Origin of the sequence: Microcoleus sp. B3-A4, assembly GCF_036705385.1 — a bacterium.
In the GTDB taxonomy this organism is placed as follows: domain Bacteria; phylum Cyanobacteriota; class Cyanobacteriia; order Cyanobacteriales; family Microcoleaceae; genus Microcoleus.
In genome coordinates, this window is sequence record NZ_JAUBUI010000012.1 from 1 (window position 1) to 104,861 (window position 104,861).

Here is a 104,861-nt window from a genome sequence, read left to right on the forward strand (position 1 = left end):
AGTTCTTCATCCGCCTTTCTAGTGACATAAGTTGGGGCGTTTGCAGGCAGGCTACCTCCCACTTGATATTGATAATCCTTCATAGGTCATTGTTAATTTATAGGTGAAAATCAGAGTATCAAGGAATCAATTTGTACAGCCGTACAGGTTCAGAAATTCCCTTTAACGGTTGCATTCCTAAGTCAATCACATTTAAAGATAAATGGGTTTTAACGACTTGATAAACTATCTCAGAAATACAGATTCCTCCTGGCTCTGCTTTCCCTTCTAAACGAGCCGCTAAATTTACACCAGCCCCTCTGATATCATTATTAAAAGAGAATATTTCCCCCAAGTGAATACCAATGCGATGTTGGAGGACATGACTTGGAGGTAAGGTTGTAGCAGCTTGGGCGAGACTTCGTTGTATTTCTAGTGCACAGGCAACTGCTTTTACGGCACTTTCGGGAAAGCACATTAATAAACCATCGCCCATTTCTTTAAGGACTTTGCCTTGATGTTTAGCGCAGATGCCTCGGATGATATTGAAATCTCGATTCACTAATTCTAGTGTCAGCTTTTGGTTAGCAACTGATAAGGCGGTGGAATTAACTACATCCGAGAAAATAATAGCTGCTAAATTACTCTCTACGGGCAAGCTTGATGAGTTATTAGGTGGTTGGACAGCAGTCATATTCGCTCGGGGAGAGGCTAGGCGATGGCTAAAATATTGACGATACAAACCACACAACGGCATTACAGCATTTCCCTGAAATTTTATCAACCCCATGCTTCGCAATTTAAAAGCCTCTCCGGTATTAATTTCTACAGGTTGTTCGCTGTTAATCACTTGTCTAATTGTTGCTGCTAGTTCTGCATCTGTTTCCAAGTTAACTAAATGCCGTCGTAAATGATCGTAGTAAGGGCCTTCTTCAGTAGGAGCGACTTTTAGCAAGCTATCTAAGGTAATTCTCCCCCTGGCAACTTGGTAGAGAGCAACTCGAACTAAATAAGGATGACCGCCTACCATTTCCATCAGGTCACAAATCTCTTGATTGGACCAATTTAATCGGTGTCGATTCACTAAATCTGTTACCTGTCTCTGAGTGAGTTCAGGTAACTCTATGGGCAATCCCACGTTAAATGGCGACTGATTAATATTGAGAGGGATATAAACTTCTTGAGAGTGAGAAATGACTAACCTCAGCTTTTTCCAAATTTCCTCATTTTTGCCCCGCTCGTGCCAAGCTCGTAATAATCCAAAGAAGTCGGTGGCTATTTCGGAATGCTGAAAAATGCGATCGACTTCATCTAACCCTAAAACAAGAGGCAGATCGCTGTCAGATAATAGATAGCGTTGGAAATACTTGGTGCTTTTATTTTTACTGCCGAGAACGCCTCTCCAATATTCTCCTAACCTGTCTTCTAAATTTAATTCATTGGTAATCTCACCACAAAACCACTGCAATAACTCATCAATATTTGTGAGAAAACTGCCATCAGCCGATTGAAAATTCAAATAAGCAGTTTGATATCCCTGTTCTTTGGCGTGGTATAAAATTCGCTGCACTAAGGAAGTTTTTCCCATTTGCCGCGGGGCTTTGATTCGGATTAAAGCTCCGGGCTTAACAATAGTTTGGTAGGAGTCCGATTCAATAGGAGGCCGGTCAATATATAGGGGTGAATCTAAACTAACAGAACCTTCTGGGTTGTCTAAGTTGGAAATCAAAATGGGAGGTGCGCCGCTCAATAATCGCGCATTTTCCAGCACAGGCGACGACTCCTCAACGATATCGCTAACAGAACCATCGCGCGATCGCTCTGCTGCATCCAACTGAGAAAACTCCGACTTCTTCTTTAATACCGGCGTAAGTTCTTCGGAAATTCCTGCCATGCTGATGCTAACGCAACCCAACTTATAGGCACGTTCGATCGACTCCCCCGCCGCCAACGTATCGTAAAAACCTACAGCAAATTCTCGTGCGGCCTGATCTCCCACCGTTTGCTTCATGCCGATCACATAGGGAATGTGACGTGCGATCGCAGCCGCTTGCACTTCTGAATAGCAAGCGTTGAGTATGACGCACTCCACGTACTCCTTAAACGCCTCAAACAAAGCTGCCAAAGCTTTGGCATTTACCAGCTTAATCTGCCCCATATCATCTTCTAGGGCTAAACCCCCTTCTCCTGCACCATGCCCGGAGAAATGCACAATCTCTGGTTTATAATCTAATATGGCTCGCTGCATTTCTCTGGGTGTCACCGCCCACTGTTGCTCAAGTTGGAACTTGTCGGCCTTTTTAGAGCGTTGCAACCCCTCTGCAATTTCCTTCGCCTCTTTCTGTAAGTCCACAGGGGTGGTATTTTTGGGGTTGGCTGCTAAAAACAGGATAGTTTTTTTATTTCGAGTAGAAATACTCATCAATCGAACCTTCACGCTTAGGAGATACTGGAGCTTAAGGACACTACCCCACTCAGGGCGAGATATTTCTTGCCTTGACGGTATTTAAGCACAAACATCTTTATTTTTGTTGAGCGGTAAACTGGCAGAAACGATCGCCCTGAGTCAAGCATAACCAATCGAAAAGGCGATCGCGACTCTCAACTAATCTTTTTAGCTACGTATTCCACAAGTGCGATCGCCTTCCCCTTTTGCAGTCCTATTTCATAAATATCGAGATTCTTTATAGTTTTATTCTCATGCCCTATCCAGGATTTTTTGATAATTATTATTGCCTAAATTAGTACATAAAATCTTCTATACTTTCGCATTTATTTAATCCACGCACTCAAAAAAAAACGGGTTTTTTATCAAATCTGTGGATAACAAAAATGATTTACTTTAGTTTGCTTAAACAATTATTCAATTCTCCTACCAACCATTCTTTCTCAGCTTGTGGCAAAAACAAGCCAAAACAATAGTTACGCGATTTGGTGCGAATTCGGCAAAAAGTCATCGATATTTTGAGTAATGGCAGATGAATTCCGCTCAACTTTACCCGCTGGATATCTTGAGGACTGATTTGAATTGGTCTAGTAAATAGAGGAGAAGCAATCCTACACAAGCACCTACACAAGAACATCAAAGCATAAAATACGGTAGCTATTATTATAGCTAGCATTGATATAACGAAAAATTGGTTAAATAATTTACTTAGCCAGTCGGCAACAGCGTATTGAGACAAGTTAAATATAAAAAATACCAGAATCAAAGAGAAGGGAAGTAAAAATTTATAACTCAGATGAATGAACTGGAAAAAACACTTGATTTTGCTAGGTGAACGATCGGGGTGTATCTTGATTAATAACCACCGTTTAGCATCAATTAAAGTAATTCGTGATTGGGGCGATCGCTTAAAAATTTTTTCGGGATTAATCCCGCTTGGCTGTTCCCCTCGCAGCGCTGATAAAGCATTTTTTGCTGATTGAAATCGATCTTCAACTTCGGGTTCAACTATCTTCTCTAACCAGTCGGCAAACTCTGGAGAAATAGAGACGCGATCGCGGAATTGTACCTTCAGCTTGTGTCTGGGTAGATCGGATGGAAATTTCTGGGTTAACAAGAAAAGCAGCGTTGTGCCTAATCCATACAAATCTGTTGATAATACAGCTTTTCCTCTGAATTGTTCTGGTGCCATGTAACCGTAGGTTCCGACAACGGTACTGCCTCCTGTAACGGTATGATGGTAAGTATTTTGAACTGCGCCAAAATCAACTAGGAAGACGCGCCCATTTTTTTGGAGAATAATATTTTGGGGTTTAATATCTCGGTGGATAGTAGCAGGTAACAGCGATTGCAGATAAACTATAATTTCTAGCACTTTATCGGCGATATGACGAACTTGCGATTCATTTGGTTTCCAGCCATTTTCTACCAACTGTGCGAGAGATTTTCCCGGTGCGAGTTGTTGGGCGATATAAAAACAACGATCTTGGGAAGTATCAACTTGAAAGTAGTCAATGTAGCGAGGAATTCCCGGATGATTCAATCCCGATAAAGTTTTTGCTTCTCGTTCAAATAACTCGACTTTCTTCCATTCAGTTGTCAGGCGCAGGGATAAAGCTTTGAGTGCAACTTTTTGATTGCTGTTTAAATCTACAGCAGCATAGGTGATCCCAACTCCACCCTGTCCTAGTTTACCGAGAATGCGATATCTTTCAGCAAAAATTTTTTCCGATTGTTGTAGTGTTTCCATATTTTTGTGCCTGGGTTTATTTTGGATAATTAGTTTGTTGCGCCGTGAGATCTAAGTATTTCGGCTGCTGCTTCTCGGTGGGGATTCGAGTCGGTTTCTGCTATCTTTAGCGGCGTATCGCCATAAGAGTTTGTAGCGTCAATTTTTGCACCTTTAGCAATCAGCATTTTTAAGATTTCTACAGTGCCATAATGTGCGGCTTGGTGGAGTGGAGTTGTGCCAGATACATCTATATTATTAACATCTGCACCGTTGTTAATTAGCAGTGCTGCAATATCATTGTGTCCGAGCGCGATCGCTCGATACAATGGAGTTTGACCTTTCACATTTCTAACGTTAACCCTCGCACCTTTAGCAATTAGCAGTTCAACGATATCTAGACAGCCTCGAGTAGTGGCAAGATGCAGGGGAGTTTGAAGCAAGTTATTTTTGGCATTAACGAATGCACCTTTGGCAATGAGTTGTTTGGCTGCATCCTTAAGTTTGAAATCGACAGCGATATGCAGTAAGGTTCTGCCATATTTGTATTCGCTATTAACATCTGGGTGTTTACTAATCATCAACGCTACTGTATCCTCAAGTTGCCTGTCTACTGCGATATCCAGTGGAGTTGTTTTGTTATTATCCTGGATATTAATTTCGGCACCATGCTCTAGCAGCAGTCGATCGATATTCTGCATATTATTGTAACTAGGAAACCTCCTATTTAACACAGCAATATGTAGAGGAGTCTGTCCCTGATTATTTTTAACATTGAGTTTCGCACCCTTAGCAATTAAAAAAGAGACGATTTCTAGGCGATTACGTGGAAGATATGAGTGTTGGCTATCGTATTGAACAGCTAGGTGTAAGGGAGTATTGCCCTCTTTATTTTCAACATTGAGTTTTGCACCATTTTTAATTAAAAAATAGACGATTTCTGGGCGATTATCTCGAACAGCTAGGTGTAACGGAGTATTTCCATATTCGTCCCTAGCGTTGATATCCAGCATTAGCAAAGCAGCAACTTCTTTGGTAGCTGCATAGTGCAGTGGAGTTCTTTTGTAACTATCCCGGACAACAATATTTGCGCCGTCGTTAATTAGCTGTTGTACCAACTCCTTAAAGCCTATTTTTGCTGCGTTATGTAATAAAGTTGTATTCTTGCCATTTCGAGCATTGTCTTCTTTGATGTTAATTTTTGCGCCTGCAGCGAGTAGTATTTGTGCGATCGCCTTTGATTGCGCCGTATGTAGAGGAGTTATGCCATTTTTGTTTTTGGCATTGACATTCGCACCTTTAGCAATCAGCAACTTGGCCATTTCAGGCGATCGCGCAAAGAATAGAGGAGTTGTACCCATACTATTGTCAGGTAAAAACCTTCGCAATTTAGAAGTCCATATAGACCCCGACCTCGACACATCCCAATCAAGATGAGGTGCGCTCTGGGCGTTAATATCTGCACCTTTAGCAATTAGCGTCTGTGCTACTTCTATGCGATCGAATGCAGCAGCAAAGTGTAACGGGGTAAAGCCATATGTATCCTTAGCTTTGACATCTGCACCATTAGCAATTAACAATTCTGCCACCTCTTTTGAGCCAGCAAAGTGTAGTAAATTAAGATTATCTATCCTGGTATTGGCACTAATACCAAGATCCAGATAATGCCTAATAGTTTTAGTATCTCCCTGTCCGACAGCCTGGACAACTGCTTGGGGGGTAAATCCAATCCGGTTGAGGATGGGATATTTAAGGTGATTTAAAACAGCAACAGTAGCAATAGCAGCAATTCCTATTTTAAGGCGTTTTTTCCATTGCGTCTGCTCGGATTTAACGCTAACTATTCGATGATTCCGCAGCAATTCAAGCGCTTCTTTTGCCGAGTTAAAGCGGTTTTCTAAATCTGGCGCGATCGTTTTTCCTAACCAATCGGCAAATGCTGAAGAAATCTGAATTTGAGAGCGAAAATCTTTCTCTAGTATATTTGTTGGTAATTCGGCGGGGGAACGGTGGGTTAGTAAATACAACAAGGTCGCTCCTAAACCATATAAATCTGTTGCAGGTACGGCTTGTCCGAGAAATTGTTCTGGAGCCATATAACCATAGGTTCCAACTACGGTACTTCCTCGCATTAAAGTATTGTTATAAGTGTTTTGCACGGCTCCAAAATCTACCAAGCAGACTTCCCAGTCTTTTTGTTTGTGGGAATTGATGGGCGATTTGAAAACAATATTCTCTGGTTTAATATCCCGGTGGATAACAGGTGGTGTCTGTGAATGGAGATAAACTAAAATCTCCAAAATTTGTGTTGCAATGCGTTGAATTTCGGACTCACTAGCGTGCCAGCCACTTTCGACTAAACTTGCTAGAGATTGCCCTTCTGCCAGTTCTTGTACTATATAAAAACAACGGTTATCGGGAGTATCGACATAAAAATAATCCAAATAACGCGGAATTCCCGGATGATTCACTTTTGATAAAACATTGGCTTCTCGTTCAAATAGTTCCAGGACTTTCCAGTCATTCATCTTCTGTAAAGACAAAGCTTTGAGTGCGACTCGCTGGTGTGTTTTGAGGTCAACGGCTTCATAAGTTGTGCTACTACCGCCTTCTCCAAGAAGATTTTTAATCTGATAGTGGTTGACTAAGTTATGGGGAATTTGTTCAACAATATCCATAGCATTATCCTGGGTTGATGAGTACAAACAAACATTTTATATTTGGGTTTTTAAACCCCAAATTTTGAAAAATTTATGCAATGTAAATTGAGTGTTTGAGTATATTTCAAACAAGTCAATAGAAAAGTCAATGACGGACTCTGTATATTTGCTTAAATTTCAATTACCGTATTTCTATGGATAACTTACCCAGAATTTTGGAGTGTCATATCACCTTTGGCGAAAATTTACGTACGGGATCTCGATCGTAATCGAGCCGATAATCATAGCCGACGCGATCGTAAATGCCTGCAAGCAATTCCGGCAAATTAACAATAGGTTCTACATCTTCTTCGCGCAAAGGAAGTTGTCGGTCTTTTTGAGATGCTAGCCAACGTTCGTAGGCTTCTCTATCGCCACTTTCTCTCTCAGCGCCCTCTGCGTCCTCTGCGGTCAATCAAAAAAAGTAGTGATTTTGGATACAATTCCCGACTCAACAGTCGATCGAACGCCTCAATTTTAGATCGGGATCTAAAATTCACCTAAAGTTCGACGCCCTTTGGCAAAACCCTCCCTAAGATAGAAGTTAGGGGACGATCGGTCTAATAGCCGATTCAGGCGCAAGTGTCAAGCACCTGAAAATCCCAAACTCAGAGCCGCAAGACAGGGAGGTTATCAATATCATGGTACAAGCGCCGACAGGGGAAGCCCGACTGGGCCCGATCGATCAGGTGCAAGCCTTAGACCGAGATTGCACGACTCTCTCCCGTCACGTACTCCAGCAACTCCACAGCTTTTCAGCAGATGCTCAGGATCTGAGTGCCCTGATGAATCGCATCGGGCTGGCGGCCAAGCTGATCGCCAGGCGGCTCAGCAGAGCCGGATTAATGGCAGATGCCTTGGGGTTTACAGGGGCTACGAACGTGCAGGGAGAATCCGTCAAAAAGATGGATATCTATGCCAATGAAGTGTTTATCTCGGTATTCCAGCAAAGCGGACTTGTCTGCCGCTTGGCTTCCGAGGAAATGGAAAAACCCTACTACATTCCCGAAAACTGTCCGATCGGACGCTACAGTCTGCTCTACGACCCCATAGACGGTTCTTCCAATCTTGACATCAATCTCAATGTCGGCTCCATATTCAGCATCCGCAAGCAAGAGGGGGACGATGAAGACGGTTCTGCTTCCGACTTGCTGCAACACGGACACAAACAAATAGCGGCCGGCTACGTACTCTACGGCCCGAGTACCATGCTGGTTTATTCGATCGGTCAGGGTGTTCATTCCTTTACTCTCGATCCCAGTTTGGGCGAGTTTATTCTAGCTAACGAAAACATTAAGGTTCCCGATCGCGGCCCGATTTACAGCGTTAATGAAGGCAACTTCTGGCAGTGGGAGGAATCTTTGAGAGACTACATTCGCTACGTACACCGCAGCGAAGGCTACACCGCCCGGTACGGCGGGGCTTTGGTGGGAGATTTCCACCGGATTTTATTCCAGGGAGGCGTGTTTTTGTACCCGGGAACGGTGAAAAACCCGGAAGGCAAATTGCGTTTGCTCTACGAATCGGCTCCTTTGGCGTTTTTGATGGAGCAAGCCGGCGGGCGCGCCAGTACGGGCATTCAAGACATCTTAGACGTTGTGCCGACCAAACTGCACGAGCGATCGCCCTTGATTATCGGCAGTAAACAAAATGTAGCGATGGTCGAGTCTTTTATTCAAGATCGATCGCGCAATCCTAGAACAGTCCAACAGTGAAGGAAGAAGGAAGAGGGAAGAAGGAAGAAGGAAGAGGGAAGAAGGAAGAGGGTTTTAACTTATAAATTTCCACTCCCAATTACCAATTCCCCATTGCCAATTTTCAATTACCAATTTTCAATTTCCAATTTCCAATTTCCAAGTCCCAATAAACAACTATCAAATTGTAGGAGTTACAGTAATGACAGCAACACCAACGAATCACCTGTTAGAAATCAAAGAAATTGGCCAAAGTATCTGGATGGACAATTTGACTCGCGATCTGATCAAGTCCGGCGAGCTCAAACAGATGATTGAAAGTCGGGGACTGCGCGGGATTACATCTAATCCGGCTATTTTTGAGAAAGCGATCGCGGGTAATGTGATTTACGACGCGGATATCGAAGCGGGCATCCGGGCGGGTAAATCTGTAATGGAGATTTATGAATCTCTGGTATTTGAAGATATCCGTAACGCTTGCGACATCTTCGCCCCAGTTTACGCAGAGTCGAAGGGTTTGGACGGCTACATCAGCATTGAAGTGCCACCGACGATCGCCAACGACACAGAAAGCACGATTAGCGAAGCCATACGCTATTACAAAGCCCTCGGCAAAGAAAACGTGATGATTAAGATTCCGGGAACCGCTCAAGGTTTGCCCGCAGTCGAGCAAGTCATCAGCGAAGGGATTAACGTTAACGTGACTTTACTGTTCTCGGTTGACAGCTACGTCGAAACCTTCTGGGCTTACATTCGCGGTTTGGAAGCGCGGGTGGCTAAAGGTTTGGATGTGAGCAATATTGCTTCTGTTGCCAGTTTCTTCTTGAGCCGGATCGACATCAATATCGATGGCAAGATTGATGAGAAACTCAAAAATGTCACCGATATTTCCACAAAAGCTAAACTGGAAGCAGTGAAGGGGAAAATTGCGATCGCCAATGCGAAGGTAGCTTACCAGAAGTATAAAGAGATCGTAGCGAGCGATCGCTGGCAAGCTTTAGCAGCCAAGGGAGCGAAAGTACAGCGCTTGCTGTGGGCTTCCACCAGCACCAAAAACCCCAACTACAGCGATGTCATGTACGTCGATGAACTAATCGGCCCCGACACCGTTAACACTCTGCCGCCGAACACTGTTGAAGCTTGTTTCGATCACTGCGATGTCGCACCCCGGATTGAGAACAACGTTGAAGAAGCTTACACCCTGATCGAAAGTCTCAAAGATCCCGACATCGACATCAACTTGGACCAAGTGATGACAGACTTGCTCTTGGACGGGATTGATAAATTCGTCACCCCGTTTCAATCCCTGATGGATTCCTTGCAAGAGAAAGTGCAGAAGTTGTCACCCGTCGCCTAGACAGATATCTGTATCCTTGAAGGCAGAAGCATTTAGGAGTCGGAATAGATAATTGTTTGGCTTCTTAAATGCTGAGTTTTAAATCCTCTCTAGGATTTTTGAGATTAATGCCTCTCAGAGTTCCTAGAGAGCAAAATCATCTGCCTCCTCTAGCAGTATGAAGAAGCGATTAACTCTCTCACCCAGAAACTAGCAGAAATGACCGCAAACTATCATGGTGTTTTGGCACGGTTAACAGCACTAGAACAAGGAAAATAAATAATGGTAACGCTACTTGAAAATCCACTGCGGGTCGGTTTGCGAAAAGAACGGGTGCCGGAACCACAAATTCTGGTAATCTTCGGAGCTTCTGGGGATCTCACCCAGCGCAAACTGGTACCTGCAATTTATCAGATGAAGCGCGATCGACGCTTGCCACCGGAAACTACAGTCGTGGGAGTAGCCCGCCGCCCTTGGAGTCACGATTACTTCCGAGAGCAAATGCGCGAAGGCATTGAAGAATTTGGCGGAGGCATTGGCAATGAAGAATTTTGGCAAGAATTCGCTAAAGGTTTGTACTACTGTCCGGGCGACATTGACAACCCCGAAAGCTATCAAAAACTCAAAGATTTCTTAGCGGAACTCGACGAAGAAAGGAGAACTCGCGGCAATCACATATTTTATCTCTCAGTTTCCCCGAACTTTTTCCCAGAAGCAATTAGGCAACTGGGCGAGGCTCAAATGCTGGTAGATCCAGTAAAACACCGCTTGGTAATAGAAAAACCCTTCGGCCGAGACTTGAGCTCGGCAAAAGCTCTCAACCGAGTCGTGCAGAAGGTTTGCCAAGAACAGCAAGTTTACCGGATCGACCACTATTTGGGTAAAGAAACTGTTCAGAATTTAATGGTGTTCCGGTTTGCTAACGCGATTTTTGAACCGCTGTGGAATCGGCAATTTGTCGATCACGTACAAATTACAGTTGCAGAAACAGTAGGCGTAGAAGACCGGGCGGGTTACTACGAATCCTCTGGGGCGTTGCGGGATATGCTGCAAAACCACTTGATGCAGATTTTCTGTCTGACGGCGATGGAACCGCCGAACTCGCTCGACGCTGACAGCATCCGCACCGAAAAGATGAAAGTTCTGCAAGCAACTCGCTTGGCAGATTTGCATAACTTGGAGTTCTCAGCGATTCGGGGTCAATATTCCGCCGGTTGGATGAAGGGCAAACAGGTGCCAGGTTATCACGAAGAACCGGGGGTTGCTCCCAACTCGACAACGCCGACTTTTGTGGCGATGAAGTTTATGATTGACAACTGGCGCTGGCAGGGAGTGCCTTTCTACCTGCGAACCGGCAAGCGGTTGCCGAAAAAAGTTAGCGAAATTGCGATTCAGTTCCGCGAAGTGCCGCTGCTAATTTTTCAGTCCGCAGCCCAACAAACTACTCCTAACGTTTTGACCATGCGCGTGCATCCCAACGAGGGGATTTCGCTGAGGTTTGAGGCGAAAATGCCGGGGCCGGATTTACGGACGCGGACGGTGGATATGGATTTCAGTTACGGTTCTTCTTTTGGGGTGACATCTTCGGATGCTTACGATCGACTGTTAATTGACTGTATGCTGGGCGACCAAACTTTGTTTACCCGTTCTGATGAAGTGGAAGAAGCTTGGCGGGTGGTAACGCCGGCGCTGATGGATTGGGAATCGTCCAACGAACAGGAGTTGGTTCCTAAATACGAAGCGGGTACTTGGGAACCGGCGGAAGCAGAACTGCTAATTAACAGAGACGGTCGCAAGTGGCGCAGACTTTAAGAGTCATGGGTCAGCAGTCATTAGTCAGCAGTCATTAGTTTATTGGTCAAGATTAGTCATTATTGATTAGCTAAGAACCAATGACTAAGAACCAATGACGAATGACTAATGACTAAGAACCAATGACGAATGACTAATAACAAATAAGAAAGGAGAAAAGATTTATGACGATGACACCGATGAAAGCTCCGCCTCTGGTTTCGCTGCAAAATCCTAAAGATGTGTCGCTCGACCAGATAGAGGCCGAATTGAGTAAAATTTGGGAAAGTTACAGAGAATCTGGTTCAAAGGGCGATTCTCCGATCGCTAGTAGGGCAACAACTTTTACTTTTGTAGTCTACGAACCCGAAGAAACTCAGCGTTTATTAGCGGATCTGGGGTTTTACGACGGGCCGGTGGACGGTATTACCGGGCCGATGACGGCATCTAGCATCAGGGCGGCTCAAAAAGCTTACGGGCTGCCGAGAACTGGCAAACCTAATGCTGAATTGCTGGCGATTTTGCGGGAAGAAGTGGCTCGCAAAAATTCAAATGGCGAGGAGATGGGATCGAGTGGTTTGGGTTCCGGGGGCTCGGGGGTGGCTGACGCGATCGTGGCTGCCAATCCCTGCCGGATTATTGCTCTGTGCCCGACGGCGGGGGAAGATACAGGCGTGCAGGCTCAAGTGGCTGCTTATTGTCCGGTTCACAAGCGCACCACCGGCAATCTGATCTGCTGCGAGTACATTACCCTACGGGGTACGGAAGCTGCTCTGGAACGGGTGAGCGGCATCGTGACGGCGTTGACGATCCCGGATTTGCCGACCCTGCTGTGGTGGAAGGCGAATCCTGATGCCGATCGAGGTTTGTTCCAGCGGCTGGCAGCAACTAGCAGTTCTGTGATTGTTGACTCTAGCAGCTTTGCCGAGTCTGAATCTGAATTGCTGTTGATGCAAAGTCTGATCGAGGAGGGAATTCCGATTGCGGATCTCAATTGGCGACGGTTGGCCGCGTGGCAAGAGTTGGCTGCTGAGGCTTTTGACGCCCCGGAACGTCGCGCTGCGATTCGGGAAATCGATCGGGTGACGATCGATTACGAACACGGCAATTCTACTCAAGCGCTAATGTATTTGGGCTGGCTGGCGAGCCGACTTCAGTGGCGTCCTGTTGCTTTTAAGCAGGAGGAGGGCGATTACCACATCAAGCGAATTACATTCGAGGGTCCCGACGAACGGGTTGTGGAAGCCGAGTTGGCTGGTATTCCTACTGCTGATACGGGCGATATCCCGGGCGATTTGATTGCTCTGCGTTTGAACTCTACGAACGAAAAGGCTGACTGCGGTACAGTTCTATGTTCGGAAGTGGGTGGCTGTATGCGGATGGAAACGAAGGGTGGCGCTCAAACCGATCGGTTTAACCAGGTGAGTCCTCTGTTCGATCAGGTGACGGAACACTTGCTGGGCCAGCACTTGCAGAGTTGGGGCCGAGATGTGCTTTACGAAGAAAGTTTGGCAGTGACGGCTCAAATGCTGAAGTTGGCTAAGCGGTAAAGAGAAGGAAGAAGGAAGAAGGAAGAGGGAAGAAGGAAGAAGGATTGAGTTAATATTCAGTGGGGCAGGCAATGTCTGCCCTACTTTTTTAGGAGTTATGAATTTTAAGTTATGAGTTTTGAATTAATAATGTTCTTTGACTCAAAACTATAAATTACTTCTAAAAAGCAACGAAATTACCTATATTATTCTCATTCTTCCTTCGCGCCCTTCGCGTCTTTGCGGTTCGTTAAATTGGTATTATTGGAGAAGTTCAAGACCAATACTCATAATTTTATCACCTGTCTGATTTCTGTATTTTTTGTAACTAATCTAGAACTATGGCTTTAGTAATTGCTGGCGAACGCAGCGGTGCGGGAAAGACTACTGTAACGATCGCCCTTTTAGCTTTTTTAATCCGTCGCGGCTTGAATGTTCAATCGTTTAAGGTTGGTCCCGATTATATCGATCCGATGTTTCATGCTTTTGTTACTGGTCGCCCCTGTCGGAATTTAGACCCGGTATTAACGTCTGAATCTTATGTAAAAAAGTGTTTTTCTCGTCATATCCAAGATGTCGATTATGCCTTAGTTGAAGGCGTAATGGGGCTATTTGATGGTGTTTCTCGGAAGAAAGAAGAAGAAAGTTCGGCAACGGATTTCGTAACGGATGTAACGGATGTAACCGATAGAAGTTCGGCAACGATTGTACGAGATGTAAAGGATTTAACGGATTTAACAAATTTAAGGAAGCCAGAAGGAAAACAACACTATTCTATTTCCTTTGCTTCTACGGCTCATGTTGCTTATTTGCTGAATTTGCCGATATTGTTTGTGATAGATTGCAGCAGGCTCTCTGGTTCTGTGGCTGCGATCGCCCACGGTTTTCGTTCTTTTAACCCTGACCTTAAATTCGCTGGTTTGGTGCTGAATCGGGTGGCGAGCGATCGACATTTGGAGTTGCTTCAAGATGCTCTCAAACCGCTCAATTTACCTATTTTGGGCGTTTTGCGTAGGGATGAGGCTGTTACTATTCCCGATCGACATTTGGGTTTGATTCCTGCTGAGGAGTTGCCGAATCTTCATGCTGCGATCGATAAGTTGGCTGATTTGGCTGCTGTTAGTTTTGACTGGGAGCAACTTTTGCCTTTGTTGGCTGCAACTCGAAATGAGGGGGCTGAGGGGTCTGAGCAACTTTTTGGTAGACACAATCTCCCTTCGGGAATTGTAGTTAAAAAAGATGATGTTGTCAACAGTTTGGGGAAACAATTTGGAGTGAGGATTGCAGTTGCGCGCGATCGGGCTTTTAATTTTTACTATCAGGACAATCTTGATTTGTTGGAAGAGTTGGGTGCGGATTTGGTATTTTGGAGTCCGCTTGATGATGCTGTTTTTCCTGACAATGTGCAAGGGTTGTATTTTGGTGGTGGTTTTCCCGAAGTGTTTGCTCAAAATTTGAGCGGTAATGTTTTAATTCGGGATGCGGTAAGAAGTGCGATTTTTTCGGGAATGCCGACTTATGCGGAGTGTGGCGGTTTGATGTATTTGTGCGATTCTATTGTAGACTTCGATGGCAATTCTTGGGCAGGGGTGGGAGTGTTGGAAACTGCTGCTGCGATGGGAAAGCGTTTGACGCTGGGATACCGAGAAGCTGTGGCGGTGAGGGATAGTTCGGTGTTAACTGCTTTTGATGAAGTTTGGGGACATGAGTTTCATCGATCGCATTTAACTGTGGAACCGAGTAATCCAGTTTATCACAGTTGGAGGTATGGGAAGCGGGGGGAAGTTGAGGCGGTTGCTGAAGGTTGGGGAGTTTGTCAGGTGCACGCTTCTTACTTGCATTTGCATTGGGGTGCTCGCCCTGATATTCCGGCTCGTTTTTTGCAGCAGTGTGCTGATTTTGATTGTAAGGGTGTTTTGGGCGATCGATCTCAAGTAATATCTTTTTAACGAACCGCGAAGACGCGAAGGACACGAAGGAAGAGAATGAAGAGGATGCAGAAGATAGGTAATGTCTGTAGCGCTTTGGCAGTAAATCAATTCAGTTTTTTGGGATGTCGAAAAGCCTATTCCTGGCTGCACTCAAGGTATAAATCCAGTGGTCTTACTATTTATATTAGAATATTTATGACGGAGAAAGTTAGGGGTGTTGGCATTTATGAGCGAATCAATTTCAACTAAGCAGTTGTCCGCACAATGGGTAACACCGGAGAATTTTCGGAGTTACGGTCAAGTTATCTTTGCGGCTGTTGATGGCAAGTCTTTCGATGCTGAGGATGCTCAGTTAAACTTGCAAAATGGCATTCCTAGATTTTACATTATGCGGCTGCACGAGAAAGGTCGCAAGTTTGGCAAAATTACACGACACGTTCAATGTACTCAGTGTTTGGGTTCTTTGGAAGGGAAGGAGTGGTTGATGGCGGTTGCGCCTCCTGGGGATAGCTATAAACCGAGTTTAGAGGATATGGCTGCTTTTCGGATTCCGGGCAATTGTTTTATTAAGTTAGATGTGGGGACTTGGCACGCTGGGCCGTATTTTGATGCGGATTTTGTTGATTTTTACAATCTGGAATTGAGCAATACTAATGTGGTTGACCATTTTACCTTTGATTTTGTGAAAAATCACAATCTGGAGTTTGAGATTGTCTGATGTTGGCGATTTGTAGTTGCGCTTTCTTTTTGGTAATTATTGTTATAGGTGGGTTTTTTGAGTAAGATTTTTTAACCGCAGAGGGCGCAGAGGACGCAGAGGAGGAGAAGGAGGGGGTTCGCAAGTGATTGGGGAATTCTTTTGGCCTCACTAGGCTGAATCGCAACGCCGGAAAGATAAAGTTTGCAAGTATTAAAATATGTGCAATTGTCATGCCTGAGCAAAAGTATAGCATTGTTCTGCGCGAATGTCGTTTGTTAGGTGCGGGCGATCGCCCAACGGTAGATATTGCTATTGATAATGAGCAAATAGTCGCCGTTTCGCCGCACATCTCAGAACTTGGGGAACGCGAAATCGACATTCAAGGCAAATTAGTTAGTCCTCCTTTTGTGGAGTCGCACATTCATCTCGATTCGGCTTTGACTGCGGGGGAACCGCGATGGAATCAAAGCGGCACTTTGTTCGAGGGAATTCAAATCTGGGGGGAACGCAAGCAAAGTTTAACTCTGGAAGATGTCAAAAAACGGGCTATTGAAACTTTAAGGCTGCAAGCGTCTCAAGGGATTTTGTTTGTCAGGAGTCACGCTGATGTTAGCGAACCGACGCTGACTGCTTTGCAAGGACTTTTGGAAGTTCGAGAACAAGTCAAAGATTGGATGACTCTGCAAGTTGTGGCTTTTCCCCAAGACGGGATTTACGGAAGTTCAGAAAATGACAAACTTTTAGAAAAATCTCTCGATATGGGTGCGGATGCTGTCGGCGGGATTCCGCATTATGAGTTGACGCGGGAAGATGGGGTGAAGTCGGTTGAGCGAATTTTTGAACTTGCTGAAAAATACAATAGATTAATAGATGTTCACTGCGATGAAATCGATGATGAACAGTCGAGATTTTTGGAGGTGGTAGCAGCTTGTGCGATTAGAAGCGGGGCTGGTTCGCGGGTGACTGCAAGCCACACGACGGCTTTCGGTTCTTACAACAATGCTTATGCTTTTAAGCTGATGGGAAGTTTGGCAAAATCTGGAATTAATTTCATCGCCAATCCTTTAATTAATATCACCCTGCAAGGCCGCGCTGATACTTATCCCAAACGCCGTGGGGTGACGCGAGTTAAGGAGTTGTGGCAGCAGGGATTGAATGTGAGTTTTGGCCACGACTGCGTGCAAGATCCTTGGTATAGTTTAGGTACGGGAAATATGTTGGATGTCGCTCATATGGCGGTTCATGTTTGTCAGATGACGGGAATGGCTGAGATTGCAGCTTGTTTTAATATGGTCACTGTCAACGGTGCTAAAACTCTCAATCTGGGAGATGATAATTATGGGATAGATGCGGGGAAACCTGCAAATTTGATTGTCTTGGATGCTGAGGATTGTTATGATGCAATTAGGAGGCGCGCTGCGGTTCGGTATGTGATTTCGCGCGGAAAGTTGCTGGCGGAAACTGAACCGGCTAAAATTAGTTTTTATCCTGTTTGACAAACAATATTTGAAGCTGTTAAATTGTGAATCAAGGTGCTATTCCCGATGAGAGTCCCAGAAATTTACCAGAGCAATTGCTCCTGCAAGATGCTAAGGCTGGTAATTGCATAGTAATTCATTGCGGTACAGATAGATTGTTGGGGGATGCACCGAGACTTATTGCTGTTTATGGCGGGAATTCTGAAGATTGGGATAAAATGACAAGTATTGAGGCTTTTGAAATTAATGGAGCTTTTGTACAAGTCCATTGGTTTCGGAACAGTCAGACTCTTCAAGATGTGGAGTTTAAGTTCAAGCGACAGTATCCCAAAACAGCCCCTAAAAATCTGTAGGTAATCAAGTTATGAAAATTCGTTGTATTGCTAATACGGGTGAATCTCTGCCTGAAACATATATAGATGCGCCACGCGGTTATACTAGAAAAGTTGAGTTGCCACTAACTATAGGCAAGGAATATGTTGTTTATGCTATCCGAGAATGGAAAGGCACTATTTGGTACTACATCTGTAATGATAATTACAGCTATTATCCTATCCATAATCCGGCACCGCTATTTGAAGTGGTTGACAGTAGGGTTTCTAAGTATTGGCGGTTTGAACTTTCGCCCAATGGTTTGTTAATGATAGCGTTTGAGCAGTGGTTTACTGACCCTTATTTTTATGATAAGCTGACGGATCAGGAAGAGGCGGAGGTTGAGATTTTTGAGAAGGTTAAGGAATTAATGGATGCTGAGGATTTTGATTTGCCTTCGCTGGATGTTGCGGTTGAGAATTTGCGGGAAACTGTCAGTGTTTGAGTTGGCAAAGTGCGAGAGTCAATTTATTTGGTTAACCAGCTTGACTAAGATAGCGGGAAATGGTATCAAATATGAAGCATCAGAATATTGTGAAAAAAATGGACGAAAAAATTGAAATCAATAGAAGCTATGAGACACTAGACGGCGAAGATGATGTTTTGTTATTGGGTAAAGCTACTTTTACAGTGGGCAGGTTTAAAGAGCTAGCCGCCAGCAAGTTGAGCGAGATACTTGGGATTTATGTTGTAAAAAATGATCGCTCTCGCGAGGGTATAATAATAAGCTGGATGAACGAGCTGCGGATTAACGAAGAAACAATAATTAGTGGAGGGGATATAAACTGGAACTCGCCTCAAGAAGGAATCGATTGTCAAGTCCTCAAAATTGGTTCTAAGGGTTGGCAAACAGGAAAGCTTCAGATCGAAATCAACAAAAATATTAAGTCGGGGAAAACGCAGACATCTATAAAGTTTTGTCCTGAGGAACCACTAGAGCAAAAATCGCCTTTAGATGATATCAGACAATCCGAGGAATACAAAAAACTGAGCAATAATAACTGATTGCCCGATCGCGATTACAATACAATAATCGATCGCACTTATATCTGAACCTGAGATTTTAAACCGCAGATGGGGGCGGATGTACGCGGATGAACGCTGATGTTTTTTTGGGAGGGACTGATGGTAAATGTAGAAGAATATGTCGATCGCACTGCTGAACTGATAAACTTACCGTTAGACCCGGAACATCGGCCCGGTGTTGTGGTAAACTTCGAGAGAATAGCTGCGATCGCCCGACTCGTTACTGAATTCCCTTTACCCCCAGAAGTAGAAGTCGCGCCGGTGTTTGAACCTTAGATTTTTAACCGCAGATGAGGGCAGATGAACGCAGATGAACGCAGATGTTTTTTAGATAAGGCGGATGCGGTTGCTACGGCAGCGGCTGTTAAATGTGGTAAAGTTACGGCTACAGAGGCGATAAATGCTGCTTTGGAACGGATTGCTGTTAAGGATAAAGCTTTTAATTGCTTTACTGCAATCACTGCATCCAGCGCACTCGCAGCAGCCGAAAATATAGATAATTCGATCGCAAATAACCAAAACCCAGGCCCTTTAGCAGGCGTTCCCTTCGCAGTCAAAAACCTGTTCGATATCGGCGGAATTACTACTCTAGCAGGGTCAAAAATCAACGCTGACAATCCTCCGGCTACCCAGGACGCGGCCGTGGTCGCCCGACTCAGACAAGCCGGTGCAATCCTCGTAGGTACTCTCAACATGGATGAGTACGCCTACGGTTTCGTCACGGAAAACAGCCACTACGGCCCGACTCGCAATCCCCGCGATACTGCGCGCATCGCTGGCGGTTCCAGCGGCGGTTCCGCAGCAGCAGTCGCCGCCGGTTTTGTACCCGTCACTCTCGGTTCTGATACTAATGGTTCTATCCGCGTACCGGCTGCTTTGTGCGGTGTCTTTGGGTTTAAGCCTACTTACGGCCGTTTGTCCAGGGCTGGCGCTTTTTTATTTTCGGGTAGTTTGGATTGTGTGGGGCCGTTTGGGCGATCGATCAGAGATATGGCGCTGCTGTACGATATCCTGCAAGGCCCTGATTCTCGTGACCCAGTTTGCACTCAACGCCCGCCAGAACTTTGTTCGCCGCAGTTAAATCAAGGTATCGAAGGATTGCGAATTGCTGTTGCTGAGGGGTATTTCGCCACAGGGGCCGAACCGGAAGCAATGGATGCTGTAGAAATAGTTGCTAAAGCCTTGACAAATGTCTTAAATTGTGGTATTAGCACAGAAAAAACAACAAACCCCCCAAAAAGAGGGGGGCTTGCGACTGTCAGCATACCGGAATCCGATCGCGCCAGGGCTGCTGCATTTATCATTACCGCCTGCGAGGGCGGAAACTTGCATTTAGACAATTTACGATCGCGCCCTCAAGACTTCGATCCTGCCACGCGCGATCGCTTTTTAGCGGGAACCCTGATCCCTGCGACTTGGTACTTGCAAGCCCAGAGATTCAGAGAGTGGTACCGCGATCGAATTCGCGAAATATTCCAACACACAGACATCATCCTCGCACCCGCAACCCCGATAGCTGCCCCTGAAATTGGCGTCGAGAAAATGGTAATAGCCGGACAAGAAATCTTAGTGCGTCCCAATCTCGGACTGTTCACCCAACCCCTATCATTTATTGGCTTGCCCGTTCTTTGCGTGCCCGTACAGCGGCCCGGCGCTTTGCCCTTGGGGGTACAAATTATTGGTGCTCCCTACAGCGAAGCGGTGATTCTCCGAGTCGCTGCGGTACTTGAATCGCAAGGCCTTGTATCTGCCGAATCAATTGACCCCTAATTCTAGGGTTTGTTGTTGCGGTGAAAGCGTCTCTTAGTCCTTCTGGCAATAGCTTTGCGCTTCTGCTTTTCCAACGGGGTTTCAAAGTGGCGGTGCTTTCTCATGTCGGGGAAAATACCCGCTTTGGAAACTTGTCGCTTAAACCGTCGTAGGGCTGACTCAATCCCTTCATTTTCGCCTATTACAACTTGGGTCATTATTTCTCCTTTTGTTCGTTAGATCAAGTTTTATCATATCAAGGTTTTTGGCCGCGCGACCTCTTGAAGGTCGGGCGATCGGCCAAAACCTCAAAATTATAGCAAATCCGCGACCATTACCGCTCTTGATTCTTTAATTCGCGCAGGCAGACTTTGTATGTCAAGGCGCAAATTATATTCGCGCGGTTGAATCGGTTTGGGCTATCAACTGATTTTCCTGCCGCAGGTAAGCTTGAATAAACGGCTCTAATTCGCCGTTCATCACATCTTCGATGGCGGTTGTTTCCACCCCAGTACGCAAATCCTTGACCATTTGGTATGGGTGAAAAACATAATTGCGAATTTGGTTGCCCCAAGCCGCCTCCACCATGTCGCCGCGAATCTCGGCAATTTCCGAAGCCCGCTGTTCCTTAGCAATCACCAACAGCCTAGCCTTGAGTAATGCCAGAGCTTTTTCCTTATTTTGCAACTGACTGCGTTCTTCAGTGCAGCGGACGGCCAAACCAGTAGGAATGTGAACGATGCGGACTGCGGTTTCTACCTTGTTAACGTTTTGCCCGCCCTTGCCGCCAGCGCGGGAAGTCGTGATTTCCAAATCTTTTTCTGGAATGTCCAACTTGACGGATCGATCGAGAATTGGCATCACTTCGACGCCCGCAAAACTGGTTTGACGCTTGTCGTTAGCATTAAAAGGCGAAATTCTGACCAAGCGGTGAGTGCCTTTTTCCGATCGCATATAACCGTAAGCGTAACGGCCGACAATTTCCAAAGAAGCCGATTTAACACCTGCTTCCTCTCCCTCGGAAATTTCCATTAAATGTACTTTGTAACCTTGACTTTCCCCCCAGCGGGTATACATCCGCAGCAGCATTTCCGCCCAATCTTGAGCATCTGTGCCGCCGGCCCCGGCGTTAATTGTCAAAACGGCGCCGCCTTCATCGTAGGGCCCCGATAGTAATTGTTGCAGTTCCCACTGGTCGAGTTCGCGGGTTAACTGAGAAAGACTCGATGAGGCTTCTTGGAACAGCGACTCGTCGGCTTCTAACTCCAGCAGTTCTAAAATAGCTTTAGCATCTTCCAAGCTCGTTTGCCAGCCGCGGTATTGGTCTAAATGAGATTTGAAGTCATTAAGTTCTTGGAGGGTTTCTTGAGCTCGATCTTGGTCGTCCCAAAATGCTGGTTGGGCGCAGATTTGCTCTAAGTCTTGAATTTTGGCTGTAAGTGCGGGGATGTCAAAGATAGTCCTGGGTTGTACCCAGTCGATCGGACAAAGTTGCGATATTGTGTTTGATGTCTAGAACTTCCACTGTGAGTTCTCCTAGTTGTGGGGTGTATTTTTGAGTTTAGCTGAAATTTTGCTCTAAATGTGCAAATCCATTTTTCAGTAGCACACCAGCTTTGATAAATGAGTCAATTTTGCCGTCGAGTACCTCGGCGACGGCTGTTGTTTGGATTCCTGTACGGAGATCCAAAACTTTGCCCTGGTTCGGGCTGTAGCTGGCAAATTGATATTCCCGAATTGGTTGGTTAAGGACTGTTTTTAGGCGATCGCACTGAAGGTCTGCAAGCTGTGGAATTCCTTGCCTTTGCATAATAGCAAACAGTTTGCTGGTGAGAACCCCCAAAGCTTTTTCTCTCTTTTTCGGTTGATTAGATATTGCCGAAATACCAGTCGGAACATGAACAATCTCCACCCAAGGTGAGACGCCCCAACCAATCTGATCGTGAGGATGCCAGATTATTTCTAAATCCTGCTGTGGAATCTCCAGTTGTACATCCATTGGCAGAACTTCCACAATCACTGGAGTCGGCAGATTTTTGGTAATATCAAAAGGCGATGTATCTTTCACTAGATGCGCTCCCGTTTCTGACTTTAGATAGCCGTAAGCGCCACGTCCGTCTATTGCCAAAGTTGCAGAATTAATTCCTCTACAACAACCTTTACCTCGCCCATGCCCATGTTCAATTGACAGAACTCTATACCCTCGGTTTTCTCCCCAACTAGCATACATTGTCAGCAAACTTTGTGCCCAGTCCGGAGCTTCTGCTGCATTAATTATGAGGTAGGCTCCATTTTTGTCATAAGGCCCGCTCAATAATTGCTCTAGTTCATATTCATATTCTTCTAGAATGGGGTTTAGTTGAGCTAAATTAGTTTGAAGTTCTTGCTCTAGTTCGTCGTCTGCTTGAAATTCGAGCAACTCAACTGCTGATGTAGCATCTGCTAAATAAGTTTGGCACTGGTTGAGTTTTGCCTGGTAGGATTCGAGTGATTCTAGTTCTTGGAGTATCCGTTCAACTGTGTTTATGCTGTGGTCAGGCTCCGGCTGTGCTGCTAACTGTTCAAACTTTTGGTTTTTGGCAGTTAATTCTGAGTTAAAGACAGTGTTGTCTGACTGTTAGGCAATCGCCCAATGTTTCGATGTGGTGTTTGATGTGTAGAATTTCCACGGTTAGTCCTCATGGTTTTGAAGTCTTTTACAAATTATAGCTGAAATTAGGATATTTCAACAAAATGTTATTGTTTCTTCGTAATTAGATATCCTGCGAACCTGTTGAATTGAAAATTTTACCGCATTAAAAATTAAAAAAAATTGCTATAATCTAAAATCAGGTTAACGATCTAGATGGGAGTTAACTGCCATGATTTCCCCAGAACTAAAATTCAGCTTGCCGTCCACCGAAGACCTGCCCTGTTCGGACGATACCCCTGTGGATAACGAAGACCAGAATCTGCTGCCGAACCTATTGTTGTTTGTCCTCACCAGCATTTGGTCGGCTCGCATGGATTGGTACTTTGGGGTGGATATGGCCGTGTATCACACCACAGGAATCAGTCCCAAAGTGCCGGTCGTCCCCGACGGGTTTCTCAGTTTGGGGGTGGAGCGCCGAAAAGGAGGCAAATCTCGCCGCAGCTATGCTGTCTGGGAAGAAAACGAGGTTGTGCCGATCTTAGCATTGGAAATGGTGTCTCACAAACCCGGTGGGGAGTACGACGAGAAAATGTCGATTTATGCCGGGTTAGGGGTTTTGTACTACATTATTTACAACCCCGAATTTTGGCGGCGCGATCGGCATCAACCGTTTGAAGTCTACAAGCTGATTGACGGGCAGTACCAGCAGCAGATTGGCGAACCCTATTGGATGCCAGAAGTAGGACTGGGCATGGGGCGCTCGGGGCAACTTATTGGGGGCATCGAGCAAGAAATTCTGGTTTGGTACGACGAGTCAGGAAATGTCTATCCCCTGCCCGATGCAGCGGCCGGGCAGATGCGAGAGGAGTTGAGGGTAGAACGACAGCGAGCCGAACGCCTAGCTGAGTATTTGCGATCGCAAGGGATCGATCCCGATAACCTGCCTGAATCGTGACATGAAATTCGATCGGCTTGAGCGCATTCTTCCTTGTGACTAATGACTAATAACTAATGACTAATGACTTCTTAGATATACTGCGAACCTGTTGAATTGAAAGTTTTACCGCATTCGTGAGCGCATACGTCCAACCTTTTGGAACAGGAAAAACTTTTTGTGAGGTCTTCGCGAAACCAATCTCTTGCGATCGCATCTTTCACCGATTGAGTTCTGAGAGAATTAAAGCCATTTCCGTACTTTTCAATTAAAGCCAGCATTTGCGGTCTGTAAGTGTGGTTATAAACAGCGTATTTAGTATGGCTTACCCAACAGCAAGGCCAGAGTTCCGCTTCAAAACTGATAAAAATCTCTTTGCTGGCTTGAGTTTGGCAGCTAATTTCTACATTTCGGTAGTAATTGTTTAGGCTACCAAATGTTTCTACAGCTTGGATAAATTGGTCTCCCTGGGGATTTTTATATTGTTCCAACGATGGGGGTTGAAGTTCTTCGGTGGCTGGCTTTGATGGGACATAGGGAGTTGGTTCTGGTGCTTGAGAAGTTTCGATAGCTATAGCTTGATACCAAGCATAATTTGCTTTTTCTGGTTGCCCCAACTGCGTCAAAACTTTAGCTAAATTGCGATAAGCTCCGGCAAAATTGGGTTTAAGCTCGATCGCCTTTTGGTAATAAGCACTAGCTGGCTGCCACTGTTGCTGTTGAGCATAAAGACTGCCGACATTAGCATAAACTTCTGGAAAATTAGGCTGAATTTTGAGGGCTTTTGCGTAACAGTCGGCCGCTGCTTGCATCTTCCCCAAACCTTGAACAGCATTGCCTAAAGTTTTCCAGGCTGCTGCAAAATTAGGTTGAATTTTCAGGGCTTGTTGGCTGGCTGCGATCGCATCTGATAGCTTTCCTTGTTTCAAACATTGTTCAGCTTGTTGGTGCAACCCAACAGCCGTCTGTGTTTGATTTTGAGGGGCTGACGCATTAGTTGTTGCTGGTTGGTTGGGGCGATCGCTCTTAGCCTCTACCTGAGAGTTTTCTGCCTTCTGAGGCTGTTGATTGGCGGACTCTTTGTCATAAATCTCTTTCGCCGCAAAACGAGAAGTAGCTTTCGGTACAAACTCGACAAATCCTAATTTTTGGGCTAAATCCCGTGCTGCTTCTACTTGATGCTGGTTGTGTTCAAATATCAAGTAGTGCCATACAGCTTTTCCGCCTGCTTGGATAAAGGCATTAACAGATTGCATTATCCTGTCCCAGTTGGTATTTTGGCGGTAGATGCTGTTAGTATCTGCCAACCCGTCGATACTAAAAATTACGCGATCGTGTTCTCCTGTCATCGCCTTTGCCAGGGCTTGCCACCAGTCTGGATTGCGTCCGCTACCGTTGGTGTACAGGCTGATATGAGGAACTCCCATGCGGTGCAAATACTCGATCGCCGGAATTGTGGTATTGCTAGTCATAGCATCGCCGTAGTTGCCGCACATATACACCAAATCCAACTGAGAGCAAAACTCTTGTGGGAAAATTCTCTCAATATCCTCGATCTTTAATTCCGCCCCCGGCAAAATCGGGTTGTCGGTGCGGGGACACTGAGGACAAGCTGCATTGCATCTGGAGGTAATTTCTACGCTGACTATCCTAATATCTTCATATTTTAAGTACATGAGTTTTCCCCAATTAATTTGTGATTAATATTGAAATCGCGATCGACACAATTAGATAACAAGAGATTTGATTGAGTGATTAAAAAGTAAAATTATACCTCATGCCTGCAGGCTGTGAACACGATATAAGTTTTTTGTATGAGGGACAGAGGAGGCGATGACGACTATCTTGATTCCAAATCTTAATAAAAAAAACCGCAGCCGGATGTCGATCGAGCCGCGGTTTTTTTTTAAGCTAAAGTTTCAATCAATCGCGGCTGTTGATAGCAATCAACAGGCGCAGAATGAAAATGAACAAGTTGATGTAGGTCAAGTACATCGACAGAGCGGCGGGTAAATACTGGTCGTCGCGGTAGCTGCGGGGTAATATGTAAAAATCGACGATCGCAGCGCCGGCAAATATAAACACGCCGATGCCAGAAATGCCAATTTCCAACCAGGTTGGGGTGTAGACGCCAAATAGTGAGAGCAGAAACTGACCGCCAACGACGACTAACAAAGCAATCACACCTAAACTGATAGTTTTGGTGAGGGCCATGCCGTCTTGTTCAGAAAGGTTGGAGCCAATTTGGCGGGCGGCGATAAAGGTAATGCCGCATCCGAGGGCTGCAAAAGCGATGCCGGAGATGCCGACGCCTTGGGTTCTGAGGGCTGTAAATACCAATCCGCTGAGGGTGTAGCCCGAAAGCAGGCTGTAGGTTGCCAGCAGGGGTAAAGCGGTGTTTTTGTTGCCTTGTTCGGCGGCACCGCGGGCGACGAAGAATAGAATTAATTCTACGACGATCGCGGCAATGAATGTGGGAAAGAAGATCCCGGGATAGTTGCGGATCACTCCCAGGCCCCCGTAGGTGCCGACAGCAGTTAAGACAAGTCCGCCGCCCACGAAGGGGAGAGCGTTGGAGATGACGTTCGGGCCTACCAGCGCGTGGTTTTTGGCCTCGCGCACGGCTTCGCGGAAATTGCTAGTGTTACTCACGAGGATTTACCTAATTTTGGCTGAGAATTGCTATCTATCATTTTGACAGCTTTACACTTTGTTTGCAAAATCTGAAAGAGTTTAAAGATTTGATAAAGAACGGGGGTGAAATCACTCCCAACCAGGGATCGATTGTTTATAATCGACTGCGTACAGGTCTGGGCCGTGTCGCTGTCTCGCACCGTTGCGCCTCGCTGCAAAGCTATAGAGTGTAAAGGGCCGGCGCTATCTGCAGCCAAGGGCTAGCTTAAAGTCGATCGACTCACAGATAGCTGAAGTCAATCAATTTGGGAGGGGGGATTTACGATTGGGATTAAGGAGTATATGCTAGAGGCAGGGGCCACAGTTGATTTTAGGTTTTTGATTTGCGACTTAGTTGAAACTAGGGACCAGAAACTTCAATAATCTAAAATATAAAATATAAATAAAATCTAAAATCTAAAATCGGTTCCGTTAATTGCTAAGGTAGCTCAGACAGTAGCTCAGACAGTAGCTCAGACAGAGGATACCCATAAAATTAATGAATAGATCGAGTTCTATCGACAAACTGCTAAATAGGTAATGTCCAATGCCCACCTTTTTTGATCGCAAATTATTGCCCCCTACAGCCGGGATTTTATTGGCTGCCGCCGCCGTTATTTCCAGCGGTCAAGCTGCCGTTGCAGCTAATGTCCGAGCCGTTTCTACCGCTGCTTCATGGCAGGGTTCAGAAAATTTGCTGCTGGCTCAGACCGGTCAACTCCCCCAAGGTACAACTTCTTCAACCCCCAACCGGGGGACGGCAAACCGCGTACCTCTGCCCGTAAGAATTCCAGAGCCTTCGACGGTGGTAGGGTTGGGTTTAGTTGCGGGTTCGCTGGCGCTGAGTCGCCGGAGAGTGAGAGTTAAAAATTAGACTTTTTTTGGCAAAAAGTCTAATTTTTGGATTTTTAACCGCAGATAAACGGAGATAAATCCGGGTATCAGGATTTTAGCCGATCGCGTCGCGCAGAGCATTTTTAGTCATAGCTGCGATCGACTGTTCGGTAGCTTTGGGCAAGTGATAGTATTTCCCTCCAGAAGTCTTGGCCAATTCCTTCGCAAAGCCAGTCGAAATAAACTTGCTCTCGGTATCAATCACCAGCAACTGCATTCCCAACCCGCGAATTTTGGCAGCAATTTCTAACAATTCCTGCTTAATATCAGGCTTTTCTCCATCTACAATCGGTTCGCCCAAAGAACGAGCCAAAGGAATATTACCGCGTCCGTCAGTAATGGCGACAATCGCAACTTGACCGATATCTCCAGACTGCCGCGCGTTGACTCCCACCCGCACTGCTTGAGTCAAACCGTGGGCCAGGGGGGAACCGCCTCCGCAGGGCAACCGTTCCAAACGCTTGCGGGCCAAGGCTATTGAGCGAGTCGGCGGTAGCAGCACTTCTGCTTGTTCCCCGCGAAAGGGAATGAGAGCAACTTGGTCGCGGCTTTGATAAGCTTCAGTGAGTAGCTGCATGACTGCACCTTTGGCGGACTGCATTCGGTTGAGGGCCATCGAACCCGAAGCATCGACGACAAATACGACTAAAGCTCCAGCTTTTCTGGCCAAGCGCTTCGCCCGAATGTCTCCCTGCTCCACAAATACACGGCGCTGAACCCCCTCTTGCCCCCCCTTGCTAAGGGGGGGTTGGGGGGCGTTAGAATTCCTGTCGCGGCGGGCTTTTTGGTAGGGTGCGGCGGCTCTGAGGGTCGCGTCAACGGCGATGCGGCGGACGGGGCCTTTGGGTAAAACTGGCTTGACGTAACGGCCTCTATCTTCGGAGAAAATGGTGCTTCTACTGCCCGATTTGCCTTGGCGGTTGGCGGCTTGGGCGAAGAAAAGCACGCTGGGGTCGAGAATTACGCCTTCGGGGTCGAAGAGAAATTCTTCGGGAATGGTATCTTTTTCTGGTTCTTCTTCAGGTTCCGGGTTGTCTTCATCCTCTTGGTCTTCTTCGTCTTCTTGCTCGTTTTCTGGTTCGTCTTGTTCTTGTTCTGACTGCTTTTGGGGAGGCGGTGGGGGTGGAGGAGGAGGAGAGTTTTCGTCTGGGGGAGTTTGGATGATGGTGGCGCGGGGTACGATGACTAATTCTACGGCGCGGCGCAGGTCTTCGGCGTTAACTTCTGTGCGTCCTTCGATGGCGGCGGCGGCTTTGGCGACGCGGACAGCGAATATTTCGGCGCGGTGTCCTTGAACGCCACCCCGGATGGCTTCTTCTACTAGGTAGGCAATTTGTTCGCGTTTAATGCTGACATCTTTGAGCCATTCTCTGGCTAGGATGATTTGGGTTTTGAGGTTGTCGGTGTCTTCGCTATATTGATTTAAAAATTCTTGGGGGGAGCTGGAGTAGGATAAAGCTTGTTCTACTGCATAGACTCTTTCTTCTATTTCGAGTGCTGCGTCGGCTGAAAGTACGATCGCGATGCGATCGAGCAAATGTTCTCTCAGCGGCCCTTCTTCGGGGTTGTAGGTGGCGATAAATAGAGGTTTGCAGGGGTGTTGGAAGCTAATGCCTTCGCGCTCTATTTGGTTGCGCCCTTCGGTTAATACTGTTAGTAATTGGTTGGAAATGTTGTCGTCGAGGAGGTTGATTTCGTCTACATATAGTACGCCTCGATTTGCTTGGGCTAGGAGTCCGGGTTGAAATACGGTTTGACCGAATTTTACTGATTGTTCGACATCGACTGAACCTAAGAGTCTGTCTTCCGTGACACCCAAAGGAATTTGAATGAATGGTGTGGGAATTATTTCAGTAGTTAAGGAATTAGTATCGGTGGTGTGGGCATCTTGCCCGCCATTTTCTGGTAACAAGCCTGATGCCTGTTCTGCAAGAATATCATTAGGTTCGGCGTTGCAAAAAGAATCTTTAACAATTTCAATGGGCGGCAGTAATGAGTGCAAGGCGCGGGCCATTACTGATTTTGCTGTCCCGCGGCGGCCTGCGATCGCAACTCCTCCCAATCCGGGATCGACTGCTGCTAACAGCAGGGCTAATTTGATTGCTTCTTGCCCGACTACGGCGGTGAGGGGAAAGGCTGTGGTGGAAGGGCTAAGGTTGGCTGCGGGCATAGGATTTTCGGATGTAAAAATTTGAACTTAATGTTTAGCTTACTTCTTGGAGTATTTTAACTTCTTGCGGCAGAATCACGGTAAAAGTTGAGCCGACTCCTATTTCTGATACTAACTCGATTTTGCCTTGCAGCAGCGTGACGAGCCGCGATACTATTGCTAATCCCAGGCCAGTGCTTTCGGTGGGAAAGAGCTGTTTGGCTGCTTCTCCTGCTTGAAAGAAGGGGTCAAAGATGCGCTTTGTATCTTCCGGGGCGATGCCAATGCCGGTATCTGTAATTGCGATCGCCCACTTTCCGTCTCCAGCAGGGTGGCAACTTAATTCGATGCTACCAGATTCTGTATAGCGAATGGCATTGCTCACCAGGTTGATCAGAATTTGTTGCAGCCGCTGTGCGTCGGCGATTACTTGTGTTGGGGCGCAGTCGCTGGTAACAGCGAGCTTTAATCCTTTAGCATCAGCAATTGGCTGCATCATTTCTACTACGGTGTTAATTACAGATTGTATATTAGTGGGCCGCAGGTTAAGTTTAATTTTTCCGGCCTCGGCGCGAGAAAGTTCTAGTGTGTCATTAATCATGCGAAGCAAGTGTCTGCCGTTACGCAATACTCGCTCGATGTGTTCGATGCCGGGGAGGGTATCTTTGACTTCAGATTGCCATTTTTCTTTTCGCAGAAATAGTTCGGAATAACCAATAATTGAGTTGAGAGGAGTTTTAAGTTCGTGAGCCAAATGGTAGACGTTTTCTTGATGGACGCTGACAAGGCGAGAGAGTTCTTGATTGGTGAGTTGTAACTGAGTTTGGATTTGTTGAAGTTCCTGCAGCCTCTGAGCGACGTAGCTGTTAAAACACTGGGCAATTGCTTCGTCTACTACGGCATCTATCAGCCTGAAAGCTCTGAATACGTCGGCAGTGGTTCCTGCTAGCAATTCTGATTCTAACTGCGAGAATATTACTTGACGCAATAAGTGGTATTCCCGCGCTACTTCTGCTGCATCGTAGCCTTGTTCTGCTCTGAGAAATCCGTGATCTAAACTGGCTTGAATTATTAGTTTTATTTCGCTGTTTTGATATTGGGAAAGCACTGTAGCCATCGCCGCCAGCAGGTGAGGTATGTGATTTTCGATTGCTGAGTGCGGTAAGCCACCAGCGCTTTCAATGTTCCGATCCTGACGAACTGCTTCAATCCAGTTCTTGACGATAATATCGGTTTTTTCGGCGAGCACTTGGCTGTAGTCCATAATGTCTGCGTGGGGGTTGAGTTTGGCAGAGATTGCCCATGCTTCATTGTAGTTGAGCGATCGCCAGATCGCCATATCAAACTTTGGGCGATCGCGACCCTGCCGAAAGAAGTAGTTTTGAGGTGATTTCTTCCCTGTGCCGGAGAGCTCTTGATGACTTGTTCCCAGCTTGTTGCTGCCAAAATCAGCACTTAAATTTATTGACAGAAGAGCCAGAAAGTAGTATAGTCACTCGAACCGACACTTTTTAATTTTTAAGTTCTATTATTTTCAGGGGACTAAATGGAAAACGTGCAAGCTGTAATTGCTGCAACAACATTTATATGTGTAATTTTCTTAATAATTACAGAATGGATACACCTCACAGTTGCGGCATTTCTGGGAGCAGTGATTCTGGTTTTTACCCACGTGATGACGTTAAACAACGCGATCGAATATATCGGTCGGAGTCACGCCACGCTGGGCTTATTTTTCGGAGTCATGGTAATGGTGAGAGCCTTTGAGCCTACCAAAGTATTTGAATACTTGGCAACTCAAATGGTGCTTTTGGCTAAAGGCAAAGGCAAAAATCTCTTGCTGGGTATTGTCGCAATTACTACGCCAATTTGTTCTGTTTTGCCCAATGCCACGACAGTCATGCTGCTAGCACCATTAATTCCGCCAATGGCAGAAGAAGTCGGTGTAGATTTTGTGCCGTTACTGATTTTAATGGTATTTGTAGCTAACAGCTCGGGACTGCTGACAATCGTGGGCGATCCGGCGACATTCATTGTCGGTGATGCTATTAACATGAGCTTTACAGATTACCTGGTAAAGTTAAGTTTGGGCGGGGCGATCGCATTAGCAGTGATAGTAGTTATGTTGCCTTGGCTTTTCCGCGACATTTGGCACAAGAACTTAGACGATTTGGAACATTTGCCGCGCCCAACAATTAATCACCCGCGAGTCTTAGGAGTGGGCGGTGTAATTATAGCTTTCGTGCTGACATTTTTTGTAATAGGAGAGTCTCTGCCCGTGCCTATTTCACCGGCAGCGGTTGCTTTGTTGGGGGCTGCTTTGGCAATGCTTTTAGCTCACCATTCCAAAATTGATTCTGTTAATAATATTTTGCGGGATTTAGATTGGAGTACGCTGCTATTTTTTATGTCTATCTTTGTGCTGATTGGCGGTTTGGAAAAAACCGGAGTTATCGCCAGTATATCTGGAATATTAGCAGTGATTTTAGGTAAGAATATTTTTCTTGGTTCTTTAGTTTTGTTATTTTTTGTGGGTTTGATGTCGAGCGTGGTGCCAAATATTCCCTTGGTAGTGGCGATGGTGCCACTACTAAAACAGTATGTTGTCAATACCGGGCTCGCACCTGCTGAGGTGCTGGCTCCGGATTTTGCAGGGCAGTTTCCACCTGCTGTGCTGCCGCTGTTTTATGCGATGATGTACGGAGCAACTTTAGGCGGAAACGGCACTTTGGTAGGAGCTTCTTCTAATATAGTCGCGGCGGGAATTTCTGAACTGCACGGGCGCCGGATTTCTTTTCAAACTTTTCTGCGTTACGGGCTGCCTGTGATGGCGGTGCAATTAATAAGTGCGGCTGTTTATGTAACTCTTCGGTTTCTGATTTGAAGAAGTCATTAGTCATTAGTTGGCAGTTGGCAGTCAACAGTCAACAGTCAACAGTTAACAGTAATCTAAACTCCATCCAATTCTAAGGGAAAAATTACAGTGAAGGAGGAGCCAACTCCTACTTCAGAAACTAATTCGATTTTACCTTGCAAGAGCTTGACTAATCGAGCGACAATTGCTAGCCCTAAGCCGGTACTGTCAGGAATGCCAGAGCTCAGGGAGTTGTCGGCTCGAAAATAGGGTTGAAAAATCCGATCGCAGTCTTCGGGAGCAATGCCAATTCCTGTATCGGAGACAGTTACTGTCCAATATTTATCTGGCAAAAGTTCGCTTTTTATTGTAACAGTACCGGCTGTGGTGTAGCGAATGGCGTTGCTCACCAAGTTGGTGATAATTTGCTGCAAGCGCAAGCAATCTGTCACCACTTTATCGTCTGAGAGATGGCACTCAACAGCTATCTCTAAACCTTTGGCTTTCGCTAAAGGCTCGATTATTTCGACAACAGTGGCGACTACATCTGGCAGGCTGATTGCAGTTAGCTGTAACTTGATTTGTCCGGCTTCGTACCGCGAAATTTCCAGAGTATCGTTGATCAATCTCAGCAACAGCCGGCCGCTGTTGAGGACTCTATCAATATGCCCTATATTGGGAACAGAACCTTTAATTTCGGAATAGTTTTGTTGCTGGCGCAAAAACAAATCTGAGTAGCCGATAATAGAGGTGAGGGGAGTTTTTAATTCGTGTGCTAAGTGAGATAAGTTCTCTTGATTGGCGCGAACTAAGCGAGTCAGTTCTTGATTTGTAAGTTGCAATTGGTGTTGCAAATCCTTTAGTTCTTGGAATCTTTCCTGGGTAAAGGTTTGGAAACATTTAGCAATTACTTCGTCGAGCGCAGTGTCAATTAAGCGGTAAGCTCTGCTGACTTCTCTGGCAGAGGCTTTGAACAATTCTGGCTCTAAAGCCTCGAAAATTACCCAGCGCAGCAAGCGGTATTCTCGCGCAATTTCTTCGGCGTCGTAGCCTTGTTTTGCCCTGAGAGTTCCGTGTTCTAAACTTTTTTCTACGAGTGTGCGAATGTCGCTCTCTTGGGATTGGGAAAGCATCGTTACGATCGCTTGCAGTACCATGGGAACGCTGTCGCGCACGCCATTGTAGGTGAGTTCCTTAGCGGTTTCGAGTTGGTCGTCGGAGCGTACAGCTTCGATCCAGTTTTGTATAATTATGTCGATTCGATCTTGCAGCGCGAGGCTAAAGTCTCTCATGGCTCAAGTAGAGAAATAAGTGGGCGATCGCATTTTATCTCTCTAAGCTAGTTTAATAATTAACTTTTTGAATTGTTTGTCAACTTTTGGGCTTCGCCGAGCGCCAATGGCTACTCCTAAAGACATATTGACAAAATTAAATGCTCGTCCTAATTTACATTAAATTGGCTTAAAAAGTCAAGCCTAATCCAGCAGTGGGCGATCAAATCAAGCGTGTGGCTGGAGCGGAGGAACCAATTTTCGGGGCGAATCTCTACAGGATTAAAAGCAAAGTTAAAACTTGCCAAATTTGAGTGTTGTTTTTGATTTTGAAATCGAAGGAGAAGGACATCTCTGAGTCCTAGCCCGTCAGCTAACTTCGCAGACATTGAGAAGATACTGAAAAGCCAAATTTCTGAAAAAGATTGTTTGCCTTCGTCAGTGTCTCAGGTTGGTATTGTTCAAGATTTTTGTACCTGCCCTGACTCTGAAGGAGATGGAAATGTTCATACAGCTTAATTTATCTGCGATCGCACTTGCAGGAGTTGCAACGTGGAAGCGGGTAAAACCCGTTGTCATCCGAGATGCAGTTTTGTTGCCGGCGGCTGGTTTTGACTGCACGGGCGCCGGATTTCTTTTCAAACTTTTCTGCGTTACGGGCTGCCTGTGATGGCGCTGCAATTAATAAGTGTGGCTGTTTATGTAACTCTTCGGTTTCTGATTTGAAGAAGTCATTAGTCATTAGTTGGTAGTCAACAGTCAACAGTCAACAGTCAACAGTTAACAGTAATCTAAACTCCATCCAATTCTAAGGGAAAAATTACAGTAAAGGAGGAGCCAACTCCTACTTCAGAAACTAATTCGATTTTACCTTGCAAGAGGTTGACTAATCGCTCGACAATTGCTAGCCCTAAGCCTGTACTGTCCGGCATCCCAGAAGCCACGGAGCTGTTGGCTCGAAAATAGGGTTGAAAAATCTGATCGCAGTCTTCTGAAGCTATGCCAATTCCTGTATCGGTGATGCAGAGACTCCAATGTTTGTCTGACAATAATTCGGTTTTTATGGTAATAGTACCAGCTTGAGTGTAGCGAATGGCGTTGCTTACCAAGTTGGTGATAATTTGCTGCAAGCGCAAGTAATCGGTCATAACTTGATCGAGAACCGGATCGCACTCAAGAGCAATCTCTAAATTTTTTGCTCTGGCCAAAGGCTCGATTATTTCGACAACAGTGCCGATCGCCGATCGCACATTTGTAACACTTAGCTGCAATTTTATGCGTCCCGTGTCGTACCGCGAGATTTCGAGAGTATCGTTAATTAATCTAAGTAATAGTCTGCCGTTGTTGAGGACTTTATCAATATGTGCCAAATTGGGAGCCGAATCTTTAACTCTAGGATTGTTTATTTGGCGCAAAAACAATTCTGAGTAGCCAATAATAGAGGTGAGGGGGGTTTTCAATTCGTGAGCTAAGTGAGATATATTCTCTTGACTGGCGCGAAGTAAGCGAGTCAGCTCTTGATTTGTAAGTTGCAATTGGTTTTGCAACTCCTGTAGTTCTTGCAATCTTGCCTGGGTATAGGTTTTGAAACAGTCAGCAATTCCTTCGTCGAGGGCAGTGTCAATTAAGCGATAAGCTCGGTTCACTTCAGCGGCTGAGCCTTTTAGCAATTCTGGCTCTAAAGCATCGAAAATTACCCTCCGCAGCAAGCGATATTCCCGCGCAATTTCTTCGGCATCGTAGCCTTGTTGTGCCCTGACAGTTCCGTGGTCTAAACTTTCTTGTATGACTGCCCCAAAGTCGCCCTCTTCTGATTGGGACAGCATAGTTACGATCGCTTGCAGTACGATGGGAAGGCTGTCGCGCACGGAATCGTAGGTGAGTTGCTTGGCGGTGCCGATTTTATCGTCGCCCTGAACAGCTTCGATCCAGTTTTCGGTAATTATATCAATTTTATCTTGTAACGCTTGGCTAAAATCTATCATTGCTTTTATATAAATCAAGTAAGCGATCGCATTTTATATCTCTAGATTAGTTTAATACTTCACTTTTTGAATTTTCTTTCAACTTTTGAGCTTTGCCGATCGCCAAGTGCTACTCCTAAAGACATATTGACAAAATGAAATGCTCGTGCTAGCTTAATTTAAATTGGCTTAAAAAGTCAAGCCTAATCCAGCACTGCGCGATCAAACCCAGCGTGTGGCTGGAGCGGAGGAACCAATTTTCGGGGCTAATTTCTACAGAATTAAAAAGCCAAGTTAAAAATTGCCAAATTTGAGTGTAGTTTTTGATTTTGAAATCTTTAGAGAAGGACATCTCTCAGTCCTAGCCCGTCAGCTAACTTCGCAGGCATTGAGAAGAGACTGAAAAGCCAAATTGCTGAAAAAGATAGTTTGGCTTCGTCAGTGTCTCAGGTTGGTATTGTTCAAGATTATTGTACCTGCCCTGACTCTGAAGGAGATTGAAATGTTCATACAGCTTAATTTATCTGCGATCGCACTTGCAGGAGTTGCAACGTGGAAGCGCGTCAAACCCGTTGTCATCCGAGATGCTGTTTTGTTACCTGCTGCGGGTTTTTTGGGAATTCTTGGCTTGTGGTGGATTGTTGCCAGCTTCAAAAGCGATTTGATTCCCACTCCGTATCAGGCGTTTATAGCTAATTTAGATTACATATTGCATCCATTTTACCAGCGCGGCCCTGGAGATTTAGGCATTGGCTGGCTGCTGCTAGCGAGTTTGCGACGGGTGTTGGTGGGATTTTTTCTGGGTGCAGCAGTTGCGATTCCCGTGGGATTTACGATCGGGATGTCGAAACCGGCAATGATGGCCCTCAATCCGCTGATTCAAATCTTCAAACCGGTGTCGCCGCTAGCGTGGCTGCCGATAGCTCTATCCATTTTTAATTTAGCAGAGCCGTCGGCAATTTTTGTCATATTCATCACGTCTTTGTGGCCGACAATTATCAATACAGCGTTGGGAGTTTCTAGCGTTTCCCAGGATTATCTGGATGTGGCGCAAGTGTTGGAAATGCCCCGCTGGAGGCGGATTACCAAAATAATTTGGCCGGCGAGTTTGCCATACATTTTTACAGGTTTGCGGATTAGTTTGGGCATTGCTTGGCTGGTGATTGTGGCGGTGGAAATGCTGACAGGCGGTGTGGGAATTGGCTTTTTTGTGTGGGATGAGTGGAGCCGTTTGAATCTGAGTTCGGTATTTTTAGCGGTGTTGGTAATTGGCATAACTGGATTGTTGCTCGACGCTGCTGTTGACAAAGTTCAGGAATTGGTAACGCATCGATCAATCATTAATCATTAGTCATTAGTCAGTTGGCAGTTGTTTGGAAAGCAGTTGTCTGTTGCCAACAGTCAACAGTTAACAGTCAACAGTCAACAGTCAACAGTCAACATTTAAAAGTCATTAGTCCAATTAAATATGAGTGACAAGTTTTCCAATGAATGGAACCGCCGAGAGTTTTTGCAAGGAATGGTAGCGGCGGCGGCGGGAATGGCTTTATCTGGTTGTGCAATTAGCGCGGATCGATCGGCAAAAGGACTGACAGAAGAAGCCTTAGCCGTAAAGCCGGTTGTCGATTCCCGAACCTTAGAAAAACCAAATTTAACCGTAGGATACGTGCCCGTTAACGATTGTGCACCATTTGCGATCGCCTGGAAAAAAGGCTTTTTCCGCAAATACGGTTTAAACGTCCAACTAAACCGCGAAGCAAGCTGGGCAACCTCCCGCGACGGCGTAATCTTCGGCCGCCTCGACGCCTCCCCAGTAGTATCCGGCGCCGTCACAAACGCCCGAGTTGGCGCCGAAGGAGCGCGCCACGCACCCCTGTGTGCGGCAATGACAATTCACCGCCACGGCAACGCCATGACGATGAACAAAGCTATGTGGGATTCCGGTTTGCGCCCGTGGCACGAATACAACGGCAATTTAGAAGAATTTGGCAAACAATTTCGAGCCTTTTTTGACAGTCAGCCGTCGGAAAACAGGGTTTGGGCAGTGGTTCTGAGTTCTGCGATTTACGAATACTTTGTCCGCTACATATCGGCGGCTGCCGGTGTCGATCCGTTCAAAGAATTTCGGGTAATTATTGTGCCGCCGCCGCAGATGGTAACCAACATCAGGATTGGCGCCATGCAGGCTTACATGGTGGCAGAACCTTGGAATACGCGGGCAATTCAAGGCAATTTGGGAGTGGGTTTTACCTTCGTGCAAGGCAAGGAAGTTTGGCTGGGACATCCCGATCGCCTTTTGGGAGTAATGGAATCATTCATTGAGGAAAATCCCAAAACTTATTACTCGCTGGTTAAGGCAATGGTGGAAGCTTGTCAGTATTGCAGCAACCCGGAAAATCGCAATGAAATATCGGCGCTGCTGACAGAGCGATCGTTTACGGGGGCGAGACCGAAAAAAGGGGCGATCGACAAATTTACGCGACCGGCAATAGTTGGCGACTACAACTATGGAGGGTTTGACGAAAAAGATCGCACCATACAATCGGAAGATGCAACTATTTTCTATGACATTCCTAAGAATTTGCCTCAAATACCCGGAAATCATTCAACATTTATGTGGCAGTCTCAGAGTATTTGGTTGATGACTCAAGCCGCTCGCTGGGGACAGATTAAGGAGGTGCCAAAAAATGCTGAGGAATTAGCTAAAAAAGCTTGGAGAACCGACCTTTACCGCAAGATTGTTGCCGAAATGGGGATCGATTGTCCCCAGGAGGATTACCAAGTGGAACCTGCGGAACTTTTTATTGATAAAAAGGCATTTGATCCTAGCGATCCGGTGGGTTATTTGAATAGTTTTGAAATTCGAGCCAACCGCCCTCAGTCTTTTTTTCAGTCTTAATGTTTGACATCTTGCGCTTTTCCGACCGTCCCCCCAGGGACATAAGTCCCTGGCTAATAGCTAAAGTCGGTTGAAACAGACTAAAATATTTTAGAAATTACGAAACCGGAAGGAAATCAAATTAACACTTTACTACTTTTTAGGAGAATACCGTGACTCAATACTTTTCTACTTCTATCGAAGCCAGCAGCCAAGTCCAGAATCACCCTGAATTTCTGGAAATTAACAACTTGTTCAAGTCGTATAAAACTGCTGACGGTAGCGAATTTAGCGTTTTGGAAAATATCAATTTAAGTATTGGAGAAAACGAATATATTTCGGTAATCGGTCACTCGGGTTGCGGCAAATCAACGCTGCTAAAAATAGTTGCCGGTTTGGAAAAACAGAGCGCGGGAATGGTGACACTGGAAGGAAAAGAAATTCGCAAACCGGGAGCCGATCGCATGATGGTATTTCAGCACTATGGATTGCTGCCTTGGCTGACGGTGCGGGAAAATATTCGGCTGGCAGTTGATGAAGTTTTGCGAAGTCTTAGCCGCCCGGAGAAGATTAGTCTTGTCAACGAACATCTAGCAATGGTAAACTTAACATCGGCAGCCGATAAATATCCAGACGAGATTTCAGGGGGCATGAAACAGCGAGTAGGAATTGCGCGAGCTTTGGCGATTCGACCAAAAATGTTATTAATGGACGAACCGTTTGGAGCACTGGATGCTCTAACTCGCGGCAAGTTGCAGAAACAAGTGCTGGATATTTGGGAAAATCACAGACAAGCTGCAATGATGATTACTCACGATGTGGATGAAGCTATCTATATGTCCGATCGCATTGTGCTGATGACAAACGGCCCGGCGGCGACAATAGGGGAGATTTTGTCAGTGCCGTTTGCGCGCCCGCGCGATCGCCAAGAGTTGCGGGAATCGAAGGAGTATTACGACATCCGCAACTATGCTTTGAATTTTCTCGATCGCTACTTTACTCAAGACGAATAACACCCGACGGATCGACATAACAATTTACTTAAGAGAGGTTAAGCCTGTGAATCTCAAAACAATGTTAGCGCGTTTTGAAAGTGCATTGGGATACCAAAATTTAGCAGAAGAAATGGTGTTGCTGCCGGAGCCAACCTTACCAGTTTCTAAGAAATCCAAATCCCCAAAACAGGCAAAAACTATCAATTTTATTGTCGGTTACAACAGTTCTCCCCAAAGTCAAATAGCTCTGGATATTACCCTTTGGATGGCGCATCAAACTCGTTTAGTAACAACTAAAGAAGTCACGGTTCAAGTCGTCTACGTGATCGACGAATCGCCAAAAACTTACCGCGAAGATACTTGCAAATTGGCTGTAGCAAATGCCTTGGCTGCACAGCAGAAAGTGTCTGATTTAGAGGAAACATTCGCCCTTAGTTGTGCCGCGCCTGCGCTCGCTTTACCAACCGAAATCCCATCGGTATCCCAGGAAAAAACTTGGCTCGATCCGCATTATTTCCAAGCAATTTATGGTCAAAATAATGAGTACGAGGTAGCAGATAAGTTGCTGTGGCAAGCGCGCTGTTTGGCTGAGGAGTGGCGCGGCTTATTCAAAGCTCATTTACGCATCGGGCGGGTTGCTACAGAACTGAGAAAGGTGGTTGAATTAGAATCAGCAAATTTACTGTTCTTGGGCTGTGGTTCTGGCAACCATCGGCTGGTTAGGGAACTAGGCAATAATTTTCCCTGCTGCGTACTCGGGATTCCTTCGGCACTCAGCTATCACATGGATGTTCCGCCTGAAGAAAGTTTGAGCAAGTTACAGTTGGCGACAACTATACCTGCACGTTAAACTTGTTCACTCGTTGGGTCAGAATCTAATTATGTAAGGTGCGCTAGGCGCACCCTACGACTATAATTCGCGCGCCCAACCTTTTTTTGCGTAAGTTCTATATCAATTAAAAATTAAAAATGGTTTCCTCGCTCGAAGTCCTAATTATGAGACAATTAGGACTTTTTTTGATTGTGGAGATTTTAAAAATTATCGTCAAGGAAAATTATCGGCACTTATCTGATCGTAGACAGTTCGTTAACTAATTTTATCCTTCCCCGGCACACAGAGCGCAGCAGCCGATCGATCGAGCGTTTGTCTTCCTCAGTCAAATTTTCGTCAAAAATAGCAGCCATCAAACCATACCTATCGGCTATAGTAATGTAGCCATTTTGATTCACTTCGGCAAACAGCTCGCCCAAAGCAGATGGAATCAGGTGGACAGGAGTTTGCATAGTAATTGACTCTCTACTCGACGATCGCGCGATCGGGCGTTTTTGCGGTAACAAAAGGCGATCGCACTATAAAAATTTAGAGTTCTATTGCCTTTCAAAGTGTGACAATAAACAGCAAAATTTGTGATAGGAAACAGGCAAATTTGTGAAGTAAATCACATTTAAAATTTGCGAATTATGATAAAGCTTGCAGGTGCGTTTTAGGGAAGACCGAGCAACTGCAAACTTCATGTTTTCTCAAGATTGAAAATCACCACTTCCTCCACAGGTTCAGCCAACTCAAACTTAAACACCCGGGAATAGAAATAGAATTCGCCGTCAAGAGTTCTTTTAATATTTTCAGCGCGGCGAAAACCGTGGTGTTCCCCTTCATAAGCAACATAAGCAACCGGCAAACCTTTAGCTTTCAATATCTCTACCATCATTTCCGCTTGATTAGGCGGAACCACTTTATCTTCTAATCCTTGAAAAAAGATAACGGGACAAGATAAACGTTCGGCGGAATGAATCGGCGACCGAGCTACATACAAATCTTTTCTTTCAGGATAAGGGCCGATCAATCCATCCAGATAGCGCGCTTCAAATTTGTGAGTATCCGTGGCCAAAGCTTCCAAATCGCTAACTCCATAATAGCTCGCACCGGCCTTAAACACATCGCGGAAAGTAAGAGCGCACAGAGTAGTGTACCCCCCTGCACTGCCTCCGGCGATCGCCATTCTTTCGCCATCAACTAAACCCTTTTGAGCTAAATATTTAGCACCGTTAGCGCAGTCGTCAACATCGACAATTCCCCAACTATCTTGCAGTCTTTTTCTGTATTCTCGGCCGTAACCAGTGCTGCCAGCGTAATTAACATCGAGTACGGCAAAACCGCGACTCGTCCAATATTGAATTTTCAAATTCATGCTGCTAGAAGTAGCAGCAGTTGGGCCACCGTGACTTTTGACGACAAGCGGCGGTTTTTCACCCGCAGGCGCTGCGAAATCTTGATTTTTCGGAGGATAGAAGAAACCGAAAGCAGTTAAATTATTTTCCGTGGGAAATTCAATCGGTTCCGGTACAGAAAGATAACCAGAATCGATGCTTAGATTGCTCGATTTTCGCAATATCTCTAGTTGGTTTGTTGCTAAATTTAATTGGACAATAGCAGTAGATTCAGTCGGCGAACCTGCCAGAAAAACAACTATTTGTCCCTGCGCTTTGACCGACGAAATATCAGTGTAAGGCGTCTCAAGAGTTGTCAAATGCTTTGTCGTTAAATCCAGACTCGCTAAATACCACAAGCCTTGCTGAGTGTAGGTGCAAATAATTTTGCTTTCCGAGACAACGGCATAAGTAGACATTCCAAAAACCCACTGGGGAAGTCCGAATTCAGCCGCCATTTCGCACAGAGGTTCGACCTCTTGCTGTTCCCTCGGCAAGCGGGGATTGACGGTTCTATAAAAATTCCACCAGTTAGACTTGTCAGAAATAAAATACACAACTCCATCGGGCGACCATTCCGGTTGAAAAATCGACTCCTCAACCCCGCCAGCAACTAAGTATTTTTCACCTAAAGAACCGTCAGCATTAATTTCTGCTACCCACAATTCTGTGCCATCCCACGGCATATTTGGATGGTTCCAACAAATCCAGGAAAGTAGAGAACCGTCTGGACTCAAACGAGGGGAAGCATAAAAGTCATTGCCCTGAGTTAAGATTTGAATATCTTCGCCGTTATCTAAATTAATGCTAACAATAGTATTGACAGGTTCGCCCTCGCCTGCATGGTCTTCGCGCACGCAAATCAGACGATTTCTTTGCTTGTCAATTATAACATCTGCATAACGATAATTAGCAGCAGGTGTCAGAGATTGGGGTTGAGAATCTAATGCTTGAGAATAAATACGTTGGTCGGCAAAATGAGAAAAATAGACAACACCGCCAGCAACTGCAAAGGAAGCGCCGCCGTATTCGTTAACGCGAGTGCGAACATTAAAAGGATGCGGTGTCACGTCGTTGATTGTACCGTCAGGAGTGCGCCGCACGAGGACGCTTCTTCCCGCTTCCGAAGGCCTTCCCTCAACCCAATAAATATCATCGCCGTCAATAGCAATTTGTCCGAGTCCGACAGTTCCAGAAACAATTAAATCGGAAGAAATAGGCGATTTCCAAGAGCCGTAAGGTGATACTGTATTCATATAGTTTAGCCAGTTGTGTTTGACGCACAAATAAATTTATATTTGTACTTTACACTAATTCAGTCACCGGGGAAGCAAAATGTCCAAAAAACTCGTACTCATGGATCACGACGGTGCAGTTGACGACTATCTCTCAGTCGTGTTGCTGATGACAATGGAGGAAGTCGAAACTCTGGGAGTAATTGTAACTCCTGCGGACTGCTACATTCAACCGGCCGTGAGTGCTACGCGCAAAATCCTCGATTTGATGGGGCGTTCAGAAGTTCCGGTTGCGGCGAGTACGGTGCGGGGACTCAACCCATTTCCGGTGTTATTTCGGCGAGATTCCTTTGCAGTCGATCGACTTCCCATTCTAAATGAAAAAGGAACCATTGACACGCCGTTAATATCCGAACCCGGACAAAACTTTATGGTACGAGTTTTGCAAGATGCAGCCGAACCAGTCACATTAATGGTAACAGGGCCGTTAACAACAGTAGCGCAAGCTTTAGATATCGCCCCAGAAATTGAAAGCAAAATTCAAGAAATTGTTTGGATGGGAGGCGCCCTCAATGTTATCGGCAATGTTAGCAAAGATATGGAACCCGGACAAGATATGTCGGCGGAATGGAATGCTTACTGGGACCCGATAGCAATCGATAGAATTTGGCAAACCCAAATTCCCGTTGTCATGTGTCCTTTAGATATCACTAATAATGTACCGCTGACTGTAGAATTTTCCAATCTCTTAGCAAGACAGCGCCAATATCCTATTTCCGACTTAGCAGGACAGTGTTATGCCCTAGCAATATCTCAAGATTACTATTTTTGGGACATTTTGGCAACCGCTTATTTAGCGCATCCCGAATTTTACCAACTGCGAGAATGGGAAACAGAAATTATTACCCAAGGCATCAGCCAAGGACGCACAAAAGTTAAAACGGGAGGGCGAAAAATTCAAGCAATGGATAAAGTAGACACAGCCAAATTTTACAACTACATATTAGAACAGTGGGCGAGGTAAAAAACACAATATCGGCTAGAAGTGAGCAAATTCTCAGTACAAAACCCGCCCTGACGCGAATATTTACGGGCGCTTCTCTTCCCTCTCTTCCTCTGCGCCCTCTGCGCCCTCTGCGGTAAAAAAAAACTCCTCTCAAAAATGCTGCCAATTCTATCAATTATCCCCTTAGCCCAAACCCCTCCCGCACCTCAAGAAATCCTCCAAATCCAAGAAGTGCGACCTCTCCCCGGAGAGTTAGACAACATACCAGTATTTAACAGCAACAGTCCCGAAGTAGTGCTGCAAGAAGGAATTTTACTTTCGACATTTCCCCCGGATGGTAAAAGATTTCCGGCGGCACATTTAAACTTTCCGTTTCAAGGACGTTTCGACATTTTTGCCCACCACATAGCCCGCGCACCTTCGCCGGAAGATTTGCGAAGCTTGTATCAAGGAATAATTGTTTACAATCCGGGCAATAAACCCGTAACATTAGATATATTGCAAGCTGCGAGTTATCTCAGTCAACCCGATGCACCTTTTATTGAATTGCCGCCGCAAGTCGATAATTCAAACAGCAATATTTACGCGGGGCCGGGAAGCCGCGCTGTGAATGATATTTTGAGAGGAAGGAGACAGTCTGACTTTGAGCCTGGGTTAATTATTCCACCGGGAAAAAGCCAACTGTTGATGAATCATCCGATACCGGTGCGGGGATTGGTACCGCCGCTAAACGGTCGATCGACCTTGATGCGGTTGCGGAGCGATGGTATAGTCTATGTTGCCAGTCTGGCGATGTTTGCCCGAGTTGACCCAGAGGGAAACGGACAGGGAAACGAGCGATCGCCCAACTTAGCAGAATGGCAAAACTTATTAGACAATGGTAATATAGCCGGGCCGCGCGATCGATCTCCCACACCGCCAGAAATCACCGAAGGTCAACTCATTTACGGCAGAGTTGCCGGTGTAGCATTAGGTTCAGAATGGCGAGCACTTCTCTCAGACAACCCCGCTACATCAAACCTAGCAATTCCCCAACCCGGAACAGCATTTTCCTACCCATTAAGCACCCTCCCGCGCGGAATGCTGGGCACAAATCAAGTGCAAAGTGCGAGAATGTTAGTCCGCTACCCAGATACAGCATACCGCGCCCACGGCAATTACGGAATTAAATACAGTCTCAGCTTGCCGCTGTACAATTCTACCAGCAAAAATCAAACTGTAACTGTCGCAATTCAAACTCCAATTAAGACAGACAAATTAACTTCAGGAGGACTTAATTTTTTAGAACCTCCGGCACCTCAAACTTTTTTTAGGGGAACGGTCAGAGTGCGGTATACTGATGACAATAAAGTGCCTCAAACTCGCTACGTGCATTTAGTGCAGCGGCGCGGACAGCAGGGGGAACCTTTGGTAAAATTAGAGATGAAATCAGGAGAAAAGCGACTTGTAGAAGTGGATTTTATTTATCCGCCCGATTCGTCGCCGCCACAAGTTTTGACAGTGAAAACAAATTAAATTTTAGAGGCTGCTAGGGGTAGGCAGACGCCTACAAAGACAATGGGTAATTAACCAGATTTTTTTTATTTTTGCGCTGCGCGGAATTGATTTGTCCCTAGTTGCTATCGGCAAAAAAAAGATGAACTTATCAAAAAAATTCTGGATTATTGCTTGTTTTGTGTACGTTTTAATTCTTCTGAGTATCATGCTTTTAGCAGATACGGGGAACTTAGTCAACTTTCCTCTCGCTCATCCGCCTTATGACAAACTCGGCCACTTTATTTTGTACGGAATAGCATCTTTTCTGTGCCATAGAGCAACTGGCAAAAAAAAGATGAATTTGTTTAATTATTCAATTCCTTTCGGACCGGCAATTTTTACCCTGTTCACTGCTGCGGAAGAAATTCTGCAAGCGATTTTACCAAATCGTAGCGCTAGTATTGAAGATTTTTTATTTAGTTTTGGCGGGATTGCAGTTTTTTATTGGATTGGAGAAGTTTGGGATAGAAGAAAAGGGCATTGATGATACAGAAGGAAGTTCGGCAACGGATTCTCTAACGGATGTAACGGATGTCAGGAAGAAGGAAGTTCGGCAACGGATTCGCTTTCTGAGGATGTACGGATGTCAGGAAGAAGGAAGAAGGAAGTTTGTATGGTTCGCCATGCGAACTGATTGACGAGTGTCATCAACTTTTGTCAATGGTGACTCTGCCCGCACTGGTAAAGAGATATTTGCAGCCTAAACTGGAGCAACTGTCAATACGCTGGCTGCTGCGACCGCAGTTAAAATTTGATTTTTTTTTGAACTTGTTTAAGATTAGCAATTAACCGGGATTTCCCCTCTCGACCATGTGTTTGAGAGCGTTTAATCACTTTCTTCCAAAAAGGTTTGTACTCGACCGTTCGGTCGCAAAACAACTCGAATTTTCGGGTTTTTGCCATTAGAAACGGCAGAAACAAACGGCTCGCCGACTAATGGCATATTAATTTGCTCGATATAATCGGCTGCTGCTTTTCCCATCGGCACAATAGTTTGAACTGACCCATTTTCATCGATCAGCACGCTGTATTCCAAAGTTTGTTCCATTCCTTCTGGAGGTTTCCAGCGTTCCTCAAAGTAAGTTCTAGCTTCTGAAACTTGAGGAATTGTATCAAATAAAGTGCGGTTTTTTTGACTCGCCGCGGCCTGGTTGTTGTCCTCGGGCTCGGCTGGGGGTTGAGCGTCCTCAAGGGGCGGGAGTTCGGTACTGGCGGGGGGGACAATCGGCTCGATGGGGCGGGGGGAGGGTTGCGGCGGGGGAACGGGAAATCGGGAAGCAGACAGGGAGGGCGGCAGGGGGGGCGGTACGGCGGGAGCTAGTCTCGGCGGTAGGGGGGGCAGCACGTAGGGTACTGGTGCGGGTGCTTGGCGGGCAGAAATGGGCGGTTCTTCGGGGGCGGGAATAGTGATTGTTTGCCCTTGAGGGAAAGCTGGGGCGCTCTGTGGGGGGCTGGCTGCGCTGCCGTTGGCGGGAAATAGCAGGGGTGGCTGCTGGATGGGGCTGGGTTTGTTGCTGGGGGGATTTGGGGCGAGGGCGATGGGGGGCAAGCTGGGGCTGGGGGAGGCGGCGGTGTTGATGGGCGGGGGCGGCAGGGGCGGTAAACCGGGTGTGGCTGCGGGTGTTGGTGCTGCGGGTGTCGGTACGGCGGGAACTGGACTGGGGGAGACGCCGGCAGCTAGCTGGGGGTTTCCTGGATCGGTGCTCAATTGTGGATTGGCGGGGGCTGAGGCGGTTTGGGGGGAGGTGGCGGTCCGATCGAGCATTTTGATAATTCCTGTCGTCAGACCCGCACTGGCGACCATCATGGCTGCCACCTTAAGCCAGGGTGAAGACAGCGGCCCTCGGGGCTCGCGGTTGAGGTTGGGAAGCGCCATCACTTCGGCGGCGCAGTCATCTAGTGCTGTGGCTAAGTCAAACAGTTGCAGGGTGCTCAATTTTACTACCGGCCCGGATTCTGCGGCGCTCAAAGAGCCTAAAAACAAGTTGTGGGCGAGCAAGCCGCGGGGTTCTAAGCGGGGGGGAACCGGAAGGTAGGAGGTGTTCGGGGCGGAAGTTGCTAGTTCGGAAGTGTGGACGGCTCGATCGAATATAACGGCATTACGGCCGACTTCTGGCGAGTCTGGACCTGCAGCGGTACGATCGGTTTCAGAGTTAAGGTTGCTTTCCCAATCGCGGGATTCGCCGAGCAAGTTTTGGACGTAGTTGCTGACAGCTTCGTGGAGGGTTTCGAGTTGAATTCGATCGCCCCTGAGAGTAACGTGTTCGGTATCTGGCAGCCTGGGGTCGTCTAGTCGCAGCTCGAAACTTAAAGATTTAAACACCGGTTGGCCCGCCCAGCGAGATAGAGGCGAACTTTTGGCTGTAATTTCCAGCGTGCAAGTGGGGGGCGTGTACCGTTTGAGAACCATAGCAGAAAGTCTGTTGACTGTTGACCGTTGACTGTTGACTGTTGACTGTTGACCGTTGACTGTTGACCGTTGACTGTTGTTTAATTTTTAGCGCGGTCTAGAAGAGCCAGCCAGAGGCGGCGGTGGCCGCCGGGACTGCTGTAAAACAGCAAATCGATCAGGAGTTTGAGGGCCAAATCACTCAGTTCTCGGGCCGATAAATTTTCTGCATCTTCCATGCGCGAGCCATAAGTGTTGCTGAACCTGTCAATATAATCTCCCAGCAAAGCGATTGTGTGAGGTTCGCGGTTTTGCTCTGCCATTTGTTCGAGCAAAGCAACAGCGCGGCGGATTAAAGCTTGGTGCTGTTTTGCCAAATGACAGCTTATCAAAACGAGCGATCGAGCTTCTTCCACATCGAGTTTTTTTCGCCCTCCGTGGCCTTTCCGCAGCGGGTTAGATTGGCGCAGCCGCCACAAAGCTACCCGATCGGCTACCATTGGCTCTAAATTCAGTTCGGCTGCTACCTTGAGCATCGCCTCTGAGCCAATTTCTGCCAGTGCTTCTAGGGCTAACAGCACTAAATCCAGTTGGGCTTTAATGTTGTCCAACTGGGTAGGTTCTGGTGCTTTTCGGGTCAATTCTTCCCAGTTGGGAGATTGGCCCGTTTCGTTTGTGGGAGCGGAGGGCTTTACGGTCGAGCGCATGGCTTCAGCACGGGAAATTAAGACAGGTTGAGGCAGGATATCAAACAGTATGCAGTGATGACAGCTTTGCGGCCTGTGGGCAACAGCACATCTGTTAATTTGTCTCCATAGCTCGTTGCTTTGATTCCGGCAATCCTAACTGCTGGACGGAGTTGCGGGCTAAAAGTTGCGGCTTCAAGTTCGATCGATCACAATCCGCAAAACCCATAGATTTTTACTTCTAACCATCCTACCCCGCAGAGTGACCGAAATCAAATCAGTGCTTTGAAACTATCGGGACTTATATCAATGCAAATATCCTAGCGCTCTCGAATGCTACTTATAGTCTGTCGCTACTTATAGTCTGTCAGATTATAGTTGTCATTGCTTCATCTGGCGCCATCTATGGATATTACGGAGCAATTTGGTAAAAAAGTTAGACATTTCAGAAAGCTCAGAAATCTTTCCCAAGATCAGCTTGCAGAACTATCGGAATTACATCGCACCTATATTGGTTCAGTTGAACGAGGTGAAAGGAATATAACGCTACTTAATGCCAGCAAAATAGCCAAGGCATTATCCGTTAGTCTAGCTGAACTGGTAACTGCTGATGACTGAAAGAAGACTAGAGCAAATTTTAGCAAGATACCAAAACTCATTTACCGAAAAAATTTATGCAGAAGAGAATGAAGAACACGATATTTTAATGGATGTGTTTGGTATTTCTCCAATAATAAAAAAAGAAAATAGGCAATATTGGGGACGTGAGTTAGGTATGTGTTGGCAATTGTTAGTTACTGAAACGTGTAAAACATATTGCAGTAGCTTTCAGCCAGCATTTAAAGTTGGAAGCGATGAGCCGTGCGATCTAATTGTTGATGGGTACGCAATAGATACAAAATATCGTATTGGCTCAGGAGACTCTGGAACGCTGAAAAAGTTCAAATCTTATGGCCAACTACTTCGTACTTATAATTACGAACCCGTATTTTTAATTCTCAGACAATATAATTTGTCCGCAGCTATTACAGCGTGCCAAGTAGGGACTTGGAAAGTTTACACTGGGGAGGATTCGTTTGAGTTCATAAAAACAATAAGCGGGTTTGATTTAAAGTCATTTCTTATTGAAAAAGTGGGAGAATTCCCTGTATACCGCTGAAACTATCAAGGCGCTTGTTGATAATCTCTATGTAGTCAGGTACAATTTCAATGCCCACATACCTAATGCCAAATTCTTGCGCCGCCAGCAATGTGGTTCCTGATCCTGCGAAAGGATCGATTAGAATAGAATTTTCCAAACGCGGTACAAATATTTCGACCAGCTTTCTCATTAGAGCGATTGGTTTAACTGTGCAATGGACGTTAAACTCCTCGGTTTTCTCACGCTGTATACCTTCTAAAATATTTGACTGAAAACCACCGAACTGATCTTTAGTATAAAATAGACCAGTACCATACTCCTGTAGAGTTTCCAAGTAATTATTGACCAGTGGTTTTTGAAGTACGCAGATTGCTTCCCATTCGTTCCTCAGACAACTGTGCCAACCATCCCATTGTTCAGAATTTTCATATCCTTTCTTCTCTAACTGTTGTTTGATATTGACACCTTTAGGAATACCACTCGATCTTTTATAAACAAGAATATCTCTCGCATAAAAACCAGCACTTTCAAGTGCTACTTGTACGTGAGCAACCGTTCGTGTGCTGTTGAAAACTAAAACTGTCGCACCCGGTTTGCAGATCCGAAAAAGCTGCTCACCCCACTCAAAGCACCACTTTTCATAATCCAGAGTGTTGTTGCGATTCCTTTGATACCATTTTTGGTTTCTGACTCCGCCTGCTAAACCACTGCCATAGGGAATGTTTTTAACAAGGGTTTTATTTCCCTTGCCATTGACTCTTTCAATACGCCTTTGAATTTCTGAGTCATCCCATTTATGACCAATAAATTCATAATTATAAGGTGGGTCAGTGATACACGCAGAAATATAATTATCTGGCAATGTCTTCATCACTTCACGACAGTCGCCAACCAAAACTTCATTTGAGGGAGTTTTTTTCATTAGTCAGGCAGTTACTAAAGTGGGAAAGCAACTCTTAATTATTCCACATTTGCAGTATAGTATCCATTCCGGTTGCATCAGTATGATATGTTCCTTGCGACTTGTTTTGCGGCAGACAACTATATAATTACGAGTCAACCGGAAATGCGTAAATCCTGACTATTTCAAATAAACCACCGTCACACCTGCGCCTCCTTCTTTTTGACTGGCGAGCTCAAAGCGGGAAACCTGCGGGTGATTCGCGAGGAACTCGTGAACCCCGCGCCGCAACTGTCCCGTACCTTTGCCGTGAATTATCCACAGCACTCCGTATTCCACGGCTTTGGAAAGAGCTCTGTCTATTTCGATTTCTGCGTCTGAGACTCTCGCACCCCGTAGGTCGATCGAATTATTAGCAGTGCGGATGGCGATTTCGGGATTGGGTTTTGCAGGTTCCGCCGCTGCTTGCTTAGCTTTAGCCGTAGCGAGTGCTTGTGCTTGGGCGGCCGCCTTGGCTAATTGAGCTTTAGTTTCCGGTTTTTGACCGTCGAGGGATTCAATTTCTCCTAGTTTGACAGTCATTTTCATAATCCCAAACCGCACGCTCAACTCTTCGTTAGCGTCGGGGCCGCTGAGGACTTCGGCGGTTTGGCCCAAGCTGGGAATGCGGATGCGATCGCCCACTTTCGGCATAAAACTCGGTTTGGGTTTAGCCGGTTGTTGCCGAGAGGGCAGATGTTTTTCAGAAATTTGATTTAAAGTATCTGTCGCTTGTTGAGCATTTTGAGCCGTCTGGTTGCCCGACTGCAAGCGACGAATGATTTGAGCAATTTCTGATTTTGCCGACCCTATCGCCTCATTTACTGCCACTTCCTGAGCTATTTTTAGTTCTCGCTCCCGCTCTTGCAAAGCGGCTGCTTTTTGAGAAACTTCTCTGTGCAGTTTTTCGGTTTGGTGTAGCAGTTGAGTTGCTTCTCTGGCCTTGGTTTCCTGTTTCCGGCGCTGTGCTTCGAGTCCAGCAATCACTTGATTAACATCTTGAGAGGCTCCCCCGACATAGGTTTGAGCTTCTTCGACTATGGATGCTAGCAAACCGAGTCTTTTGGCAATGGTGAGGGCGTTGGAACGTCCGGGAATTCCCCACAGCAAGCGATAGGTTGGCTGCATGGAATTGTCGTCAAATTCTACTGAGGCATTTTCAAAGCGGGAGTCTTGATATTTGAGGGCTTTGAGTTCGCCAAAGTGGGTAGTTGCAACTGTTAATAGGGAATGTTGGGCGAGGTATTGCAACAGGGCGATCGCCAATGCACTGCCTTCTGAGGGGTCTGTCCCCGCTCCTACTTCGTCTAACAAAACTAAAGATTTGGGAATTGGTAATTGGGAATTGGTAATTGGGATTTGGGGTTTGGGAATTTGTAATTTAGGTTTGAGGATTGGGAGAGCAGAAACAGTGTTCTGTGTATCTGTGACTTCTTCGTCTTGCTGTTGGGAATTAGTAATTGTCAGGTTTGATTTTTCTTCCCCTTCAGCCTGAGATTTATTTTGTAAAACTTCTAAAATGCGGCTGATGCGGCGGATATGGCCGGAGAAAGTAGACAAACTTTGCTGCAAAGATTGTTCGTCACCAATATCGGCCAAAATATTGTCGAACCAAGGCAATTCTACGGGTTCGCGGGCGGCAACAAACATTCCTGCTTTCGCCATTAAAGCTGCCAAGCCCAAGGTCTTGAGGGTAACAGTTTTGCCGCCAGTGTTGGGGCCAGTGATGGCGACGACGCGGATGTGCGGCCCGATCGTTAAATCGACCGGCACGACTGGAAAGCCTTGCTCGTGCTGTTGCTGCCAAACTAATAAAGGATGGCGCAACTGGCGCAGGGTAATTTGCGATCGCAGGTTGCGAATTAATAATTGACTGTTTTCTGAGTTTTCTTCATCTTCTTTTTCTTCTTTTTCCTCATCTTCTTTTTCGGGATTTTTTGGTGCTAATTCTGGCTCTCCCAATTCGATAAATTTCGGCGGATTTGCTTGCAACCAAAAACTATAACGCGCTTTAGCGGCCGCTAAATCTAAAGTTGTAACTACAACCACCAATCTGTCTAAATCGGGTTTTACTGCTGCGACTTGCTCGGTGAGGGCGCGGCGGACTGCTTCTTCTTCAGCTTGTTCTTGCCTGAGCAGCTGCCGCATTTGGTTGTTAAGATTGACTGTGCTGTGGGGTTCTACGTACAGTGTCGCGCCGCTGGCCGAGGAGTCGTGAACGATGCCCGGTATGGCATCTTTTTGGGGAGCTTTGACGGGAATGACAAAGCGTCCGCTTCTTTGGGTAATTAGCTGTTCTTGTACGGCGTTGGATTGGCGCTGCAAAATCCCCTGCAATATTTGATAAATGCGATCGCGCAACTGTCGCATTTGAACTCTAATTCCTGCTAATTTAGGAGTTGCTCTGTCTGCTACTTGAGCGCGATCGTCTATACAGCGATGGATTTCTTGCTCTAGTTCCGGATAAGTCCGCAATTGGGCTGCCAGTTCTTTGAGCGTCGGCACATCTGCCTGAGAGTCAATTATCCGGCGCAATTGCCTTGCTCCGGCGAGGGTAGTAGCAATTGCCAGCAATTCTTCGCCGCTGAGCAAACCTTGGAGTTCGGCTCGCTGCAGGGAAGTGCCGATGTCTTGGATTCCTTCAAAACTCAAAGCACCGCCAGCGCGGCTCTCTAACTGATAAGTTTCCTGAGTTTGGGCGAGGAGTTCGGCTGTTTGAGCTTGAGTTGCCGGGATTTCGAGGTCGAGAGCGGCGGCGACGCCGAGTTTGGTGGCCGCGAAGGTAGCCAAGTGCTGACACAGGCGCGGCCATTCTAATAGTTCGAGTGTTTCGGCTTGAATCAAAGTTGAGGTGGTGTTGGTAATTGGCATTCTCAGGCGCTGACCGAGAAGGTGAATTTGACGATACTATTAATTGATTTTAAAGTTTTTTATTGTTTCCTGGCGCAACTTGAGAAAGTATCTGCGATCGCCCTCAGCAGTCTTTCGGCAGAAAGCTCTGATGTACCATTAATTACGAAGGAGAAAATTTGCATTTTTGCATTGCCCGTCTAAAATTATACCTTCTCGTGATACCAGTCCTCAAAAAATATGCAACTGTAGGCAAGCTCCCAACTATTATTATACAGTAAGTCATTCCCAATTTTTTAGTCTAAAATATAAAATCTAAAATGGTATGAGCTATTTTTGGTTTTGAGGGATAGGGCATCGGCTGTTTTTAGATGGAATTGAACTATTTTGGAATTTTAAATCTGTCAGCGCAATTCTGGCGGTTGTATCCTAAAAAGTAATTTGTGGAGATTATAGAAGTATGGCAAAGATTCTGGCGATCGTCGCGGATACTGGGACTTTTCAAGTGGTGCAAGAGTTACTCGACCAAGAGGGACATCAGGTGAGAGTCGTTTCCGACGACAAAGAGGGTTTAGACTTGGCGAGGGAAGTGTCCCCCGATGCGATAATTTGCGACGGGACTTCGCCTCAAATCAACTTTTTGGAGGTGTGCCGGCTGCTGAAGGCCGATCGAGAATTGGCGCCAGCCTATTTTATTCTGCTGACAACACCCGAGCAATTTGATGAAGTTCAAGAATTGGATGCGCCCTTTGACGATTTTCTGTTTAAACCCATAGTTAAGCAGCAATTATTGGCCCGGGTGCGCGCGTCTAAGCAATCGCGCGAGTTGAGGGCGCGGTTGGCTCTCACCCAGCAAGAATTGGAACTGTCGCGCGATCGAATGCTGCAAACTGAAAAAATGTCTAGTTTGGGGGAATTGGTATCAGGTATCGCCCATGAAATTAACAACCCAATTACTTTTATTTACAGCAATCTAACTCACGTCCAAAGCTACGCTACTGATTTAATTGAACTGCTGCAATTGTATCAAAAAGAGCTAGTCGAACCCGGATCTGAAATTCAGCAAAAACAACAAGATATGGATGTGGAATTCGTACTCGACGATTTATTAAAAATTGTGAGTTCCATGCGTACCGGGAGCGATCGCATCCGCCAAATAATCTTGTCGCTACAGGATTTTTCCCGCAGCGATCGATCGGGCTGGCAGTTATTCGATGTTTCCGACGGTTTAGAAAATACTCTGTTGTTGTTGCAGCACCGCTTGCCAGCTCGCGAGGGAAGGCGAGACATCAAGGTGATGAAACAATTCGGCAATTTACCACAGATTGAGTGTTACGCAGGTCTGCTCAATCAAGCTTTTCTGAATATCATCAATCACGCGATCGATATTTTGGAAGAGTCTGCTCAAGAGTTGGCAGAGTTGGAATCAATCAAATTTAAGCCTGTGATTTTGATTAGCACTCAGGTGGTCGATGCTGAGCGAATTTCTATTGAGATTGCGGATAACGACATGGCAATTAGCAAAGATATCACAGCGCAACTTTCTGAGCCATTTTTGGTTGCCCAACCTGCGGAACCACCCATTTACTCGGGACTTGCTCTCAGCTATCAGATAATTGTAGAGCAGCACAAAGGAGAGTTAAGGTGTTTTTCGGAACCCGGTAAAGGTACTAAAATTTACATAGAAATTCCCCTGCGTCACAGCTAATTAATGTTATTCACCGTTGTTGGGTGCTGGTTTTTGAGATTGTTTGTTTTAGCCTGAGATGATGGTGAATCCGCCCCTACAATGACTGCATTTTTTTAAAATGTAAAATTTTGTAGAGGGAATGGCAGAAGTTCTCGAAAAGAGACTTGAGTTGATATTCAAGAGATTTGAAGGAGAGAGGAAGAGAATAGAAATATCAATAATTCCATGGAGAGGGGCAACCGCGGGAGATTGCCCCTACAAAACACGGTTATGTAGATGTTGCGTGTCTAGGAGTGGAATAACTAAAGGGAGAGTTGCGCGCCTTGAGTATCGAGGCCGATCGCCCTTACATCTGCCTTTACCCCAAATTCCATCCAAGCAGCCACCATTTCCCTCACAACCGCATCAGCATTAGTAGCATCCGTTAAAGCCAAAAGCGTCGGCCCGGCACCGCTAATTACCATTCCACAAGCCCCTGCATTTAGGGCGGCTTGTTGCACCGCTTCATATCCCTTAATCAGAGATTGCCGGTAAGGTTGGTGAATTTTGTCTTGGAGGGCGCAGCGCAGCCAGTTTTGATTGCCCGTTTCCAAAGCCCGTACTAGCAAACCGAGGTGTGCGGCATTAAAAATCGCGTCAGCCTTACTGTAATCTGCTGGCAAAACTTTGCGGGCTTCGGCTGTAGACAGTTCAAAATCGGGAATGGCTACCACGGCCACAATATTTGGATTCCAGGGAATATCGCAAATCTCCCAAGCACCCCCCTCCTGCCCCCCCTTGCTAAGGGGTGGTTGGGGGGGTGGATTGCTAGCAGCGAGGCGACACCCTCCGAGTAAAGCGGGAACAACGTTGTCGGGATGGCCTTCAAGTTCGATCGCCAATTGCATCACTTCCACTTGAATCAAAGGCTTTCCGGCTAATTCATTTGCACCGACTAACCCACCGACAATAGCTGTGGCGGAACTCCCCAAACCTCTAGCCAGCGGAACTTGCATATCTATATGTATCGCTACAGGGGGCGGCGATTGGTTGAGGCGATCGTATAACTTGACAAAGGCTAGATAAGCGAGATTGCTGTCATCTGTCTTGACTTTGGCGGCTTCTTTGCCTGTAACAGTAATTTTTAGTTTCTCTGTTGCTGAGGGTTCGAGTCGGGAGAATTGAAAGCGGTTGTAGAGGCTTAAAGCGGCGCCGATGCAGTCAAAGCCGGGGCCTAGGTTGGCGGTTGTGGCGGGTACGGTGACGGTGACGGTGGAAGTTTCGGGCATTTTTTGAATGGTGGATTTGGAATGTTTAACCGCCGATGAATGCGGATGAACGCAGATCGAAGGATATTATACTATGTTTTCAAAAGCACTCTATTCTTGCAGCATTTGAAGATGCTTGAGCGCATCTTGATAATCGTTGGTATTGCCGTCTTTTTGATAAACTTCCGCTGCTTTTTGATAATCGGCGATCGCCCCCGGTTTATCTTCTAAGAACTCGCGGACTCTGGCGCGGTTGTAGTAGGCGTCGCCGTAGTTCGGGTTAATTTCAATTGCGCGATCGAAATCTGCTTTAGCTGCTGGATAATCTTTGAGATTGCGGCCGTGGATGATGCCGCGTTTGTTGTAGGCTTTGGCGTAGTTGGGGTTGAGGCGGATGGCTTCGGTGTAATCGGCGATCGCACCTTGAATATCTCCCGCCTCTGATTTGGCTAAAGCCCTATTGAATAAATCTTCAGCAGGATTTTGAACAATCGTTTCTTGAGCTATTAATATTGCTGAGGATTTAGCATAGACAGCAGGGAATATATTACCAAAAATAGTAAAGATTACTAGAGGAGCAATTAAATTGTAAAATGATGATTTCATAATTTAGGCAAAAATATGAGCTACTGAACAACTAAAACCTGGCAACAAAGGGGAAGTTAGTTCATCATTGCTCAACAGCGTAGCAATGAGCCTTAAACTTGCTTGTTCCCTGCGATAAACTTCTATTTGCTGCAATTGCCAATTCACCACCCAGTATTCCTGCACTCCTCGCACCGAATAAAGTCTGAGTTTCAAATCTCGATCGCGTCTATGATTGTCTGCACCCGGGGACAATACTTCAACAATTAACTCGGGTGCGGCGGTTAAATGGCCTGCTTCGTCTAGCAAGATAGCCAAGCGTTCGTTGCTAGCCCAAACTACATCAGGTATGACATTATCAGCATCACTGAAAATAAGGCCTGGATTGATGGCGGCTCGTCCCAAACCAGTAGACATCGACCAAGTATCAAGGGAAGAAAAAAATCTGCCACAAGTCTGTTGATGCCCCCAATGCGGTGCTCTAGTCATAAATAGCTCCCCATCAATAATTTCGTAACGATCGCCGTTATCGGGCAATAGTTCTAAATCGGCGGTAGTCCAGCGTACTTTATCAGATATTGTCTGGTTCATACAAGCACTCTTGATAGGTGATACAAACATTCTAAACGATCGAGCTTCTACACAATCGACGGCTTGAAACAATCGGGCTACACTGACTCTCGCTTTTTGCAGGCGAGACTCATAATATTGAAACCCGCCTGGGTGCGGGTTTCGTTTTTGTAGAGGCGATTTCGCATCGCCAAATTGTTCGATCGCCAAATTTAAAATTATTTAAAATTTCAAATCGCGCGATTACTTCAAAATAGTTTTAGAAGCAATGCGAGTTTTCTTGCGATCGGCTTCACTCAATTGTTCACCAGACTGCAAACGAGTAGCAGAAGTTTGCAGCACAGTTGCGGCACTTTTATCGCCCATTTGCAGAGCAGTTTTAGCAGCCGTTTGCAGCATCGTTGCCGCGCCGGCGCGATCGCCCTGTTGCAATCGGGTTTCTGCGAGTTGAGTTTGGCGGTATTTAGCCAAAGCTAAAATGTGCTGCTGCACAGTCGGGTTAAGTGCGGGCTGATAAACTTTCAAGACATTAGCGGAAACTGCAACGGGATCGGAAAGCAAACTTTGACCGACAGTCGGATCGTCGTAGCGAATTTGCAATTGCCCGATCGCCTGTGTACCTTCGGGCAACTGTCCAATATAAATATTAGCCAAAACTACTCGCTCTATATCCTTCATTAAATCTCCCAGGCGCACCATAAAACGATCGCCCTCTTGCTGTACCGGTAATTCGATCGTATCCGGGGCAACTTGGGCGATCGGTTTGAGTTCGGCTAACCGTACTTTTGGCATCAGTGAAAATAGCAAATAAGCATTAGTCAAACCTACACCTTGGATGCGAGTAAATAGTTTGCCAAACTCGTCAACCGCATCTTCGGGACGCTGAATGTGTGCCAGAGCACCACCGCCTGCATCAGCAATCTTTTCCAAAATATCCTGATTCCAGTTATCGCCAAATCCCAGAGAATTTAAAGTCATGTTGTAGTCAGCAGCCAATTTAGCCAACTTCAAACAGCGGCTGTCGTCGCCGTGTTCATTTTCGCCGTCAGTCAGCAGAAACGCCTGAGATATAGCTTCTTTTTTGCCTTTGCCCAACTCTTCAATACCTAACTTAATGCCCTCATCAATTGCTGTGCCACCGGCCGAGCGCAATTGCTCAATTTGCCGTTTAATGCTGCTGGGATCTCCCACAATTTGATTGGGCACGAGGACTTTGGCTTTATGGTCGAAAGCCACCGCGCAAAAGCGATCCCCGGGCTTCAACCTGTCGAGCAAACGTCCGGCGGCTTGTTTGACGGTTTCCAAGGGGCGTCCGCCCATCGAGCCGCTGTGGTCGAGAATCAGGCACAGGTTTAAGGGTACGCTGGAGTCGATCTCCCTTGCCATCGCAGACACTGAAATCGCTAGCTGGCGCTGCGTCGAGGGCGCAGCAGCGTCAAGGTTAGGGTCGTTTAAAACCGGGAGCAAACTAACTTTCATGCGGGATACCTAAAGATTGCGTTAGTATTTCTTTAAGAATAGCTCCATCAGTTCAGGCAACATTTCGGTTATATGAACACACCAATTAAAGCTGTGCAATCGCCATACTACGGGGAAGGGAACTCTCGGACGCCACCTCCCGATTTGCCATCCCTGTTGCTGAAGGAGCGGATCGTTTATCTGGGGATGCCTCTGGTGCCTGCGGTAACAGAACTGATTATCGCTGAACTGTTGTTCTTGCAGTACGAAGACCCGGATAAGCCGATCAAAATCTACATCAACTCGACCGGCACTTCTGGTTACAGTGGCGAACCCGTCGGCTTTGAAACAGAAGCCTTCGCTATCTGCGATACGATCAGGTACATTAAGCCCCCTGTACACACTATTTGCCTCGGTTCGGCAATGGGGATGTCTGCGATGCTTTTAGCGGCTGGTACAAAAGGCTTTCGGGCGAGTTTGCCCCACGCTTCGATTGTGTTGCACCAACCCAAGGCTTACACGCGGGGTCAAGCAAGCGACATTCAAATTCGGGCTAAGGAAGTGCTGGCAAACAAAGCAACGATGCTTGAGATTTTTGCAAGCTGTACTGGCCAACCGATCGAAAAGATTACTAAAGATATGGATCGGTTGCTGTACATGACGCCCCATGAAGCTAAAGAATACGGTTTGATCGATCGCGTTCTTGAAAGTTCGGAAGAATTGCCGAAACCGCTGCCGGCAGGAGTCATCTAACTGGGAATGGGAATGGGGAATGGGGAATGGGGAATGGGTAAGAATTAAGGGTTAATGGCTAGTAGTTTCTACCCTGATTAGTTATTCAATAGTCTTTTTATGACTAACAATGCCCGATGCCCAATGCCCGATGCCCAATGCCCAATGCCCGATGCCCGATGCCCAATTGCCCGATCACCAATTACCAACTAAACGGAGTTCCGAATTATGCCTATCGGTGTGCCAAAAGTTCCCTACAAAATGCCGGGGGGTTATGATACTCAGTGGATTAATATCTACGATCGCCTCTACCGCGAACGGATTATTTTCTTGGGCAGGGACGTTGACGATGAAATTGCCAATCAAATCATCGCTGTGATGCTCTATCTCGATTCGGAAGATTCGGGTAAGGATATTATTTTGTACATCAATTCCCCAGGCGGAATGGTGTCAGCCGGCATGGCTATTTTTGATACCATGCAGCACATTAAATCGGACGTGGTGACGATTTGTGTGGGCTTGGCTGCTTCGATGGGTTCTTTCCTGTTAGCTGCCGGTGCGAAAGGAAAACGGTTAGCTTTGCCTCACTCGCGAATCATGATTCACCAGCCTTCTGGGGGCACGCGGGGACAAGCAACGGATATTCAGATTGAGGCGAAAGAGATTCTGCGGCTGCGCCACGAACTCAATAATATCTATGCTAAGAATACTGGCAAGCCGATCGAGAAAATCGAGAAGGACATGGATCGCGACTATTTCATGTCCGCTGAGGAAGCCAAGGAATACGGCTTGATTGACAGAGTGATCGAAGAGCGTCCGTAAGTTATTTTGGCGCGACCGTAGTGCGGGCAACCCTCGCATTACAACCTAGTTCGCAGTAAATTTTGGCAGAATCTTTACATTTAAGGATTCTGCCATATTTAATGGAATTATTAACGCTCATTCATGCTAAATGGATATTGCAGATTATTACCGACAGTTAGGATTGAGGTCTGGTGCGAGTTTATCGCAAGTTAAAGCCTCTTATCGGCAGTTAGCCAGACAGTATCACCCCGATGTGAATCCGGGAAACGAACAGGCTAAGAATAAGTTTATTGCTATTACTGAGGCTTATAAGTTCCTGGTGAAGGTTGCCCCCCACCATGTTGCGGAGTCGAAAGTTGCCAATTCAACTGTGCCGCCTACTTGGACACCGCCGGATCGGGGGGTGAAAGCTCAACCGCAGGCAGTTAAAGTGACTCGAAAAGAGCCTGCTGTTCCATCTAATGCGGATCTGTCGGCGGTGGAAGAAAAGTTAAAGCAAGATGCTTATGTTGAATTGCAGCAGTTGCTGAAATATCAGAGGTTCCCGCGGGCGATCGCCTTGATTGAGGGTTTGGCCCAGCGGGTTCCCGAAGATTTGGAGGTGCGTCAGTGGCAAGCGATCGCCTATCAGCGCTGGGGACGGCATTTGATCGGAGAAAAGCAGGTTGATAAGGCGAGAATTTATTTGAAAAAGGCTGTGAAAACTGACCCTCACAATCGGGCTTTGTGGGCAGAAGTTGAGCGGGATTTTCGCCGGCTGGAAGAGATTTATTGAAGCGATGTTGTGTCCCCCTTTTGCAGGGGGTCTGCGTCGTGAATTTTTAATTTTTCTAAAATAACTTGGGTATTTTCAGGTCGGTTTTCTGGTAGCGGTTCGATCAATTCGTCGATCGAGTCTAGGAGTAACGGGTCAATATCTACAGCCTGGTTCCTCCAATTAATTTTACCAGTTTTTTCATTAACGGGAAAGTGACTTGGCTGTATGCCTGTTAATAAATGTACAAAAGTACGCCCTAGGGCAAAAAAGTCCGATCGCACGTCTGCTTTACCTAGAATTTGTTCCGGTGCGGCGTATCCAGCAGAACCTATGGGTGCGGTATCTATATCTGCTTCTGTGGCGGCGCCGAAGTCAATTAATCTCAATTTCCCATTGGCTTCAACCATGAGGTTGGATGGCTTAATATCCCGATGTACTACACGATATTTGTGGATTTCCTGCAAAATATGAAGCATTTGTTGCAGCCAATCTAGAGCGATCTGTTGAGAAATGTACTGTTTTTTAGTTAATAATTCTGCCAAGTTTTCTCCGGTAATTTTTTCCATCACCAAACAAGACAATTTCTGGAAGTTATGAGGGAGTTTAATTGGGAAATAACCGTCAGGTTCGACTTGGGGAACTAGGCTATTTCCTGCCAGCCAAATCAAAACTCGCGCTTCTTGTTTGAACACGCGAATTAAATCGGGATTGTGTGTGTGTTTCAAGACTTTTAAAATTTTGACAGTTCCCCATTCGTTTTCCCCGGTTCCCAAATCTTCGACTTCAAAGATGTCTGTGGGGCGTGCGGGATTGGGCGATCGCACTGATTTAAGGATACGATAGCGATCGCCAATTAACAAATCTGTGCCGCAAGCCTGACAATTTTGAGCAGCAGCAGGATTTTCGCGTTGTTCGCAGTGAGGATTGATGCAATAAATCATCTGTCTTGATACGTCCAGGACTGACGGATTTAACGAATTGAATCAATTATTAGCATAAAACCCAGCAGTTCTGACCTTACTACTGGGTTTATATTTACCGCCCATTTGGGCACGCTATCACATTTAAGTCAAGGATTTAAGATTAATAGCATCGCGCTCTACCGATTGAGCTACCCCCCTGCGTTTGGTAGAGGGGGCTGGATATGAGCCAGCAACCTCGATGATGTGATTTTCCTGACATTCGTTTTAGCGATCGGCGGTGAATGCTGAGTTTAGAGTAATAGCTTGCTGTTGAATTTGTACGCAATGCTGCCTCTGCCAATTGGGCTACCCCCCTATTTTGGGCCCTATTTTGGGTAGGAGGGACAGGAGTCGAACCTGCACTATCACATTTGTACGGTTTAAGTTGAAGTTTGAGTTTTAACTTGTACTCTGTTTATATCTTAAACCATAACTATCAAAAAAGCAAGCAATCAGCGAAAAATAAACTGAAAAATTCGCTCTCCCACTCTCTGTTCCTCAACTTCAGAATTGTTAGCTTCTTCGCGGGCGAACATAACAGCTTGCTGCAAGATTTCTACCCTTTGCAGCAACTCATTGATCCGCCGAGCTGGCAAAGCTCCAGAAAACTTGACAGTCCGCCAATAGCCGATCGTAATATCTTCGTAATAAACATCGACTTGAGCCGGATGGTGTTCGGTAGCTTCAGCTTTAACGTGATTGCGCGGAGTTTTAAAAGTCTTGAGAGTTTGCACCGGTTCTGTGGCCCAGCAGTCTGCCGAAGCATCGAAGTTCCAAGTCTCGGAAGCATCTAACACTGGAAGTTTTTTGATAAATGCTTGCAAATCTGCTAACTGCTTTTCAATGAATAACAAATAGCTGACGGGAACTTGGCTTAAAAGCACGTTTCCGTCTACAGTTACGTCCGCGCGGGCGCTACAATTTGTCCAATCTTTGGTTGCGGTTACGTCGAAGAGTTTGGTCAAAACTTCAGTCGTTTTGCGGATAATCTCTTCTGCTTTGACTTCAACTTTTTTGGACTCGGGCGGCAGTTGTTCGCCTTCTTCGTCTTTGGGACGGTAAGTGCGGGAGATTCCAGAAAGCACAGCGGGCTTCTGGAGAGCTTTTTGAGCTTCTGCCAGTTCTTGAACCGAGCGGCTTTTGATGCCTTTTTCGATCGCAATAATCTGATTTAAGCGTGCCATTGTTCGATTTTATTGACGCTGAACTCACATCAAGTCCGGTTGATTTTGATAATCAAATTGTTTGTCCTGTGGCTTTTAGGGTTTTGAGGACTTCAGTCCTCAGTACAAACCTCAGGATCGTTCTTTAACCAGACTTGTTCATTTTGTAGTATTGCATAATTCAATATAAATTACAAGCTTTTTTTTGTAGGCGCGGTGTCAAGAGAACCCGCGGCTATCCGTGTCCAGCAATTTATCCCTCAAAAAATCGGCAAAATCTCTAGCCTCGCTGCCAAAGTGTAGCAAATATAACTCTTTGTCAGCGCTCCAACTACCTCGGGAGATAGATGCGGAAATCCCTCCCAGGTCGCGTTGTCATGTCGGGAAATATTTCTTAACATATAGATAACAAAGGGAATCCGAGGAGACACCAAAAATCCTTAAGCCCTTGGGGTGCCCCGGTTAATCAGACTTTTCGCAAACAAGGGCTAAATCAATGAACAAGCAGCAAAACTCCGAACTTTCAGCATTTTTGCCCATGCTCCAAAAAGGCATTTGGCTGTTTGGGATTCTCTCTTGGATATTCGGGCTGACAGATAGAACTATTGCACTATTATCTGACGGATATTTGTCGGCGATAGATATTGTCCAGCTATTTACAGCATCCTTTTTCTTCATTAGCTGGCTGTTGTTAAGCCCGTTTTTGGGCCTTAACTCCCAGAGTCGGCCGAAGGAAGAAGCATCTTCCTAGTTTTTAATTGGTAATGTTAGTTTCTCGATCGCTCTTTGTTTCTTGTGGGGCAAAGCGGGCCGGCCAAATGCGATCGCAAAAAAACAAAGTTCCCGCCGTCACGCACAGCGGAATCGCCAACAGATTCAACAGGGGAATGCTCACCAAACCCAAACAAACCACACCAAAACTCCCGCTGGCCGGCAAACTCGCCCAAATTATCTTCAATTTCTCTTGAAAAGGTCGCCTCCGCCTCTCCAAAGGTGCGTCTAAAAAGTCCAAACAGACAATAGTCGCGCCCAAAGCTACGCCACCCAAACTGCTAAGAATAGAGCCGACCCCAGGGATAAAATGCAGCAACAGCAGCGGTATGCCGACGCTCAACAAAATTTGTAGTTTTCGCAGTTCAAAGGCGATCGCCCTTTGAATATCCCCAAAACTACTCGCCAGATTCATTGGTTCTTCTGCGGGCAATTGACCGTTCCGCAGGAGTTCCAATTGCTCGGAAAGTTTGCCGTACCAAGGCGAACCTAAAATCACGCCAAACTGCACTAACAAAAATCCGATTATCAGCAAAAGTCCTGACACTAGGAGTACGCGCAGCAGCCAGCCGAAAGCGACTGTTAACACGCCGAGAAAGCTCAGCCAAGCTGGAAAACTTGCAATTAGAGTATTAAATCGGACGGACAAATCGGCAACTAAAACGTCTATCCCTGCCAAACTGGGAAATAGCAAGCTTAAATAAAGACCAATACCAATTATAAAATTTAGCACCACGGGAACTAATACATAAGTCCACAGCTTGGGAGTTTGCAAAATTAGCGTAAAAGCTCGCAAAGGATAGGTGAAACCTGCGAGGAGTCCAATTGGTGCGGTAATGGCGGCGTGGGCGGGGTTTGAATTTAGCTGTTTTGACATATTTTCTGCTTTTGAGGACTCGACTCTATTTTCTATCATCCACTTTCCATTATTATTGCTGATGAGGATTTATCGCAGGTAGCCCAAAAGTGAAGCTTTTTATTTACCATACCCCGGAACTTACGCCAGCCGACAAAATGCCGGCTTGCGCGATCGCAGTTGATGTGCTGCGGGCGACTACGACAATGGCAACAGCCCTGAATAATGGGGCGGAAGCTGTCCAAGTTTTCAGCGACTTAGATAAGTTAATGGCCGAGAGCGAAAAATGGCCTGCTGATAAGCGGATTCGCGCTGGAGAGCGCGGCGGCGGCAAAGTTGACGGATTTGACATGGGGAATTCCCCCTTCGACTGCACGCCAGAAAAGGTGACTGGGAAGCGAATTTTTATCAGCACAACTAACGGTACTCGGGCTCTGCAGCGAGTGCAAGCTGCTGCAACGGTGTTAACGGCGGCTTTGATTAACCGCAAATCTGTGGTGCAGTTTTTGTTAAATAAACGGCCGGAAACTATTTGGATTGTGGGTTCTGGTTGGGAAGGGAGTTATTCGTTGGAAGATACGGTTTGTGCTGGTGCGATCGCCCAAAGTCTGCTAGCAGAAAGCGGTATTCCTGCGAGCGATTTTGCTGGTAACGATGAAGTATTTGGGGCTATTGCTCTTTACCTGCACTGGCAAGATCGGTTGCACGAGTTGTTGGAAAGAGCGAGTCACGGCCAGCGCCTCCTCGGTTTAGGTGTTATTGAAGATTTAAAATATTGCGCGCAAACGGATACTTTAGATGTGCTGCCCATGCAGCGAGAACCGGGAGTTTTGGTTAAGTCGGATTTTAAAATTCCTCAGGCTGATTTCTGGGTTCAATCTTCAGAAAAAACGGCGAAGTGAAATTTTCTGCGAATGCAGTATTAGTAAGGTGCGCCTAGGCGCACCTTACGGAAATTAGTAGTTAGCGAACAAGATTTTTTTTAAAAGAAAGTAGTATTAAAGATACTGGATCGGGACACAAAATTGTTTTGTTCCTAGTGAATTGCAGGCAATTGAGAATTGCTGGATTCACCGCCGAAGCGCTGCATTAAACACGCGGCAATTCTGGCTGCTGCACCGGGTTCTCCCATGCGGCGCACGCCATTTTCAGCGATTAGCTGCAACCTGTCGGGGTCGCGGAGCAAAGACTGCACGGCGCCGGCAACTTCGGCGGGATGTTTGACTAAAATTAATGACGGGCCTAACAGGCGACTTTGAGCTTCTGCAAAAGCTGGAGTAAATTGCGGGCCGTTTCCGGGAATGGCGATCGCCGGTTTTCCTAAACCTACAAATTGTTCTGTAGCAGTTCCGGCCATTGCTATTGCTAAATCTGCTTCGTACAAACAATCGTTAAAACTTTGCTGAGTTAAAATCATCGTGGCGTTTCTCTGGACAAAGGTTAAGGGCAATAGCAAATTAGGAGATTCTTTCTGAATTTCTTGACCGCTAGAAACAGGAGGTCGCAAAATACTTCCTTCTCGCCGCTGCGTTCGAGTTTCGCCTTCTTGTCGCCAGCCGAAAAATTCTAAACTAGGTCGCAAAGCTTCTAAATTTAACTCTGGAGAAATGGCTCCAAAAAATAACAATTTGCGATCGGCAAACAGCGATAAAATTCCGGCTACAGCCTCTATTATTAGCAGCCAATTAGCATAGGCTTCCGGCGCTCTAGAACCGGGCAGTAAGGTGATGACGAGCGATCGCGACCTTTCCCGCAACTCTGCGTCAGGGCCGTAAAAACCGGCTGGATTTTCCGGTTGCAGTCCGTCCATCATCGGGTTTCCGAGATTGTAAGCGGGAATTCCCAGCTTTTGTAAAGTCTCGGCGGTTAGCGCGTCCCTGGCAAAAACGGCCCGACAGCGCGATCGAGTCATCAACCAGCGCTCCCAAGGCAAATAAACCGAGCGCGGGCAACCCCACCAACCAAAGACTCGGGATTTGCGAGCCAGAGGCCCGTTCTCGTCGCGCAAATAATACTCTGACTTGGCAGTACCGACAAAGGCGTAGGGCGCGCCGCTGAGCCAAGCAAACAGCAGCGGTACAATATCCCCGCAGGCTAAAATAACGCCGTCTTGATTCCCAGACTGTTGTTGCGATCGCACCCAAGCGCGGATGGCTTTAAACTGAGCGATGGTTAACTGAAGCAGGCCGCCTTTGACATCGCGCAAAAATTCCCTCCCGTCCATGTAAATAAAGCCGCCCGAAGGCATCCGCTGCACCGGGCCGATGATGCGGGCGTTTTCTAGTTGAGCGAAAGCTTGCCCTTCACCCACTAGCGGAAAGACGGCTAATTCTGGCGGGTGCGGGTGCTGTTGCAGTTCCTGCAAGATGCGAAGGGCGATCGCGTCTTCTCCGTGGCCGTTACTGAGGCAAAGTAATTTCAATCCCAACTCTCTCAAAAACTGTCTCTGAATATATAGAAGCAAGATTAGCCGCAGGATGCAAGGTGGTATAGCCGAAGGAAGAAGTAAGTGGAGCGACGATCGCACGAGGCGGGGACTTTTTGGTAAAATAGCAGAGGAAACTCCTATTTTAGAGGTAAAATCGGATGGTACAAACCCTGCCAAAATCTTTGACACTCCAAGAGTTTCTGAAGTTGCCAGAAACCAAACCAGCCAGCGAGTACATTGACGGTGCAATCATTCAAAAACCGATGCCTCAAGGAGAACATAGTGTCATTCAAGGCGAGTTGACAAGTGCTGCTAATGCTACTCTCAAATCTCAAAAGGTGGCGCGAGCATTTCCCGAACTACGGTGCATTTTTGGCGGTCGAGCGATCGTTCCAGACGTGACTGTATTCACTTGGGAGCGCATTCCCCGTAAAGAAAATGGTGGTGTGGCAAATGTGTTTGCGATCGCCCCGGATTGGACAATTGAAATCCTCTCCCCCGACCAAAACCAAACTAAAGTTACTAAAAATATTTTACATTGTCTCAAACACGGCACTCAAATGGGTTGGTTAATCGATCCAGAGGAGCAATCGGTTTTTGTATATCGGCCGACTCAATCAACGGAGGTGTTTGACGAACCGGAACAGTTATTGCCCATGCCATCTTTTGCCAGGGAATTGCAACTGACAGTAGGAGAATTATTTGGTTGGCTATTAGAGTGATATCATGTCCTATTGAGCGACCGAACATGATATCACTACTCACCACTGACTACTGACCATCGATATATTGCTTTAAAGTATTCCGAATTTGTTTGAGCTGAAATCCCTTAGCAAGTTGGCGCAGCTTCGAGACAAAAGGCACTAAATTAGGTTCTAAACTCTCCAGCTTAGCACTCTCCTCAAAAATTTCTTCAATGTCGCCCATAGCTGCGAGTTTCAAAAGTTTTGCTACTGACTCAGAAGCCGCAGGTAATAGAGAAGAATAAGCAGGAAAATCAGAGGCTGGTGACAAACTGGGAGTTTTGCGCTTGTTGTTTTCCGAAGATTCCCCATAAATCCATTCTAGTCCCAAATGCACGCGCAACTGTTCCAAAAAGTGATTTGCTTCGATCGGTTTGGGAAGAAAAGCATCGTACCCTGCGAGGATGCTATCTTGCTGCGTCGCCTCGAAAACGCTAGCTGACATAGCGATTAACACAACATCTTTTACTTCCGGCAACTGCCGCAGTTTCCTTGCACTTTCTAAGCCATCCATTACAGGCATCCGCAAGTCCATTAAAATCACATCCGGGTGAAATTCAACTGTTTTGCAGAGGCATTCTTGACCGTTTTGGGCCTCTGCAACCTCAAATCCCAAACGCCGCAGCAGCCTGCACAACAAATCGCGATCGAGTTGATTGTCATCCACGATTAGCACTTTCCGCTTGTTGCCGATAAAACCGACAAGCCAGCGTTTTTCCTGCAAAGGAGACACCTCCAAGTACCGTTTAGCTGCTGGCACTTCTAAATCTACCCAAAAAGTGCTGCCTTTTCCCACAGTGCTGTGAACGCGAATTTCGGTACCCATTAGTTTCGCTAATTTCTGGCTAATCGAGAGTCCGAGACCTGTACCTTCAACAAACGTATTGCCTCCTACTTGGTGGAAAGGCAAAAATATTTCTTCTAACTTGCTTTGCTCTATTCCTGTGCCGGTATCCTCGACTTGAAAGCGGATTTTTAAAGCGTGTTTGGCGGCGATCGCATTGTGGGCGAAGCGCATATAATTTTCTTTCAGTTCCGAACTCAAAGTCGAGAACTCATAATTTTCTCCTTGCCCTCGACTCCAGGCCCCTGTGCCGACATAGCCGACTTTGAAAGTCACACCGCCGCTGTTCGTAAATTTAACGGCATTGCTGAGTAAATTTATGAGAATTTGGCGCAATCTTTTTGGATCGACACGAACGCAGCTAGGCAGGGGAGAGACTTGTTCGTAATGGAATAAAATTTCTTTTTGAGAGGCCCGCATCTGAAAGAGATCGGCAATGTTTTTCGTGAAATTTAGAAAATTCAACTCTTCCGGGTAGAGTTCCATTTTTCTAGCTTCAATTTTGGAAAGATCTAAAACATCGTCGATTAACATCAGCAGGTGTTGACCGCACTGTTGAATATTGCTGAGACTTTCTTGGTGATCTGAGTTTAAGTCTTTGTCGGTTTTGAGGATTTGAGCGTAACCTAAAACGCCGTTTAAAGGCGTGCGTAGTTCGTGGCTCATATTGGCAAGAAATTCGCTTTTGGCGCGGTTGGCGCTTTCTGCGGCTAGTGCAGCTTGTTGGAGGGCAGATTCTGCAAGTTTGCGGTCGGCAATTTCGGTTTGTGCTTGTTGAAATAGCGTGGATTGCTGGATCGCGATCGCCAATTGCACGCACAATTGCCGGAGGGATTCTATTTCTGACGAATCCCAGGAACGGGGGCCACTGCAATCGTGGGCGATCAGGAGTCCCCAGAGGTGATTTTCTGCCGTCGGTTGGACTTGGGAAATGCTTTCTCGTGCTTGTAAAATCGGCACTATTAAGTTAGCTTTAACTTCAAATTGTTCGAGAAATTTAATGTGACATTCGCTCAAATTTTCCGCGTAAATATCTGCTATAGCACGAATATTACCTTGCTGGTAAATATCAACAAACTTGTCTCTAAAACACGTATCCAAATTGTCAAAATTTCGCAATGAAATTATATTTTTTGCTACGGATTCGACAACTACAAGACCGCTCCAGTCGGGATTAAAGCGGTAAATAACTGTGCGGTCTGTTTGCAAAAAGTGCCGCACTTCTTCGACAGCAGTGCTGAGGACTTCTTCTAAATTGAGGGAAGAGCGAATGCGATCGAGCATGGCAACTACCAGCCGTTCTCGCCTTAATTGCTGCTGCAGGGCCATCTCCGCTTGTTTGCGTTCGGTGATGTCGGTAATTACTCCCACTAACCCGATTAAATGACCAGTTTCATCTTTAATGCCGTCGGCGCGAAATAAAGTTGTTACCAGTTTGTTGTTTTTAGTGTTGATTTTGAGTTCGCCTTGCCAAGATTTGCCTTTACGGAGCGTTTTAAACATTTCTAGCAGCACATTACTTTGGGGGTAAATTGCTGTTAATCCGCCTGCTGTGTTTAGTTCTTCTGCTGTGTAGCCGTACTGTTGAACAAAGGCTTGATTGTGGTAGAGCGATCGCCCTGTCAAGTCAGCAATGCCGATCGCATCGCTGGTGCTTTCCACCGCTTGAGTAACTCGCAGCAAATCTAATTCTGCTTGTTTGCGATCGCTAATATCAGTAATAGTGCCGATATAGCCTTTAATCTCCTGCTTGTCTCCGATTTCTGCAATGGCCTGACCTATCACCCAAATTACCCGACCGTCGGGACGCTGAAAGCGGTATTCTGATTTAAAAGGAGTTTTATCAATAATTGCTCGATGCCATTCATTTTTTATCCGCTCGACATCATCGGGATGTATGGCATTCATCCAGCCAATTTCTGCTGCTAATTCTGCGTTTAATCCCGTAATTTCGCTCCACCTTTGATTCACATAAAGGCAATTTCCCAAGGTGTCGGTATGGAATATGCAAACTGGCGATGCTTCGGCTAAAGTTTGGTAGCGGCGCTGGCTCGACCGCAGGGCTGATTCTACCTGTTTTCTATTAGTTATATCGCGGACTATAGAAATGATTTCGCCACCTACAAGCATTGTCAGGGACAATTCTTGAGGGAACTTAGTACCGTCCGGGCGCTGACCGCTCGCTTCTATATTGCAGTACCCTTTTTGCAGAAGCATCGGCATTATTTGTAGTTCAAACAATAGATTTTCTGCTTTGCTGTAGAGCATATTCCATTTCTTCCCATACAGTTCGCTAGGGCTTGACAAACCGTACATTTTGAGATAAGCTTCGTTTGAATAAATACATTCTTTATTATTATTAAAAATGGCGATGCCGTCATAAGCAGCGGCCATTGCTACTGCTTGTCGCTGGAGTTGGGACTCTACTTGTTTACGAGAGGTAATGTCGTGACCGACTGAGTAAATTAAACCTTCTTCGGTAAATGGCGATGCCGTCCACAGGAAGCATTTGTAAGAACCGTCTTTGCAGATGTAGCGGTTTTCAAACGAGATACTAGACGTACCGGCTATTAGTTTTGCCCCTTCGGCTGCGGTGGCTTTTCGATCGTCTGGATGAACAAATTCGATCATTGGCTTGCCCAACATTTCACTAATACTGTAGCCTAAAGCTGTTGACCAAGCTGGGTTTAAACGTTTAAAATTACCGTCAAAACCTACAATGCAAAGCAAATCTAAGGAGATGGTAAAAAAACGATCGCGCTCTGTTTGTGCCTGCTTTAATTCAGTAATATCCATCACTAAACCGTCCCAGAGAATATCGCCTTCACTGCCACAGTTGCTCTCATTAGTGAGCCTTTCTGGTCTCGCAGCTCCTTGCAGCCACTTAACTTTTCCAGATGGTAAAGTCTGCCGCCACTGCTGCTGCCAAGGTTCCAGCATAGTGGCTGAAATTGCGATCGATGCTTTTAAATCTAAGAGATCGTCTGGGTGAATTCCCTTGGAAATGAGTTCCGCATTTTGTTCTATTGCTTCTGCCTCTAATTCGTAGAGTTGGCGGCTGCCTGAAGAGATGTAGGGGAAAGACATTTTTCCCGTTGATGACATCCGTAATTGATAAATTGTTCCCGGCAGGTTAGCTACCAATTTTTGAAAGCGAGCTTCGCTTTGTTCCAGGGCTTTTTGTTGCTGTCTGTATTCGGTAAAATCTCTAATTGTACCCACTATTACTTTACTGCCGTCTGCTATTTGAAAAACGCTTTTTTTGGTAGAAATTATGTGTTCTCTCCCGGCAAAGTCTGTGAATTTTTCTTCAGTTTCCAAGCAGACACCCGTTGTCAATACTTCTTCATCTTTTGTCCAAAAAACAGCAGCTTCTGATTCGGGGAAAAAGTCATAATCAGATTTGCCAATCAGCTCTTCCCGCGATTTGCCGACCAACTGACAAAAAGCATCATTTAATATCATCCAGCGGTGTTGCTCGTCTTTGACAAAAATGGGGTCTGGCGTAGCATTTATGGTGTGGTTTAAAAATCCTTCTGACGCTTTCAGTTTTGCTTCGTAACGGTAGCGATCGCTCACGTCCAACACTACTTCGATTATCCGGTCGATAGACCTGTCCAGGCGGCGCATACAGCGTAGGGAAACTCGCGTGTGAACTATTTCGCCGTTTTTTCTGAGCCACCTTTTGTCTAAGATGTAACCGTCGAGCCTACCTGCTAACATCTGAGAAAACTTTTCACAATTAACCTGCAAATCCTCTGGATGAGTCAACTCTAGCCAATTCTTTTGCACGAGTTCGTAGCGCTCATAGCCCAGCAAATTGCACAGGGCATCGTTAACTTCTATCCAGTGGCAACTTTGAGGAATTTCGCTGTCAATAATTGGAGCGGTGATGGCAATGCCGATCAGGGAATTTTCCACCACCGAGCGATATTTTTCTTCACTTTTTCGCAAAGCATCTTGACTGTTCTGGCGTTCTATGGCGTAACGGAGCGATCGAATTAACAGTTCGCTGTCAATTTTTCTTTTTACCAAATAATCCTGGACCCCGACCGAAATCAACCGCAGGGCAAGTTCTTCGTCGTTTTGGGCGGTCAGAACTACGATCGGCACATTTACCCCGTATTCTTGTACCCGAGCCACCGTCTCGATTCCCAGACTATCTGGCAGTGAAAGGTCTAATAAAATTATGTCAAAAGTTTCTTGATTCAATCGCTGCTGCGCTTCGCTGAGGCGCTCTACTTTCGTCAGCACTATACGCTGCGCGCCGCCAATTTCTGACAGCAAATCTTCAATCAGCTCAGCTTCCTGAGGGTTGTCTTCTACTAAGAGAACTTTAAAGCAGATAGGAGGCAAAGCTAAGTTAAAAACTGCTTTCATAATATTTATTAATCAACAAAATGTTAAACTAACTTGAATTTGACTTTTTATTTTCAGGGCAGCCATTCAATTGTACGTACACATACATCGACCGTAAGATTGACCGTAAGATGGCGGGGTGAGCAAGCGCTACAAAAAATGTCTTTAATAATTAAAATTATATCACGCACTAACTAGACTGTCAACGGAAAACATTTTTTTGTAACTTGTCATTTATACCAGTTAAAAAGAATGCAACGGGAGTCAAATTTATCAGCCGTATCGTCACAAAAATTTCCAACTTTTTACTTCTTTTTTTATGTAAAATGGTGTTAAATGGTCAATTGTAATTTCTAGTTTCTCACTTACAATATAGAAATAAATTGAGTTTTCCTACCTTAGAACTTCTACCTTTTGACGAAAAGATGCCTCACTTAAAGGAGAGTAAAGTGAAACGTAGAACCTTGCTCCGGTTCCGATTCCACCCAGATACATCCCCCGTGAAGTTCCACAATCTTTTGACAAATTGCTAAACCAATACCTGTCCCCGAATATTCTCTTTGAGTATGCAAGCGCTGGAAAATTTGAAAGATACGTTTTTGATGCTGGGGAGCAATCCCAATTCCATTATCTGAGACAGAAATTAACCAGTTTTCCTCCTGTCGGCAAGCGGTAATATGAACCACAGGCGGTGCATCGTGGCGATATTTAATCGCATTGCTGACTAAATTTTGAAATAGCTGTATGAGTTGAGAAATATCCCCCATTACCGCGGGTAATTCGCTGTACGTGACAACGGCTTTAGTCTCGCGGATCGCCCCTTGCAGGTTCGCGAGTGCTTGCTCGACTGCGTGATTGCAATCTGTCATTTCAAAAGGTTTCCGACTCCGGCCAACGCGCGAATATTCGAGTAAATCGTCAATTAAAGTTTGCATTCTGGTGCAGCCCTGAACGATATTGCCGATAAACTTACTACCTTGGGTGTCGAGTTGGTCTTTGTAGCGTTTTTCTAAAAGTTGAGCGTAACTGGCAATGGTTGCTAAAGGCGCTTGTAAGTCGTGAGAAGCCACATAAGCAAATTGTTCTAGTTCCGCATTTGAACGCGCCAATTCTTGGTTAGATTTTAATAGAGCAGATTCGGCGCGCTGGCGGTTTGATATCTCTTGTTGGAGTACCAAATTTTGCTCTTGCAAAGCTTTTTCAACGGCGCGACGGGTGCTGATTTCTTGTTGCAAAATTTGATTTTTTTCCTGAAGCGTTTTTTCAACTGCTAAACGGCTAGTGATTTCTTCTTGCAGCAGCATATTTTGTTCTTTTAGCTGCTTTTGTAAATTCCGCAGGCTAAGGTGACTTTCGATGCGGGCGAGCACTTCTTCAAACTGAAATGGCTTGCTGATATAGTCCACAGCTCCCACAGCAAATGCGTTTACTTTGTCGAAAGTTTCATCTTTAGCACTGATAAAAATTACCGGAATTTCGCGAGTTTTAGGCTCTAATTTCAAGTGCTGACAAACTTCGTAACCGTTCATTTCCGGCATCATTATGTCGAGCAAAATCAAATCGGGTGGATTAGAATTGCAGGCTCTCAGAGCCATTTTTCCGTTAATCACGCAGCGGGGGGTGTACCCCCTCTGAGTCAACATCGTAGACAACAGACGCAGGTTTTCTGCTGTATCGTCTACTACTAAAATGTTTCCTAACGGCGTCCCTGGTTGGTGATTGTTCATTGATTATTTCCTTGTTTTCACAAAAGATGTTTGCAGCTATTTTATTTAGGTCTTACGGAAAACACCCGGTTTCTAGTAGGAATATTGGAAAAAAAAACGAGGAATCGGCTCATTAACCGGGTGTTTAGCCGTTTATGTACAAGCAAGTCCTGTTATTGTTTGTTTATCAGTTCTCAAATCCCCAGCAGCAGAGTCAAAGCATTATTGTCCCAAGTCAATCCTTTGTCTAAAACTTTAAATCCGGCGACTTTGCACATAGATTCTAAAGCAGTAGCTGTAGGTAGCCACCAGCAAGGCGCAAAATCGTTCATGTCAAAAACTGCTTTCTCAGTTATCCCTATAAGTTGGTTGTTGTTGATGTATGTCCGCCAGTAAGCTGTTAAAATAGCTCGTTCTGCGTCGTCCAAAGCGGGAATAAACATTACTCCAGAAGCGGGAATTTCATAGCGTCCCAACTCATTTTCTATCACTTCTTGGGTAATAGCTGAAGTGAAAACTAAATGCTCGCGAGTTATCTGACGCAAGGCAACTAAAATCTGCAAGGGATGGGGGTGATGGTACAAAACTCCTGCACAGTGAACTACATCGTAAGGCTCGCCAATGTCTGCAAGCTGAATCTGAGTGATATCTTGATTGATACAGTGATAATTAGCAATATTTAAACTTGTCATGCGATCGTGAAAATCTTGCCACCAGTGGAGGGATGCCGGGCAAACATCAATCATTGTCAGAGAAACTGCACCGTATTTGCTAGCTACAGATACTTTTTCGCTGACAGTTCCCCACAAGCCGCCGACTTCTGCAAAAGTCTTGCCTTTGACTACTCGGGCAATGTAGCGATCGCGAATATCCTTAGCCTCTAACTCTAATAATAGAGTAGATTCCCCTGTTTGACGCTGTTTTTCTAAAATATCCTCTAATTTTTGGGATATTTCTGGATCTTTGGGTCTAATTTCTAATGCCATCAAGTACAACATTATGGCTTCGTTACGCCGATCGCTCTCAGCAAATTTTTGGGCTATTTCGCAGTAAAATTTAGGAGGGTGCAGCGGCTGCATTTCGTGGTGATAGTAGCTAGTTACTACATCTGAATCTACCGGAGTTCTTTTAATTAGAGCCTCACCTAACTTTATGTAAATTCCCGGTAGAGACGGCTCGATTTTAAGCGCACAAAGGTAGGCGGAAACAGCATCGTTCCATGCGTGAGTTTCACTCAAAGCATCGCCTAAATTGTAATAAGACCAAGAAATACTGGGATTAAGTTCAATAGCACGTTGGTAAGCGGTAGCTGCGGCTTTCCACTGTTGGGTTTTTAACAGCACTTCTCCTAAATTGTGGTAAGTCCAAGAGAATTCTGGATTGAGTGCGATCGCCCGCCGATAAGCGAGTATTGCTGGTGCAAACTTTTGAAGTTTAACTAAAGTCAAAGCTAAGTTATAATGAGACCAAAATAAATCCGCATTTAGTGCGATCGCCCGTTCGTATGCAGCCTCAGCTTCTGACCACTTTTCTAGTTTAAAAAGAGCATCTCCTAACTTGTGAAAAGCTGCGAAAAAATTTGGGTCTACTTCAGTAGCGCGCTGGTAAGCAGCAGCGGATTCAGACCATTCTTCTAATCGATCGCAAGCTGCACCGATGCTGTAGTAAGACCAAGAATAATCCGGGTTAATTTCCACAGCCGTGCGGTAGGCGATCGCAGCTTCTTGCCATTTTTCTAAATTGAGTAGCACGCTGCCTAAGTTGTAGTATGACAAAAAAGAATTGGGATTTAAATCAATGCTTTTTTGGTAGGCAGCCTCCGCTTCGCGCCAGAGTTCCTTAGCTTGCAAAACATTGCCTAATTTGTAATAAAACTCCGAAATCTCCGGCTGGAGTTGAATAGCTTTGCGGTAGTTGACAATAGCTTCGTCCCACTGTTTCAAGTCGCTAGCAGCTTCTGCTATTTTGCAATAAGCTTCGCAACAACTAGGGTTTAAAATAATGGTGCGGTGGTAACAAACTAGCGCTTTTTCGGGCTTATTTTGGGCAAGCAATGTATTACCAAAATCTAGATATTCTTCCGCTATTTCTATTGGCTGTAAGATGAGTGCTTGATACCAACAGTCTGCTGCTTCCTCAGCCTGACCGACTTGGGTAAATATCCGGCTCAAATTTCGATAGAATCCTGCAAAGTCCGGTTGGAGGGAGATGGCTTTTTGATAACAGGCGATCGCCTCTTGCCACTGTTCCAATGTAGCGCAGAGAGTGCCGAGGTTAGCAAAAGCTTCGGCAAAATCCGGTTGCAGGGCGATGGCAACTTTATACCAATACCTTGCGTCTTCTAGTTTACCCTGAGCTTGCAGCGCCTTCCCCAAGGTCTTGCAAGTCTCTGGAGAGTTGGGTTCAGATGCCAAAACTTGTTGGCAAAGTGCGATCGCCCGCTCAAAGTTCCCTGTAGCTAAATAAAGTTCTGCCTGTTGCTGAAAATTCACCTGCGCTGTTTCCGAATTCATTTTTTATTTTCCTTTTGAGTAATCATTCCCTGTAAAATTATATGCTACAATTTGCCAAACTTCAAGTTTCTGTAATAAGTAAAGCTAGCGAGCTGATAATAGTGCTAAATGTCCGCGAGATTAATATAAACTAGACAGTAATAGGTTAACAGCGAGCTAAATAATGTCAACAGTCAATCGAACACCGCTTATTAGCGTAATTATACCTGTATATAATGGCGATCGCTACATCGTGCAAGCGGTAGAAAGCGCCCTAAGTCAAACTTTTACTAATTTGGAAATTATAGTTGTAGACGATGGTTCGACAGATCGCACGCAGCAAGTATTGCAACCTTATTTTGACAGAATTCGCTACATTTATCAGGAAAACCAAGGAGTAGGAGTTGCCCGAAATCAGGCTTGTAAGCTAGCCAGAGGAAAGTTTTTAGCGTTTCTAGATGCCGATGACTATTTCTTACCATCCAAGCTAGAGAAACAACTAGCTTGCTTTGACGCTGATCCCGCATTAGACATGGTGCAAACAGGTTGGCTGCTAGTCGATGAAATCGGGCGAGAGATTTCTGCTGTCAAGCCTTGGCAGCACGCACCCGAATTAGATTTAGCCAGCTTTATTATATATAAATGTGTGCGTCCGAGTGCGATGATGCTGCGCCGAAATTGCTGGGAAGATTTGGGTGGTTTCGCTTCTAACTTTCGGCTAGCCGAAGATTTAGATTTTGCCTTGCGTTTGACTTTAAAGGGGTACAAAGCAGTTTGGTTAGAAGAGATTCTTACCTGTTATCGCCAGCACAACTCTAATATCATGTCAAGCGGTTTGCCGCTCATGAAGAATACAGAAATTTTGATGAAAGAATTCTTCAATAGACCGGATTTGCCTGAGTCAATCCGGCAGTTAAAAAACCAGGAACGCTATCAATGCTTAAAGTGGCTGGCCTGGCGGATGTATCGCGACGGCCATCTAACAGAGATGGCTCAGTGTTTGGAAAAGTCATTGCAATATACGCCTTTTTCGCCCACAAGAACAGTCTTGAATTGGCTGGAAAGTTTTCAGATGGCTTCGGAAGAATATGGTGAAAATTTTGACGCTTATTCGCTGAGTAAGTTAGCGGAATGGCAAGAGATAATTCTGATGGTGATGACTAATCCACCCGAATCTCAACAAAGTTCTATTCCCACACCTTCAAAAGCGCGTGAAGCGAAGCTCTCCCGTAGGGAAACGCACATTCTACTCTACAACACCGATGATCCGGGTGTGGGAGGATTAGCGCAGTACAATCATGCCTTACTCTGTAAGTTAGCCCTATTAGGCTATCGAGTCACTTGCTTGCAAACCAAGCATTCTAGCCCCTTGCTTGAGCGAGAACGAGAGTTAGGTATAGAGCATTTGTGGCTGGATTTTAGCAGCCATAAAGATTTACAGCGGGTGTTAAGAAATACTCAGGATGCACAAGAGATTTTTGCGAGTAATAAACCGGATCTAATTATTTTTAGCGATGGTTGGCCATTTTCCAACTTTGCAGCTAAACAGGTAGTTATTCAAATGGGAATACCATACATTATGCTGATCGGGTTAGTTATGCCAGAACACGCAACTTTTGCCTGCGGGGATGTAGTGCCTTATGCACAAGGAGTGCTATACCACTGTCTGCAAGCTAGAGCCGTGATTGTTTTGGCTTACGAACATTTGAATTTATTGTGCCAACATTTCAACTTGCCAAAAGAGCGAGGACAGGTGATTTACTTGGGGCGTTCTCCAGAATATTTTGCACCTCCTAATGGTGCGGCTCGTCAACGCCTGCGACAAGAAATAGAGATTCCTGAAGATGCGATTGTCTGTTTCACATCTGCTCGATTGGCATCGATTAAAGGGCATCGATATCAGATTGAAGCAATCAAGCAGTTGCAGCAGTCTCCTGTGTGGTCTCAACTGTATTTTGTGTGGGCAGGAACGGGTGAGGGAAGCGCTGACAATGTAGAAATAGAATTGAGGGAAACTATTAAAGAGTTAGGGGTGAGTGATCGCGTGAAGGCGATCGGACAGCGCTGGGATATCCTAGATTGGCTGGATGCTAGCGACATATTCGTTTTGACTTCTCTAGCAGAGGCCGCGCCTTCTCTAGCAGTCATCGAAGCGATGGCTAAAGGATTGCCGGTAGTTGCAACGGCTGTGGGCGGCATTCCTGAAGGGCTTGGCGATACGGGGAAATTGTTGCCAGATCCGAATACCGATCCAGAGGGCACCGCGAGGGAATTGGCGAAAACTGTAGAAGCTTGGTCGTTCAATCCAGAATTACGGCATCAAATCGGTCAAGCTTGCAAGCACCGAGCCGAGAAAGTGTTTAAAGAGGAACGGATGTTGGTAGAGTCGATTGAGGCGATCGAAAAAGCTTTACTTTGCGATCGCCAAACCGATTCATTTGTTACTCAAAAAAATGTGCAGAGGTCAATGGCGAAAATAGAAAGCCTAGTCAACTACAGCTCTTTCGTATGGAATGCTTGGCAGGCTTACTGTCAAGAAGATCTAAGCAGAATGCAGAAATCGCTTCAAGAATCTTTGAAGTACACACCTTTTTTGACTACAGAAACGCTCTTAAACTGGGTAGAATATTTTGCTCATTTTTCCTCAACTACAGGGCAAAATTTAGATACATATTCTCTAATTAGTTCGACAGAATGGCAACACTTAGTCGAGGAATTACAAGGTATTGAATATGTATTTTATGCACGATAAAATACCAGATTTACATTTCAAATGATGATGGCTGTCAGCAGTAGAATTGCCTCGACCTTCTGCCTTTCGCCTGACATCCGTTACATCCGTGAATCAGTTGCCGAACCCTTCCTTATCACCGATAAAACTCATGTTAATGGCAAATTCGACACCGCGAGTAAGTGTAATTATTCCAGCATATAATGGCGATCGCTACATCGCGCAAGCGGTAGAAAGCGTCATCAGCCAAACATATAAAAACTTGGAAATTATCGTCGTAGACGACGGCTCAACCGACGACACCCGCCAAGCATTGCACCCTTATTTTGACAAAATTCGCTATGTTTATCAGGAAAACCAAGGAGTAGCTGCCGCCCGCAACCGAGGAATTCAGGAGTCCCGAGGTGAATTAATTGCTTTTTTAGATCAAGATGACTTTTTCTTGTCCGATAAGTTAGCTCGACAAGTTGCGTTATTTGACGCTCAGCCATCACTAGGAATTGTTAATAGTGGCTGGCGAATGGTTAAAGAGCAAGGCGAAAGTATTTTCGATGTAACACCCTGGGAATACTTGCCTCAGCTAGACTTAAAAACCTGGATTGTTTATCTGCCCCTACTTCCCAGTGCCATGATGTTTTCGCGGCAGTGGCTGGAACGAGTCGGTGGCTTTGATTCTCAGTATGATTCAGTAGATGATGCCGACTTAATCTTGCGTTTAGCACTATCTGGCTGCGAAGCTGCTTGGTTGCCTCAAGTGACAGTATGCTACCGCCAGCACGGGCAAAATGTGTCCATCCAGAGAGCGCTAAAACAGGCAAACCTTTGTATTAAATTAAAGCAAGATTTCTTCAGTAGAGCCGACTTGCCACAGGACATCCGCCAATTAGAAAAGCAGGCTTTTTATGAAGCTCTGACATGGATGGCGTGGCAACTTTACTACAGCGGCTATCCGGCAGAAATGACTGAGTATTTGCAAAAATCTTTAGATTATACCCCGTCCTCGCTGACACTAACTATAATAGATTGGGTAAAGCGCCTTACCCCAATTTCTCAAAGCTACGGCTGCCCAATTGATGGCATTGCTCTCAGAAAAATCCCAGAATGGAAACAGTTAATGGCTAGTATCATTACTCCTAAAAAAGTGCGCGTTAGTGTCATCATCCCGGCTTACAACTGCGATCGCTACATTGTGAAATCCGTAGAGAGTGTTCTGGCCCAGACTTATCAAAACTGGGAAATTATCGTCGTAGACGACGGCTCAACTGACAACACTTGCCAAGTTTTGTCACCTTACCTCGATTTAATTCAATACATCTATCAAGATAACCAAGGAGCAGCAATTGCTCGAAATCGTGCTTGTAAGTTAGCACAAGGGGAATTTTTAGCTTTTCTAGATGCTGACGACTTCTTCTTACCCGAAAAACTAGAAAAACAAGTAGCTTATTTTGACGCTGATCCCACATTAGATATGGTGCAAACAGGTTGGCAGATAGTTGGCGACAACGACGAAGCGATCTATGGAGTAAAGCCTTGGGAAGAAGAACCAAAATTAGATTTAGAAGCCTTGGTTTTCTACAAATCAGTGCGTCCCAGCGCCATGATGCTGCGGCGAGAGTGGTGGGAACGCTTGGGCGGTTTCGATCATCGCTTCCCCCCAACCGAAGATTTAGATTTTGTGCTACGTTTAGCTTTAAAAGGCTGCAAGTCAGTTTGGTTAAAAGAGATATTAACCTGCTATCGTCAGCACGACAGCAATATCATGTCTAACGGTCCCCAATTAATGAAAAATACCGAAATTTTGATGGATAATTTTTTCGCGCGGCCAGATTTACCTCCGCACATTCACGACTTAAAACGCGCGGAACGTTACAAGTCTTTGGTATGGATAGCATGGCGGATGTACCGCGACGGATATTTGGCCGAAATGGTCGAAAGTCTGGAAAAATCTCTGTATTACACTCGTTTGACAGGTACTGAAACTGTTTTTAATTGGCTGGAAACTTTTAAAGGAGTTTCCGAACAGTACGACTACCACTTTGATGCCTATGCCTTAACCAATTTACAGGAATGGCAAGACATAGTGGCGATCGCAGCGAACAATCCTTATCAGTTTCAATCGGCTCCCAGTTTGACTTCTCGGCAGCCAACAAAGCACGTAGTCCTGTACACAGAAGACTCAGGAGTCGGCGGATTGGCTCAGTTTAACCACTCGCTGATGTGTAAATTAGCTGCCGATGGCTACCGAGTAACCAGCGTTCAAAGTCAAGCTTCTAACCCTTTAATTACCGAACAAAAACAGCTCGGTATCGAACATATTTGGCTAGAGTTCAACACGATGAAAGAGTTTTTGCGAATAGCTTACAATTTGGATGATGCTCAAAAGATTTACGCCCAGGCTCGACCGGATTTAATTATATTTAGTGACGGCTGGCCGATGGCTAACTTTGCAGCCAAACAAGTTGCGATCGAGCAAAATATACCGTACATAATCAGTCTGGGTTATATCAATCGCAATTATGAAACCTTCGATCGCGGCGATCAAATTCCCTATTTCGATGCAGTTGCCTACCAGTACATGGTAGCCAAAGCCGCCGTAGCAGTTTCCCACGAAAATTTAAACTTGTTCCAAAGTCTATTTAAAGCGCGCCTAGAACGAGGAAAAGTAATCTATTATGGCAGACCAAATAGTTATTTTGAGCCGCCGAATCTTTCCACTCGCCAACGGCTGCGTCAAGAACAAGGAATCCCCGAAAATGCTGTCGTTTGTTTTACGGCGGCTAGGTTGACTCCAATTAAAGGATATCAGTATCAATTGCAGGCGATCGCCCAACTCAAATCTCGTCCTATATGGCCCCAAATTTACTTTGTGTGGGCTGGACCTGGGTCTACCACTCACGATAATCTGGAACCTGAATTAAGAGCAACTGTGAGCAAATTGGGAGTAGAAGAACAGGTTAAATTCTTAGGACAGCGCTGGGATATTGCCGATTGGCTCGACGCTAGCGACATCTTTATTTTATCTTCGGAAGCTGAGGGAATGCCACTAGCAATTATGGAAGCAATGGCGAAAGGATTGCCCGTAATTGCCACAGCAGTCAGCGGGATTCCTGAAGAATTGGGAGACACGGGAAAGTTGCTCCCAGATCCTACAATCGACCCAGCAGGAACAGTAAAAGAGTTGGTACAAACGGTGGAAATATGGGCAGAAAATCCCGACTTGCGCCGACTTGCAGGACAAGCGTGCAAAGCGCGAGCCCAAGAACTATTCAAAGAAGAACGGATGCTTCGGGAATATGAAGAAATAATTGAACAGGCATTTGTAAGTGACGGTGATAGCGACAGTTTCTCTATTAGTCCGAAACTCACAAAGCAGGTACAGCAAGTGGAGAGACTGCTGAAATACTATTATTTAGTGTGGAAAGCTTGGGAGGCTTACGATCGGGGAGATATGTCCGAAATGGTGAATAATTTGCAATCTGCTTGGGCTTGTACACCTTATTTTACCACAGAAACTATCTTTGATTGGGTGAAAAACTTTGGCATTTTTGCTGTAGAAAAAGGGGTTAATTTCGATACCAACGAGCTGATCAACTCCCGCTCGTGGCAACAAGTGATAGAATCAATACAGGGTTTTGAAGTGTTGTCATCCGTTCGTTAAAACTGAGTTCTTGCAGCATTCTTAGGAACGGGCAAGATCCTCATTCCACAAAACATCAACCAAAGAAAAGATATGCAATTTACATTCAAATTCCCACGGATTAATAAACTGCTGCCAATTGGTTTAGCTATTGTCACTTTCCTGTTAATCACATATTTGGGACAGCAACCAACTGTTGCCCAACTTCGCTCGAACGTTACAGTAGATTTTGGACAGCCAGCCACCGGTATAATTTCCATGAGCGGCATCCTGCACGGAATCGATACTAGCCAGCCGCCGGATAGTTCTATCAAACCCTTGCAGCCCAAACTTTGGCGGGCGGGGAGACTCGATATTTACGATCGAGTAATCGCCAGCGGAGCCGAGTTTCAGTTACTAGTCAGCGACTTGTGGGGCTACGGTAGCAATCCCAATGGCTGGCCCTATCAAAACTACCCCGCGTGGGAAGCATTCATTCGACAGTTAGCCCAGCAAAATAAAGGCAAGAAAATTATTTGGGATGTATGGAATGAACCAGATTTAAAAAATCCGTTTTGGAATGGAAGCAGAGAACAATTCTTTGAAACCTACAAAAGAGCTTACAAAATTTTGCGAGAAGAATTAGGACCGTCAGCAATGATTGGCGGGCCGAGCATTACCAACTACAACAAAGAATATCTGACCGCTTTTTTGAATTACTGCAAAGCGAACAAACTGGAAGTAAATTTCCTAGCTTGGCACGAACTAAATGATACAATGATATTATTTGTTGACGACCATGTAATTGACGCTAAACGTAATTTTCAGCAAAGTCCCTCTTACAAGGAACTGAACTTGCAAAAAATTTACGTCAACGAAATTGTCGGGAACTTAGCGCAGTACCAGCCGGGGGAAATCTTAGGTTATTTGTATAACTTAGAGTATGCAAAAGCTGACGGTGCTTGCAGAGCTTGTTGGGATACTAAAGGGCCAAATAAAGTTAGCAATTGCTTTAACAATACGCTGAGTGGGATGGTCACGCCTAATACTTTTGAGCCAAGAGCAGCTTGGTGGGCTTACAAAGCTTATGCTGATGGAGTTAATTCGCGGGTGCGGAGTTGGTCAAATAACAATCGCCTTGTCGCTTTAGCCAGCAAGTCAAATCCTCAAGGTAAAGCACAGATACTTTTAGGTTATTTTGACCCCAATTTTTCCTCAGCAACAACGGTAACATTAAGCCTCGGAAATTTGGAGCAGCTAGGCATTCAAAGAGGTCAGAAAATTACTCTAAAATTAGAAAAAATTCCCAACAATCAAGAAGGAGCCGTGCCACAGCTTGTCACTGTTAAAGAAGAAAGTTTGTCGGTAAGTAGTGGCAGCTTGGCTTATGTTATCCCTAATTTCAATGTCCACGAAGGCTACTTATTGACGGTTAGCAAGTGATATCGTTCTCGGTTGCATCGGAATTATATAGAGGACATGGCAGTGCCGTGTCCCTACAAATATATAGATTTTAGCTAGGATTCTTCAAAGATTTTTGCACAGATTCTAACCACTCTCGGACTGTTTGATTTTCGGATTGTGGGTCGTAGTAACACCCTAATTCATCAAAGATGAATGCTTCTAAATCCGCTGGGGCGATCGGCATTTCTAACAGTTTGCTGAGTTCTTGCGATGCAGCTTCAACACTTGCGGGCGGTTCGCTGCTGCGGTAGTTGTTCACTACATCGCTGGGAGTGTCAGCTTCTAATGGCCAGTCTTGATGAAAGTAGGAACTGAAAAATTGGCTTAAATGAGGAAATTGATTGATCATTGGGGATAAGCTGTGAGGATAAAGTATCCGGGAGGTAATTTGGCGCTGCGCTGGAGGACGATTCTCAGGCGAGATGTCGAAGTTGCTTTCGATGCGCGGCGACGCAGAGTAATGCCAATGATTCTGTTGGCATTGTAGTCGATCGCATAACGGTTGCCTCGACTTTTCACCCAGGAGTCGATCGCACTTTGATTTCTGTTCATTGCTTCTGCAATAGCCGCTTCGGCGACGGAACGATCAGTAAATGAAGATGCGGCAGAAATTCTCGTTTCGCTTGCGAGTCGCTGTGCTAGTTCTGCTTCTGTTTTGCCAACGTGTCTCTCTAAAGTGTGTCCTCCTGCTGATTCGTGAAAGTCTAACCCGCCGCCCGGTATGTTGGGTACAAAAGCTACGGTCGTTTGTGGTAGGGTTGAGATTTTCGGTGCAACAACCGTGGCGTAAACACCAGGTATAGCCGATTGGAATAATATAATTATTGAGGCGATCGCACAGAGGATACCTAAAAACTTTTTTAGGCGATCGAGTTTATTTTTCATTGCTGTTGAATCTATTTCTTATATTTAGTATAGGTATTTGCTGTTCTTTTGTCTATTTCTTAATCGACCCTTAATAAGTTATAAATTGCGCTGTATTCAAATATACTGTCCGCAGTACCCACCCTACTCTTAGTTAGAAATTGCGCGCAGCATTTAAATACATGGTGTGTACGGAACACCCGAGGATTATTCCTAAATACACTGTGCCCACGGATCAGCCTACGATTATTTATAATAATTCGTAATTTTTGTAGTTTACAAAGCTTCACTCACTATGAGAAAATGTTAATAATTCTTTGAAAAAATGCCGGATGATTGATGATAAATTAATTTATCATCTTTAAAAATGTGACAAAATGCAAGTAGTGATCCTAGCTGGCGGTCTCGGTACTCGTCTCAGAGAAGAAACAGAATTTCGTCCCAAACCCTTAGTTGAGGTGGGGGGGCATCCGATTATTTGGCACATCATGAAAATCTATGCACACTACGGTTTCCAAAACTTTATTGTGTGCTTGGGGTATCGCGGCAACATGATTAAAGAATATTTCCTTAATTATGAAGCCATGAACAATGACTTTACTATCTGTCTGGGACGCCAAAATATCATCACTTATCACGAGGAACATCTCGAACAAGATTTTAAAGTGACACTGGCTGAAACTGGTGCATCAAGCATGACAGGAGGCCGGGTCAAACGGATAGAAAAATATATCGATCGCGAGAATTTCATGGTGACATACGGCGATGGAGTAGCTGATGTCGATATTGACGCCTTGATGGATTTTCACAAGTCTCACGGGAAGCTGGCAACTGTCACTACATTTCGCCCGATTTCTCGCTTTGGAATTTTGGAGGTAGACAGCGATAGCCGCGTAGTTCAATTTACTGAAAAACCTCAAATCGACGGCTGGATCAGTGTTGGATATATGATATTTAACCGCCGGGTATTTGAGTATTTGGGGGGAGATGATTGTATTTTAGAACAAGAGCCGATGCAGCGTTTGGCTGCAGACGGACAGTTGATGGCTTACCGTCATGATGGGTTCTTCTTTGCGATGGATACTTTTCGAGAATACAAGTATTTAAACGAACTTTGGGATGAAGGCAAGGCTCCTTGGAAAGTGTGGAAATGAGTTAGTTTGGGAGCGGGCTTTTAGGCTCGCTCCACAATAATTTGAAGAAAAATAAGGCAGATTCTACGTTTATTAAGTACACCCCGCGAGCGACGGAGTAGTAGGGACACGGCAGTGCCGTGTCCCTACCTCTGCTATAAAATAATTATAAAAAATGGATTCCCAAGATATTCTCAACAGCACAGAAACTTACCTACAAAAGTGCGTTGCACCTCACGCGGAAATTATCGACAGCGACTCGGAAGCGCTGAAAACCGCAGTTGCTGAATTGGAAGCTCGATCGCTCTTAGCATTGCGAGTTCCCAAAAAATGGGGTGGTGCCGAAGTTGCACTGGAGATTTTTTACCAATATCAGGAATTGACGGCTCGATATTCCGGCGCTTTGTCTTTCCTGCAAACTCAGCACCACAGCGCAACTGCGATGATTGCCAACAGCGACAATGAAATGCTAAAAAGCAGATACTTGCCCGCGATCGCCCAAAAAGAGCTACGCTTGGGTATTGGGTTTTCGCATTTAAGGCGATCGGGCAATCCGGCAGTCACCGCAACTCCCACAAAAGCGGGCTATTTACTGTCAGGAAAAGTTCCTTGGGTAACAGGTTTTGGCTTATTTCAAAAGTTTATTGTAGCGGCGGTAATTCCTGACGAACGCGCTGTTTTCGGTTTAGTGCCTTTTGCCAATATTGAACGCGAATCGGGTAAAATAGCTTGTAGCGAAATCATGCAGTTAATCGCCATGAACTCCACTAATACTGTGACAGCAACTCTCGATAATTGGTTGCTGCATGAATCGGAAATAATTTCAGTTAAACCTGTCGGCTGGATTTCGGAAAACGACACCAAAAATATACTGAATTTTGTTCCGGGTACTTTTGGCTGTATTCGAGCGGGATTGGATGTAATTGCAGCAGCGGCGGCTGCTAAGAATTCACCTTTTATAATGGCGGCTTGCCAAAAACTAGAGCAAAAGCTCGATCGGCTAAAACAGAATTTCCCACAATCTCAACATAGCTCGAAAGCAGAACAATTAGCGCTGCGAGCTCAAGCCATTGATTTAGCGGTGCGTTGCGGGCACGCTGCGGTTGCAGTTTCTAGCGGTGCTGCTAACGGTGTGGTACACCCAGCCGGGAGAGTTTATCGAGAAGCTTTGGTGTATACTGTTTCCGGGCAAACAAAGGATGTGATGGAAGCAACGCTCGATCGACTAATCGAATTTTAAATTTTAGATTTTAGATTTTATATTGAGTTCCCCGAAGGTCAAAAACTCAACTGTGTTTAATAAATAATAGATATATTTAACCTGATGACAAACAATTTCAACTCAAATAACTTAAAAACGATCGCCTACAGCCAAATTATAGACTTAACCCATGCAATTCATCCCAACATTCCCATCTGGCCAGGAGATCCACCCCCAGAAATTGCCACAGTATCTCAAATAGAAACAGACGGGTATTTCCTGCGAAAATTTTCAATGGGAGAACACAGCGGCACTCACATCAACGCACCCAACAGCTTTTATGCAGGAGGCGCCAGTATTGATAGTTATTCCCCGCAGTCGCTAGTTTCCCCTGCAATTGCGATCGACATCCGAGAGCAAAGTCTTGCCAATCCCGACTACACTTTAACAATTGATGATATATTGACTTGGGAACGCCAGCACAAACTTATAGAACCGGGAAATCTAGTTTTATTGTATACTGGCTGGCAAGAAAAATGGGAGAATCAGGGAGCATTTTTTAACCGAGACGATCGCGGAATTTGCCACTTTCCCGGATTTGGCAAAGCAGCCACTCAATTTTTGCTAGGAGAACGCTCGATAGCGGGAATTGGAACCGACACCCACGGAGTCGATACCGGGCGAGATGAAAGTTTTGCGGTTAACAAATTGGTATTGGAAAAGCAGCGGATAGTCCTGGAAAATCTAGCAAATCTCGACTTGTTACCTGCGGCTGAAATCACTTTAGTTATCGGAATATTGCGCCTTTTGGGAGGTTCCGGTTCGCCCGTGTCGGTGTTAGCTTTTGTTGCTTGAGACGGTAAAGATTACATCTTGCACCATGCTCAAGAACAGGCAAGATGCCTGTTCCCCAAAGAGTGAGTTTTCTTGTGGAACAGGCATCTTGCCTGTTCCTAAATAGGTAATTGAGAATGGTGCAATATTTCAGGTAAAATTAGATAGAGAGAAGTCGAGTAAAAACAATAAGATTAATGACAGAACTGCCCAAGGATCTCAACGAGGCGATCGCCCAATCCCGCATTGCCACCGCCGCTGCCCTCTCGGACGGCAAAACTCTACTGCAAGTCGAATTAGTATTTCCCGAAATCGCCCTGCAAGCACAGTCTATCACCGAACAATTCCTCCCAGAATTTGAGGAAATCTACCCCGGAGTCAAAGTCTTTTTTCCCGACGCCGGTGCGGCAGCCCTCGCGCGCCGCGACTGGGGAGAAACACCGTTTAAAGTCAGTGATTTGGGCAGCAGTCGCAGCCCTGTTGAAGATAAAATAGCACCGGAAGATCAACTTTTCATTTTGATCAATCCAGCAGCCGTAGAAGTTGCCCAAGTCGAAAAAATTTACATAGCTGCGGCCGGTCGCCCAGTAATTCTACTCAACCCGCGCCTGGAAGATGTTGCCACTATAGGTATAGGCTATGCGGGCCGCCAATTGCGCGATCGATTCCTCAGCAAAATTGAATCCTGCTACTACATCAGACCCCTAGACACTGCTGCTTTATTCCGCTGCTACCCCCAATCGTGGCAAGTGTGGCTGGAAACAAACAACGAATACGAACTAATTTCTGAAACCGCCCAAAAACCAGTCGGAGACGATTTAGAGCGGATTTTAGCCAAAGCTCTCGGAACCGACGATCCTGACTCCACCACACCTGCCAAACCTGTAAAAAAGAAAGGTTTTTTGGCAGAACTCCAGACATTCCTCAAAGCTTTGACTCAGTGACAATCGTTAAGGCTCGATCGTATTTTAGGGTGTGTCAGCTAGGATTACTTTCGACTTAATCCGTCGCCTAATCGCTGATGCGCCCTAAAGCGTGAAATAACTCACAGCTTTGCCTCACTAACAGCAGTTGCAGAAGCACAATTAACAGCTTGCCTCTGTTTCTATCAGTAGCTAGGCAAACAGGTACTGGCGAGCTTTACAGAATCTTTATACAAAGCAGTATAATGGGTGACACCCCTCCACCGTAAAAGAGAAGAGGCAAATAGCAGCAAAATCAGATGTTATAAGGTAGAGATGGGGCTTTTGAGTCAGGGAAGCGGATAAACACAATGGAGCATCGGCGCATTGTTATCGGGGACGTACACGGGCATTACGACGGCTTAATGACCCTGCTAGAGGCACTTGCCCCCAGCTCGAACGATCGCGTCTATTTTTTGGGAGACTTAATCGATCGTGGCCCCAAAAGCGCTCAGGTATTAGATTTTGTGCAGCAAAGCCCCTACCAAACTCTGTTGGGCAATCACGAACAACTGATGCTGGAAGCTTTGTCGGGGACGCCGATGGATATGCGAGCGTGGCAATCTTGGCTCTACAGTGGCGGCGATGCGACAGTGGCGAGCTACAGAGATACAGGGATGATGCCGTACAAACACTTAGAGTGGCTGCGATCGCTCCCCACGCACCGGGATTTAGGGGACATCTGGCTAGTTCACGCCGGCGTTGACCCCCATCTGTCGATCGAGGAACAGTCGATCGAACAACTTTGTTGGATTCGCCGGGAATTTCACACCATGTCGAAACCCTATTTTCCCAATAAATTAATTATCACCGGTCACACGATCACTTTTACCTTCCATGGGGTCAGACCGGGCGAATTAGTCAGGGGCGAAGGGTGGTTGGACATTGACACGGGTGCTTATCATCCCAAAAGCGGCTGGCTGACAGGATTTGACCTCAGCTACCGCAGAGTTTATCAAGTAAATGTATTTAACAATCAAGTCCGAATTTTGCCGTTTGACGAAGTTGTCAGGCAATTGAAGCCGCAGCCGATTGCACCCCCGAAACCTGCGATCGATTCTGTTGTTCAACAGCAGTGTTAAATCAAGTTTTCGTTGTAGGGTATGTCAGCTTAAGTCCGAGCTCTTAAATCGAAATTAACTGGGTGCTGACATACCTTAGTAACTGGATTTATTTTTTAACGAACCGCGAAGACGGGAAGATCGCGAAGTAAGAAAAGAGAAGAGAAAATAAGATAGTGCCTGACAGATTTACATTTGCTACGAACCTAAAAGCCTGCGGATTTCTAGCCTGTAATCCTCATTATTCAAACCTTCACCGCTAGCAAGATCCGGATCTATAGCCTGCGAAATAGCAGCAATACGATCGCCAGTAGCCGGGTGAGTGCTCAAAATGCTAGGAGGAGAAGGTTTGTCGAGCAACTTTTTCATAAAATCAACCATCCCAGATTGAGCGTAGCCTGCTCGCCCCATAGTTTGCAATCCCAACTGATCGGCTTCATACTCAGCTTGGCGACTGTGGGGGCGCCGCAAAGCCAATTCCACCCCAATCTGAACCGCCTGAGATCGATCGAGTCCAGTGGCGGAAGCTACACCTGAAGCTATGGCCATTTGACGCATTTGTTTAACCGCGTGGCGAGCATTAATGTGAGCGATTTCGTGGGCGATCACACTTGCTAATTCTGCCTCATTGTCCGCCGCTGCCATCAAGCCTTTATTCACATAAACAAAACCGCCCATAGTTGCAAAAGCATTAATCGTGTCGTCGTCAATGACTTGAAAAGTATAAGGAATATTCGGGCGAGTGCTTTCTTGAGCGAGTCGTTGACCGATGCGGTTGATATATTCTGTAGTGTCCCGATCCCGGTCAATCTTAAACTCGCTGTTCGTTAACTGCTGATTAATTTGTTGGCCAATAGCCACCTCTTGGCGATCGGACATATTCGACAATTGAATAACTTGAATGCCTCGAAAAATCAGTTCGGGCAACGAAAATGCTTGAGTCGGTTCCGGGGAAACCACCCAGATACCCGCAGCCACCATCAGGGACAGAAACAGATAAATCCCCCGGCCACAAGTACGCCGGCAAGTCAACCAAAAACTTTTTAACATGAGTAATAGGTGCCAGAAGTTAGATAAAATTTGAGGAAAAACTCGAAAAGTCACTAAATAGGCAGACGTAATTTGAGGCTGCTTAGTTGCTATTCTAGCTTTTTGTCAATTTTTAACCGCGCCACCAGCTTCTGGGCGATCGACCTGTCGGCCAACCAACCGCCGTCAACTGCCTTCTGGGTTAAGTGCCCAAGTCATGCGGATTTTGGGCGATCGTTGTGGTAATATCTTTTAGCTTCAGGACTTACGCATCAATAAAGTATGTCATTGCCAGCGGTAGCTCAGCAATAGCCGCATCTGTTTTTCATCGATGTCTGCGTAAGTCCTGAGCTTGTAAACATACTCCTGTCGCTATCAGTATAATAGGCGATTTATGAAAATTTTGGATTCTCAAGGCCGGCTGTTCGGCAAACTCAGCATCCTAGACGTAGGTGCCGCTCTAATCGTACTGCTAGTTGCAGTCGGAATCTTCTTCTTTCCCGGCACTTCTGGCGGTTCCGTCGCCCAAGTCGGCACCAGTGTCAAACCTGTAGAACTTGATGCAATTGCGATCGGTCTCAAAGGAACAAACGTTCAAGATTTGTTCAAACCAGGCGATAAAATCAATGTGGTGATCCGCAATCAACCCTCCGGTCAGATTACCATCAAATCTGTCAAAACTCTCACCCGAACCCTAGCAGTTCCTCAGCCCAACGGCACTCTGAAAGCTCTCCCCGATCCCAGAGAAGAAGAAGCCTTCAGCAAAAATATGATGTTTACCTTAGAGGGAAAAGGTCAACTTACTGAAAATGGCCCGGTTTTAGGTAATACGAAAGTCAAAATTGGTACTACGCTAGAGCTTGAAGGCAACAAGTACATTTTCAACGCCAGCGTTATCGACGTGCGAGTCAAAGAATAATTAGTAGTCAGTTGTCAGTTGAGAGTTGACAGTTGTCAGTGGTTATTGGTGTCAAATTCAGACTAAAATTCATGATAAATCTCGCTTCTAGCAGAGTCTAGATCCCACCTAGCCCCCCTTAAGAAAGGGGGGGACAAGATTATTGTCAAAGTCCCCCTTATTAAGGGGGATTTAGGGGGATCTAGACTTGGATATAAACGAGAGATACAGCGGTCTTTAGGATTAAGTTGACATTTATGGGTAGTAGGGAATTAATCTTCCTTCTTCCCTCGAACCTGAAACCTCTATCCGTGACATCCGTTTGCATCCGTTAAAAAATCCGTTGCCGAACTTCTTCACCCTTCGGAAAGCAATTTTAAGTATTGCCGAATTAAGCCAATCGTGACAGCGGGAATTTCTAACTGCGGAGTCAAACCTACGTTTTCCAAAGGTTGAAAAACTTTGATTGCTTCGGGGTTGAGGTTGGCCAACCGCTGGCCGATATCGGGCCCGGTAAACTGCGATTTTTCTCCCCAAATAATCGCTGTCGGCGTTGTTAGCTGAGTGATGTACAGCGACAAATCAAAGCACAAATCTCCCCGCACAAAAGACAGGGCGGCATATTCTGCATTTGGTTCCAAAGCAGATGCGAGGTAAGCATCAACAATTTCTTGATAAACGCGGCGGGAATCGGCAAATTGGCGCTGTTCTAGGAAGTTACGGATGCCGCCGTCTGTGGCGATGCCGGTACTGTAGAGCAATTTGTCTAAAATCGGCGTACCCACTAGCTTAGCGAAGAAACTGGTGCCGTAATCTTGTCCGAAGTCCGACAAACCGCTGGGTATGGTCAAAATCAGGGATTTAAAGAGATCCGGCCGTGCGATCGCCGCTCGAATAGCGATCGCCCCTGTCAGCGAAGAAGCAATCACATCTGTCGGACTGCCGCAAGTTTTTTCTAGAAATTCAATCAGAGTTGTGATATAATCTTCTACCTGATAATTTCTGGCCGGATGTTCCGATCGCCCCCAACCGATTAAATCAGGTGCTAAAATTCGATATTCTGCCGCAAAAGCCGGATAAACTTTCGACCATTCGTAGGCACTCGACCCGCCACCAAAACCGTGAAAAAATACTAAGTTTGGTTGATTTTCCGAAGTTGAGGTCGGCAACCCCATCCAAGGCATTTTTTCAGCAGTGTAGTAAACCATTCTGCCGAGAGAAGTAACTATTGATCGCTGACCGAAGCCGAGGGGCACAAGCATAAATTAACCTCAATCGCTGTTATATTTTAGATTCTTTTGAGCCGCCCCGTCTTTGTTTAAAAAACTTGCAAAGCTGGTGGCGTTTTTGTAAAGATTGAGTAATGATTTAAATCTATTTTAGTACAGGTGAAGCGTGAAACTACAGACAGCAAGTAAGTTTTGCGATTTGGGCAATTCGCCTGTGTAGTTATCCTTAGCCTTGCAAACTACCGCCGATCGGAGATAATAGCAAAATGATGGGTAAGACCCCTCACCAAAATAGAGTCTGTTCGCCAAGCCGGAAAGCAGACGCTCGGAAAGCAGGAGTATTGGAACTCGCTTTCAGGCAGGAGGCAGGTTCGCCGACGCTCGCCAATCACAAATCATTAATCACGATATTTTGCGGAGCAGTGGCTTTTGAGGTCGAAAGTCTTTGTTGGAGAGCGGGCGATGGGGTTTCGATTCCTAATTGCAGGTTTGGCAATCACGGGCCTCGCCGTTATCAATTCCAAAAAACAAGAAACAACTAATCTCAGGGAGGTCTACTAAAATGCAACTGCTGAGGAAACGCGATCGCGAGGGTTTTATGGTTGATGCGAAAAGTCTTCAATCTGACGGGTTTGCAGAATTTGATACAGCCTATCGAAGCATGGACTTAAACGGCAAAAAGTCTGTTGTTGCCATTCCAGAACGCTCAGGCGCAGGCTCAGAGGTGCGATCGCGCGCCACCGTACCGGCGATCGTCCGCGTAGCTTTAGAAGACTTGAAATGCTTTGAAGTAGTAGAACACCAGTTTGCACATTGGGGGGTGACTTTTAGCAATGCCGTCGCCATCCAACCTTCAAACCCAGCATTTTTCACGGGTTCTGGGGCAACAGTGTTAATGGGAGCCCCCAAAAGCGGACTGATAGAAGTAAGTTTTAAGTATCCAGTTCGCAGCGTGTCAGGACTGGTCACCAGTTCGCGACGAACTGTTTTATCTGCTTGTGACATTGACGGCAACGCAATTGTTCAGGATGAAATGCCGGCGCCCAATCTGGTCGGGTCTAATTCTCCGATCGCCCCTAGGGCTCCCTTGCGCGTAAAAGCTCCGAATATTCATAAAATTACTTTTTACGCTTTTGACGGTCAGCTAATAGTCGATGACTTGATTTTTGGATTTTAGAGCAAAGCCATAAGTAGCGTCCCAAGTCTGCAAACCTTCGAGAAGGGCATTGCGGACTACAGCTTCTGGTTCCCGACTCAGCATCAGGCGAAAGCACTCGGCAGCGCGGGAACGGGCGATCGAACTTTTGACAGAGCTCACAGGACCAAACCCACCCCGATTCACCAAATCGGTCATTTGCCGCACTGCAATTAAACGCTTCACGGGGTCAGCATCAGTCAAATCCGCCAAGATGCGATCGAGCGCCACTTCATCTTTTGCGGCCCTCCGACTCAACCCTTGCCGCAGCAACAGCCCTGCAATCGCGAACGTGCCCAAATTCTGCAAAATCACGCTCAAAGCCATCCAGTGGCTCTCGGAGTCCGCCCAAATCGCCAAACTCATGTAAGCGCCCAAGGTAGCAATGCCGCCCGTACCCACCGCTAAAACAAATCGGCGGTTCGGGCCCTCCCAAAATTGCTCGCCTTTTGCTCGCAGCAATTGCCAGTCCCACGACTGCCCTCGGTAAACCAGCATCATCGCTGCTATCCCCAGGCCTGTGGAAAACAGTAACTCACTGTTCCACCACCCCCAAACTGCTGCCAGGGTGACAACTGCCAGCCAACCTTTCGATCGAGTCAAACTCTCTAGCAGCCACTTGAGAAACGCAGTAGAAACCACAGGCGAGCGGGCCGGCTCGCTCTTGTCATCTGCCCTCCGGCGCATTGTTTCGGCAGTCCGGCCTGTGGCTGTTGGGGTTCCCGGCGGGCGACCGTCCGAACTAAATTCCCTCAAAGCTTGGCCATCAGTCATTTCTAAGGACAATTCGCTCAAGGGGAGCGATTCGAGTTGCAAAGTGCGATCGGACACTTTCACAGGCGATCGATTCAGCTTGGTGGTAGTTTTTTTAACTTGATTCATACTGACTTTTTTGAAAAATAACTTAAATTTATCCAGGCGTTTTTAGCACTGATTTAGATTCTCGGCCAACAAGAGTCTAAGACTCTATGATACCGGAAATTTAAACCCGTGGCGAGTACCGCAACGGCTCCGAATTCCGAGAAATCATTACCAAAAATAGGGCTATTGAAAATTTTTGAGAAAAGCACCACAGGTTAACAGCAAATATTTTTGCATCACTCTTGAGACTGAATGTCGATCGGAGTTGGCATGATGGCAAAAAACCGAAATTTTTTAATTTCAGAAAATAGGGGAATTTTAAGTGATTCAATTCCTCCGCCAAGAAATGCACGACGAAAATTTAGCCTTTTCCCCCAGGCCCGGGTTCTCGCTGCTACCCCGGTGTCAGATGAGGCTGGGTTCAGCTTGACCGCTAGCGGGAGGAACCGCAGCCTCTGGGCGGGCCGAGAATCCAGACAGTATTGGTTGATAATTAATAGCAGAAGCCTTCTTAAACTGCTAAGATTTTGGAATTAATGGGAGTTGAGTTAATTCAACCGGGTTCTGGTAAAAAGGAGTCCCTGATGCTCATGGGCAGGGGTTAAATGGCGGGAGCATCTCAAGTCGGGTAAATTAACCGTCATTATTGTAGAGGCGCCTTTACGCCCGATCGGCAAGATCGGCCAGATATCCGGGTAAAACAGCCCCGCCACCTGCATATTATGGTCGCTCAACCCGACTAGATAGCAGGAATGCCCTCATCCGGGTTCAAACCCGTAAAGCAGTAAGGCCAGCAACCGACCGCGCGATCGTGTTCGGCAAGTGCGGAGGCTGGAAAAACAGCGGCTTTTGACCAAACTCATACAGAACTGCGGCCCCAAAGTGTGTCTGCGAAGGTTAGGCTAGTGGAGAGAGGAAAAGAATAGTTACGATCGAGACTTGATGAGTCTACCTCGTAATTTATTGCTCAGTTGTCAAGCCCAACAGTTTTGCATTCTCGCGATGAGCGAGACTCTGGGCACTTCCAACAAGTGGGGAACTCGACCGTCAAAGAACTTGGGTTTGATGGTAAAGCCCTGACTAATATGTAAACACCTTACCGATAACTCGCCGGAACAATCTTGCAAGAAAACCCATGTCTAGTATGCAAAACCAATTCACGGTTCACTTCTGGGGCGTTAGAGGTAGCATAGCGTCTCCCGGGGCAGAAACAGTACGTTACGGGGGCAACACGCCCTGTGTAGAAATGCGAGTGGGTGACAGTCGCCTAATTTTCGATGGTGGTACTGGATTGCGGGTTTTGGGGCAAACTCTCCTTTCCCAGATGCCCGTAAAAGCTCATATGTTTTTTACTCACTCTCACTGGGATCACATTCAAGGATTCCCATTTTTTGTCCCAGCTTTTATTCCGGGCAATTGTTTTCACATCTATGGGGCTATTGCTCCTAATAAGGCTACTATCCAGCAGCGCCTCCACGACCAGATGCTGCACCCCAATTTTCCGGTGCCCCTGCAAATTATGGGGGCAGACCTGAAATTTAACGATATAGAAGTGGGCCAACCGCTGGAAATCGGAGATATTAAGGTGGAAACAGCTTTGTTGAACCATCCCGGGGAAGCTATAGGCTACCGGGTAAACTGGCGGGGGTATTCGGCTGCTTACGTGACTGATACCGAACATTTTCCCGATCGTTTAGACGAAAATGTGGTGTATTTGGCTCAGGATGCTGACGTGCTGATCTACGACGCTACTTATACCGATGAGGAGTATTATGCGGAGAAGAGCAGCAAGGTCGGCTGGGGACATTCGACTTGGCAGGAAGCGGTGAAGGTGGCAAAGGCTGCTAATGTCAAAAAGTTGGTGATTTTTCACCACGACCCGCTGCACAATGACGAGTTTTTAGACAGGGTGGGAGAACAAGTGGCTCAAAGGTTCCCGAATAGTTTGATGGCGCGGGAAGGTTTGTCGTTACAATTGCTGCCTCCTGATAACGATTTGTCTGAAGCGTCGGTGCAAGCGCCTCAAGTGTCTGTCTGAGGGATTTGAGCTTGTCAGATGGTTCTGAAATCTCGATCTGTGAAATCTGAAATTTAAGTGAGGGCTGACCTCACTCAAGGACGGATACCGTGCCACGTACTCCTGTCGTGGAAAACCAAAAAGTTTAGACTCTTGTTCAAGCTTCCAGATTTATCTGTGGAGTCAATTCTAAAATCTAAAATCTAAAATCTAACATCGACTGGCGATCGCAATCTGGCTAAGTATGTCAAAATTTTAAGCGTGTGGGTAACTTCTTCTTGTACCGCTGCTCTGACTCCAACTTCTGTTGCCTTGGGAAACTTTGATGGTTTGCACCTAGGGCATCGACAAGTCGTGCAGCCAATTTTAAATCGATCGCCTGAGCAAAATTCTGCGACGATTTTTGCGTCGGGGCCAAACTTGCGCTCCAACGCTGGCAGAGATGAAAATTTGGAAAGCGAACCTCCGGCGACCTGCTACAACGACTCAGCAGCACCGCCCGATCGAGCCGGCAGCAGCCATAATTTCGATGGTTTGATAGGCCCCAAGGCAGAGGGCAACAGCCTCTCTGGTCGGGATTCTGATGGGGTCGATCGGCTTTACGGCACTGTGGTGACATTCGATCCGCACCCGCAAGAATTCTTTACGGGTCAACAGAAAAAACTGCTGACGCCTCTGGCAGAAAAGGTAGAATTGCTCGAAGCAATGGGCGTCGAGCAACTGGTGCTGCTGCCGTTCGATCGAGAATTGGCGGCTTTGACTGCTTGTGAGTTTGTCGAGGAAATTTTGGTGCGGCAACTAAAAGCGAGTCGAATTAGTGTGGGGGTTGATTTTCGGTTTGGACGGGGACGCGCTGGAACGGCTGTGGATTTACAGTCGATCGCGTCGGGTTACGGTATTGATGTTGCTCTTGTACCCCTCCACAATTGCGGTGAGGGCGATCGGATCAGCAGTTCTGCAATCCGCGAAGGTCTGGCATCCGGCGACCTCCCAAGAGCGAATCAGTTGCTGGGCCGACCTTACAGTTTGGTGGGGACTGTTGTTGGGGGACAGCGGCTGGGCAGGACGATCGGATTTCCTACTGCTAATATCGAACTGCCGCCGGAAAAATTTTTGCCCCGTTTTGGCGTGTACGCGGTGCGAGTCTCGCTGAAGCATGGATGGGAAAAGATGAAAGAGGAAAGTTCTTCCTATCAGCGGGAAAATCCCAAATCTCTAATTACCGGCGCAGCATCAAATTTATCTTTTGTCAATGGCGTGATGAATGTTGGCTGTCGCCCGACGGTAGACGGGTTGCAACCCACTGTGGAAGTTCACCTGTTAGATTGGTCTGGGGATTTGTACGGTCAAACCTTGAGCGCGAGTTTGGTAGAGTTTTTGCGGCCGGAACAAAAATTCGCTTCTCTGGATGCTCTCAAAACTCAAATTCAGGCAGATTGCGATATTGCTAGAAGCGTATTAACTGCTAAAGTCTAATAATTATGTGATCTAGAACGGGCGATCGGTTTTAAAAATGGTGCAAGATGAGTCAGACTAAATTCTAGTTGTACAAATCCGCAGTCCGCGAGGCAAAGACTCCAGATTTTGGCAATCTTGATATCTTTTCCACAATTAGCAATTAGCAATTAGCAATCAGGGATATGAGACAACATATTGAACGGCTCAAACAAAATCTAGGCAAAACTATGGTCGGCAAAGCGGATGCTATTCGCTTGGTGCTGGTAGCCGTGCTTTCGGGGGGACACGCGCTGCTGGAAGACGTGCCCGGTGTGGGAAAAACGCTGCTGGCGAAGTCTTTGGCGCGATCGATCGATGGGAAGTTTCAGCGGATTCAGTGCACTCCCGATTTGTTGCCGACGGATATCACCGGTACTAATATTTGGAATCCGCGCAGCGGAGAGTTTGAGTTTTTGCCCGGGCCAGTTTTTGCTAATGTTTTGCTGGCTGATGAAATCAATCGGGCGACGCCGCGAACTCAGTCAGCTTTGCTGGAAGTGATGGAAGAAAAGCAGGTGACAGTAGATGGAGTTTCTCGAAATGTTCCGGCGCCGTTTTTTGTGATTGCGACTCAGAACCCGATCGAATATCAAGGCACTTTTCCGCTACCGGAAGCGCAGATGGATCGGTTTACTTTGTCTTTGACTTTGGGCTATCCCGCTGCGGTGGAAGAGTTGCAAATGTTGGAACGGCTTTCTGATAGTTTTGCAGTGGAAGATTTGCAGCCTTGTATTTCTTTGGAACAGGTGCAGGAATTGCGGCGTTTGTGCGCTGCTGTGAAGGTGGAAGGCTCTTTGAAACAGTATATGGTAGATTTGGTGCGATCGACGCGCGAAGATGAGGAGATTACTCTGGGGGTGAGTCCCCGGGGTGCGGTGGCTTTGCACCGGGCGTCCCAGGCTTTGGCATTTATGGAGGGCCGGGATTTTGCTACTGATGATGATGTTAAGTATGTGGCGCCGCACGTACTGTCTCACCGTTTGATTCCGGCGGGGGGAAAGAGGGCTAAGGCAATTGTTGACAAGTTGTTGCGAGAGGTTGCTATTCCTTAAACTGAAGTTCCCCCTGCGGGGAACTTCAGCTTACAGGACATTTGAAAAAAAACGGATTCCTGGAGCAAACATATACTCGCCCCCCGTTGCCATTACCCACCCACCCGGAATTTGCAGGTCAAATTTGTTAGTGCCATTTACCAAAGAAATTTTAGTATTACGTGCAGCACTGATGATCGGATCTACGCCTCCATTATTAGCATGGGGCTTATTTGCATCATTTACCCAGTCATTCATTAAAAACTCGAACTGGTCAACAATTGATGTTTGGAACGCCACAAACAAAAGACCTCTCTCAGCTTGAGGTTTATCTTCTATTTCTGGCCCAAAGGTAATACCGCGTCGAAGAAGTAACTTCTGAAAAGTTCGCTCTTTTGGACCAATATCTGTTGCATCATCCCTCGGGTTTACCTTGCGAATGTGTGCTGCGAAAGGACAGATTAGTCCATTTGGATCGGGTAGGTTAAGCGGATATGGATCGTTGGGTAGCGATACAGTCGTTGCTTCAGTAAAAGTGAAATAGTTCTCACCTAATTCTTGTTCTCCACGATCGAGATTGGGATCGCGCATTACTGGCCATCCAGATGCCCATCGACCGACAAGCAACGCACCAAGTCGTTCTGGAGTGAGGTCTGAATCAAAACCATTTTGACCTAGAGTTTCAGATGCTTCAGCAAGAAAGGTACGAAACCTTTGAACATCTTGGGATAATCTCCGATAAACCAAAAATGAACCATTCACTGCCCAAGCTGGTCCAGAAGGCTCAGAGTTTGGACGGCTCGATTCTGGCTCATCACTCTTTTGTCTCAAATAGCCAAACAAGAAATGACCTGGCCACACTAGGGGACGACCAGGTGCAGCAAATCTACTGCGGTAGATATCGTCAAATGCTGAATCTTCTGGCAATGTTCGTGATTCGATAAAATCGTCTGGTGCAATGGATTTGCGCCCTCTAATTGCTGGATGCGAAATGCCATCCTTGAAACCGAAGTGCTCATGACCAGCCAGTGTCCCGGGTCGTACTCGACCTCGATCGACGTGAATTCGCTGTAGTCCTTGCTGTTGCGCTGAAGTGATGAGTTCCTCTTCAACTCTCACCGCCCAATCAAGATTATCAGTTGCCAAAATGAGAAGTACATCTGGACGACGAGAACCAGCTCCGAAGATCCAAGTTTCTGGTGATCCTGGTTCACCACTACCCCGAGGAGGATCGCCAAGGGAGCTAGATCTCTCCTCAAGTCCTCGTTTGAAAGCTTTATCGTCGAACTTTTCAATATCTGGTACACCGAGCTTCTTAAGTCCTTGTGCTGAAATTGCACAGTTGAGAAACAAGAAGTCAAGATTGTCGGGTTCGTGCCCTAATTTCAGGCGCATCGCCTTCCACATACTGTGAGCAGCAAGAACCTCTCTGGCGGTCCACAGTCGTGGAGCCAGTGACTTGAGCCACAGTCGTGCTGGCTCTGGATCAACAATTTGAAGGAACAAGAAGTGCTGGCTATCCTTCTTAAAGCCTGGCAGGATATTGCCTTGGATGTCGTCGAGATCTAAAACTGGCTCTTCAAGCATTACATCTCTCCGCGTGTTCTATTTGTGTTCATGCGACTAGACATACTACTAAGCGCAGTTACTGCAATTGAAGGAGTTACAGTTACAGGAGTTGGTAATGGAAATGGGGGTGTACCAGTGCAACCGATCGCTCGCGGCAACGGAATTTGTTGCACGTCACTTACCAAAACTCCGACACGCACATCGATACGAGCTGCAATCTGGGCACCAAATTCGATTTGCTCGCCACCAATCTTGATATCTGAAACTGTGTAGCCTTTGCTCTCAGGTACTGAGTACACAGCACGAACAATATAGGATTTGTTCGGATCGGCATCCTGTGATCCTCGTAACACTTTCCAGAATTCATCGGCTGGAGTTGCATCAGGAGTTTCCCAACCCTTCCAATCAACACCACTCATATACAATCCAACTGGGTTCTCAATGGTAATGAAGCGGTTTTCCCTCGAAAACTTATTGATAGCATCTCCAATACGCGGATCGCTCTGACGTGCTTCATCACCATACCGACCACAGCGAATAAGTCCTTGTGCATCTGTAATAGGATTGCCAAGACCATTAACTCGCAAAATACAAGACCGCGACACAATGTTCACCTGGGCGCCAAGCGTGTTGTTCGGTTGCTGCATATGTACAGCAAATTCGTTGTTGTAACTGTTGTACCAGTCGTATTCACCACGGCTGTCAACTAAATCATCAATCGTGATTGATTGATTTCCAGTAATCTCCCGATAGACATCTACTAATAGATCGCGTGATTCCTGTGAAGTATAGAACATGAAATTGTAATATTCTGGAGGCTCACTCGTGAAGATAACTTCTGTAATCTTGTTGTCGGTGTTACGTTTGACAACCCATTCGCAGTATTCATCTTGAATTCGGGTAATAACGGATGGGTCACTCGGGAAACGTTGCCGTTGATCTAGATAGGTAAATTTCTCATCTGTGTTGTTGAATTGCTCATCAAAGCTTGTTGGGAGTGCTGACCAAATAACATTCTTAAGTTCTGAAGAGGACAGAATAGGCATTGATGCTGGATTGTATACGCGCAAATCACTGTCAGAACGTCCCCATCTTTGCAATTCTGTTAGCGCATCACCATAGAGATTGCTTTCATACTGCTCATTGATGAATGAACTCCATAAGTCTTTCAGCCCAGAAACACGCTCAAAATCAGTTAATTTTGCGGTTGGATCGAATACCCACATTTTCAACGCTCCTTTAGATACCTTGAATAAGACAAAAGCTATATGCGGTGAGAATTGTCACATAGCCTCCTGATAAATAGGCTCTGAGTCTCGTGATTTTTCTCTGTTCTTGAGGCTATTCTAAGCAACGCTATACCCGATCGACCAGTCGCATCTTTGAGTGTCACTCATTTGAGGGACAGAAAGAATCGCGCCTCACTCCCCATTCAGCAATTCTCGTCCATCGCCCCCTGCCGTCGCATTCCGAGCACTCCCACTCGCTCATTGGATAATTGCCCTGACGGGGTGACAAGCCAATTAAAAAGCTTAGTAGATCAGGTTTTGAACTGCTCAACCTCAAAAAAGCTTGAAAAACACGATCAAGCCTAACCAGTCATCCAACAACCGATAACGGGTCTAGAATCTTGTCAATGTCGTCAACCAAGAATTTAAGGAAATCATATTGCTTGTGCTTTATTAGTTGGGAACTTCCTCAAATAATGGCTTATTTAGTATCTAAAACTGTGTAAGCTGCTACGCAGCTAAACCGGATAAAATAGCATTGCCTTTATTTTTGATTTTTCGCTCCCATTTGATAACCAT

81 protein-coding genes, 1 pseudogene and 2 riboswitches are annotated in these 104,861 nt (G+C 46.0%); of the genes and pseudogenes, 45 read left to right on the plus strand and 37 right to left on the minus strand.

Going from position 1 to position 104,861, the window contains the following annotated elements; genetic code table 11:
• Positions 1 to 118 precede the first annotated feature (118 nt).
• The 4 genes from QUB33_RS08045 to QUB33_RS08060 all read right to left on the minus strand — a co-directional run bounded on the left by QUB33_RS08045 (position 119) and on the right by QUB33_RS08060 (position 7,268).
• Entirely contained in the window at positions 119 to 2,401 is a 2,283-nt protein-coding gene (locus QUB33_RS08045; protein WP_333349244.1) for an AAA-like domain-containing protein, read from the minus strand.
• A 415-nt stretch (positions 2,402 to 2,816) separates the two neighbouring features.
• Positions 2,817 to 4,175 carry a serine/threonine-protein kinase gene (locus QUB33_RS08050; protein ID WP_333349245.1) on the minus strand — a complete coding sequence of 453 codons (1,359 nt, stop codon included), beginning with the start codon at positions 4,173 to 4,175 and terminating at the stop codon, positions 2,817 to 2,819.
• Positions 4,176 to 4,204: 29 nt separating this feature from the next.
• A complete protein-coding gene (locus QUB33_RS08055) occupies positions 4,205 to 6,832 on the minus strand; it encodes an ankyrin repeat domain-containing protein (protein WP_333349247.1) in 2,628 nt (875 codons plus the stop codon).
• Between the two features lie 205 nt (positions 6,833 to 7,037).
• Positions 7,038 to 7,268, minus strand: a complete 231-nt coding sequence (locus tag QUB33_RS08060; RefSeq protein ID WP_333349250.1) for a DUF4058 family protein — start codon at positions 7,266 to 7,268, stop codon at positions 7,038 to 7,040.
• A gap of 226 nt (positions 7,269 to 7,494) precedes the next feature.
• Here QUB33_RS08060 and fbp point away from each other — a divergent pair, with 226 nt between their 5' ends.
• The 12 genes from fbp to QUB33_RS08120 all read left to right on the plus strand — a co-directional run bounded on the left by fbp (position 7,495) and on the right by QUB33_RS08120 (position 20,480).
• Positions 7,495 to 8,568, plus strand: coding sequence for a class 1 fructose-bisphosphatase (fbp, locus tag QUB33_RS08065; protein WP_333349252.1), 1,074 nt, complete (start codon positions 7,495 to 7,497; stop codon positions 8,566 to 8,568).
• Between the two features lie 181 nt (positions 8,569 to 8,749).
• On the plus strand, positions 8,750 to 9,904 hold the full coding sequence (gene tal, locus QUB33_RS08070; protein ID WP_333349254.1) for a transaldolase: 1,155 nt from the start codon (positions 8,750 to 8,752) through the stop codon (positions 9,902 to 9,904).
• A gap of 261 nt (positions 9,905 to 10,165) precedes the next feature.
• Entirely contained in the window at positions 10,166 to 11,695 is a 1,530-nt protein-coding gene (zwf, locus tag QUB33_RS08075; RefSeq protein WP_333349255.1) for a glucose-6-phosphate dehydrogenase, read from the plus strand.
• A 164-nt stretch (positions 11,696 to 11,859) separates the two neighbouring features.
• Positions 11,860 to 13,224 (plus strand): glucose-6-phosphate dehydrogenase assembly protein OpcA, encoded by a 1,365-nt coding sequence (opcA, locus tag QUB33_RS08080; RefSeq protein WP_333349257.1) that lies wholly within the window; start codon positions 11,860 to 11,862, stop codon positions 13,222 to 13,224.
• Between the two features lie 320 nt (positions 13,225 to 13,544).
• Positions 13,545 to 15,152 (plus strand): cobyrinate a,c-diamide synthase, encoded by a 1,608-nt coding sequence (locus QUB33_RS08085; protein WP_333349259.1) that lies wholly within the window; start codon positions 13,545 to 13,547, stop codon positions 15,150 to 15,152.
• Positions 15,153 to 15,360: 208 nt separating this feature from the next.
• Positions 15,361 to 15,852: an ureidoglycolate lyase gene (locus QUB33_RS08090; RefSeq protein ID WP_333349261.1), complete on the plus strand. Its 492-nt coding sequence runs from the start codon at positions 15,361 to 15,363 to the stop codon at positions 15,850 to 15,852.
• Between the two features lie 212 nt (positions 15,853 to 16,064).
• Positions 16,065 to 17,330 (plus strand): cytosine deaminase, encoded by a 1,266-nt coding sequence (codA, locus tag QUB33_RS08095; protein WP_333349263.1) that lies wholly within the window; start codon positions 16,065 to 16,067, stop codon positions 17,328 to 17,330.
• A 26-nt stretch (positions 17,331 to 17,356) separates the two neighbouring features.
• Positions 17,357 to 17,665, plus strand: coding sequence for a hypothetical protein (locus tag QUB33_RS08100; RefSeq protein ID WP_333349265.1), 309 nt, complete (start codon positions 17,357 to 17,359; stop codon positions 17,663 to 17,665).
• Positions 17,666 to 17,676: 11 nt separating this feature from the next.
• A complete protein-coding gene (locus QUB33_RS08105; protein WP_333349267.1) occupies positions 17,677 to 18,129 on the plus strand; it encodes a hypothetical protein in 453 nt (150 codons plus the stop codon).
• A 59-nt stretch (positions 18,130 to 18,188) separates the two neighbouring features.
• Entirely contained in the window at positions 18,189 to 18,689 is a 501-nt protein-coding gene (locus tag QUB33_RS08110) for a KGK domain-containing protein (RefSeq protein ID WP_333349269.1), read from the plus strand.
• A gap of 120 nt (positions 18,690 to 18,809) precedes the next feature.
• On the plus strand, positions 18,810 to 18,986 hold the full coding sequence (locus QUB33_RS08115; protein WP_015176516.1) for a DUF4089 domain-containing protein: 177 nt from the start codon (positions 18,810 to 18,812) through the stop codon (positions 18,984 to 18,986).
• Positions 18,987 to 19,010: 24 nt separating this feature from the next.
• Complete coding sequence (locus tag QUB33_RS08120) at positions 19,011 to 20,480, plus strand: AtzE family amidohydrolase (RefSeq protein WP_333349271.1); 1,470 nt, start codon at positions 19,011 to 19,013, stop codon at positions 20,478 to 20,480.
• Positions 20,481 to 20,482: 2 nt separating this feature from the next.
• On the opposite strand, the gene rpsU is transcribed toward QUB33_RS08120, so the two are convergent.
• The 3 genes and pseudogenes from rpsU to QUB33_RS08135 form a co-directional block, all read right to left on the minus strand.
• A complete protein-coding gene (gene rpsU / locus QUB33_RS08125) occupies positions 20,483 to 20,677 on the minus strand; it encodes a 30S ribosomal protein S21 (RefSeq protein WP_006632476.1) in 195 nt (64 codons plus the stop codon).
• A gap of 172 nt (positions 20,678 to 20,849) precedes the next feature.
• Positions 20,850 to 21,984, minus strand: a protein-coding gene (gene prfB, locus QUB33_RS08130; RefSeq protein WP_333349273.1) for a peptide chain release factor 2 whose coding sequence is annotated in 2 segments (ribosomal slippage) — positions 20,850 to 21,911 and positions 21,913 to 21,984 — 1,134 coding nt in all. Because the reading frame shifts where the segments join, the coding sequence is not laid out codon by codon here.
• A gap of 36 nt (positions 21,985 to 22,020) precedes the next feature.
• Positions 22,021 to 23,028 (minus strand): annotated as a pseudogene (locus tag QUB33_RS08135) (PCRF domain-containing protein); the annotation flags it as partial.
• Between the two features lie 292 nt (positions 23,029 to 23,320).
• Between QUB33_RS08135 and QUB33_RS08140 the strand changes: the two are divergent.
• A complete protein-coding gene (locus QUB33_RS08140; protein WP_333349275.1) occupies positions 23,321 to 24,046 on the plus strand; it encodes a Uma2 family endonuclease in 726 nt (241 codons plus the stop codon).
• Between the two features lie 71 nt (positions 24,047 to 24,117).
• On the opposite strand, the gene QUB33_RS08145 is transcribed toward QUB33_RS08140, so the two are convergent.
• Positions 24,118 to 25,701, minus strand: a complete 1,584-nt coding sequence (locus QUB33_RS08145) for a tetratricopeptide repeat protein (RefSeq protein ID WP_333349278.1) — start codon at positions 25,699 to 25,701, stop codon at positions 24,118 to 24,120.
• 247 nt (positions 25,702 to 25,948) lie between these two features.
• Positions 25,949 to 26,677 carry a Bax inhibitor-1 family protein gene (locus QUB33_RS08150; protein WP_333349280.1) on the minus strand — a complete coding sequence of 243 codons (729 nt, stop codon included), beginning with the start codon at positions 26,675 to 26,677 and terminating at the stop codon, positions 25,949 to 25,951.
• Positions 26,678 to 27,245: 568 nt separating this feature from the next.
• Between QUB33_RS08150 and QUB33_RS08155 the strand changes: the two genes are divergently transcribed.
• Positions 27,246 to 27,572 (plus strand): PEP-CTERM sorting domain-containing protein, encoded by a 327-nt coding sequence (locus QUB33_RS08155; RefSeq protein WP_333349282.1) that lies wholly within the window; start codon positions 27,246 to 27,248, stop codon positions 27,570 to 27,572.
• 75 nt (positions 27,573 to 27,647) lie between these two features.
• Here QUB33_RS08155 and bchD read toward each other — a convergent pair whose 3' ends face one another.
• Positions 27,648 to 29,762 (minus strand): magnesium chelatase ATPase subunit D, encoded by a 2,115-nt coding sequence (bchD, locus tag QUB33_RS08160; protein WP_333349284.1) that lies wholly within the window; start codon positions 29,760 to 29,762, stop codon positions 27,648 to 27,650.
• A gap of 34 nt (positions 29,763 to 29,796) precedes the next feature.
• A complete protein-coding gene (locus QUB33_RS08165; protein WP_333349285.1) occupies positions 29,797 to 31,080 on the minus strand; it encodes a HAMP domain-containing sensor histidine kinase in 1,284 nt (427 codons plus the stop codon).
• A gap of 207 nt (positions 31,081 to 31,287) precedes the next feature.
• Between QUB33_RS08165 and QUB33_RS08170 the strand changes: the two genes are divergently transcribed.
• Entirely contained in the window at positions 31,288 to 32,625 is a 1,338-nt protein-coding gene (locus QUB33_RS08170) for an ArsB/NhaD family transporter (protein ID WP_333349287.1), read from the plus strand.
• Between the two features lie 65 nt (positions 32,626 to 32,690).
• On the opposite strand, the gene QUB33_RS08175 is transcribed toward QUB33_RS08170, so the two are convergent.
• Entirely contained in the window at positions 32,691 to 33,887 is a 1,197-nt protein-coding gene (locus QUB33_RS08175) for a HAMP domain-containing sensor histidine kinase (RefSeq protein ID WP_333349288.1), read from the minus strand.
• 170 nt (positions 33,888 to 34,057) lie between these two features.
• A riboswitch (cyclic di-AMP (ydaO/yuaA leader) is annotated at positions 34,058 to 34,269 on the plus strand.
• A gap of 99 nt (positions 34,270 to 34,368) precedes the next feature.
• Here QUB33_RS08175 and QUB33_RS08180 point away from each other — a divergent pair.
• A complete protein-coding gene (locus tag QUB33_RS08180) occupies positions 34,369 to 34,536 on the plus strand; it encodes a hypothetical protein (protein ID WP_333349290.1) in 168 nt (55 codons plus the stop codon).
• A gap of 121 nt (positions 34,537 to 34,657) precedes the next feature.
• Here the strand turns inward: QUB33_RS08180 and QUB33_RS08185 are convergent, their stop codons facing one another.
• Positions 34,658 to 35,851, minus strand: a complete 1,194-nt coding sequence (locus QUB33_RS08185) for a sensor histidine kinase (RefSeq protein WP_333349292.1) — start codon at positions 35,849 to 35,851, stop codon at positions 34,658 to 34,660.
• Positions 35,852 to 36,020: 169 nt separating this feature from the next.
• Positions 36,021 to 36,233: riboswitch (cyclic di-AMP (ydaO/yuaA leader) on the plus strand.
• A gap of 99 nt (positions 36,234 to 36,332) precedes the next feature.
• Between QUB33_RS08185 and ntrB the strand changes: the two genes are divergently transcribed.
• The 4 genes from ntrB (at position 36,333) to QUB33_RS08205 (ending at position 40,553) form a co-directional block, all read left to right on the plus strand.
• Complete coding sequence (ntrB, locus tag QUB33_RS08190; protein WP_333349294.1) at positions 36,333 to 37,181, plus strand: nitrate ABC transporter permease; 849 nt, start codon at positions 36,333 to 36,335, stop codon at positions 37,179 to 37,181.
• A gap of 117 nt (positions 37,182 to 37,298) precedes the next feature.
• Positions 37,299 to 38,729 (plus strand): ABC transporter substrate-binding protein, encoded by a 1,431-nt coding sequence (locus QUB33_RS08195; protein ID WP_333349296.1) that lies wholly within the window; start codon positions 37,299 to 37,301, stop codon positions 38,727 to 38,729.
• 152 nt (positions 38,730 to 38,881) lie between these two features.
• Positions 38,882 to 39,721, plus strand: coding sequence for a nitrate ABC transporter ATP-binding protein (locus QUB33_RS08200; protein ID WP_333349298.1), 840 nt, complete (start codon positions 38,882 to 38,884; stop codon positions 39,719 to 39,721).
• Between the two features lie 46 nt (positions 39,722 to 39,767).
• The gene (locus tag QUB33_RS08205) at positions 39,768 to 40,553 is read left to right on the plus strand and encodes a universal stress protein (RefSeq protein ID WP_333349300.1); all 786 of its coding nucleotides are present in this window, start codon (positions 39,768 to 39,770) and stop codon (positions 40,551 to 40,553) included.
• Positions 40,554 to 40,768: 215 nt separating this feature from the next.
• On the opposite strand, the gene QUB33_RS08210 is transcribed toward QUB33_RS08205, so the two are convergent.
• Positions 40,769 to 40,987 (minus strand): hypothetical protein, encoded by a 219-nt coding sequence (locus tag QUB33_RS08210; RefSeq protein ID WP_333349302.1) that lies wholly within the window; start codon positions 40,985 to 40,987, stop codon positions 40,769 to 40,771.
• Between the two features lie 227 nt (positions 40,988 to 41,214).
• A complete protein-coding gene (locus QUB33_RS08215) occupies positions 41,215 to 43,167 on the minus strand; it encodes a S9 family peptidase (RefSeq protein WP_333349304.1) in 1,953 nt (650 codons plus the stop codon).
• Between the two features lie 79 nt (positions 43,168 to 43,246).
• On the opposite strand from QUB33_RS08215, the gene QUB33_RS08220 reads away from it, so the two are divergent.
• From QUB33_RS08220 to QUB33_RS08230, 3 genes are all read left to right on the plus strand, one after another.
• Complete coding sequence (locus tag QUB33_RS08220; RefSeq protein ID WP_333349306.1) at positions 43,247 to 44,170, plus strand: nucleoside hydrolase; 924 nt, start codon at positions 43,247 to 43,249, stop codon at positions 44,168 to 44,170.
• Positions 44,171 to 44,308: 138 nt separating this feature from the next.
• Positions 44,309 to 45,667, plus strand: coding sequence for a DUF3370 domain-containing protein (locus QUB33_RS08225; protein WP_333349308.1), 1,359 nt, complete (start codon positions 44,309 to 44,311; stop codon positions 45,665 to 45,667).
• A 121-nt stretch (positions 45,668 to 45,788) separates the two neighbouring features.
• A complete protein-coding gene (locus QUB33_RS08230) occupies positions 45,789 to 46,172 on the plus strand; it encodes a VanZ family protein (protein WP_333349311.1) in 384 nt (127 codons plus the stop codon).
• 342 nt (positions 46,173 to 46,514) lie between these two features.
• Here the strand turns inward: QUB33_RS08230 and QUB33_RS08235 are convergent, their stop codons facing one another.
• Together QUB33_RS08235 and QUB33_RS08240 are read right to left on the minus strand one after the other, a co-directional pair.
• Positions 46,515 to 48,098, minus strand: coding sequence for a DUF4335 domain-containing protein (locus QUB33_RS08235; RefSeq protein WP_333349313.1), 1,584 nt, complete (start codon positions 48,096 to 48,098; stop codon positions 46,515 to 46,517).
• Positions 48,099 to 48,178: 80 nt separating this feature from the next.
• The gene (locus tag QUB33_RS08240) at positions 48,179 to 48,784 is read right to left on the minus strand and encodes a DUF3038 domain-containing protein (protein WP_333179222.1); all 606 of its coding nucleotides are present in this window, start codon (positions 48,782 to 48,784) and stop codon (positions 48,179 to 48,181) included.
• A gap of 384 nt (positions 48,785 to 49,168) precedes the next feature.
• On the opposite strand from QUB33_RS08240, the gene QUB33_RS08245 reads away from it, so the two are divergent.
• Positions 49,169 to 49,381 carry a helix-turn-helix transcriptional regulator gene (locus QUB33_RS08245; protein ID WP_333044298.1) on the plus strand — a complete coding sequence of 71 codons (213 nt, stop codon included), beginning with the start codon at positions 49,169 to 49,171 and terminating at the stop codon, positions 49,379 to 49,381.
• Positions 49,374 to 49,922, plus strand: coding sequence for a hypothetical protein (locus QUB33_RS08250; protein ID WP_333349314.1), 549 nt, complete (start codon positions 49,374 to 49,376; stop codon positions 49,920 to 49,922). The genes QUB33_RS08245 and QUB33_RS08250 overlap by 8 nt, the downstream gene beginning before the upstream one ends.
• Here QUB33_RS08250 and QUB33_RS08255 read toward each other — a convergent pair.
• Together QUB33_RS08255 and QUB33_RS08260 are read right to left on the minus strand one after the other, a co-directional pair.
• On the minus strand, positions 49,885 to 50,826 hold the full coding sequence (locus QUB33_RS08255; protein ID WP_333349316.1) for a site-specific DNA-methyltransferase: 942 nt from the start codon (positions 50,824 to 50,826) through the stop codon (positions 49,885 to 49,887). The genes QUB33_RS08250 and QUB33_RS08255 overlap by 38 nt on opposite strands.
• A gap of 159 nt (positions 50,827 to 50,985) precedes the next feature.
• The gene (locus QUB33_RS08260; RefSeq protein WP_333349382.1) at positions 50,986 to 53,688 is read right to left on the minus strand and encodes an endonuclease MutS2; all 2,703 of its coding nucleotides are present in this window, start codon (positions 53,686 to 53,688) and stop codon (positions 50,986 to 50,988) included.
• Positions 53,689 to 54,154: 466 nt separating this feature from the next.
• On the opposite strand from QUB33_RS08260, the gene QUB33_RS08265 reads away from it, so the two are divergent.
• Positions 54,155 to 55,402 carry a response regulator gene (locus tag QUB33_RS08265; RefSeq protein WP_333349318.1) on the plus strand — a complete coding sequence of 416 codons (1,248 nt, stop codon included), beginning with the start codon at positions 54,155 to 54,157 and terminating at the stop codon, positions 55,400 to 55,402.
• Between the two features lie 284 nt (positions 55,403 to 55,686).
• Here the strand turns inward: QUB33_RS08265 and thrB are convergent, their stop codons facing one another.
• The 4 genes from thrB to QUB33_RS08285 form a co-directional block, all read right to left on the minus strand.
• Complete coding sequence (thrB, locus tag QUB33_RS08270; protein ID WP_333349321.1) at positions 55,687 to 56,652, minus strand: homoserine kinase; 966 nt, start codon at positions 56,650 to 56,652, stop codon at positions 55,687 to 55,689.
• A gap of 90 nt (positions 56,653 to 56,742) precedes the next feature.
• A complete protein-coding gene (locus QUB33_RS08275) occupies positions 56,743 to 57,237 on the minus strand; it encodes a tetratricopeptide repeat protein (protein WP_333349323.1) in 495 nt (164 codons plus the stop codon).
• Positions 57,238 to 57,240: 3 nt separating this feature from the next.
• Positions 57,241 to 57,807 carry a Uma2 family endonuclease gene (locus QUB33_RS08280; protein ID WP_333349384.1) on the minus strand — a complete coding sequence of 189 codons (567 nt, stop codon included), beginning with the start codon at positions 57,805 to 57,807 and terminating at the stop codon, positions 57,241 to 57,243.
• 222 nt (positions 57,808 to 58,029) lie between these two features.
• Positions 58,030 to 59,265: a VWA domain-containing protein gene (locus QUB33_RS08285; RefSeq protein WP_333349325.1), complete on the minus strand. Its 1,236-nt coding sequence runs from the start codon at positions 59,263 to 59,265 to the stop codon at positions 58,030 to 58,032.
• Between the two features lie 72 nt (positions 59,266 to 59,337).
• On the opposite strand from QUB33_RS08285, the gene QUB33_RS08290 reads away from it, so the two are divergent.
• The 3 genes from QUB33_RS08290 to QUB33_RS08300 all read left to right on the plus strand — a co-directional run bounded on the left by QUB33_RS08290 (position 59,338) and on the right by QUB33_RS08300 (position 61,555).
• Entirely contained in the window at positions 59,338 to 59,997 is a 660-nt protein-coding gene (locus QUB33_RS08290; RefSeq protein ID WP_242715759.1) for an ATP-dependent Clp protease proteolytic subunit, read from the plus strand.
• A 207-nt stretch (positions 59,998 to 60,204) separates the two neighbouring features.
• A complete protein-coding gene (locus QUB33_RS08295) occupies positions 60,205 to 60,798 on the plus strand; it encodes an ATP-dependent Clp protease proteolytic subunit (RefSeq protein WP_190741966.1) in 594 nt (197 codons plus the stop codon).
• A gap of 130 nt (positions 60,799 to 60,928) precedes the next feature.
• Complete coding sequence (locus tag QUB33_RS08300) at positions 60,929 to 61,555, plus strand: DnaJ domain-containing protein (protein ID WP_333349327.1); 627 nt, start codon at positions 60,929 to 60,931, stop codon at positions 61,553 to 61,555.
• Here QUB33_RS08300 and QUB33_RS08305 read toward each other — a convergent pair.
• Positions 61,549 to 62,478 (minus strand): serine/threonine-protein kinase, encoded by a 930-nt coding sequence (locus QUB33_RS08305; RefSeq protein ID WP_333349329.1) that lies wholly within the window; start codon positions 62,476 to 62,478, stop codon positions 61,549 to 61,551. The genes QUB33_RS08300 and QUB33_RS08305 overlap by 7 nt on opposite strands.
• A 473-nt stretch (positions 62,479 to 62,951) precedes the next feature.
• Complete coding sequence (locus QUB33_RS08310; protein WP_190732936.1) at positions 62,952 to 63,683, minus strand: DUF7873 family protein; 732 nt, start codon at positions 63,681 to 63,683, stop codon at positions 62,952 to 62,954.
• 475 nt (positions 63,684 to 64,158) lie between these two features.
• On the opposite strand from QUB33_RS08310, the gene QUB33_RS08315 reads away from it, so the two are divergent.
• A complete protein-coding gene (locus QUB33_RS08315; protein ID WP_333349330.1) occupies positions 64,159 to 64,413 on the plus strand; it encodes a hypothetical protein in 255 nt (84 codons plus the stop codon).
• 3 nt (positions 64,414 to 64,416) lie between these two features.
• Here QUB33_RS08315 and QUB33_RS08320 read toward each other — a convergent pair whose 3' ends face one another.
• Positions 64,417 to 65,310 carry an EI24 domain-containing protein gene (locus tag QUB33_RS08320; RefSeq protein ID WP_445299516.1) on the minus strand — a complete coding sequence of 298 codons (894 nt, stop codon included), beginning with the start codon at positions 65,308 to 65,310 and terminating at the stop codon, positions 64,417 to 64,419.
• Positions 65,311 to 65,399: 89 nt separating this feature from the next.
• Here QUB33_RS08320 and QUB33_RS08325 point away from each other — a divergent pair, with 89 nt between their 5' ends.
• The gene (locus tag QUB33_RS08325; protein WP_333349334.1) at positions 65,400 to 66,191 is read left to right on the plus strand and encodes a 2-phosphosulfolactate phosphatase family protein; all 792 of its coding nucleotides are present in this window, start codon (positions 65,400 to 65,402) and stop codon (positions 66,189 to 66,191) included.
• Between the two features lie 134 nt (positions 66,192 to 66,325).
• Here the strand turns inward: QUB33_RS08325 and QUB33_RS08330 are convergent, their stop codons facing one another.
• The gene (locus QUB33_RS08330) at positions 66,326 to 67,711 is read right to left on the minus strand and encodes a lipid-A-disaccharide synthase-related protein (protein WP_333349386.1); all 1,386 of its coding nucleotides are present in this window, start codon (positions 67,709 to 67,711) and stop codon (positions 66,326 to 66,328) included.
• Between the two features lie 164 nt (positions 67,712 to 67,875).
• On the opposite strand from QUB33_RS08330, the gene QUB33_RS08335 reads away from it, so the two are divergent.
• Positions 67,876 to 68,439, plus strand: a complete 564-nt coding sequence (locus tag QUB33_RS08335; protein ID WP_333349336.1) for a Uma2 family endonuclease — start codon at positions 67,876 to 67,878, stop codon at positions 68,437 to 68,439.
• A 49-nt stretch (positions 68,440 to 68,488) separates the two neighbouring features.
• Here QUB33_RS08335 and QUB33_RS08340 read toward each other — a convergent pair whose 3' ends face one another.
• The 3 genes from QUB33_RS08340 to QUB33_RS08350 all read right to left on the minus strand — a co-directional run bounded on the left by QUB33_RS08340 (position 68,489) and on the right by QUB33_RS08350 (position 77,882).
• Entirely contained in the window at positions 68,489 to 73,684 is a 5,196-nt protein-coding gene (locus QUB33_RS08340) for a PAS domain S-box protein (protein WP_333349338.1), read from the minus strand.
• Positions 73,685 to 74,097: 413 nt separating this feature from the next.
• Positions 74,098 to 75,390, minus strand: a complete 1,293-nt coding sequence (locus tag QUB33_RS08345; protein WP_333349340.1) for an ATP-binding protein — start codon at positions 75,388 to 75,390, stop codon at positions 74,098 to 74,100.
• Positions 75,391 to 75,563: 173 nt separating this feature from the next.
• The gene (locus QUB33_RS08350) at positions 75,564 to 77,882 is read right to left on the minus strand and encodes a tetratricopeptide repeat protein (RefSeq protein ID WP_333349341.1); all 2,319 of its coding nucleotides are present in this window, start codon (positions 77,880 to 77,882) and stop codon (positions 75,564 to 75,566) included.
• 163 nt (positions 77,883 to 78,045) lie between these two features.
• On the opposite strand from QUB33_RS08350, the gene QUB33_RS08355 reads away from it, so the two are divergent.
• The 3 genes from QUB33_RS08355 (at position 78,046) to QUB33_RS08365 (ending at position 85,651) form a co-directional block, all read left to right on the plus strand.
• Entirely contained in the window at positions 78,046 to 80,613 is a 2,568-nt protein-coding gene (locus tag QUB33_RS08355; RefSeq protein WP_333349343.1) for a glycosyltransferase, read from the plus strand.
• 130 nt (positions 80,614 to 80,743) lie between these two features.
• Complete coding sequence (locus QUB33_RS08360; RefSeq protein WP_333349345.1) at positions 80,744 to 84,250, plus strand: glycosyltransferase; 3,507 nt, start codon at positions 80,744 to 80,746, stop codon at positions 84,248 to 84,250.
• Positions 84,251 to 84,322: 72 nt separating this feature from the next.
• Positions 84,323 to 85,651 carry a GH39 family glycosyl hydrolase gene (locus QUB33_RS08365; RefSeq protein ID WP_333349347.1) on the plus strand — a complete coding sequence of 443 codons (1,329 nt, stop codon included), beginning with the start codon at positions 84,323 to 84,325 and terminating at the stop codon, positions 85,649 to 85,651.
• A gap of 70 nt (positions 85,652 to 85,721) precedes the next feature.
• Here the strand turns inward: QUB33_RS08365 and QUB33_RS08370 are convergent, their stop codons facing one another.
• Both QUB33_RS08370 and QUB33_RS08375 read right to left on the minus strand, forming a co-directional pair.
• Positions 85,722 to 86,021, minus strand: a complete 300-nt coding sequence (locus QUB33_RS08370) for a contact-dependent growth inhibition system immunity protein (protein WP_333349349.1) — start codon at positions 86,019 to 86,021, stop codon at positions 85,722 to 85,724.
• Complete coding sequence (locus QUB33_RS08375) at positions 86,018 to 86,557, minus strand: RNase A-like domain-containing protein (RefSeq protein ID WP_333349351.1); 540 nt, start codon at positions 86,555 to 86,557, stop codon at positions 86,018 to 86,020. The genes QUB33_RS08370 and QUB33_RS08375 overlap by 4 nt, the downstream gene beginning before the upstream one ends.
• 356 nt (positions 86,558 to 86,913) lie before the next feature.
• On the opposite strand from QUB33_RS08375, the gene rfbF reads away from it, so the two are divergent.
• From rfbF to QUB33_RS08400, 5 genes are all read left to right on the plus strand, one after another.
• Complete coding sequence (gene rfbF, locus QUB33_RS08380) at positions 86,914 to 87,690, plus strand: glucose-1-phosphate cytidylyltransferase (RefSeq protein ID WP_333349353.1); 777 nt, start codon at positions 86,914 to 86,916, stop codon at positions 87,688 to 87,690.
• Positions 87,691 to 87,844: 154 nt separating this feature from the next.
• The gene (locus tag QUB33_RS08385) at positions 87,845 to 88,909 is read left to right on the plus strand and encodes an acyl-CoA dehydrogenase family protein (RefSeq protein WP_333349355.1); all 1,065 of its coding nucleotides are present in this window, start codon (positions 87,845 to 87,847) and stop codon (positions 88,907 to 88,909) included.
• 84 nt (positions 88,910 to 88,993) lie between these two features.
• The gene (locus tag QUB33_RS08390) at positions 88,994 to 89,725 is read left to right on the plus strand and encodes a cyclase family protein (protein WP_333349357.1); all 732 of its coding nucleotides are present in this window, start codon (positions 88,994 to 88,996) and stop codon (positions 89,723 to 89,725) included.
• A gap of 176 nt (positions 89,726 to 89,901) precedes the next feature.
• Entirely contained in the window at positions 89,902 to 90,648 is a 747-nt protein-coding gene (locus tag QUB33_RS08395; protein ID WP_333349359.1) for a DUF1995 family protein, read from the plus strand.
• A 329-nt stretch (positions 90,649 to 90,977) separates the two neighbouring features.
• The gene (locus tag QUB33_RS08400) at positions 90,978 to 91,748 is read left to right on the plus strand and encodes a metallophosphoesterase family protein (protein ID WP_333221508.1); all 771 of its coding nucleotides are present in this window, start codon (positions 90,978 to 90,980) and stop codon (positions 91,746 to 91,748) included.
• Positions 91,749 to 91,925: 177 nt separating this feature from the next.
• On the opposite strand, the gene QUB33_RS08405 is transcribed toward QUB33_RS08400, so the two are convergent.
• A complete protein-coding gene (locus QUB33_RS08405; protein ID WP_333349361.1) occupies positions 91,926 to 92,777 on the minus strand; it encodes a M48 family metallopeptidase in 852 nt (283 codons plus the stop codon).
• Between the two features lie 373 nt (positions 92,778 to 93,150).
• On the opposite strand from QUB33_RS08405, the gene QUB33_RS08410 reads away from it, so the two are divergent.
• On the plus strand, positions 93,151 to 93,675 hold the full coding sequence (locus tag QUB33_RS08410) for a DUF4330 domain-containing protein (protein ID WP_333349363.1): 525 nt from the start codon (positions 93,151 to 93,153) through the stop codon (positions 93,673 to 93,675).
• A gap of 335 nt (positions 93,676 to 94,010) precedes the next feature.
• Here QUB33_RS08410 and QUB33_RS08415 read toward each other — a convergent pair whose 3' ends face one another.
• On the minus strand, positions 94,011 to 94,916 hold the full coding sequence (locus QUB33_RS08415; protein WP_190732971.1) for an alpha/beta fold hydrolase: 906 nt from the start codon (positions 94,914 to 94,916) through the stop codon (positions 94,011 to 94,013).
• A 529-nt stretch (positions 94,917 to 95,445) separates the two neighbouring features.
• Here QUB33_RS08415 and QUB33_RS08420 point away from each other — a divergent pair.
• Positions 95,446 to 96,060 (plus strand): hypothetical protein, encoded by a 615-nt coding sequence (locus tag QUB33_RS08420; protein WP_333349367.1) that lies wholly within the window; start codon positions 95,446 to 95,448, stop codon positions 96,058 to 96,060.
• Here QUB33_RS08420 and QUB33_RS08425 read toward each other — a convergent pair.
• Positions 96,028 to 96,960, minus strand: a complete 933-nt coding sequence (locus tag QUB33_RS08425; RefSeq protein ID WP_333349369.1) for a hypothetical protein — start codon at positions 96,958 to 96,960, stop codon at positions 96,028 to 96,030. The two genes, QUB33_RS08420 and QUB33_RS08425, sit on opposite strands and share 33 nt — an antisense overlap.
• A gap of 1,114 nt (positions 96,961 to 98,074) precedes the next feature.
• On the opposite strand from QUB33_RS08425, the gene QUB33_RS08430 reads away from it, so the two are divergent.
• The 3 genes from QUB33_RS08430 to QUB33_RS08440 all read left to right on the plus strand — a co-directional run bounded on the left by QUB33_RS08430 (position 98,075) and on the right by QUB33_RS08440 (position 101,505).
• Positions 98,075 to 98,977 carry an MBL fold metallo-hydrolase gene (locus tag QUB33_RS08430; RefSeq protein ID WP_333349371.1) on the plus strand — a complete coding sequence of 301 codons (903 nt, stop codon included), beginning with the start codon at positions 98,075 to 98,077 and terminating at the stop codon, positions 98,975 to 98,977.
• Between the two features lie 240 nt (positions 98,978 to 99,217).
• Positions 99,218 to 100,432, plus strand: coding sequence for a bifunctional riboflavin kinase/FAD synthetase (locus QUB33_RS08435; protein WP_333349373.1), 1,215 nt, complete (start codon positions 99,218 to 99,220; stop codon positions 100,430 to 100,432).
• A gap of 164 nt (positions 100,433 to 100,596) precedes the next feature.
• Positions 100,597 to 101,505 carry a MoxR family ATPase gene (locus QUB33_RS08440; protein ID WP_333349375.1) on the plus strand — a complete coding sequence of 303 codons (909 nt, stop codon included), beginning with the start codon at positions 100,597 to 100,599 and terminating at the stop codon, positions 101,503 to 101,505.
• Between the two features lie 30 nt (positions 101,506 to 101,535).
• Here the strand turns inward: QUB33_RS08440 and QUB33_RS08445 are convergent, their stop codons facing one another.
• Positions 101,536 to 103,071, minus strand: coding sequence for a Dyp-type peroxidase (locus QUB33_RS08445; protein WP_333349378.1), 1,536 nt, complete (start codon positions 103,069 to 103,071; stop codon positions 101,536 to 101,538).
• Positions 103,071 to 104,279, minus strand: coding sequence for a hypothetical protein (locus QUB33_RS08450; protein WP_333349380.1), 1,209 nt, complete (start codon positions 104,277 to 104,279; stop codon positions 103,071 to 103,073). The genes QUB33_RS08445 and QUB33_RS08450 overlap by 1 nt, the downstream gene beginning before the upstream one ends.
• Positions 104,280 to 104,861: the final 582 nt, after the last annotated feature.

Bases quoted from the DNA above. Each gene is read 5' to 3' on its own strand.
- QUB33_RS08140 (WP_333349275.1), top strand. From the start codon at position 23,321: ATGATTTCCCCAGAACTAAAATTCAGCTTGCCGTCCACCGAAGACCTG.
- rpsU (WP_006632476.1), bottom strand. From the start codon at position 20,677: ATGACCCAAGTTGTAATAGGCGAAAATGAAGGGATTGAGTCAGCCCTA.
- opcA (WP_333349257.1), top strand. From the start codon at position 11,860: ATGACGATGACACCGATGAAAGCTCCGCCTCTGGTTTCGCTGCAAAAT.
- QUB33_RS08400 (WP_333221508.1), top strand. From the start codon at position 90,978: ATGGAGCATCGGCGCATTGTTATCGGGGACGTACACGGGCATTACGAC.
- QUB33_RS08315 (WP_333349330.1), top strand. From the start codon at position 64,159: ATGAACAAGCAGCAAAACTCCGAACTTTCAGCATTTTTGCCCATGCTC.
- QUB33_RS08420 (WP_333349367.1), top strand. From the start codon at position 95,446: ATGCAACTGCTGAGGAAACGCGATCGCGAGGGTTTTATGGTTGATGCG.
- QUB33_RS08275 (WP_333349323.1), bottom strand. From the start codon at position 57,237: ATGAAATCATCATTTTACAATTTAATTGCTCCTCTAGTAATCTTTACT.
- QUB33_RS08375 (WP_333349351.1), bottom strand. From the start codon at position 86,557: ATGAAAAATAAACTCGATCGCCTAAAAAAGTTTTTAGGTATCCTCTGT.
- zwf (WP_333349255.1), top strand. From the start codon at position 10,166: ATGGTAACGCTACTTGAAAATCCACTGCGGGTCGGTTTGCGAAAAGAA.
- tal (WP_333349254.1), top strand. From the start codon at position 8,750: ATGACAGCAACACCAACGAATCACCTGTTAGAAATCAAAGAAATTGGC.
- QUB33_RS08105 (WP_333349267.1), top strand. From the start codon at position 17,677: ATGAAAATTCGTTGTATTGCTAATACGGGTGAATCTCTGCCTGAAACA.
- QUB33_RS08360 (WP_333349345.1), top strand. From the start codon at position 80,744: ATGTTAATGGCAAATTCGACACCGCGAGTAAGTGTAATTATTCCAGCA.
- QUB33_RS08265 (WP_333349318.1), top strand. From the start codon at position 54,155: ATGGCAAAGATTCTGGCGATCGTCGCGGATACTGGGACTTTTCAAGTG.
- QUB33_RS08445 (WP_333349378.1), bottom strand. From the start codon at position 103,071: ATGCTTGAAGAGCCAGTTTTAGATCTCGACGACATCCAAGGCAATATC.
- QUB33_RS08245 (WP_333044298.1), top strand. From the start codon at position 49,169: ATGGATATTACGGAGCAATTTGGTAAAAAAGTTAGACATTTCAGAAAG.
- QUB33_RS08350 (WP_333349341.1), bottom strand. From the start codon at position 77,882: ATGAATTCGGAAACAGCGCAGGTGAATTTTCAGCAACAGGCAGAACTT.
- QUB33_RS08120 (WP_333349271.1), top strand. From the start codon at position 19,011: ATGAACGCAGATGAACGCAGATGTTTTTTAGATAAGGCGGATGCGGTT.
- QUB33_RS08175 (WP_333349288.1), bottom strand. From the start codon at position 33,887: ATGAGAGACTTTAGCCTCGCGCTGCAAGATCGAATCGACATAATTATA.
- QUB33_RS08165 (WP_333349285.1), bottom strand. From the start codon at position 31,080: ATGGCGATCTGGCGATCGCTCAACTACAATGAAGCATGGGCAATCTCT.
- QUB33_RS08370 (WP_333349349.1), bottom strand. From the start codon at position 86,021: ATGATCAATCAATTTCCTCATTTAAGCCAATTTTTCAGTTCCTACTTT.
- QUB33_RS08225 (WP_333349308.1), top strand. From the start codon at position 44,309: ATGCTGCCAATTCTATCAATTATCCCCTTAGCCCAAACCCCTCCCGCA.
- QUB33_RS08195 (WP_333349296.1), top strand. From the start codon at position 37,299: ATGAGTGACAAGTTTTCCAATGAATGGAACCGCCGAGAGTTTTTGCAA.
- fbp (WP_333349252.1), top strand. From the start codon at position 7,495: ATGGTACAAGCGCCGACAGGGGAAGCCCGACTGGGCCCGATCGATCAG.
- QUB33_RS08390 (WP_333349357.1), top strand. From the start codon at position 88,994: ATGACAAACAATTTCAACTCAAATAACTTAAAAACGATCGCCTACAGC.
- QUB33_RS08430 (WP_333349371.1), top strand. From the start codon at position 98,075: ATGTCTAGTATGCAAAACCAATTCACGGTTCACTTCTGGGGCGTTAGA.
- QUB33_RS08115 (WP_015176516.1), top strand. From the start codon at position 18,810: ATGGTAAATGTAGAAGAATATGTCGATCGCACTGCTGAACTGATAAAC.
- QUB33_RS08110 (WP_333349269.1), top strand. From the start codon at position 18,189: ATGGTATCAAATATGAAGCATCAGAATATTGTGAAAAAAATGGACGAA.
- QUB33_RS08450 (WP_333349380.1), bottom strand. From the start codon at position 104,279: ATGTGGGTATTCGATCCAACCGCAAAATTAACTGATTTTGAGCGTGTT.
- QUB33_RS08440 (WP_333349375.1), top strand. From the start codon at position 100,597: ATGAGACAACATATTGAACGGCTCAAACAAAATCTAGGCAAAACTATG.
- QUB33_RS08395 (WP_333349359.1), top strand. From the start codon at position 89,902: ATGACAGAACTGCCCAAGGATCTCAACGAGGCGATCGCCCAATCCCGC.
- QUB33_RS08385 (WP_333349355.1), top strand. From the start codon at position 87,845: ATGGATTCCCAAGATATTCTCAACAGCACAGAAACTTACCTACAAAAG.
- QUB33_RS08425 (WP_333349369.1), bottom strand. From the start codon at position 96,960: ATGAATCAAGTTAAAAAAACTACCACCAAGCTGAATCGATCGCCTGTG.
- QUB33_RS08320 (WP_445299516.1), bottom strand. From the start codon at position 65,310: ATGTCAAAACAGCTAAATTCAAACCCCGCCCACGCCGCCATTACCGCA.
- QUB33_RS08305 (WP_333349329.1), bottom strand. From the start codon at position 62,478: ATGATTTATTGCATCAATCCTCACTGCGAACAACGCGAAAATCCTGCT.
- QUB33_RS08085 (WP_333349259.1), top strand. From the start codon at position 13,545: ATGGCTTTAGTAATTGCTGGCGAACGCAGCGGTGCGGGAAAGACTACT.
- QUB33_RS08235 (WP_333349313.1), bottom strand. From the start codon at position 48,098: ATGGTTCTCAAACGGTACACGCCCCCCACTTGCACGCTGGAAATTACA.
- QUB33_RS08250 (WP_333349314.1), top strand. From the start codon at position 49,374: ATGACTGAAAGAAGACTAGAGCAAATTTTAGCAAGATACCAAAACTCA.
- QUB33_RS08185 (WP_333349292.1), bottom strand. From the start codon at position 35,851: ATGATAGATTTTAGCCAAGCGTTACAAGATAAAATTGATATAATTACC.
- QUB33_RS08290 (WP_242715759.1), top strand. From the start codon at position 59,338: ATGAACACACCAATTAAAGCTGTGCAATCGCCATACTACGGGGAAGGG.
- QUB33_RS08210 (WP_333349302.1), bottom strand. From the start codon at position 40,987: ATGCAAACTCCTGTCCACCTGATTCCATCTGCTTTGGGCGAGCTGTTT.
- QUB33_RS08050 (WP_333349245.1), bottom strand. From the start codon at position 4,175: ATGGAAACACTACAACAATCGGAAAAAATTTTTGCTGAAAGATATCGC.
- QUB33_RS08155 (WP_333349282.1), top strand. From the start codon at position 27,246: ATGCCCACCTTTTTTGATCGCAAATTATTGCCCCCTACAGCCGGGATT.
- QUB33_RS08090 (WP_333349261.1), top strand. From the start codon at position 15,361: ATGAGCGAATCAATTTCAACTAAGCAGTTGTCCGCACAATGGGTAACA.
- QUB33_RS08240 (WP_333179222.1), bottom strand. From the start codon at position 48,784: ATGCGCTCGACCGTAAAGCCCTCCGCTCCCACAAACGAAACGGGCCAA.
- QUB33_RS08215 (WP_333349304.1), bottom strand. From the start codon at position 43,167: ATGAATACAGTATCACCTTACGGCTCTTGGAAATCGCCTATTTCTTCC.
- QUB33_RS08340 (WP_333349338.1), bottom strand. From the start codon at position 73,684: ATGAAAGCAGTTTTTAACTTAGCTTTGCCTCCTATCTGCTTTAAAGTT.
- codA (WP_333349263.1), top strand. From the start codon at position 16,065: ATGCCTGAGCAAAAGTATAGCATTGTTCTGCGCGAATGTCGTTTGTTA.
- QUB33_RS08345 (WP_333349340.1), bottom strand. From the start codon at position 75,390: ATGAACAATCACCAACCAGGGACGCCGTTAGGAAACATTTTAGTAGTA.
- QUB33_RS08230 (WP_333349311.1), top strand. From the start codon at position 45,789: ATGAACTTATCAAAAAAATTCTGGATTATTGCTTGTTTTGTGTACGTT.
- QUB33_RS08415 (WP_190732971.1), bottom strand. From the start codon at position 94,916: ATGCTTGTGCCCCTCGGCTTCGGTCAGCGATCAATAGTTACTTCTCTC.
- QUB33_RS08300 (WP_333349327.1), top strand. From the start codon at position 60,929: ATGGATATTGCAGATTATTACCGACAGTTAGGATTGAGGTCTGGTGCG.
- rfbF (WP_333349353.1), top strand. From the start codon at position 86,914: ATGCAAGTAGTGATCCTAGCTGGCGGTCTCGGTACTCGTCTCAGAGAA.
- QUB33_RS08255 (WP_333349316.1), bottom strand. From the start codon at position 50,826: ATGAAAAAAACTCCCTCAAATGAAGTTTTGGTTGGCGACTGTCGTGAA.
- QUB33_RS08055 (WP_333349247.1), bottom strand. From the start codon at position 6,832: ATGGATATTGTTGAACAAATTCCCCATAACTTAGTCAACCACTATCAG.
- QUB33_RS08365 (WP_333349347.1), top strand. From the start codon at position 84,323: ATGCAATTTACATTCAAATTCCCACGGATTAATAAACTGCTGCCAATT.
- QUB33_RS08410 (WP_333349363.1), top strand. From the start codon at position 93,151: ATGAAAATTTTGGATTCTCAAGGCCGGCTGTTCGGCAAACTCAGCATC.
- QUB33_RS08285 (WP_333349325.1), bottom strand. From the start codon at position 59,265: ATGAAAGTTAGTTTGCTCCCGGTTTTAAACGACCCTAACCTTGACGCT.
- QUB33_RS08355 (WP_333349343.1), top strand. From the start codon at position 78,046: ATGTCAACAGTCAATCGAACACCGCTTATTAGCGTAATTATACCTGTA.
- QUB33_RS08220 (WP_333349306.1), top strand. From the start codon at position 43,247: ATGTCCAAAAAACTCGTACTCATGGATCACGACGGTGCAGTTGACGAC.
- QUB33_RS08310 (WP_190732936.1), bottom strand. From the start codon at position 63,683: ATGGCACGCTTAAATCAGATTATTGCGATCGAAAAAGGCATCAAAAGC.
- bchD (WP_333349284.1), bottom strand. From the start codon at position 29,762: ATGCCCGCAGCCAACCTTAGCCCTTCCACCACAGCCTTTCCCCTCACC.
- QUB33_RS08170 (WP_333349287.1), top strand. From the start codon at position 31,288: ATGGAAAACGTGCAAGCTGTAATTGCTGCAACAACATTTATATGTGTA.
- thrB (WP_333349321.1), bottom strand. From the start codon at position 56,652: ATGCCCGAAACTTCCACCGTCACCGTCACCGTACCCGCCACAACCGCC.
- QUB33_RS08335 (WP_333349336.1), top strand. From the start codon at position 67,876: ATGGTACAAACCCTGCCAAAATCTTTGACACTCCAAGAGTTTCTGAAG.
- QUB33_RS08280 (WP_333349384.1), bottom strand. From the start codon at position 57,807: ATGAACCAGACAATATCTGATAAAGTACGCTGGACTACCGCCGATTTA.
- QUB33_RS08295 (WP_190741966.1), top strand. From the start codon at position 60,205: ATGCCTATCGGTGTGCCAAAAGTTCCCTACAAAATGCCGGGGGGTTAT.
- QUB33_RS08180 (WP_333349290.1), top strand. From the start codon at position 34,369: ATGTTCATACAGCTTAATTTATCTGCGATCGCACTTGCAGGAGTTGCA.
- QUB33_RS08405 (WP_333349361.1), bottom strand. From the start codon at position 92,777: ATGTTAAAAAGTTTTTGGTTGACTTGCCGGCGTACTTGTGGCCGGGGG.
- QUB33_RS08045 (WP_333349244.1), bottom strand. From the start codon at position 2,401: ATGAGTATTTCTACTCGAAATAAAAAAACTATCCTGTTTTTAGCAGCC.
- ntrB (WP_333349294.1), top strand. From the start codon at position 36,333: ATGTTCATACAGCTTAATTTATCTGCGATCGCACTTGCAGGAGTTGCA.
- QUB33_RS08145 (WP_333349278.1), bottom strand. From the start codon at position 25,701: ATGTACTTAAAATATGAAGATATTAGGATAGTCAGCGTAGAAATTACC.